Raw genomic sequence first — 115343 nt, 5'->3', positions numbered from 1 at the left:
CGGTGAACTATCCTCCCGGAGGCAAATCGCTGGCTCATCAGCACGCAGCCTCGGCATTTATCTACGCCTATGTGTTATCCGGGGCCATCCGCAGCCAAGTCGGCAATGACCCCGCCAAGGTCTATCACGCAGGCGAAGGGTTTTACGAAATGCCCGGCTCACATCACACCATCAGCGAGAACGCCAGCGACAAGGAGCCCGCCAGCTTACTGGCAGTCTTCGTCGTCGATTCCAAGAACGGGCCCTTGACGACACCAGACAAGGGGCCGTGATCACGAAAATTGCGCGACGAGCTCGCCTGTGGCCGTGATGCTCAATTGAGGAGCTGCAGGGGCTACTGGTTGGCAGCTGCGCCTGCGAGCCAACCGGTAGACGTCTCGCTGTTGCTTCGCTGGTGCGCCAAGCCTTTTGCAGTCTCCGTAACTAGTTGCATAATGGGGCGCTAGACTGGAGAGACAGAGAGGTGCCGGTACAAGCTGTCGCAATCGTCGTCTGTGAGGGGGTCCAGGCGCTAGACGTGGCTGGGCCGATGGATGTGTTCAGTGAGGCGAACGCATTTCTCGGCAGCGCGGACCGCTATGAAACGGTATTGGTTGCTGCTCACCGCAATCCGCTGCGCGCGTCGAACGGCATACGCATGGTCGCCGACCTGACCTTCGAGGAGGCGGCGGGCGGCTTCGACATCGTTCTGGTGGCCGGCACTCCGACGCCACCGAAAGTGGAGCCCGAACCCTGCCTGCTTCAGTGGGTCAAGGAGCTGCCGTGGCGCTCCAGCGTCTATGGATCGATCTGCACAGGGGCTTTTGTGCTCGGCTATGCCGGCCTCCTCGACGATCGGCGAGTCACGACCCATTGGCAGGATGCACAGGCGCTGGCGGCAAGGTTTCCGAAGGCAAAAGTTGAACCGGATCTGATCTATGTCCGTGATGGACGGTTGATCACCGCGGCTGGTGTGACTGCGGGGATAGATTTGGGCCTGGCGCTCGTCGGGCAGCGGCATGGCGCGGAAACGGCGCTCAAGGTCGCCAAGCGGCTGGTTGTCGTTGCCCAGCGTCAGGGCGGGCAATCGCAGTTCAGTCCCTATCTCACGGCACCTGCCGATCCGGAATCGCCAATCGCACGCATCCAGGACCATGTCATGGCCAATATTGGGGATCGCCACACGTTGGAGTCGCTTGCCGCTGTGGCCGGCATGAGCGCCCGGAATCTGGCCCGGCATTTCGGGCAGGTGACCGGGACCACACCGCACGAATTCATCGAGCGCGCCCGTATAGATGCCGCGCGCATGATGCTGGAAGCAAGCGACCGACCGCTGAAGGCCATTGCCTTTGATTGCGGCTTCGGATCTGCGGATCGGATGAGGATTGTCTTCAGCACCCGCCTCGGCGTGACCCCTGTCCAATATCGCGCCAGCTTCCGGCGAGCAGAACCGGAATAGTTCGCGAGCTATCCGAGGACGAAACTGCGGGCTCCTACTGCCCTGAAGCTCCGAGCGGCCCTTTGTCAGGAAACGACGTACGGCTGTCCTGATCCGTCGCATCCCGGTTGTTGTCCGGAGCAGAGCCCTGTTGCCTAATCCCGACAAGCACCAGCCCGTTATCCACCTGAGGAGATTGCTCCATGTCCGAAATCATCGCTGGCATTCGCGCGCCTGACAGCGCCATCGCGCGCGCGGCCACGCAGCTCGTGCGCGATACCGAAGACGACCTGCTCTACAACCATAGTCGCCGTGTATTCCTGTGGGGCGCGCTTACCGGCGAGCGCCGCGGGCTGAAATACGACCCGGAGCTGCTTTACCTCGGCGCCATGTTCCACGACATGGGCCTCACCGAGAAATATTCGAGCCCCGATCTGCGCTTCGAGGTCGACGGCGCCAACGCCGCCCGCAAATTCATGAAAAGCTACGGCGTGCCCGAGCGTGACATCGAGGACGTCTGGACTGCCATCGCGCTCCACACCACGCCCGGAATCCCTGAGCATATGCGCCCGACCATCGCGCTGGTGACCGCTGGCGTGGAGATGGACGTGCTCGGCATCGCCTATCACGACTTCACGCATGAACAGCGCGACCATGTCTGCGTTCATCATCCGCGAGAGCCGAATTTCAAGGAAAACATCATCGATCACTTCGCCAACGGAATTATCAAGAAGCCGCTGACGGCGTTCGGAAACGTGAAGGCCGACGTTCTGTCGCTGAAGGACATGAACTATGTCCGTCAGAACTTCTGCTCAATCATCCTTGGCTCAGCTTGGCCGAACTAATCCCCTCCTTGGGTACGGCATCTCCGTCGGCCAAGATCGAGGGACGGGAAACATTGATGCCACGAGCCGGATACTGATGCGTTCGCCACGTTTCAGGGATTCGAAGTGTAAAACTTAGTCGATGAGGAAGATCACCATGGGAAGCCGGGAAGAACTCATCCAGCGTAGCATTACGTTTCTCCGGGAAGTCAAGGACATGACACCCGGCGCGGAGATGGAGCGCTGGCTCAACACAACATATGGGGAAGATAGCGCGCTCTATCGCCATCTCGCCCGCCTGATCAAGATCGGGGTCGAGGAGGGATGGGCGGCAAACCAGGAGGTGGACGGCCCGAACTACCGGCGCAGCCGCATCCTGGAGCCGACAACTGAGACCTTCCAGTTCAGCATCACCGCTGTCTACATGAACAGCGCTGATCCGCGCCGCTTCAAGGACGAAGATGACCACGACGTGCTGCGCGGCCAGTATCACGGCCATCCCTATGGCGAGCTCAACCTCGTCGTGCCCCTGAACAAGGGGGCGGAGTTGAAGGGATTGCAGGGATGGCAGGGACCGGGCTGGACGGCACCCGATCCGGGCAGCAGGCACTATCCAGAGGTCAGGGGCGGCGCGGTTATCGCTCTGTTCTACCTGCCGGCTGGACGCATCTCATACGATTTCAAGGCTCCCGCCTGATCATCGCACAGCACATCGCCAGCCAGGCGGGGCTCCCCGCGATCCGGTGCGGGTCGGGATGTAGCCAACCTCTGCCATGGTCCCACGCATCAGACCATCATACTGAGCACAAAGAGCGGTTCCTCCTGTCGGTGACTGCGTATGATTCCCTCCCTGGGCACCATGGCTCTCGAAGCTACGCTTGGCGCGGCCATTCTGATCTCCCTCACAGCGAAGCCGTGAAGCTTGCCCGGCGAAGCCTTTTGGCGAAGACGCGCTGCCCTGGATGGGCTCCCTCGCATCGCTGGTTTGCTCCAGGACGCCCGTCCGATTATTCTCCAGGTTGTAGCGTCTGCACTTGAGTTGCCGAGCGGCGCTTCGATGACAACAATCCGTCGGCTCGCGCAACGTCTGTGCAACATCTTGGGCTTCGCCGGTGGGAATCGCGGACAGCATGGAAGCCACCGCACTTGACCTCGGCCTGCGCGGCGCAGTTGCCGGTCTCTTCCTGATGATGGTGGTCGTGACCCTGGGGCGTGTTCGCCCGCTGGATACGATCAAATGGCTCAGCGTCGCCATGGCCGCCTCGGGCGCGCTCTACGCGATCGTGACGGCACCGTTCGTGCCCAAGGCCACGGTCTGGTGGATCATGCCGGTTTTGGGCGCCAATCCGGTGCTCGTATGGTTATGGGCGCGTGCGAGTTTCGACGACGATTTCGTGGTTCGGCGCTGGCATGGCGCCCTGTGGCTGGCCGTTGTCGGCGTCTGGTTCTCGGTGATCTTCAAATGGACGACATGGCCGATATTCGCCAAGGCGGGCGTTCGATCGATGTCGATCCTGGCGATCATCCTGGCACTCTCCGCAGCCGTGCAGACGATCAGAACGTGGAAGACCGACCTCGTTGCCGGTCGGCGCCGGCTGCGGCTCGCGGTCCTGATCCTGGCGCTGCTCATTGTGGTCATGCTGTCCGTCCCGGACCTGACGTCGATCTCGGCCGACAGCGTCGGCATATCAGGCAGCTTGGCTACGTCAGCCGGTCTGCTGGCGATCGCGGCACTGGCCGGATGGGCCCTGTTCCATCCGCCGCCGGCCATTCCCGCTGTCGTCGCGATGGCCGCGGCACCTGCGTCCGAAACTGCGGAACGCGCGGCGCCGATCAGGGCGGCCGACGGCGGTCGCGATGCGACGGCGTCGCTGCTGTTGCGCCGGCTCGACATCTTGATGACGGTCGAACGGGTCTATCGGCAGGAAGGCCTCACCATCGGCGCCCTCGCGGCCAAGCTCGACTTGCCGGAATACCGGCTCCGCCAGGCCATCAACGAGGGTCTCGGCTATCGCAACTTCAACGCCTTTCTCAACCGCTATCGCATCGATGAGGCCAAGGCGGCGCTGTCCGATCCGAGTCAACGCGACGTCGCGGTGCTGACGATTGCCATGGACGCCGGTTTCCAGTCGATCGGTCCGTTCAATCGTGCGTTCAAGGCCGAGATCGGCCTGACGCCGACCGAATTCCGTCGTGACGCACTTGCCCGGTCGGCAGCCATCGCATTGGAAAACGACGAAAAACTTCAGAATCGGCCAATCCCGTTGAAAATCGGCTAGCCGAATTCTGTAACGGGCGAGAGCGAGCTCGCCGGAGCAGGCAAGCTGTGGAGATGGATGACAGGACGCGATCGCTCCGCTCGCTCACGATCGAACGGTCTCCCCCGGCCGGGCCTTCGTCGCGGCCGCGACGATGGCTGCTTCCGGCCACCGGGATATTGATCGCCCTGATCGTCGTGGGAAGCGGCGCGGTGCTTTGGCTCGGCAGCCCGATACAGCCGGCGCAGGCACCCGCCGTCGAGAGGCCGTCTCCCCAGGTTGTCCAGTCCGATAATGCGGTTCAGAAGAGTGTGGCGGTTCCGCCTGGTAGCACGGGCAGCCTGATTGCGTCCGGCTACGTCGTGGCGCGCCGCAAGGCCACGATCGCGGCCGAGGTCACCGGCAAGGTGGTCGAGCTCCTGGTCGACGAGGGCATGGTGGTGCAGGCCGGCCAGGTTCTCGCCAGGCTCGACGATGTCCTGGCCGACAAGGATTACGCACTGGCACAGGCGCGCGCCGAGGCTTCCGAAGCGGCCGTGGCCGCCATTGCGGCTGACCTCGCCGACGCCGAGCGAATCCTCAATCGAACCCAGACGCTGTCCGGGAAGAACTATGCCACCGAGGCCGATCTGACCAAGGCGCAGGCGAGAGCCGGCGTGCTGCGGGCTCAGCTCCACCAGGCGGAAGCGCAACTGGCGGCAGCGCGGCTCGAGGCGCAGCGCTACGGCGAGGTGCTCGGCAAGCACCGGATCCGCGCGCCGTTCGCCGGCGTCGTGGTCGACCGCAGCGCGCAACCGGGCGAGATGATCTCGCCGCTGTCGGCCGGCGGCGGCTTCACCCGCACCGGCATCTGCACCATTGTCGACATGGACTCGATCGAGATCGAGGTCGACGTCAACGAAGCCTCGATCGGCCGCTTGCATGCCGGCACTCGCGTCGAAGCCGTGCTCGATGCCTATCCGGACTGGCGCATCCCTGGCGCCGTCATCGCCATCGTGCCAACCGCCAATCGCGAGAAGGCGACCGTCAAGGTCCGTGTCGGCATGGACCTGAAAGATCCGCGCATTCTGCCTGACATGGCGATCAAGGTGACATTCCTGGACGACGGCGCGCCCGCCGCGGCGCGGTCGGATTCCCCTTAAGCACGCGGGAGCAACACCCATGTTATCGCCGACCGATCCGATCGACCCGATGATCGACATCGTCGATCTGTGCAAGCGTTTCACCAAGGGGAAGGAGACGATCACCATCTTCGATGGTCTCAACCTTGCCATTCCACGCGGCGATTTCGTCGCCGTGATGGGGCCGTCGGGATCTGGCAAGACCACCCTGCTCAACCTGCTTGGTGGCATCGACCGGTCCGACGCCGGTGAGATCGAGGTTGCCGGTGAGCGCCTTGATCGCCTGTCCGAGAGCGAGCTTTCGCGCTGGCGCGCATCCCATATCGGCTTCATCTTCCAGTTCTACAATCTGATGCCGATGCTGACCGCTGCGCAGAATGTCGAATTGCCGCTGCTGCTGACGCGGCTCGGCCGCAAGGAGCGGCGCCAGCGGGTCGAGACGGCGCTCGGCGTGGTCGGGCTCGCCGATCGGGTCAAGCATTATCCCAAGGAAATGTCGGGCGGACAGCAGCAGCGCGTCGCCATCGCGCGCGCCATCGTCTCAGATCCGGCGCTGCTGTTGTGCGACGAGCCGACCGGAGATCTCGATCGCACCACCGCCGACGAGGTGCTGTCGATCCTGCAAGTGCTCAACCGCGATCTCGGCAAGACCATCGTGATGGTGACCCACGATCCGGCGGCGGCGCAATACGCCAAGCGATCGCTGCATCTCGACAAGGGCCACTTCATCGAAAAGGAGCTTGTGGCGTGAACGATCTGGTCCTGATCCGCAAGAATCTGTTCCGCCGGAAATTGCGGGCCATCCTGATGATGGTCTCGATCCTGATCGCGTTTGCGATCTTCGGCGTGCTGGCGAGCTTCGAGCGCGCCTTCAACGCCGGGCAGGATCGCGCCACGCCCGACCGCCTGGTGGTGCTCAACAAGATCAACTTCACCCAACCCTTGCCGATCTCCTACTACAATCGCGTCGCCGCCATCGACGGCGTCGCCCAGATCACCCATTTCAGCTGGTTCGGAGGCTATTACCAGGAGCCGAGGAACTTCATCGCTGCCTTTGCGGTCGATCCGGAGAACTGGATGAAGCTTCGCGACAGCGACTACGTGTTTGCACCCGAGGTTCGCGCCGCGTTCATCCGCGAGCGAACCGGCGTTCTGGTCGGGGCGCGCATGATGGAGAAGTGGGGCTGGAAGGTCGGTGATCATATTCCGATCTCGAGCAGCATCTGGTCACAAAGGAGCGGCTCGCACGCCTGGGACTTCATCATCGTCGGCAGCTTCACCGCCCGCATTCCGCAGGCCGACACCAACGTGATGCTGATGGGCTACGACTATTTCAACGAGACCCGCTCGTTCGGCAAGGACCTGATCAACTGGCTGGCGCTGCGCACCACGTCCGTGGCCGCGAACGAGCGCGTGATCGACGCCATCGACGGGATGTTTGCCAATTCTCCCTACGAGACGACGACCGACAGCGAGAAGGCCTTCAACAAGGCGTTCGCCGCCCAGCTCGGCAACGTCGCGCTGATCGTGGAGCTGGTGGTCGGGGCGGCCTTCCTGACCATCCTGATGATCGTGGGCAACACCATGGTGATGACGGTGCGCGAGCGCACGCGCGAAATCGGCGTGCTGAAGACGCTGGGCTTTTCCGGCGGCCGAATCCTGCGCATGGTGCTCGGCGAATCGATCCTGCTGGCGCTGCTCGGCGGCCTGCCCGGCCTCGGCGTCGCGCTGCTCCTGATCACGCGGGTGCGGGACAGCTTGATGAGCTTTGTTCCGACGCTGTCGCTCTACCCCGATATCGCAGCGGCGGCGGTGGGGCTGATGGTCGTGTTCGGCATCATCACGGGCCTGGTGCCGGCGCTCAACGCGATGCGCCTCAATATCGTCACGGCGCTCGGACGGAGCTGACGCGATGCGCTCGATCATGCTGCAGATCCTGGCGGTCACCGTCATCAATCTCAAGAGCCTGCCGCAGCGCCTGTGGCTGTCGCTGGCGACGGTGATCGCGGTCGGCCTCGTCGTCACGGTCCTCCTGGCATTCCTCTCCATGGCCAACGGCTTCAGGCGCACCATCGCCGATTCCGGAGCGGAAGATATCGCCGTCGTGTTGCGCAGCGGCGCGGTTTCGGAGATCAACAGCGTCGTCCTGCGCGACCAGGTCCGGCTGATCGAGGACGGTCCCGGCATTGCCAAGGGATCCGACGGCAAGCCGCAGACGTCGGGCGAGCTCTATCTGACCGTCAATGGAATCAAGCGCAGCACCGGGACCAAGGCGAGCCTGCCGCTGCGCGGCCTCGGCCCGCAAGGCCCCGGCTTGCGTCGTGGCGTCGTCATGATCGCGGGCCGGATGTTCAATCCGGGCAGCAACGAGATCATCGTCGGCAGGGCGCTGGGCAAGGAATTCGAGGGCTTCGAGCTCGGCCGGACTGTGGCGTTCAACAACACGCGGTGGACGGTGGTCGGGATCTTCGCCGCCGACGGCAGCGTGTTCGAATCGGAGATATGGGCCGATCTGCCGGTGCTGCAGAGCCTGTTCAAGCGCACCGGCGCCGTCCAGACCGTGCGGGCGCGGCTCACCAGTCCGGCGGCGATCGAGACACTGCGCGCGTACAGCGACAACGATCCACGTCTCAAGCTCGACGTGATGTCCGAGGCCGCCTATTTCGCCCAGCAGGCGTCGAATACTTCGGACCTGATCCAGAAGCTCGGCTGGCCGCTGGCGATCGCGATGGCGTTCGGCTCGCTCGCCGGCGCGCTCAACACGATGTACTCCTCGGTCGCGGCACGGGCGACCGAGATCGCGACCTTGCGCGCCATCGGGTTCGGCGGCTTTTCGGCGTTCGTCGGCACGCTGGTGGAGTCGCTGATCCTGGCTGCGATCGGCGGCGTGATCGGCGCCGCAGCCACCTATCTGGTGTTTGACGGCTTCACCGCCTCGACCATGGGCGCAAGCTTCAGCCAGGTGGTCTTCAACTTCCAGCTCAGCCCGCGCCTGATCGGCCAGGGCCTGCTGCTCGCGCTCGCAGTCGGCTTGTTCGGCGGATTGTTTCCCGCCCTGCGCGCTGCCCGCATGCCGATTGTCGCCGGGCTCTACGGGTGATGGTCTAAGTGCGCCGCGCGCCATCCTCCCTTGAGCCACCAAGTCCTCATCAACCGGCCGTCGCCGCTTGCCGCGATCGCAGGTAGCCGCCGAGTGCGGCGAGGGCGGGGCCCAGCGGCAGATAGAGGATGTCGAGCCAAAGGTGGCCGGTGCCGCGGGCCGCGGCGTAGATCCCAAGACCAACGCAAAGAATGGACGCAAGTGCACCGTTCAGCACCTCGTCATGCCTGGCAATGCGCGCCGAAACGTAGCCGCCGAGAACCGAGCAGAGCCCGCCTAGTCTAGAACGCTCGAGGCAACCAGCAACACCGCGCTCCCCTTCAGGATCGCCTTGATGGCGTCGTTGTCGGGTTGAAAGCGCTTCCAATCCAGATGATTTGGTCCAATCATAGGCGAGCGTGCCAAGGTGCGGTCGACGGGCCTTTACAATCGCGCCAGCGCCAGGGGCGCGTCGCCACGGAAAGGACTATTTAACGGTATTTTGCGAGGTTTCCGGTTTCGCGGAGAGGCGCAATGGCCGATACTTCGATCGAGTGGACTGATGCCACGTGGAATCCAGTCGCTGGGTGTAACGTTCTCTCGCCCGGCTGCACAAATTGCTATGCCATGCGAATGGCCGCTCGCCTTGAAGCCATGGATGTTGAGAAGTATCGTGGGCTGACCCGCAGGAGCGGGAAGAGGACTATCTGGACTGGCAAGCTTTTTCTCGATCGCAAGACCCTTGAGCTTCCGAAGACGTGGCGTAAGGCTCGCCAGATCTTCGTTAACTCGATGTCCGATCTCTTCCACGACGATGTTCCGCCCGAGTTCGTCGCTGAAGTCTGGTCGACGATGGCGGCGACGCCGCAGCATACTTACCAAATCCTGACCAAACGTCCCGATCGCATGGCCGACGTCACCGCGGCGCTTTCGGTCCTCCCGAACGTCTGGCTCGGTACCAGCGTAGAGAATGCCGATTATCTAGGTCGCATCGATGACCTGCGTCGCGTGCGCTCGGTCGTGCGCTTTATCTCATTCGAGCCACTACTGAATTCGGTCGCCGGCGCCGATCTGTCAGAAATTCATTGGGCGATCGTCGGAGGCGAGAGCGGCCCGCGCTCTCGCCCGATGGATGCGCAGTGGGTGGATGAGGTCGAAGCCATGTGCCGGCGCTACGGCACAGCGTTTTTCTTCAAGCAGTGGGGCGGCAAGAACAAGAAGGCAACCGGTCGACTACTGCGCGGACGAACGTACGATGAGATGCCTCTTGGGGTCTAACAGATGATTGCCGATCCTCTTTGCAAGGCCAATCGCCTCCGGCGTCCTATTCGATATACATAGGAACAGCGAGAACATCTGCGGCGATCGATCGATCGGCAACGCCAATGGGTTCAGCACGGCGCCGAAAAGTTCGCTCAATCGAGCCTGGACATAGCGCTCTAGTCCCTTTGGATCGAGGTCCCGTCGTCGCTCCGGCAGCATCCCAAACATGTCGGGATCGCCGTCAGGATACAGTTCTGCCTCCCATGAATTTGAGCCGAACATCCTAGTCAGAGCGGCGCGCTTATGATCATCGATGTCAGTGAGCTTTCTTGTCGCTTGTCTAAAAAGACCAGCCAGAGGAAACAGAAACCAGACATCAATAGCTTGCGTTGATGCAAGTGCTTGTAGGGTGGACCATTCGACTTCCATCCCATAAGGATCAAGGAACACGACGGCCCGCTTATCTCTCCAACTGTTGTTCGAGATGAGGCGTTTCAGCGCGGCGTTCGCGTCTTCCTCGGCAATAACGATTCTCCGTTGAAGGTTCTTGGCGACTAGATCATTTAACGCCGAAATGTAGTTGGTGTTTTTCTCAATAAAGACGAGAAAGTCGAAAGTCGGCTGCACGTCCAACGCAATCTGCGCTGAACCACGGCGGCGTTCAATCGCTTCCTCAACGGGCATCTCGACCAAGTCTGCGCCTCTGCGCTCTGTCCGCACGGTTCTGCTTCCGGTGCCCGCGAACGCGTCCACGTACCATAGATGTTGAAAATGGGGCCGCAATGCGGTTGTGAAAGCTTTGAGATAGCCCTCAACGATGGACAGTTTTAGTTCTGTATGCTGACCGCCGAATTCATGGTCTATTGGCATGCAGCCCCCCACTATGATCCTCAATATGAAGTCGGCTTCAAGTTTCAAAATCGCACGCATGCCGAACCGCTGGTTAGATTTCTGTTGCGACCTAGCGCTCGCGTCGCAGCGCGGATCAGCGGGTACTCTCTTCAGGCCACTCGTTTGTTATCAAATCCATCAGCGTGCCATATACGCCAGTAATGGCGTGGCAGGTCAGCGTTCGAACTCCGGCCTGGGATGGAAGTGATTGCTGGAACGGAATGCCCCACAACCGGCTGGCGATAACCTTTGCCTGATCTTGATCTATATCGAAGAATATCCGCCAGAGTGCTCCGCCACTCGTTCCCTCAAAACTGCTAGGCAGGTTGGTGTCAGGATATACTTTGGGCGCAAACTCAATCAGGTCGAATTCGTTCTTACGTTCTGTCTTAACGATAGCCCCGTCTGAAAAGACCGCTTCGAACCCGGCTCGGCGTTCGCCCGGCCTATCGGCCGGCAAGTCCTTCGTGCGCTCATTAATCAATCCCACGACAGCATGAACGTGATGTGGTGCCGGGGGATGAACTTCACTGAGGTCGTCGCGGTGCGTTTTGAGATCATAGAAAGAATTAAGGCCGCCGAACCAACCCAAGGCTTCTTGCGGAAGTCTGAGGAAGCCAAGATCTCGTCCATCCGCCGCTTCGTTTTCGCCGCCGATCTTGATCTTCTTGGCACCGGCCATGTCGATGAGCCGCTTACGGTAGTGGATTGTTTCGCCCAGAAAATCGACGATCCCCACTTGGCCTCTGTCCGGCAAATTTTCAAGGACGTGTGCGGCGGTCAGGATACCGCGAACGCCGCCAACGCTTACGAGCGTTCCCGACCCGGCACAGTCGGCGCGCTCAACGCCGTTGCTCACGGAGAGCTTCACAAATCCGACCATGAAGCTCGCAATCGCGGCACCGAACTGTGCAGTCGCTAGTTTAATTTCGCGCATACCGCGTGCCTCGGTTGTGTCGCGACAATAGACTGAGCCTCGCGGCGCCGCGCGTGCTCCCGCTACGTTATCCCCGCCGAAAATTCCGCCAGCGTTCGTGATTGTTGGTATCGTTGTTGGTAGGGCGCCGCAGCGTCCACGATAATATGCATATTATCAATGCCTTAAATGAATCTTTTGGGCTCTGCCTTGGGCATCACTCTTTGAGAGCTCCGCACGAACTCCGTAAATCTGACGGCTGATCCGCTTCAAGGCCTGCGAAAGCGTGCCAAGCGCGTGACCCCAGCCGGCGCGCGGTCCCTTCCAAGCGCCATGCCTTACGCCTTACCCCGGCTTCTTCCGCTGCCCCAGATACCGCAGCGCCAGCTTGATGAAATTGTGCACCACCATCGACGTCTCGTCCTGTCTGAACACCAGGAACACGTCGGCAGCCGGCGGTGACGGCCTGATCGGACGAAACGCGATGTCTGCTGTCGTGAAACGCGCGATCGACTGCGGCACCAGCGCGACGCCGAAGCCGGCCGCGATCAGACTCGGGATCGACTGCGCGTCGACGACCTGCTGGGATACTTTTGGCAGGAAGCCGGCATCGACACAGCAGGTCTGCACATGGCGCGCGAAATCGGAGCTGTCGGGGTCGAGGACGACGTGATCCTCCGACGCCAGTTCGCCAAGCGCGACGCGCTTGCGTTTTGCCAAGGGGTGCGTGCGGGGGACGGCGAGAACGACCTCTTCCCGCCATGCCAGCTTGCTGGTGAGGTCGCGCTCGGTGGGAACGCCGCGGATGAGCGAGATGTTGGTGGTGCGGTTGAGCAGGGCCGCGATCTGTCGCGCCGGTGCCTGCTCGTACACGGTCATCTTCACCAACGGCGCGACCTGCCGGTAGGCCGCCAACAGCTCCGCGAGACGACCGCGCAGGATGGAGCCGGTCGCGCCGAGATCCAGCGTTCCGACCATACCGGCGCCGATCGAGCGCACCTCGTCTTCCGCTGACTTGACCTGCTGCAGGATGGCGCGGCCGCGCAGCAGCATCGCTTCGCCGGCCTGCGTCAGCTCCACCTTGCGGCTGGTCCGGTAGAGCAGCGGCGTGCCGAGCTCTGCCTCGAGGGCCTGGACATGCTGGCTCAGTGGCGGCTGCGACAGGTTCAGCCGCCGGGCGGCGAGGGTGAAGCTGCGCTCTTCGGCCACCGCGATGAAGTACCTGACCTGGCGAAGATCCATAGCGAAACCCTATCAATCGTGTCGTTCTATATATTGGACTTGATGTCGCACCTGGTCAACGAATGACCGATGCAGCCGTCGTCCGCCCTGCAAGCGGCGGGTGGCCCTGCACGCAGCGGCGTCGCGCCGCCAACGACAACAATGGCGAAAGGCTTCAGCCGCCGACCAAGCCAGACCGACACCAGCCCTTTGAGCGAGGAAAGCCATGCCCAGGATTTTCAAATCACTCTTCTTCCAGGTCGTCATTGCACTCGCGCTCGGCATCGCGCTCGGCATGGCCTATCCCGACACGGCCTTGCAGATGAAGCCGCTCGGTGACGGCTTCATCAAGCTGATCAAGATGCTGGTGCCCGTCATCGTGTTCTGCGTCGTGGTGCAGGGCATTTCGGCGGCCGGAGACCTTTCGAAGGTCGGCAGGGTCGGCATCCGCTCGCTGCTCTATTTCGAAATCGTCACCACGATTGCCTTGGTGTTCGGCATTTCGCTGGCCTATTACTTTCAGCCGGGCGCCGGAATGAACATCGATCCCTCGACGCTCGATGCCAAGGCGCTCAGCGGCTTCAGCCAGACCGCGGCCCAGGTCGCCGGCGGCGGCGTCTCCGAATTCCTGATGAAGCTGATCCCCGGAACGATCGTCGGCGCGTTCAGCTCCGGCGATGTCCTGCAAGTCCTGATCGTCTCGATCATGTTCGGCTGCGCAGTGTCATTGTGCGGCGAGCGTGCAAGGCCGGTCGTCGATTTCATCGAACGCGTCAACGAGATCATCTTCAAGATGATGAACTTCGTGGTCCGGCTCGCTCCGATCGGCGTGTTCGGTGCGATTGCCTTCACCGTCGGGAAGTATGGCATCGGTTCGCTCAAGCAGCTCGGCGGCCTCGTTGGGCTGTTCTACCTGGCGGTGGTGCTGTTCGTGGTGATCGTGCTCGGATCGATCATGCGTCTGTCCGGCTTCAGCCTGTTCAAGCTGCTGGCGTACTTGCGCGAGGAGCTGATGATCGTGCTTGGCACCGCCGCCGGCGACAGCGTGCTGCCGCAGACCATGCGCAAGCTCGAGCTGCTCGGAATCAAGCGATCGACCGTCGGCCTCGTCATCCCGACCGGCTACTCGTTCAACCTCGATGCCTTCTCGATCTATCTGACCCTGGCGGCGGTCTTCATTGCGCAGGCGACCAACACGCCGCTCGCCATGGGCGACCTTCTGGCGATCCTCGGCGTCGCGTTGCTCACCTCCAAGGGCGCTCATGGCGTCCCCGGCTCGGCGATCGTTGTCCTCGCCGCGACGCTGTCGGCCATTCCGGCCATCCCGGCGATTGGCCTGGTGCTGATCCTGTCGGTCGACTGGTTCATCGGTATCGCTCGCGCGCTCGGCAACTATGTCGGAAACTGCGTTGCGACAGTCGTTGTCGCCTCGTGGGAAGGCGACCTCGATCGCGCCAAGGCGCATCGCATCCTGAACGGCGAGATCGTTCCTTCAGGTGAGGTGTTGCAGGTCGAGCCAGATGGTACGGCCGCTCCCGTCGCGGGCCTGCAAACGCTTTGAGCGCAGGAGCGGTTGAGGTTGGCAATGGCAGCGATTTCGATTGAGCCCCTGACGAAGCAGGCCTTCGCGCCGTTCGGCGAGGTCATCGAAACGGACGGGGCGATCCCCCTCTCGATCAACCAGGGCTTTGCGAAGCGTTTCAACGACCTCGCCAAGATCGATGTCAGCGCGGAGGGTGGACAGACCAATATCAGCTGGTTTGTCGCCTCGTTGCGTCCTGCGCCGATTGCGATCCGCCTGATGGAGCGCCATCCGCTGGGAAGCCAGTTGTTCATGCCGCTCAATGGTGCGGACTGGCTGGTCGTCGTTTGCACGGACCCGCGCAACGCGGCGAGCTATCGGGCATTCGCGGCGAGGGGCCATCAGGGCGTGAATTATGCGCGCAACTGCTGGCACCATCCGCTGCTGGTGCTCAAGGACGCAAGCCCGTTCCTCGTCGTCGACCGCAAGGGCGACGGCAACAATCTCGAAGAATATTGGCCGGACGAGACCATGCAGCTCGATCTCATGCCTGACCACCACGAGGCCTGACGATGTCATCGCGAACCTATCACGTCCCGCAGGGCGGCCTGCCGCCGCAGACGGATCTCCTGAGCGGCCGCGCCGTCTTCACGAACGCCTACGCCGTCATTCCGAACAGCGTGCAACGCGACATCGTCGTCAGCCATCTGCCGCATTGGGACAACACGCGTGTCTGGGTGCTGGCGCGACCGCTCTCCGGCTTCGCCGAGACGTTCTCTCACTACTTGATGGATATCGGGCCGAATGGAGGCAGCGAAATTCCCGAGCCCGAGAAGGACGCCGAGGGTGCGCTGTTCGTCGCGGGCGGGCAAATCACGCTCAAGTTGGCGGGCAAGGACAGAGAGCTGAAGGCCGGCGGATTCGCCTATGTGCCGCCCGGTTACACCTGGAGCCTGCGCAATCGTGGAACGGGCTCCGCCCAGCTGCACTGGATTCGCAAGCTGTACCAGCGCGTGCCTGGTTTGGCCGACCCCGAACCGATCGTGACCAACGAAGACTCGATGACACGGGTGCCGATGCCGGATACCGACGGGCGGTGGGCCACCACGCGCTTCATCGATCCCTCGGACATGCGCTATGACATGCACATCAACATCGTGACGTTCGAGCCGGGGGCAACGATCCCGTTCACCGAGACGCACGTGATGGAGCACGGGCTGTACGTCCTCGAAGGCAAGGCGGTTTACCGTCTCAATCGCGACTGGGTGGAAGTGGAGGCTGGCGATTACATGTGGCTGCGCGCATTCTGCCCGCAGGCCTGCTACGCCGGCGGCCCCGGCCGGTTCCGCTATCTCCTGTATAAGGACGTCAACCGGCACATGAACCTGCGGCAGGGCGCGCCGCTGATCTGATGTCGCGTGGGCCGCTGGCTCACGTCTGCGCTCATGCCGCCTGTTTCTGGCATCCGGCTTGCTCAGTCCGCATCAAAGCCAGGCCTCAGCAGCGAGGCCGTTTCAGGTTGAGGCAAGTGATGCAGGAAGTGTCCCGTTCTGGTGCAGCAGGAGAACTCAAGCTCGATGCGTTGATCGCCGATTTGTGGTGGCGCGTCCGGCTGCTTAACACCGACATTCTCGAGGAAGAGGCCAAGGCCGGAGTGTTCGACGCGCAACAGCCGACCTATCCGCCGCTCGCGGCGAACCTTCGCGTGAGACGCGACAATCTGGTCGCGACGATCGGCATGCTCGAGCAGCGCGCGGCATCGGCACGCGAAGCGGCTTAATTCACGCGAGGCTGGCCTGAGGCACGCGAGGCGGCCTGAGAGCCTGCCTCACACCGGGCCGGCGTCAGCTCATGGCTTGATCCTAGCAAAGCTGACAACTCCGAGGCCTTTGTTGACCGAGCGGTCGAACACGGTGAAGTAGTTGTTCATCAAGGGCAGCCCGAGAATCGACGGGCCGTCGCCGGTGTAGAAGACCAGCGAGGCGTGGCCGGCTTTCGGGGCATTGGTCTGCCAATAGGTTTGCGGCGCGACCTCCAGGGTGACGTCGCTGCCGAGCGCGCCTTCCAGGACGAAAGTCAGCACCGGCCAGTCGGCCAGCTTGAGCTTGCTCATCGGCAGATATCCGGCGTGAATTTCATCATCGAGGCCGAGCGACCTGTAGCGGGCGAGGACCTCCTTGAAAACGGGTCTGTCGAGATAGATTCCATTGGTGCCGCTATCCACGATGGCGTTGGACGGATCGTGGCTTGCCTTGGTCGGTGGAGTCACCTGGACAGGCGCGGTCTTGCCGACCGTGACCGACTTCAGATTGACATTGTAAAATGTATCGTGAACCACGCGCGCGAGCTGGAAGGCGCCCTCGTAGAGATCCGTTTGCTCTTCGCCGCCTCCGAGGATGAGAAATCCGTTGTTGATCGGATCGCTCTCGGGTTTCGCCGTCGTCTTGTTGACCATCGAGCGCAGCGTGTAGAAGGCGAACTTGTTGGCGACTAGGCCCGCGGCCTCGAGTTGCGAGAAGTACGGTTCGATATAGGTGCGGTGGCCTTTCTGAATCTCGTTGTAGGTGTAGTGGGGCGGAATGGTCTTGCCCGGCATCGTGTAGGCGTCGTTGAGCCTGGTATAGGCGAGGCCGAGGATGCCGCCGTGTGACTTTCCGAACATCTCCTCGGTCGCATGATACGCGACGGCCGTATGGACCTTCGGCAGGACGAGAGGGTGAGCGGAGTTGACGGTGATGTCGGTCTGCACGATGCCACCAACCCAGCGGCTGCGATCCTGGTAGGAAACTTCCTGCCCGATCTTGGTCAGCTTGGCTGCGCTGTCCTTGGTGGGGTCGTAGAAATGGCCGTCCACCGCGAGCGTGCTGCTGCCGGTATCGAGAAGCACGTCGATCTCGACCTTCTTGGCGCCGACATAGATCTTGCCGCTGTAATCGCCGTCGTTGAGAACATTGGTGATCGGCATCCGCACTGTGGTTGCCGAGATTTTTCCGCCGAGGGCCGCTGCGGCGCTGAAGATGGGGTGCGTCAATTGCGGAGCGACCAGGGCCTTTGGCAGGTAGGCAGTCGTCGTGGCTTTGGCCATCACGGACCTCTCTGGCGACATGTTGCGGCGTTGCCGCGCCCAATCGAGTTGGGGCGAAATTCTCAGTGGTTGCTGGCGGTGCGCTCCGCAGTCGGGGGCCTGAGGAGCGTCAGGCGTTTCGTATGAATTGCGAGATCAAAATCGATCGTCCAAATGCCGTCGGGACTGAGCCCCGAGGCAGGATCCAGCATAGGGCGGGAATTTGGGGCGCGCAACGTCAACGCGATGAGAGGCCTGGCATATTGTTCAGATTGCAGCGAGGGGTACGGTCGGGAGATTGCCGTGCGGTCCTACCGAACCGCCTTCGTCAGGTTGGCCAGGCTCGCCGCCAGCTCATCGCTCCGGAACGGCTTTGTCAGCCGCGACAAATCCGGCGTGATGCCTTCGTTATTGGCGTAGCCTGATACGACGAGGATCTGGAGCTCGGGGTACTGGTTGCGCAGCGCCAGGCCGAGATCCGTTCCGCTCATGCCGGGCATCAGGTGATCGGTGATCAGCAGGTTCGGTCGCAGGCCGTCCTTGACGCGCTGGAGCGCGTCCTCCGCGGAGCTTGCTTCGACGACACGATAGCCGAGCTCGCGCAGCATCTCGGCGGTGCTCATGCGCACCAGCGGCTCATCATCCACCAGCAGTGCGGTGCCGGCTGGCAGTGGTCGCAGGTTTGTCTGCGGCTCAGCATCGGTCGCGCCAGCGGCAGCGTGGCTAACCGGCAGCCACAACTCAACTGTCGTGCCTGCCCCTACGGTGCTCCTGATCGTCAGCGCCCCGCCGAGCTGTGAGGCGAGGCCATGGACCATCGAGAGGCCGAGACCGGTGCCTTGTCCGATACCCTTGGTCGAGAAGAACGGCTCGACGGCGTGAGCCAGAGTCTCCTCGTCCATGCCGATGCCGGTATCCGCAACCGAGATGCAGACATAGGTGCCGGGCACGAGGTCTGCGCCGTGCGCGCGCTCGACCGTCCGGGCCTTGGCCGAGATGCTCAGCCTGCCGCCCTCGGGCATCGCGTCGCGCGCGTTCACGCTGAGGTTCAGGATCGCCATCTCGATCTGGTTGGGATCGGCCATGGCCTCCGGCAGTCCTTCGGGCGTGTCGACAGTCACCTGGATCTGCGGTCCGGTCGTGCTTGAGATCAGCTCGCCCATATCGGCAACGAGCCGGCCGATATCGACCGGAACGGCCTGAAGCGGCTGCCTGCGGGCGAAAGCAAGCAGGCGCTGCACCAGCGTCTTGGCACGCTCGGCCGCCTGTGCAGCGCCGGCGATGAGGCGATGCTCGCGCTCGCCGCCGATGCCCTTGCGCTGGAACATGTCGAGCAGGCCGACAATCGGCGTCAGCAGATTGTTGAAATCATGTGCGACGCCGCCGGTGAGCTGGCCCATCGCTTCCATCTTCTGGGCCTGACGTAGGGCTTCCTCGGCTTGCGCCAGCCGCGCCTGCTCCTCCAGGCGATCCGTCACGTCGATCCCGGTCAGGAACGCACCGATCCGCGTGCCGTCAGGCGCGCGCAGCGACTCGAATTTCATTTCGTAGACGCGGCGGTCGAAACTGATATCGCCGAACTCCTCAATGCTGGTGAAGGCTTCGCCCGCCAGCGCGCGGCTCCAGATGGCCGTCGCCGCCGCGAGATGCTCGGGCCGGTCGGCCAGGAATTCGTGCAGGGAATCGCCGATCTTCGGCCGCTTGCCATAGATGCGCTGATAGGCGTCGGCGCAGGATGCGTTGATGGCGAGCCAGCGATAATCGAGATCGAGTGCCTGGATCTGACCGTCGGTGGTTTCCACGATGGTGGCGAGCAGATGACGTTCGGCAGTGCGCTCAGCCACGCGCTGTTCGAGCGTCGCGTTCAACTCCCTGTAACGCGCTTCGCTCGCCCGCAACTGCGTCTCGCCGAGAACGCGCTCGGTCGTCTCCGAGACGATGCAGAGCACGCCGCCAACCGAACCGTCATCGTCAGGCACCGCCGAGTAGGAGACGTCCCAATAGCTCGTCTCGCCATAGCCATGGCGCTCGACATAGAAGGCACGATCCTTGGCCGCGAAGGTCTTTCTCGTTTGGCGCACGCCCGACAGCAGCGGCTCGAGATCGTCCCACAGCTCGCCCCAATTCTCGATCGCGGGCCGGCCGAGCGCACGGGGGTGATTGGCACCGATGCCAGGCGCATAGGCGTCGTTGTAGAGCGCGACGTAATCGGGGCCCCAGAACAGCACGATCTGGGCCTGTGCGGCCAGCAACATACTGACCGTCGTTTTAAGCGCCCGGGACCATTGGTTGGGAGGGCCGAGTGGCGAGCCCGACCAGTCGAGGGCGCGCATCATCGCACCCAGCTCGCCACCATCGGCGAGGAAGCCCAGATCAGTCGACTGCCGAGTAGCCTTCTCCGACAGCACCGGCCCCCCTTGCGACGCGAGACATGGGCGTCCTTGCCCATTCGAGCCCGATTTCGAGGGCTCGTACTCAAGGCCCCACAACGCGCGGGGCAGCCTTCCGGTTCCATGACAGGTGTTTCGCGCTGCCCGTGTGCTATTGCTGCTGCGCGCAACGACGCGAGGTCTCCATGCTCCCCATTCCTGCCGACATCTTCACCGAGCCCGAGGACGTTTCTCCGGACAGTCTTGCCAATCTCGGGCCGCTGCGCCGGCTCGCCGGCACCTGGCAGGCCGACAAGGGCATCGACATCAATCCGAAGGCGGAAGGGCCGGAGCGGCGCACCTTCATCGAGCACATCAGGATGGATCCGATCGACCCGCAGGCCAATGGGCCTCAATTATTCTATGGCCTGCGCTATCACATTCACATCAACACGCCCGAGGAAGACATCACCTTCCATGACCAGGTCGGCTATTGGCTGTGGGAGGCGGCGACCGGGCTGATCATGCAGACGCTGGCGATTCCGCGCGGGCAGGTGCTGCTCGCCTCGGGGAAGGCCAAGCCGGACGACAAGAAAATCTCCGTCACGGCGAAACGCGGCGACACGACTTACGGGATCTGCTCGACCGACTTCCTGGAACAGGCCTTCCGCACCGACTCTTATCGTTGCGACATCACCTTCAACGATGATGGCAGCTGGAGCTATCAGATCCAGACCGAGTTGTTCGTCCGCGGCGCCCCGTTCAATCATCACGACAGCAATACGCTTCGGCTGGTCGCGCCGCCCAAACTCAATCCGCTCGCGGTGATCGTGAACGATCGCGAGAGGGGCAACAAGCCGGCCTGAGAAGCTGGCGCGGAGATCTTGCATGAAGCCTTACGTCATCTGCCTGATGCATTCGAGCCTCGACGGCCGCACCCATCCCAGCCGCTGGCGTCCGAAGGGCGCCGGCACCGATTGGTTCGAGAAGATCCATGACCAGCTTGGCGGCGATGCCTGGGTGATCGGCCGCGTCACCGGCTCCGAGTTCGCCAAGGGCAAAGCCTATCCCGAGACGAGCGAAAGATTTCCGCGCGAAAACTGGTTCGCGCGGGGCGATGCCAAGACCTCCAATATCAAGACCTACGGCGTCGTGCTCGATGCGCACGGCAAGATCGGCTGGGGCCGCTCCGATATCGGCGGCGATCCCATCGTCGTGGTGCTGACCGAGAGCGTGCCGGATTCGCATCTGGCCGGACTGCGCGGTGAGGGCGTGTCCTACATTTTTGCGGGCAAGTCCGAGATCGACCTCGCCTTGACGGTCGAGATCCTCAATCGCGAGCTGGGCGTCAAGCGCCTGCTGGTCGAAGGCGGCGGTGTTGCCAATGGCGCATTCCTGCGCGCCGGCCTGATCGACGAATTCAATTTGATCCTCAGCCCCGCGATCGATGGTGCCAGGGGCGCGCCTTTCGTGTTCGATTCTGCCGAGGAGGATCACGACAAGCGCGCGCCGATCACTGCGATGACGCTGGAGAGCTCGCGGGATCTCGGCGGCGGTGTCCTGCTGCTGCGCTATCTGATCCAGAACGATCCCGCGCGCCAATAGCAGCATGCCAGACAGTTCGGAGCACATCGTCATCGTCGGCGCGGGCGCGGCCGGCCTGATGGCGGCCCGCGAGCTCGCGCGCGCGGGAAGACGGGTCACGATCCTGGAAGCGCGCGAGCGCTGCGGCGGACGTATCCATCCGCTGCCGGCCGCGGAATTCGGCTATGCAGCCGATGGCGGCGCGGAGTTCGTCCATGGCGAGGCGCCGGTGACGCGCAGCCTGGCGCGCGAGGCGGCGCTGACGGTGCGCGGAATCGGCGGCGCGCAATGGAGCTTCGACGGCACGACATTCTCGCGAGAGAACCCGCGCGAACCCTACGACCCACAGCTTCATGCGGCCGTGAAGGATCTGACCGACGATCTCACCGTCGCCGATTTCCTGCGCCTGCATTTTGCCGAACCGCAGCACGCGCCGTTGCGGCACGCGGTCGAACGCATGGTCGAGGGCTATGATGCGGCCGACCCCGCGCGCGCCTCGACGCTGGCGCTGCGCGACGAATGGATGAATGACGGACATGCGACGCAGGCGCGCCTCGACGGCGGCTATGGCGGCCTGATCGATTTTCTTGTCGCGGAGTGCCGCAAGTCCGGCGTTGTCGTTCGTCTCGGTGCGGTGGTCACCGCCATCGAGGAGAACGGGGACAAGGTCATCGTCCGTTGTGCCGGCGGTGAGCTGCAAGTCTGCGATCGGGTAATCCTCACTGTGCCGCTGCCGCTATTGCGCGAGATCGCGCTGCCCGCGGCCGCGCGCGAGACGGCGGGAGCTGCAGACGACATCGGCTTTGGCGGCGTCATCAAGATCCTGCTGCGGTTCAAGCGGCCATGGTGGCGCGAGCGGCGCGGAGAGCTTGCCGACATGCTTTTCCTGCTGTCGGACGAGACCATTCCCGTATGGTGGACGCGTCATCCGGATCAGCATCCCGTGCTGACGGGATGGTTCGGTGGTCCGCGAACGGCGGGGCTGGCGCATCTCGATCAGCAAGGGCTGATCGATGCCGGCATCGCTTCGCTCGCCGCCATATTCGGCCTCCCGCGCGAGGAGATTGCGCGGGACCTCGTGGCGGCGGCCGCTGCCAACTGGGCGAATGATCCCTTTGCCCGTGGCGCCTATTCCTGGGCGACGCCGCGGACGCGGGCGGCGCAAGAGATTCTCGCGTGCGCCGATGGTTCGATCTTGTTTTCCGGTGAGGCGCTCTATCGCGGTCGCGACATGGGAACGGTCGAGGCTGCGCTTGCGAGCGGCCTGGAAACGGCAGGGATCATTTTGCAGCGTTGAGAAAGAAGGCCCGCATCTCTGCGGGCCTGTCGTGTCACCAGCGACTGCCGCCATAGCTGAACGTCACGCCGGGACCGCGGCCGCCGTAATAGCCGTAGGGGCCGCCATGGTGGCGGGGATAGTAACCATAGCTGCGATGGTGCGGCCGATAATAGCCGTGATGATGCGGACGCCAATGATGTTGGCGATAGCCGTGATGGCCATGTCTGTGCTGCGCGCTGATGTCGGTCGATCGGCCAACTTGCGCATTCGACCTGGCCTTGCCGCTGCCGGCCGCGTTGGCTGCCGTCGCGGTGAGCGCAGCAGCGCCGATAGCCATCGCGACAAAGAGATACTTCATGTCATCACTCCAGTTGAGATATCGAGTGACAACAGATGGGCTCTATTCGCGTTCCGGTGAGAGCGGGCGTCGAAACGACGCACGCGATCGCCGCCGCGAAATCGCGCTGAGATTTATTGTCGCACCGCTGCGAGCGAGGCGATCACTTCGCTTGCGGTCACGATGCGGGCAAATTCGCCGTTCAGATTCGACAGCGTCATCGCGTGGATGTCCTCGGCCGAATGCGTCTCGCCATCGGGGCCGACGCGATCGAATGTCCAGGTGGCATCGCGCACGAGCTGCGCATCGAAGTCGAGATTTCCGGCCATGCGTGTCGTCGTCTCCACGCAATGATTGGTGGTGGCACCGCAGATCACGAGCGTTGAGATGTCGTCTGCGCGCAGGCGCGTCTCGAGGTCGGTGCCGATAAAGGCGCTGTTGACGCGCTTGACGATCACGGGCTCGCCGCCCTGCTCGCGCGCTTCCTCCTTGACGGTGTAGCCGGAACGCGAGGGCAGGAACGTCGAGTTCGGCTTGGTGCCTTCGTGGCGGATATGGAAGATCGGCGCGCCGCTGGCCCGGAACGCCGCGAGCAGATCAACGATGCGCGCCACCGCATCCGGATTGTTGCGCCGCTTGCCCGCGGCCTCCCATTCGTCGAATGCGCGCTGGACGTCGACAACGATGAGAGCGGGGAGGGGATGGGGCATGGCGACAGATTCCGCAGTTTTGCGGACTATGCGAGGCGTTCGCCAGCTCAGGCAATGCCGATTATCCCTCGTTTCGGGACGGCCTCACGGGTGCGGCTCGGGAAAGCCGTGGCGCTCCGACAGCGCGGCAATGATGGCATCCTTGTCGTTGATGAAGGCGCGCCCCTGATGGCTGCCGGTCTGATGCGGCGACGTGGTCCCGTCTGCGAGCACGAGCAGCGGCAGCCACTGATTGTCTTCACCGATCAGTGCGATCACGTCCTGCCGAGGCTTCGGCCACGCGATGCGCTCGACGTCGAGCTTTTCGGCCAGTGCCGGAAACGAGGTGAGCAGGCCCTCGATCAGCGCGCAGTGCCAGCAAAAGAAGCGGCGGCCGGGAAGGGCAGGGTCTTCGAACCCCTGGCGCAGCAAAAACAGGCGGTCACGCGTCATGGAGCGCTCCGAAAGGGAATCGAGGCCGTCGCGGGAGGACTCCATGCCACGACCGGCTCGCGGACCGCAAGGTGCGAGCGCTCACTTCGATTTGAAGTGCGCCCTCCGCCGCGCTTGATCCAGCGCAACTTTCCTCGTCGCTATCGGATGCAATGTCGCGCCGATCAATCGGACTGCAATCGAGGCAAGGCATGAAGGCGTATTTCATCGGCGGTGGCATCGGATCGCTCGCAGGCGCGGCGTTCCTGATTCGCGACGCGAATTTGTCGGGGCGCGACATCCTGATGTACGAGGCGCAGCCGTTGGTCGGAGGCAGCCTCGACGGTGCGCTGCTTCCGAATGGCGCCTATTCGCTGCGTGGCGGCCGCATGCTTACCACCGACCATTACGAATGCACCTGGGACCTGCTGTCGGACATTCCCTCGCTCGAACGACCGGGCCACAGCGTGCGCGACGAAACCGTCGCCTTCAACGAGGAGAACCCGGCGCATTCGCGCGCGCGGCTGGTCGACCGCAACCGCTTCAAGATCGACGTCTCGCATATGGGCTTCACCGCCGGCGACCGGCTCGAGTTGTTGCGCCTCACCGAAGCGTCGGAGGCGACGCTCGGGAGCAGCCGCATCACCGACTGGCTGTCGCCGGGATTCTTCGAATCCAATTTCTGGTACATGTGGCAGACCACCTTTGCCTTCCAGCCCTGGCACAGTGCGGTCGAGCTGAAGCGCTATCTCCACCGCTTCATGAACGAGTTCCCGCGCATCGAGACGCTCGCCGGCGTCAAGCGCACGGTCTACAATCAGTATGACGCGATCGTGCGGCCGCTCGAGGATTGGCTGAAGCGGCAGGGCGTGCAATTCGTGCGGGGGACGCGCGTCACCGACATGATGTTCGAGCCCAATGGCGAGAAGCTGCGGGTGCGCCAGCTCGTGCTGGACCGTGATGGCCGCGCCGCCAATGTCCGCCTTGAGGACGGCGACCTCGTGTTCTTCCAGAACGGCTCGATGACGGATGCCTCGAGCCTCGGCACCATGGCCGAGCCCGCGCCATGCCTGACGAAGAATGACAGCCAGGGCTGGGCGCTCTGGGAGACGATCGCCAAAGGACGTCCCGAATTCGGTAATCCCTCGGCGTTCAACACCTCGATCCCCGAATCCTATTGGCTGTCCTTCACCGGGACCTGCCGCGACCCGCGCTTCTTCGACCAGATGGGAGCCTTCTCCGGCAACAGGGCCGGTACCGGCGGGCTTGTGACCTTCAAGGATTCCAGCTGGCTGATGTCGGTCGTGCTCTACCATCAGCCCCATTTCCTCGGTCAGCCCAAGAACGTCCAGGTGTTCTGGGGCTATGCACTGCATCCCGATCGCATCGGCAATTTCGTCGCCAAGCCGATGTCGGATTGCGGTGGCGCCGACATCCTGAAAGAGCTCTGCGGTCATCTGAATTTCGACCGCGCAATATTCGAGGACGCGATCTGCATTCCCTGCCGCATGCCCTACATCACCAGCATGTTCATGCCGCGGCACGTGACCGACCGGCCGCTGCCGGTACCGAAAAATTCGGTGAACCTCGCTTTCGTCAGTCAGTTCGTCGAGATTCCCGACGATGTCGTCTTCACCGTCGAATATTCGGTGCGCGCGGCGCAGATGGCGGTTTATCAACTGATGAAGATCGACCGCCCGATTCCAGCCGTGACCCGCCATGACAAGTCGCTCGCCGTGATCTTCGCGACGCTGGAGAAGGCGTTCGCGTGATCGAACTATCCCGACGCGACCAGTGGCAGGCTGACGTGAAAGACCGCGCCGCCTGACGGTGCATTCTCGGCCCAGATGCGGCCGCCATGCGCCTCGACGATGGTGCGGGCGATCGACAGACCGATGCCCATGCCTTGCGCCTTGGTCGTGAAGAACGGCTTGAAGATCTCGGTTACCTTTTCGGCAAGGATGCCGTCGCCCGAATCGGCGATGGAGACGACGGCATGATTGCCCTCGGCGAGGCTTGTTCGACCGACGACGCGGCGCCGGTCTGCCGGAAGATGCGCCACCGCATCCATGCCGTTCACGACCAGGTTCAGGATGACCTGCTGGAGCTGGACCCGGTCGGCTTTGACGCGGATGCCGGCCGATGACGGCTCCGTCGTGAGCCCGACATCGTGGGTCAGCGCTTGCACGGAGAGAAAGCGAAACACCTCATCAACGGTCGCATTGAGGTCGATCTCGCGCCGTTCGGTAGGGTCTCGCTTCAGAAACGTACGCAGCCGGCCGATGACCTCGCTGGCCCGTTGATCGTCGCGGCGAATGTGCTCCAGCATGTCGCTGATTTCGCCGAGGTCGGGAGCGGAGTCCTGCAGCATCTGCCCGGCCGTCTCGGCATTGAGCAGGATCGCGGCAAGCGGCTGGCTCAGCTCGTGTGCGATCGAGGCGGACATCTCGCCGGCGGTGGCGCGGCGGTTCATGTGGGCGAGCTCCGACATGCGTTGACGTGCCTCGACTTCCGCTAGGAAACGTAGGCGGCGCTCGCGCAGCAGAATGGTGATCATCAGCGCCTGCGTCAGCAGCACGCCCGTGACGATCATGGTGTGCCAGTAATACTGTTCCCAGAAGCTCGGTACGCGGAAGCGCACCTCGCTGCCCGCAGGCAGATTGGATTCGTCGACATTCCAGCGTTTGAGCTCTCGCCAGTCGAAGATCGGCTTGACGTTGTTTCCGTTGAAGGGCGGGATGCTCGCCGGCGCTTCACCATCGAGAATTCGCATCGCGACAGCGCCGGCCTCTCGTCCGATGATGTCGGGTAGCAGCAGGAAGCCGCCCACGCCCGCCTTTCCGAGCAGCGTATCGGATGTGATGATGATCGGCCGGTTCGTGCTTTCGGCAATGCGCGTGAGCGCGGCGGCCGGGGAATAGTAGGTGCCTTCGCCGTCGGAATACATGGCCGAAGTCAGGATCGCGGAGCCTTCGGGCAGGTTGGCGACCTGCTTGCGCACTTCGCGCAGCACAGTGCCCGAGAGATCGGTAACCTCGAGACCGGGCATCGCAGCCGCGAAATCCTGCTTCCAGTGTCCATAGACCAGCGGATTCGACCAGGCGCTGCCGACAAGGACGACACGGGTCAGGTTGGGAACGACGGCGCGCGCTGCGGTCAGGAGATGGGTCGGCTTCACTCTTGAAAAAACGGCGGTGGTGTTGGGCAGGAACACCGCGCGCACCTCCGGCAGATCGGGCACGAGGCCGTACACGACGAGTGCGGCCGGCCAGATGTCCTGCTTCCGCTTCTGGAGAAACTTTGCCGACGCGACGCCGATCGACACGACGACGTCGATCGGTCGGCGCGCATATTTGGTCTTGAGGTGGTCGACGAGACTCTCTTCGTAATCCGGTCCCGGGAAGCGGGGGAGATCGAGGCTTTCGCCGTAGATCACCGTGTCGATATTGCCGTTCTGTTTCGCGACGGCGCGGATGCCGTCAAAGATTTCGGAGTAGAACGGCGAGCGGAAATCGGCCTCTTCCAGCACCAGGATGGAGCGCTGTCGGGGGCCGTCGGCGGCGCATTCACGTGACAGGCAGGCGGACAGAAGGACGATGAGAATGCGCGCAAGCCCGGTGATGATACGCATTGCTGGACGCTCGGCCCCGCCTCGGGTTGCAATCGGGCCTCCTCCTGAGGATGCACGAAAGAAGCATACCCGCCTAAAGCGGAGTTTCAACGACAGGATGCGTGTCGAGGCTCGATGAACAAGCGGCGTGACGAGGGGCCGCTGCTACTTGAACGGGTCCTGGATCGAATGCGACGACTGCCTGATGCGGCGCACGCTCACCGGCTTACCGTCAGAGACGAACAGCAGCTCATATGTCCGGCCCTCATTGTCGGTCGCCGAGCAAGTGACGTCGTTCACCTTCCTGGCGGCGAAATTGCCGGTCTGGCGGCAGACGCCCCTGGAGGTCTGCTCTGCCGGTACCGGAAGGCCGTCGACCCTTGGCCGGCTCTTGGAGTTGAGCAGCATGCGGTCGATCGGCAACTCGTAAGAATTGTCGTCGGCCCGCTTGCCGTTCTCGCCGGAAAACGACACGACGTGGTTCTCGTCACTGGGGTCGTCGACGGCAACGGCGAAATTGACCCGGCCCTTGTCGTCATGGGCGAAGGCCACGGTCTTGCAGGCAAAGGGACGACCGGCGACCTTCAGCGTCTTGCAGTGGCCGGACATCAGCGCCAGCATGTCGACAAGCGAATTTCGCTGGGCCGGCGGATTGTTCACCGAAATCGCCGTGGAAGACTCGGCAAAACAAGGGCTTGCGAGAAAGACGAGGATTGCAGCCAGAACCGGTCGGGGCAGGCGCATCGTCGGGCTCATGTGCCAGGGGGCCATGGACGGGCGAGAGTTCCGTCCACTAACCATCGAATCGCAAATTGGTTGCGATCCGGTTTGCCCGACCAAGTGTTCGACCAAGCCCGTCTGGAATACCACCGCGCCACCCATCGGCGATTCGCCCCGATCGCCCCAACCCGCTCTAGCAGGCACTTGTCGCCAGGCCGATGTTTTTTTCGTGGCGGCGAGGGAGAGGTGTCACGCGGCCCGCATCATGGTCCGCGCAAAGGCCGGGTAAGTTTCGGCCAGCTCGTCGAAAATCCGCCCCCGCAGCAGCGCCAGCGTGGCGGCATCCGGCCGCTTCGTTTCGCACACCACCTCCGGCTCCCGATAGGCAAAGCCCGTGTTCTCCATGATATCGGCCGGGGTGAAGGGCGGGTGCACGGAGCGAAGTGCGAAGCCGCCCGCCTCGCGGTCGAAGTCGAACAGCGCCATGTTGGTCAGCAGTGCGTAGGGGCCGCCGCGCCGCGGCACCTCCGGTGTGATCGCGCGGGCACTGACGAAATCGACCTTGGGCACGAAAACCCGCGGGGAATGCTCCTCGCGAAACAGGATCACGCGCGGAATGAGATGATAGAGATAGGCCGAGCCGAACGAGCCGGGCCAGCGCACGTGGCTTGTGGGATAGTCTCCGGTGCCGACCAGGTTGATGTTGCCCTGGCCGTCGATCTGGCCACCGCCCAGGAAGAAGGCATCGACGCGGCCCTGGGCCGCACAGTCGAACAGCTCGATCCCGCCATTGGTGAAGAAGTTGTGCGCTTGCGATCCCAGAATCGAGATGCGCACCGGCGGCTTGCCACAGAGCTCGTTGCGGGCGCGCAGCAGCATGGCGCCGGCCGCGGGGATCGGCGACGACGCGCCGACCGCAACGTGTCGGATGCCGTCGAGCAGATCGGCAATGGTGGCAATCAGGATCTCGCGCCGCTCGCGATCGGCCGACATCAGGCCACCTGCTTGCGATGGGTCAGGAACGCCGAGAGGTAAGCGCGAAAGCCGTCCTCGCTGCGCGCCATCGCCGCGTAGCGCGCGATCTCGGCCTCGTCTGCCGGATATTCGTCCCACAGCGCCAGCGGCCAGGCGCCGCGCTCGGCGACTGCGATGGCGTCGACATAGAGCGAGGGCAACACGCCGGCGGCGGAGTCTTCGCTCTCGAGCAGATTGCGATCGACGATGCGCTCCACGGTGACCAGCGTGCGCTTTGCGGCATAAGCGAGGTCGGCGAGCTCGCGATGCCGGCCGATGCGGACATTGCCGGCGCGGTCGGCCTCGGGCGCGTGAAACAGCGCGACATCGGGTGAGATCGCGGGCACCACGACGACCTTGCGCGCCTCGCCGACGGGGCTGTCGATCACCTGCCAGTCCGGCCGCACGTTGAGCAGATCGCTGCCGATGATGCCGGCGATCGGCATGAACGGCACGCCTTTCTGCGCGGCGAGCAGGCCGGCATAGATCGCGGGGCAGGTGGAGTCGCGCATCGTGAAGGCGCCGCTCTTGACGCCGGCGGTGAAGCGCGGCGCGCCGCCGGCCTCGCCCAGCGACACCGCGCTGGTCTCCAGCGAGGCGACGCAGCCTGCGCCGATCAGGAGATCGGCCTGCAGGCCCGAGATCGGCACGCAGATCAGCTTGAGGTCGCTTATGCCTGTTTCGAGTATCGCCGCGGTCGCGGCCATTGCCACGCCCGAGCCATCGACAGGAATGGCCAGCGATTGGCCGGGCCCAACGCGCGCGGCCAGCGCCTCCAGCCCAACGATCTCGGTCATGGCGTCCTCCAGCCGGTTTTCTCCATCCTGCCTCAAGCCATCGCCGTCTGCCAGCGCGTATCGCGCAAGGAGGGGCGGCGGTGCAGGCGGGTGTCGAGGAGGTTGCGGGCGCGCGGCAGCTCGCCGCCGCGCATCAGGGCGACGAGGAACGTGTCCTCGATCAACTCGCGCTGCGCGTGGCTGCCGCCGATGCGGACGACCTCGTTAAGGACCGGTGCAAGCTCGCGCACGCAGGCGGCGTAGTTCTCATCCGCAAAGGCCGCGAGTGCTCGGCAAATCGCGGGCACCACGGGACCGGCCGGCAACTTGCCATCGGTCAGCCGCTGCTCGATCACGGCAAGGCGCGCCGCAAGCGCCTCGCGGTTTTGCGTTGCGGCTGCAAACAGCGCCATGTGGACGTCGGCGAAGGGCAGGCCGGATTTCGGGAAGAGCTTTTGCGCGGCGGCGTCGGCCTCGGCCCAGAGCCCCTTCGGTACGGCATGGCCGTAGGCCGACAGGCGCCAGAGCAGCGAGGCGCTGTCGGTGATCACGTTGAGCGGCGGCGCTTGCGTGGCGGAGGGCTGCAGCACGTCGGCATAGATTTGCAGCGCCCGCGTCGCGTCGCCGTGCTCGAGCGCGCCGAGGGCCTGATGCCAGAGGATATGGCCGTGCAGAATGCCCTCGCGGCCATAGGTCGGTATCCACTCCTCGACGAGACGATCGGCGTCCTCGATCGAGCCGTCCTCGAACATCGCGTGCAGCACAGCGTGCGCGGCATGGGCGTTGGCCCGGCGGAGGTCAAAGCCGCGCTCGGTAACTTTCCGGCCGCGCGCGACGTCGCCATTCTCCGTCATCGCCCAGCCGGACATGGTGAGAAACCACCAGTCCTCGCCATAGTGATGCGCGACGCGCTCGCACAGCTCGTGCCGCGCGCGGTCATGATCGGCCATGCCGGAGAAGGCGAACAGGCCGAACGCACCGAGCGGCAGCGACAGCACCACGGCATCGCGCGGCCATGCGTCGACATGTTTGCGCATCGCGGCGATCGCGTCGGGCAACCGGCCCTCGATCGCTAGCGCCAGCGTCTCGACATGCGAGCGCTCGCGTTCCGTGCCGCTGATGGCGACGAGCTCGCGCGCGGCCGCCGCCTTTTGCCGGGCGAGATCGCCCTGCTGGTAGAACGCATGCACGCGGGCACGTGCGATGTGGGCGAGCGCCAAATCCGGATCGGCAACGATCGCGCGCTCCAGCGCTTCCGCCGTGCCGGTCCACCCCGCGAGCATGAGATCGACGCCTTCGCGATAGGCCGACGCCGCATCGTCGGAGGTGGTGGAGAGCGGCAGGCCGTAGCGGTCCTCAAGCGGCATCGTTGTCTCCGAAAGCTCAAGCCGTCCGCGCGCGACGTCCTTCGATCGGATAGGCCGGGTCGTTGTAGCCCGGCGTCGACGGGTGGCCCGGCACCACGAGCCGGTCGATCAAAGCCTCGTCCTCGGCGGTGACGCGATAGTCGAGCGCGCTGATGTAGCCGTCCCACTGCTCCTCGGTGCGCGGGCCTGCGACGATCGACGAGACGAACGCGGAGTTGAGCACCCAGGCCACCGCGAACTGGCCGGCGGTGATGCCGTTCTTCTCGGCGTGAACCTTGATCTCCTGCGCGAGCTGCAGGGACTCCGGGCGCCACTCGGTCTGCATCATCCTGGTGTCGTTGCGGCCGGCGCGCGTGTCCTTGTCCGGAGCGGCGTCGGGCTTGTACTTGCCGGTGAGCACGCCGCGCGCCAGCGGGCTATAGGGCACGATGCCGAGGCCGTAAAAAGAGCAGGCCGGAAAATGCTCGACCTCGGGCATGCGGTTCATCGCATTGTAATAGGGCTGGCTGACCACGGGACGGTCGATGCCAAGCCGGTCGCAGATGTTGCAGATCTCGGCGACGCGCCAGGCGCGGTAGTTGGAAACGCCGAAATAGCGGATCTTGCCTGATCGGATCAGATCGCCCATCGCGCGCACCGTCTCCTCCAGCGGCGTCGCATGGTCTTCCTTGTGCAGATAATAGATGTCGATGTGGTCGGTGCCGAGGCGCTTCAGGCTCTCCTCGGCTGCCTGCAACACCCAGCGCCGCGACAGCCCGACGCGATTGGGATCGTCGCCCATAGGATTGGCGAGTTTCGTCGCGAGTACCCAGGCGTGCCTGGTGTTGCCGATCGCGCGTCCCACGACCTCTTCGGAGCCGCCTTTCGAATAGGCGTCCGCGGTGTCGATGAAATTGATGCCGGCGTCATGCGCTTTCGCGATGATCCGCGTTGATGCCGCCTCATCCGTCGGCCCGCCGAACATCATGGTGCCCAGGCAGATCGGCGATACTTTCAGGCCAGAGCGGCCGAGTTGGCGGTATTGCATGGGCTGTTTCCTCGATGCTCCTGTTGTGAGGCACCATAGCCAGCTACGCCCGTCATTGCGAGCGCAGCGAAGCAATCCAGAGATGCGTCCGCAGAGGGATGCTGGATTGCTTCGCTGCGCTCGCAATGACGGGGTGACAGTCGTGGCAGCCTGGCTATGCCGCCGGCCCCTTCAAGATCTTGAACACGCCATTGGCCATCACGACGCAGCGTTCGTCCACGGTCACCTCGGTGCTCATGAAGATCAGGCTCCGGGTCGAGCGCACCACGCGGGGGCGGGAGATCAGGATGTCGCCGATCTGGCCGGCCTCGACGAAATGGGTATCGAGCTGAACCGTCGCCATGTAGTCCTTGCCGGAGACATAGCGGGCGGTCATGCCGCAGGTGCGGTCCGCGAACGTCATCATCACGCCTCCCTGCACCATGCCGCGGCGGTTGTGATGCTTGTCTTCGGTGGCGAGTGCGAACTCGTGTCGGCCGTCGACCTTACGCTCCCACAGGGGGCCGACGAGGTGCATGAAGCCCGTGGTCTCCAGGATGGTCCAGCCATCTGATTTGAGCTTTGCTGCGGCCTTGCTCGTCATCGCTCCGTCCATCCCTGCAACGCATGATCTCTTCTCGTTTCATCAGATGCGGTCCTGGTGTAGTCAAGCATCATGAGAACTTTCAGCGATGCCACCAGACGGAATATCGCAGCCGCCTGCGCGTCCTTTGCGCGGCTGCCTGATGTGGCCGAGCCTTCGGCGCTGAAGCGCGCCGCCGTAGTGCTGGCGTTGACCGCATCCAGTGACGGCGACGACACGGCATTTCTTCTGACGAGGCGCGCATCGAGTTTGCGCTCGCACCGCGGTCAATGGGCATTACCCGGCGGCCGCTGCGATGCCGGCGAGACGCCGGTCGAGGCGGCGCTGCGCGAGCTCGACGAAGAGCTTGCGCTCAGGCTTCCACCCGATGCCGTCCTCGGCCTGCTCGACGATTATCCGACGCGCTCCGGCTATCTGATCACACCGGTCGTGGTGTGGGCCACTGAGAGCGCTGCGCTCACGCCGAACCCGGACGAGGTCGCCTCCGTCCATCGCATCGCGCTCGACACGATCGAGCGTGACGACGCCTTCGACTTCACCGCGATTCCCGAAAGCAGCCGCCGTGTGATTCGCTTCCACCACCAGATGAGCCTGATCCACGCGCCGACAGCGGCGCTGATCTACCAGTTCCGCGAGGTCCTGGCAGGGCGGCAGACCCGCGTCACCGACCTGGAACAGCCGGTTTTCGCCTGGAAATGATGGTAAACGGCGCGTTAACGTGACGGTTACCGGATGCCTGCTAAGAGGGCAGCATGCATCATTCGATTCGAACACATCTGGCGCTGGTTCCACTCGCGCTCGTTCTGCTCGTCCCCGCCGCGCGTGGCGGTGAGTCCGACGCGCTGCCGCCGGCCGTCAGCAATGCCAACGCCCAGCTCCTGTCGCAGTTTTTCGCGCAAGGCGGTGCCTCGCCGGCCGTGCTCGAATATCGCCGCAAGCTCGCTGAGTATCAGGCTATCAGGGGTGCCTTCGACCAGGAGGCCGGCGCCTATTGGAGCCAGGTCTCGGAGAAGCGAAAGGGCCGCAACGCCAAGCGGCGCAGCGGGCAGCAGATCACGCTCGACGATTACGTGCTGGAGCAGCCGCCGGTTTATACCGGGCCGAAGCGACCGGTGAACCCGGAGCCGGAGGAAACACCGGAGCGTCCGCCCCGCAAGCCATTGCCGGTGGCCTCCGATCTGCTGCGCGCCGCGCAGGATCTCTATCAATTCACACCGCAGCGGCCGACGAACGAGGTCGAGTTCAAGCGCGCCTATGCGCGCTACGCACTCGCCTCGGGGCTGACGCGGGAGCAGGCGGTGCGGGTCTATTCCTTCGAGACCGGCGGCACCGGCAATTACGACGTGCAGGCCGGCATCGAACATGGCGGCAAGCGCGCGATCTCGACCGCGATGGGCTACAATCAGCTGCTCACCACCAACAGCGTCGAGCTCCTGGCCGAGCAGGGCCACGAGTTGATCCGCGCACTGTCCGACAAGGTGGCGCGCACCTCAGGTCCGGCGCGTCAGGCGCTCGAGCACAAGCTCACCGTTCTCAGGAAGATGGTGGCGCATGCGAAGTCGGTGCCGGACTCCTGGTCGGAGCACGAGAAGATCGGCGACAGCGCGCAGGGCTGGGCCATGCATGCGATGGTGCTGGACGTCGACATCGGGCCGATGCTGCAAACCCACAAGCTGTTGACCTCGGTGCTGTTCGCCCGCGCCAAGGGCTACACCCGTCCGCTCACCGCCGCCGAGCTCGAGATGATGAACCTCACCGGCGACGGTACCGGCCTCGACATGGTGACGATGCCGCAGGCGATGCGCGAGCAGGTGCCGACCTCGAACTTCTTCCAGCGCAGCGGCTACGAACGCAATCCGGTCGCGATCCGCCACAACACGGTGGCGAAGCTGCTGGCGGTGACGGATGACCGGATGGACTCGAACAGCAGCAAACCCGGCGCAAGGGAGCTGGCGGCGGCGTTCTAGGACGACGGGCCTGCCGCATTCCCTTCTGTCATGCCCCGGCTTGACCGGGGCATCCAGTACGCCGCGGCCTCTCGATTCGATCACAACGGTCTCTGGAATACTGGATCACCCGCTTTCGCGGGTGATGACACCGAGAGTGTGACGACGCCGTTGCCCGCCACTTTAGCCCCCTACTGGTCCGGCCCGAACTTGAACCTGCCGTCGCCTTCCAGATATTGCCCGCTGCGCATGTAGAGCTGGCCGTTCTGGCCGATGAAGAACAGCGTGCCCTTCGGCACCTTCTTGGCGCCCTTCAACAGCTCGCCGGCATTGCTGGTGCCCATCTTGTAGGAAAAGGTCTTGCCTTCCTTGTCATAGGCATAGCCGGTGTCCGGCTTCAGCTCCCACGGCGTTGCCGCGTTTTGCGCGAGAGCGGGGGCGGCGAACGCGCCCAGCACGGCTGCGATTGCAAATGTCTTGATTGAAAATGCCATCATCCATCCTCCCCATTGTCGGGGTGCCCGTTTGAACAAATCACGAACGATGCGTCCGGGTCAATCCGCGATGACGCCGCAGCGCATCACGTCTTGACCAGCAGTTTGTGATTTTCCCTTCGTCCCCTCGCGACTATGTTCCGCTTTCGGTCTAGAACGCAACACGACAAAGATATTGGTGGGGATGATTCGAATGCGTCACGTCGTAAAAATTTGCTGGATTGCCATGACGTCGCTGACGGCACTTGCGCCGGCGGCCCGGGCCGATGACTACCAGCTCAGCCACAACCAGCGGATTTCGTGCAGCCGTGGCCTTGCCCCGGGCAAGCTCAACACCGCGACCTGCAAGTCCTACACCTATCTCTTCAATACCAGGACCTCGGAATATTTCCGCTGCCAGGTCTCGCTGGCGCTGACCCGCGACAACAAGGAGGTCATCAACGTCCAGACCGACGGCGGCTGCACCAAGCGGCCGCGCATCTTCGAGGCCGACGGTCACTATGATTTCGACGCGACCGAGACCGAGCCGCCGAACACCAACTCGTTCTTCGGCCCCGGCGGCTATTCGATCTGGGCGGCCGACATGACCGCGCAGAAGATCCGCGGCTGCATCACCATCTCCTCGGGCCTCGGTTCCGACATCTCCAAGTGCCTGGACATGACGTTCCAGTAAGCACTTGCCAGTGACGGCCTGCCAGTAACGGCAAGGCGCGCTACAAGAATAACAATCAGGGAGAACGCGCGATGGACCGGCTCAAGGGCAAGGTTGCGATGGTGGTGGGCGCCGGCTCGATCGGGCCCGGCTGGGGCAATGGCAAGGCGACCGCGGTGACCTTTGCGCGCGAGGGCGCGCAGGTGTTTTGCGTCGATCGTAACGGCGCTGCCGCCGAGGAGACTGCGAAGATCATCGCCGGCGAAGGCGGCAAGGCGACCGCGTTCACGGCGGACGTCTCGCGGCCGGCCGAGATCGAGGCGATGGTCGCCGCGTGCCTGAAGGCCTATGGCCGCATCGACGTGCTCGACAACAATGTCGGCATTGCCGAGATGGGCAGCGTGGTCGAGGTCACCGAGGAGAGCTGGGACCGCGTCTTCTCCGTCAATCTCAAGAGCGCCTATTTCGCCATGAAGCACGTCATTCCGGTCATGGTGAAGCAGGGCGGCGGCTCGATCATCAACATCTCCTCGATCGCCTCGATCCGCCACATGGGCATCTCCTACGTCACCTACGGCACTTCGAAGGCGGCGATGAACCAGATGACGCGCACCACCGCGATCGAGTTCGCGAAGCATCATGTGCGGGTGAACGCGATCCTGCCCGGCCTGATGAAGACGCCGATGGTGGAGCATTCCGCCGGCCTCGCCAACAGCTACGCCAAGGGCGATGTCGAAGCGATGTGGCGCGCCCGCGATGCGCAGGTGCCGATGGGCCACATGGGCGACGCGTTCGACGTCGCCAATGCCGCGCTGTTTCTGGCGTCGGACGAGTCGAAATATGTGACGGGCATCGAGCTCGTGGTCGACGGCGGAATCACCTGCAAGGCGGGGGCTTAATTAGCACCGCTCCAGATCCGTCATCCCGAGGTGCGAGTTACTCCGCGCAACGCGCGGGGTGCCGAGCCTCGAAGGATGAACGGCCACGATGCAGCCGGGCCGTCGCCCTTCGAGGGCCGCTGAAGAAGCGGCCACCTCAGGGTGACGGATCACATCATCCCCCAGCGCTCAACTCCGCGCGATCGAGCTCCTCCTCGAGCCGGTGAAACGCATCATCCCCGATTACTTCCGTTGTGCGGAGGTGGAAGATCGATTTGCGCGCGGCCTCGATGGCGCGGCGGCGCAGGGGATCGGCGGGCAGTTCGCCGTTGGGGATGCCGCCACGAGGATCGTCATCGGCCTGCATCAGGATGGCGCGGTATTCGAGCCTGAGGATTTCAGCCTCTTCCGAGGGATCGTCCTCGATCGCATCGAGCGCGGCGCGATAGGCGATGGCGCGGGCGCGCGCGACCTCGATGCCAACAGGATCGTCGTCCTTGAGGCCGAAGGCAAGAATCAGCGGCCGCAGCGTCAGGCCCTGGACCACCAACGAGCCCAGCACCACTGCGAAGGCGATGAAGACGATGAAGTCGCGATAGGGGAAATTTTCCGGCAGCGCGAAGGCGGTAGCGAGCGTGACGAGGCCTCGCATGCCGCACCAGGCGATGATGAGGCCGCCTTTGGGCGAAGCGACCTGTTTCGGATCCTTCGGGTGATAGATCCCATTTGCGATCAACAGGCGCAACGTGGTGCGGTAGAACGTGATCCAGAGCAGCCGGACCAGGATGACGGTAGCCAGGATCCACGCCGCGGCCACGCAATATTCCCAGCGCACGTCTGTATCCAGCTTCGCCCAGATCGGCCGCATCTGCATGCCGATCAGCATGAAGGCGAGCACGTTGAGGACGAACACCGTCGTCTCCCACACCGCGTAGGACGGCACCCGCAGCCGCGCCGGTATGCGCGCCGGCGCCGATTGCGCAATGGTGATGGCATAGACCACGATGGTGAGGATGCCGGAGAGGCCGAGATGCTCCGCTCCGATCCAGATCAGGAAGGTGGTGGCGAACTGCACGATGATCGCGCTCGGCACCTCTCGCACCCGCTCCATGATCGGCGGGATGATGCGCCCCGCAACTAGGCCGGCCAGCACGCTGCCGACCAGTCCGAGCGCGATCGTCGGCGCGACCTTGCTCCATTTCAGGTGCTCCATGACGACGGCGCCGACCGCGATGCGATAGATCAGCAGCGCGCTCGCGTCGTTGAGCAGGCTCTCGCCCTCGAGCACCTTGACCATGCGATAGGGCAGCTTCACCTGGCTCAGGATCGCGACGGCAGCCGCGGCATCCGGCGGCGCCACGATGGCGCCGAGCGCCACGGCGGCGGCCCAGGGCATGTCGGGGAAGAGCCGATGCGCGACATAGGCCACGCCCACCGTGGTCAGGCCGACTGCGGCCACGACAAGGGTCGAGACCGGAACCCAGTTCTTGCGCAGGTCGCGCAGCGACGTATCGAATGCCGCATCCAGCAGCACCGGTGCGACAAAAAGGGCCAATGCCAGGCCTGGATCGAGCGTCCAGGATGGGCTGTTCGGCACGAAGGCAATCAGTGCGCCGCCGATGGCGAGAAAGGTCGGATAGGGGACCTTGATCCGCCGCGCCAGCGCCGATAAGGCAACGGCGCCGAGCAGAAGCGCGATGATCCATTCGAATGTCGACACGACGATCCCCGAAACCGATGCGAGCGGCGCCACAAGCTAGCACCAATCCGGCCGTATGATGGATAGTGCGGCCTCGAGGCAAGCCTTTCGACAACGACGAGCATGCGTTTTCAAAAACTCATTCAGATGTCAGCAGCCCTTGCGCTTTCGGCGGTCCTGCCCGGTGCGGCCCATGCCGCGACCGGCGGCGAGCCGGCCGCCGTCGCGCAGATCGACGTCGCGGCGTGCCTCACTGCGGCCGCTGGCGATGACATGGACAAGGCTGGCCCGGCCTGCGCCGCCGTCATCGACAACGAGAAGACGGCCAAGCCCGATTTGGTCAAGGCGCTGGTCGCGCGCGGCGCGCTTCATGCGCGGCATGACCAGATCGACCGCGCCATTGCCGACGACAGCCGCGCTCTGCTGCTCGATCCGACGCTGGCCGACGTCCTCAACGCGCGTGGCGAGCTCTGGCTGAAGAAGGGTGACAAGCCCAAGGCGGTGCAGGACTTCGGCGCAGCGCTGCGGATCGATCCGAACCACGAAAAGGCCAAGGCTAATCACAAGGCCATCGCGCGCGAGCTCGAGCGGATCGGTGCCCAGATGGCGGTGGCCGGCAAGCCCAGCTTCAATTGTGCCGGCGCGCGCCGTCCCGTCGAGAAGGCGATCTGCGCCAATCGCGAACTCGCGGATCTCGATCGCGAGGTCTATGCCGCCAATGCGCGCGTGATCCGCGAGGCGCGCAACGAGGGCGAGGCGAAGAAGCTTCAGCGCGAGCAGGACGACTTCATCGCCCGCCGCAACGCCGGGTTTGGCCGGTCAGGCTTTGATCTGAAGAAGGCGATGCAGGACCGGCTGCAAAAGCTGAACGGGGTGGACGGGTATTGAGGCTTCTTTGCCTCTCCCCGCAAGCGGGGCGAGGGAGACTGGGCGGCGATCCGTCCCTAACGGACTGCAACTTGAACCGAATCTTGGCCCGCCGCGACAACGGGAAAACCTGATGTCACGGAGTTATCGCCATGTGCGGCCCGCGTTCTTCCGCGCAAACATTCCCGATTGCAAATAGCCGGCTGCGCGCCTTCCTTCTCGGCGCGGCGATCAGCCTCGCTATCGCCGCCCCGGCATCCGCCGCCGATTGCGTGATGGACAGCAGGGCCGCTCCCGCCGAAATCCTCTCCGCGTGCAGCGCCATCATCGACCAGACCTCGAATCCGAATTCCGACCGCGTCGCGGCGCTGCTGGTGCGGGCCGACGCAAATGTGCAGACCTCAGGCGGCCTCACGCAGGCGCTGCGGGACATCGACCGCGCCATCGCGCTCGACGGCAAGAATGCTCGGGCCTGGCGGCTGCGTGGCAATCTGTTGCGCGAAGCGGGCGGCGATCTCAATCGCGCCACGTCCGATCTCAGCAAGGCAATCGAGCTCGATCCGAAAGATGCCGAAGCCTATGAGCAGCGCGGCATCGCCTACACCAATCAGCACCGTTACGATCGCGCGATCGCCGATTACGACCAGGCCATCAAGTTGAAGCCGGATTATGCACAGGCCTGGTCCGACCGCGGCGCGACCCACTATCTCAATGGCGACAACGACAAGGCGGTTGCCGATCTCAGCGAGGCGCTGCGGCTCGATCCGAACCGGGCGCGCAGCTACACCAATCGCAGCGCGGCCTACCAGAAGCTCGGCCAGCTCGACAAGTCCGTCGCCGACGACAACGAGGCGATCAGGCTCGATCCGAAAGTGCCTGAATATTACGACAATCGCGGGCTCACCTATGCCGCGATGAAAGACTACGACAAGGCGATTGCCGATTACGACCAGGCGCTGCGGCTGGCGCCGCGGGCGAACTTCTTCACCAACCGCGGCGATTCCTACCAGTACAAGGGTGAGTTCGGTGCGGCGCTCAGCGACTACGAGGCCGCGCTGAAACTCGATCCTGACTTCGCGAAGACCTACAACAACCGCGCCGTGCTCTACTCGAAGATGGGCGAGCGCAAGAAGGCGCTGGCCGATTACGAGACCGCGCTGCGGCTCGATCCCGGCAACACCAACGCCGCAGACGGTCGCCGCGCCATGATGGCGGAGATCGCCAGGTTCGGCGCCGAGGCCCCGAGCCCGCTGGCCGCGAATTCCGGCAACGGCCCGTCGTTCGATTGCACCTATGCCAAACGCGAGGTGGAGAAGGTGATCTGCGCCGATCCGCAATTGGGCGCGCTCGACCGCCAGCTCGCCGAGGCCTATGAGCGCGTGCTGAAATCGATGAACCGGCGCGCGGCCGCCGACCTGCGCAAATCCCAGCACGAGTTCCTCGCCACCCGCGACGCCAGCTTCCGCCGCCCCGGCTACGATCTGAAGAAGGTCATGCAGGACCGGCTGCAGCGGTTGAATGCGATGGAAGGCTAGGTTCGCGTCTCCACCCTAAGAACGAGGAGAGGGAGGCTATACACCTCCCTTTTCAGCTTGAACCGCGGCCCGTTCCCGGGAAAATACCCCTCAAACAAGGTCGGCACTTGATCCCGGTCATGGCGGGACTGACGTCCAGGCGTCAGGTCAAGATGAGGCCAATAAACGGAACGGGAGCGCCGGGAATGAATGTCCAGGGAAAGAGCAGATATCACGAGGTCCATGCGCGCTCGCTGGCCGATCCCGAGGGCTTTTGGGCCGAGGCGGCCAAGGAGATCGACTGGATCGAGCCGCCGAAGACAATCTTCGATCCCTCGCAAGGCGTCTACGGCCGCTGGTTCAACGGCGGTGTCGTCAATACCTGCTACAACGCGCTCGACCGCCATGTCGAACGTGGCCGCGCCGACCAGGTCGCGCTGATCCATGATTCGCCGCTGACTGATACCGTCACCAAATTCACTTACGCCGAATTGCTGGCCGAGGTGCAGACGCTCGCCGCCATCATGCAGGATTTTGGCGTCGCCAAGGGCGACCGCGTCATCCTCTATATGCCGATGGTGCCGGAGGCCGTGGTCGCGATGCTCGCCTGCGCGCGCATCGGCGCCGTGCATTCGGTGGTGTTCGGCGGCTTTGCCGCGAAGGAACTCGCGACCCGGATCGACGATGCGCAGCCAAAGCTCATTCTCTCCGCGAGCTGCGGCATCGAGCCCGGCCGCATCGTGCAATACAAGCCGCTGCTGGATGAGGCGATCAAGCTGGCGTCCGCGAAGCCAAAGGCCTGCATCGTGCTGCAGCGTCCGCAGCTGACATGCGACCTCACGCCGAAGCGCGATTATGATTGGGCGAGCCTGCGCCGCAAGGCGATGAACGACGGCAAGAAGGCGCCTTGCGTGCCGGTCGCTGCCACTGATCCGCTCTACATTCTCTACACGTCTGGCACGACAGGCATCCCCAAAGGTGTCGTGCGCGACAATGGCGGGCATCTGGTCGCGGTGAAATGGTCGATGTTCAACCTCTATGGCGTCAAGCCGGGCGAGGTCTGGTGGTGCGGCTCAGACATCGGCTGGGTCGTCGGCCACAGCTACATCGTCTACGGCCCGCTGCTGCATGGCGCGACCTCGATCATGTATGAGGGCAAGCCGGTCGGCACGCCCGATGCCGGTGCGTTCTGGCGCGTCATCAGCGAGCACAAGGCGGTCGCGCTGTTCACCGCGCCAACCGCGTTCCGCGCCATCCGCAAAGAGGATCCGGACGGAAAGTTCATCCGGCAATATGACCTCTCCAAATTCCGCACGCTGTTCCTCGCCGGCGAGCGGGCCGATCCGCCGACGGTGGAATGGGCGGAGCAGCAGCTCAAGGTGCCTGTCATCGACCATTGGTGGCAGACCGAAACCGGCTGGTGCATCGCCGGCAATCCGGTCGGACTCGGGCAATTGCCGGTGAAGCACGGCTCGCCGACGGTGCCGATGCCGGGCTACCAGGTCGATGTGGTGGATGAGGCCGCGAAGCCGGTGCCTGCGAACACCATGGGCTCGATCGTGATCAAACTGCCGATGCCGCCGGGCTGCCTGCCGACGCTGTGGAATCAGGATGAGCGGTTCAAGGAAGCCTACCTGAACGAATTCCCCGGCTACTACAAAACGTCGGATGCCGGTTACAAGGACGAGGACGGCTATGTCTTCGTCATGGGGCGCACCGACGACATCATCAATGTTGCCGGACACCGCCTCTCAACCGGCGGCATGGAGGAGATCCTGGCCTCGCATCCCGATGTCGCCGAATGTGCCGTGCTCGGCGTCAAGGATGCGATCAAGGGCGAGGTGCCCTGCGGCTTCCTGGTGCTGAAGGCCGGCGTGAAACGCTCTCCGAGCGAGATCGAAAAGGAAATCATCGCGCTGGTGCGCGACAAGCTCGGTCCGGTCGCCGCCTTCAAACTTGCCATCACGGTCGGCCGCCTGCCCAAGACGCGCTCGGGCAAGATCCTGCGCGGCACCATCAAGAAGATCGCCGACGGCGAGGCCTGGACCATGCCGGCGACGATCGAGGACCCCAAGGTGCTGGACGAGATCGGGGCGGCGCTGAAGGGGAGGGTGTGACGCGAAGCGTCATCCCGGGGCGGTCCGCAGGACCGAACTATGGTGCGCAATTGCGCACCTGAGGATCTCGAGATTCCGGGTTCGGTCCTGCGGACCACCCCGGAATGACGATGTTTGCTGACTTACAATCTCCTCATTCCGCGCTAAACAGGGCCAGCCAACAGGGGGCCTCCCATGTCACTCGCCACCGCGCCGCGGCTGCTCATCGCCGTGGGCCTCGCCATCGCTCTCTCAGCCTGCGCTGGGCGTTACCAGACGCCGACGGCAATGGGGAGTGACGACGATGACGCGGTGTGCCAGAGCCGCGGCCTCGCGGTCGGCTCGCCGGAATATGTGGCTTGCCGCAAGGACCGCGACGTCCAGCGCAATGCCGCACTTGCCCGTTCCGACCGCCGTCAGCGCGATCTCGGCGAATACATGCTGAACCATCCGGACCGGCCCTGACTCTGGCCGCGGAATTATCCCGAGCGAGTGTCGCGTTCCTCGTGACACATCTGCAACGCCGCGGCCAAATCGTGTCGCGTCCGTCCTGATTTGATCGGCATCAAATCCTTCATCACTCCCTTTCTGCTCTGACGCTGACGTCGCGCAACGACGCACGACATGGCTGAAGGGGAATGACAATGCAGAGAACAATAAGAAACCTGGCGCGGCTTGCGACGTTTGGCGCTATGGTCGCGGGGACCATTGCCGGAGCGCAGGCCGCCGACTTGCCGGTCTATACGAAAGCGCCGCCGGCGGCTGAAAACTTCAATCCGTGGATGGTGCGCTTGCGCGTGCTCGGCGTATTGCCGGATGCGGGTGGCTCGACCGTCAATGTCGCGGGCGTGCCCACGCTGTCGTCGCCGAATTCCGGCCTCTCGATCAGCAACCAGGCGGTGCCCGAGCTCGACATCAGCTATTTCTTTACCAAGAACATCGCGGCCGAGCTGATCCTCGGCGTCACCAGGCATTCGATCAGCGGCACCGGCTCGCTTGCCAACCTGCCTGTAGGCAAGACCACGTTGCTGCCACCGACGCTGACGCTGCAGTATCACTTTGATAATTTTGGCGCGTTCAAGCCCTATATCGGCGCCGGCGTGAACTATACGGTGTTCTTCAACACCTCCGCCTCCAACACGGCCGCCGCGATCGTCGGGCCGCCCGCGATCGTTGCGACCACCACGGGCCTGCACGTCAGCAACGCCTGGGGCGGCGCGGTCCAGTTCGGCTTCGACTATATGCTCGATCGCCACTGGGGCTTGAACGTCGACGTCAAGAAGCTCTGGCTGCGCCCGGACTATTCGGCCACCGTGAGCGGCCTGCCGGTCACCGGCACCGCGCATATCGATCCGTGGCTGGTCGGCGGCGGTGTCACCTATAAATTCTGACGACGCGGCAGTCGCGAGACAAACAAAACGCGGCGGGTTGGCCCGCCGCGTTTTGCGTTTCAATGACGAACGATGGAGAGCGGAGCCTTACTCTTCCTCTTCCTCGTGCTTCTTGCCGCCGAGGGTCTTGAGCTTGGCGAACACGGCGTCGACGTTGAGGTCGTCGCTCGACTTCTCCGACGGCTCGTACTCGTCCTTCTTGGTGGTCTCGGAGGCCGGCAGCAGGGTGGCGCCGCCGTAGTTTGCGTCGATCGGCTTTTCCTTGGCCGCGCGCGCCACTTCGAAATCGAGCTCGATCTGCGAGCAAAGGCCGAGGGTCACCGGGTCGATCGGGGTCAGCTGCGAGGTGTTCCAGTGCGTGCGGTCGCGCACGCTGGCGATCGTGCTCTTGGTGGTGCCGACCAGGCGCATGACCTGGGCGTCCTTGAGCTCGGGATGGCTGCGAAGCAGCCAGAGGATGGCGCTGGGACGCTCGTGGCGGCGCGACACCGGGGTGTAGCGCGGGCCCTTGCGCTTGGGCTGGGGCGGCAGCACGACCTTGCTCTCCTGCAGACGGAGCCGATAGTCCTGGTTCTTCTCGCCCTTCTCGATCTCCTCGCGGGTCAGCTGTCCGTTGGAAATCGGGTCCATGCCCTTGATGCCCTGGGCGGCGTCCCCGTCGGCAATCGCGCGCACCTCGAGGGGATGCATCTTGGTGAAATCGGCGACCTGGTCGAAGGTCAGCGCGGTGTTGTCGAGCAGCCAGACGGCGGTCGCCTTGGGCATCAGAGGTGCGTTGCTCATGGCAAATCTCCTTTGTGCTTCGCCCACCCCTCAGGAGGCGAAACCGGTGGTCATCAGCGATGACAGGGAATTCGCGCTATATAAGCCCGGAGGGGGTAGCCACGCAATGGTTCTGCTATAGATAGTGCCTTGACAGCGCTCGAAAGGGGGCCCAATTCCCTCTCAAGCCGCCATAAGCCCTTAAGCTTTAGCCCTAATCCATCCATCGACCGTTTTCCGCCCATATTGCCGGGTGATTCGGTCCCGAGATCGCTCAATGTCAGCCAAACCAGACCTCAAGATCGTGCTTTGTTCTCCCCGTGGCTTCTGCGCCGGGGTGGTCCGGGCGATCGACACCGTGGAACGGGCGCTCGATAAGTATGGCGCCCCCGTCTATGTTCGCCACGAGATTGTGCACAATAAATATGTCGTCGACGGGTTGAAGAAGAAGGGCGCGATCTTCGTCGAGGAACTGGCGGAGATCCCGGAAAACACCACCGCGCCGGTGGTGTTCTCGGCCCATGGCGTGCCGAAGTCGGTTCCCGCCGATGCCACGTCACGCAATCTGTTCTCGCTGGATGCGACCTGCCCGCTGGTGACCAAGGTCCACCGCGAGGCCGCGATCCACTTCAAGCGCGGCCGCGAGATATTCCTGATCGGCCACTCGCATCATCCTGAAGTCGTCGGCACACTCGGCCAGCTGCCGGTCGGCGCCGTCACCCTGATCGAGACCGCCGAGGACGCCAAGACCATCAATCCGAAGGACCCCAACAACCTGGCCTTCGTGACCCAGACGACGCTGTCGATCGACGACACCGCGGAGATCGTGGCGCTGCTGAAAGAGCGCTTCCCGAACATCAACGGCCCGCACAAGGAAGACATCTGCTACGCCACCACCAACCGCCAGCTCGCGGTGAAGAAGGTGGCGCCGGTGGTTGATGCCTTGATCGTCGTCGGCGCGCCGAACTCGTCGAACTCGCAGCGCCTGCGCGAGGTCGCCGAGCGCGAGGGCTGCAAGATCGCCGTGCTGGCGCAGCGCGCCGCCGACATCGACTGGACCAGGTTCGGCAACATCGGAAGCCTCGGCATCACCGCGGGCGCGTCGGCGCCGGAAGTGATCGTCGAGGAGATCATGGACGCGTTCGCCGAGCGCTACACGCTGCATGTGGAGACGGTCTCGGCTGCGGAAGAGAACGAGTTCTTCCCGCTGCCGCGTCAGGTGCGCCCCGAAGCTGCCGCCGAGTAGTCTTGCATGGCGGTCTACACCGACGTTGCCGCCGACGAGCTTGCGGATTTCCTGAAGCAATACGATCTCGGCGAATTGCTCTCCTACAAGGGCATCGCCGAGGGCGTCGAGAACACCAACTTCCTGCTGCACACCAGCCAAGGAAATCAGCAAGCCTCGTTCATCCTCACGCTCTACGAGAAGCGCGTGGCCAAGAACGATCTGCCGTTCTTCCTCGCGCTGATGACGCATCTGGCCGAGCATGGCGTGACGTGCCCGCTGCCGGTGAAGGCGAAAGACGGCGAGGCGCTGCACGAGTTGCAGGGACGGCCGGCCGCGATCATCACCTTTCTCGAGGGCATCTGGCCGCGCAAGCCGAACGCTGTGCATTGCGCCGGCGTCGGCGAGGGGCTGGCGAGGATGCATCTGGCCGGCGCCAATTTTGCGATCAAACGGGCCAACGCGCTGTCCGTCGCGGGCTGGCGGCCGTTGTTCGATGCTGCGGCGGATCGCGCCGACGAAGTGCAGCCCGGCCTGCGCGCGTTTCTCGAAGCCGAGCTCGACTATCTCTCGGGTGGAGTCTGGCCAACCAATCTGCCCGAGGGCGTGATCCACGCCGATCTCTTCAACGACAACGTCTTCTTCCTCGGTGACAAGCTCTCGGGCATCATCGACTTCACCTTCGCCTGCAACGACATGCTGGCCTATGACGTCGCGATCTGCCTGAACGCCTGGTGCTTCGAGCCGGATCATTCCTTCAACGTTACCAAGGCGCGCGCCTTCCTCAACGCCTATGGCCGGGTGCGAAAGCTCTCGGAGGCGGAAGAGGCCGCGCTGCCGCTGCTCGCGCGCGGCGCCGCGATCCGCTTCCTGCTGACGCGGCTGGTCGACTGGCTCAACGTCCCCCCGGGCGCGCTGGTCAAGCCGAAGGATCCTCTCGAATATGTCCGCAAGCTGCGGTTCCATCAGAGCGTTTCCAGCGTGCGGGATTATGGGCTGATGCCGTCAGGACTGGTCGCGTGAGCGAGCTTCCCAATGTCACGATCTTCACCGACGGCGCGTGCTCGGGCAATCCCGGGCCCGGCGGCTGGGGCGCGATCCTGAAGTTCGGCGAAAAGGAAAAAGAGCTGAACGGTGGCGAGCGCCACACCACCAATAACCAGATGGAATTGATGGCGGCGATCTCGGCGCTGGAAGCGCTGAAGAAGCCGTGCACGGTCGATCTCTACACCGACAGCCAATATGTCCGGCAGGGCATCACCGGCTGGATCCACGGCTGGAAGCGCAACGGCTGGCGCACCGCCGACAAGAAGCCGGTGAAGAATGTCGAGCTATGGCAGCGCCTCGATGCGGCGCTGAAAGCGCACGAGGTGCGCTGGCATTGGGTCAAGGGCCACGCCGGCCATCCGGAGAACGAGCGCGCGGATCAGCTCGCGCGGGACGGGATCGTAAAGGCGCGGTTGCAGCAGCGGTTGGCGGAGTAGGTCTTTCCACTCGTCATGGCCGGGTTGACCCGGCCATCCGCGCCTTGATGCGCACGACCAAGAACGCGGATGCCCGGGACAAGCCCGGGCATGACGTCATTCTTAAGAAGAGCCGCGGCTAAGGCTCAGAGCTGCCCCAGCAGCGTATCGCCGCCCGAGACCTCGACCTTGCCGGGCATCGCCTCGAGGTTCAGCTTCTTGACCACGCCGTCCTCGACCAGCATCGAGTAGCGCTTGGAGCGGATGCCGAGGCCGTTGCCGGAGGCGTCGAGCTCCATGCCGATCGCCTTGGCGAAATCGGCATTGCCGTCGGCGAGGAAGATCGCCTCGTCGCGCTGGTCGGTGTCGCGCTTCCAGGCGTTCATGACGAAAGCGTCGTTGACCGAGACGATCGCGATGGTGTCGACGCCCTTGTCCTTCATGGCGTAGGCATTGAGGAAGATGCTCGGCAGATGCATCTTGTGGCAGGTGCCGGTGTAGGCGCCGGGCACCGCGAACAGTGCCACCTTCTTGCCCTTGAAGATATCGTCGGTGGTCTTCACCTGCGGGCCTTCCGCCGTCATCACGCGGAATTTCGTCTCGGGCAGCTTGTCGCCAACTTGGATCGCCATCGTCAGTCTCCCTGAAAATCGGTCCCGCTTTTTAGACCGTGCGGCCGAACTGCACAATATTGCCGGCGGAAGAAGCGGACGGGCAGGCCTCCCTTCACCGTTATGTCATCAGCCGGCAAACCCGCCGCCATCGAGGAAGGCCTGTTCGTCAGCCGTGGTCTCGCGTCCGAAGACAGTGTTGCGGTGAGGGAAGCGGCCGAACCGGCGGATGATCTCGGCGTGCTCGGCAGCCGATTCCTGGGCGTCCTTATTGTCGGTCCCGCGGAACAGCGCGACGCATTGCTCCTGGTCGCCGAGGTGCTCGGAATGCATCAGCGGCATATAGAGGAATTCGAGCAGGGCAGGATCGACCCGGCCACCGGCGCCTCGATCGATGGCGCGGCGGGCAATATCGAGCGCCAGCGCGTCGCTGGAAAAAGCAGCGGGCGTGCCGCGGAACATGTTGCGGGGAAACTGGTCGAGCACAATGACCAGCGCAAGCGCGCCGTCGTCGCTGCCCTCCCAGGAGGTCAGCCGGCCGGCGGCGGCCTGCTCCCACAGGCCGAGATAGCGGCACCTGATCTCGGCATCGAAAGCCTCGTTGCGCTTGTACCAGGCGTCGCGGCCGGCCTCTCGCCAGAAGGCGAGAATGCCTGATGGCGTGATGTCGCGGACGTCAGTCATGGAGCAGAGACGGACTTACGCCGCCTGAGCCTTCTTCTCGTCGCGCAGCTCGCGGCGCAGGATCTTGCCGACATTGGTCTTGGGCAGGTCGGTGCGGAATTCGATGTGCTTGGGCACCTTGTAGCCGGTGAGCTGCTCGTGACAGAACTTGATCACGTCCTCGGCCGTGAGGTTCGGATCCTTCTTCACCACAAAGGCCTTCACCGCCTCGCCCGATTTGGCATCGGGGATGCCGATCACGGCGCATTCGAGCACGCCCGGATGGCTCGCGATCACTTCCTCGATCTCGTTCGGATAGACGTTGAAGCCGGAGACCAAGATCATGTCCTTCTTGCGGTCGACGATCTTGGTAAAACCCTTCTCGTCCATCACGCCAATGTCGCCGGTGCGGAAATAGCCGTCCGCCGTCATCACCTTGGCGGTTTCCTCCGGCCTGTTCCAGTAGCCCGACATCACTTGCGGGCCCTTGGCGCAGATCTCACCGGCCTGACCGAGCGGCAACTCATTGCCGTCGTCGTCGCGGATCGAGATCCAGGTCGAGGGCACGGGGATGCCGATCGAGCCTGAGAATTCGGTTGTGGTTGCAGGGTTGCAGGTCAGCGTCGGCGAGGTCTCCGACAGGCCGTAGCCTTCGGCGATGAAGCAGCCGGTCACGGCCTTCCACTGCTCGGCCACGGGGCGCTGCACCGCCATGCCGCCGCCGTTGGAAATCTTCAGCTTGGAGAAGTCGAGCTTCTTGAAATCGGGATGATGCATCAAGCCGTTGTAGAGCGTGTTGACGGCCGGGAAGCTGTTGACCTGATATTTCGCCAGCTCCTTGATGAAGCCTGCGATGTCGCGCGGGTTCGGGATCAGCAGATTGCAGCCGCCGGCGCGCACCGCGAGCAGGTAGCAGGCCGTCAGCGCGAAGATGTGATAGAGCGGCAGCGCGCAGACGATCATGAGCTGCTCGACATGCGGCGGCGAATTGAGCGCCGGCTGCAGCCAGGCGTCGTTCTGCAGCACGTTGGCGACGATGTTGCGGTGAAGCAGCGTGGCGCCCTTGGAGACGCCGGTGGTGCCGCCGGTATATTGCAGGAAAGCGACGTCGCCGGGCGAGAGCTTTGGCTTGTTGAAGGTCTGGCCGCGGCCGGCCGCGAGCGCGTCGTTGAACGTCACCGAGCCCGGCAGTGCGAAGGCCGGCACCATCTTCTTGACGCGGCGGACGACCAGATTGACGATCACGCCCTTGAAGCCGAGCAGATCGCCCATGCTGGCGACGATGACGTGCTTGACCTGTGTCTTCGCGATCACCTGCTCGACGGTGTGGGCAAAGTTCTCCAGCACGATGACGGCTTCGGCACCGGAATCCTTGAGCTGATGCTCGAGCTCGCGCGGCGTGTAGAGCGGGTTGACGTTGACGACGGCAAAGCCGGCGCGCAGCACGGCCGCGGTGGCAACCGGATATTGCAGCACGTTCGGCATCATGATCGCGACGCGGGCGCCGCGCTGCAGGCCGCGGCCCTGCAAATAGGCGGCGAGCGCCAGCGACATCTGGTCGAGGTCGCGATAGGTGATCGCCTTGTCCATGCAGATGAACGCCTTGCGGTCGGCGAACTTCGCAAAGCTCTCCTCCAGCAGGTCGACCAGCGATGCGTATTGCGTCGGCTCGATATCAGCGGGCACGCCGGGCGGATATTGCTTGAGCCAGATGCGCTCCATGGAAACTCCCCTCTCTTAACACCAGAGCCCGTTGTGTCCCGGGCTGCCTCATTGCCGCCAGTATCGAGCCTGCCGGTACGGCTGGCAAGCGGTCGAGGCTTAGGGCAAAGGCCGGAAAGTGGCTACTGGAATCGTCGCAAGTCGCTGCCGCAGGTGCGAAGTGCGCCCCGCAGCCTGACGGACCTGGAGCGTTAACCTAGCTGTTGTTGGGCGCGGGCTTCTTTGTCGCGGCCTTGGGCTTTGCAGATCTGGCAGCCTGATCGCCGCTCGCCGCCGGCTTGTTCGCAGCAGGCTTGTTCGCAGAAGGCTTGTTCTCAGAAGGCTTGTTCTCAGAAGGCTTGGCCGCGGCATGCTTGCTCGCGGCCGGCTTTGCAGCGCTCTTTGCATCGCTTTTCGCCGTGGCGTCGGGCTTGGCGGCCGCCGTCTTGGTGTCACTGCCGGCGTCGGGCTTCTTGGCAACGCGCGACTTCTTGCCACGCGCTTTCGGCGTGGCCTGCTGGTCCGTGTCGGCTGCGACGGCCGCGACGAGGGCCGCGCCTGTGCGAGTCGGGCCGGTATAGACCACCACGGGCTCCACAGGCTCCGCGGCCGAGGCCATCAAATCGGAGGCCTTCATCAGTGGTGGCTGGAGGCCGGCGGTGAAGAACGTGACCTTGGCTTCGCCACCGGTTAGAGAGGTCGATCCACTGCCATTGGTCGCGATCAGCGCATCGTCGTCGTCGCTGGCCGGATGCTTGCGGTGACCACCGCACATCTCCTCGCGCAGGTTCGGCGGCGAGGCATCGACCGGCACGAGGTTCTCGACGGTGCCGAGCGAGGGGCGCAGCCACGACAGATTGTCCTGGCTGAAGCCGCGCTCGAGCAGCTGCGCCGCCTTCACCGCGCGCGCAGTGCCGGAGCTGGCACCGAGCACCACCGCGATCAGACGGCGGCCGTTGCGCGTGGCTGACGCCACGAGGTTGTAGCCGGAGGCGCAGATGAAGCCGGTCTTGAAACCGTCGGCGCCGGGGTAGCGGCCGATCAGCTTGTTGAAGTTCGGCGTGATCCGCTTGCCGAAACGGATCGCGGGGATGTGCACGAAGTATTCGTATTCGGGCAGGTCGCGCAGGAACGAGCGGGCGAGAATGCCGAGGTCGCGCGCCGAGGTGACGTGTCCGTCCGCCGGCAGGCCGTTGGGATTGACGTAGTTCGTCTGCGTCATGCCGAGCTTCTTCGCGGTGTCGTTCATCATCACCGAGAAGCCGTCGATCGAGCCGCCGAGGCCTTCGGCCAGCACCACGGCCATGTCGTTCGCCGACTTGACCATCATCATCTTCAGCGCGTTGTCGACGGTGAGCTGCGTTCCCGGACGCAGGCCCATCTTCGAGGGCGACTGCGAGGCGGCCGTCGGCGACACCGTCAGCAGCGTGTCGAGTGTGATCTTGCCGTCCTTCACTGCCTTCAGCGTCACATAGGCGGTCATGATCTTGGTGACGGAGGCTGGATACCAGGGGATGGTGGCGTTATCGGCCTGCAGCACCTTGCCGGTATCGGCTTCGATCAGCAGCAGCGCTTCGGCATTCGCGAGGCGTGGCGCGAGGAGCGCAGCGACGGCGAGCGTCGCGGCGAACAGGTTGAACAGGGATTTGCGAAGCAGCGGGCGAAAGGCGTGCACTATCCGATTCCGGTCCTTGGAGAGCCGCTGGTTCCACGCGGTTCTCGTGATCTGATGTTCGGTTTTGAAATCCGGCGCCGCCGCTCGCGGCAGCGCAAACCTATACCGGCTCGTGCGTCGAGCATAGGGGCTTCGGGGCGGTATTCCGCAACGAAATAGGCTGAATTTCGACGGCGCTACGGGGACTTGCTGTGGGGACTTTTATGGGGCTTTGACGGCAGCCGAAGCGGCCTCCGCGGCACTCGCGCTGTTCCGTGTGGCCTGTGCTTGTTCCTGCACCATGAACTGGGCCCGGGCGAGCTCGGCGAAATGGCCGCCTTTGGCGACGAGTTCATCGAAAGTTCCGCTTTCGATCACCCGCCCGTTCTCGAACACCAGGATCCGTGTCGCATTACGGATGGTGGAGAGGCGGTGGGCGATCACGAACGTGGTGCGGCCCTTCATCACTTCGTCGAGAGCAGCGTTGACCTTGGCCTCGGTCACGGCATCGAGCGCGCTGGTCGCCTCGTCCAGGATCAGGATCGGCGGGTCCTTCAGCAGTGCACGCGCGATCGACAGCCGCTGCCGCTCGCCGCCTGACAGCATGCGGCCGCGCTCACCGGCATTGGTCGCAAAGCCGCCGCTGCGCTCGATGAATTCGAGCGCCTGCGCGCGCTCCGCCGCCTTGCGCATCTCCGCTTCGGTCGCGTCGGGCTTGCCGACGCGCAAGTTCTCCTCGATCGAGCGGTTGAACAGCAGCGCTTCCTGGAACACGACGCCGATGTTCCGCCTCAGCGATGTCAGCGTGACGCCGCGCACGTCCATGCCGTCGATCCTGATGAAGCCGGATTGCGGATCGAAGGCACGGTGCAGCAGCGCGATCGCGGTCGACTTGCCGGCACCGGTCGGGCCGACCAGCGCGATGGTCTGGCCCGGCAGCGCAGTGAAGGAGAGATCCTCGACCGCCGGCCGCTTGCCGTCATAGGAGAAGGTGACGTCGTTGAACTCGACGAGGCCGGAGAGCCTTCCGGCATCGATCGCATCTGGCCGGTCGTGAACGGCCGGCACGGCATCGAGCACATTGAAGAACTCGCGCAGGCGCGGCGCTTCCATGAACACGTTGTTGATGAAGCTCACCACCTGTTCGAGCTTCTGGATCAGCAGGGTGGCGAAGCTGACGAACATCACGATCTCGCCGACCGAGGTCAGGCCCTGGTCATGCAGCGCGATGCCGAGCGTGAAGATCGCGAGCACGGTGATGGTGGTCGAGGCGCGCGTGATCACGGTGACGAGCGCCCACCACGACAGCACCGGCATTTGCGCCGCGAGCAGCTCGTCGGCGACCGAGCGCAGTCCCTTGACCTCGGATTCGACGCGCACGAAGCTCTGCACCAGCGCGACGTTGCCGAGCGCGTCGGAGGCACGTGCGGAGAGCTCGCTGTAATGCTCCTCGACCGCCATCTGCATGCCGAACGTCCTGCGCACGACGAAGGTCGTCAGCGCGGTGAAGACGATGCAGAGTACGAATAAGAGGATCGCAAGCCGCCAGTTCAGATAGAGCGACAGCGGCAGCAGCACCACGACGGAGAGGATCGCGGCAAAATGCTCGCGGAAGAAGCCGAGCCAGAGCCGCCACAGCGCATCCGTGCCGTTGAGCATCACCTTCATCAGCCGGCCCGAATGGGTCCCGGAGTGGAAGGTCAATGGCAGCTGCAGGATGTGTTCAAAATAGCTGGTCAGCACCGCCTGGCGCTGGCGATGGGAGAGCCGGTCGGCTTGCAAGGCCACGAGCGCGCTGCAGGCGATGGTGAACAGGCCGAACGCGGCCCACGCCAGCAGGAACGGCCAGGCCGAGCTCGAGCCTGCGACCGTCTTGCCGGAGAGCACGTCGACGATCCGCCCGAACAGCACCGGCTCGGCGAATTGCGAGCCGGCCAGCAGCAGATTGGCGAATGCCAGCAGCCAGCCCAGCCGCGCCTCCTTGCCGAGCAGCTCGAGAACACGGGTGTAGAGACGGAAAATGGACATGAGGCAGGCGCTGACCCAGGCAGGCGGTATGACCTTGAGATGACATTCTAAACAGGGATCGCCCGCGAGATACAGCGGAAGCTTTTGCCATCCGCTCGATCTCTCGCCGACGGCACTGAGCCGCGGCGTGCCTGATGTGCCTGCGTCACCCAACCTGAACGGGAGATGAGCGGCGGTTGCGTCACGATCACGCAAGGCTGTTCAGCTTGTGTTGGGGTTGGGGAACCCAACATGGGATGCGGGTGTTTGAAAGACACGAGCCTGTATCGAGGCGCCAGTGCAGGTCCCAAGGAGGGTCCAGGACATGTTTGACCGATTTTCAAAGTTTGCCGGCCGCAAGGCCGTTCTCGCCACTGCCGCGGTGCTGGCGCTGACCAGCGTCGCCCCTACCGCTTCGTTCGCCGGCGGCCGTCATTGGCATGGCGGTGGCGGCGCGGCCTTCGCCGGTGCGGCGATTGCCGGCGCCATCGGTACCGGGCTTGCGATCGCCGCGACCCGCGACGCCTACGCCTATGATTCGGGTCCGGGCTACTACTACGACAGCGGCCCGGCCTACTACAGCGGACCCGGCTATGGTCCCTATTATTACGACTCGGGCTACCAGGAGCGCTATGGCGGCTACACCAAGGTCTGCGCCCACGGCTATTCCGGCTACGCTTGCGAATAACCAATCGCTCCATGCCATCGATCAACAGGCCGTCGCGCTTGTCGCGCCGGCCTGTTTTTCGCTTTTATTGTCGCGCGTTAACGCGCTCTCCATTGGTTTAGAGTAGTTTTTACGACATGAGTGATTCGCTTGAGCGGCTGTATTTGGCTGTGCTCGCGGCCAGGGATCTTGATCCGGCAACATCGCGCACCGCGCGCCTGTTTCAGCGCGGCCCCTCCAAGATGGCGAAGAAGCTGGCTGAAGAGGCCATCGAGGTCGTGATCGATGCGGTCAACGGCGACGCCAAGGCCGTGGTCCGCGAAAGCGCCGATCTGCTCTACAATCTCACCGTGCTCTGGGCGTCCGCAGGCGTCCGCCCCGAAGACGTCTGGCGCGAGATGTCGCGGCGGGAGGACATGCTCGGCATTGCCGAAAAGCTGCCGAAGTCGGCGATGAAGCTGCCCAAAGTCGCCTCACCTCGCATCTCCGCGAGGCGGCCAATTGCCGCGCTCGAAGGGCGCGGAGCGCGAAAAAGGCACTAAAGCGCGATGAAGCTCATCGCGCTTTAGGTTGTTGTTTGAGCGTGATCTTTTCGGAAAACCGCCTACACTTTGCGCTAAGGCGGCCCTTCGGGTCCGGATCACGCTAACCGTCACAAAACTCGCGATGGACAAATCCGTCCCATGGTGCTTCATCGCGGCGCCATGCTGAAACGTATCTACGACTGGTGCATCGACGCCGCCCACAAGCCCTATGCGCTCTGGATCATGGGTGCCGTGGCTTTCGCAGAAAGCTCCTTCTTTCCCGTCCCCCCGGACGTGATGCTGATCCCGATGTCACTGGCGCGCCCGCAGCGCGCCTGGGTCTATGCCGCGATCTGCACCGCGACCTCGGTGCTGGGCGGACTGCTCGGCTATGCCATCGGCGCGCTGCTGTTTGACTCGGTCGGACATTGGCTGATCCAGGTCTATGGCCTCGGCGACAAGGTCGACGCTTTCCGCGCCTCCTATGCCGAGTGGGGCGCGGTGATCATCCTGCTCAAGGGCCTGACGCCGATCCCCTACAAGCTCGTCACCATCACCTCGGGCTTTGCCGGCTACAATCTCGCTCTTTTCGTCCTGTGCTCGATCGTCGCGCGCGGTGGACGCTTTTTCATCGTGGCGATCCTGCTCAACCGCTATGGCGACTGGATCCGCGAGCGGATCGAGCGGCATCTCGGCCTGTGGGTCGCGCTCGGCGCCGCCGTGCTGGTGCTCGGCTTTGTTGTGGCGATCAAGCTGATCTAACCCCGCGCTTTGCCACCGCGCCGGCTTCGGCTACGGTTGACCTCATGATGGTTCGATCCGGCAATCCGGCCGTATGGCTCGGGACGCTGATGTCAGCAGTGCTGCTCATGGTCAGCGCCGGCGGGATCGGCTGGGCGCAATCGGCGCCGCAATCGCTCGGCTTGCAGGAGCAGGGGCCTCAGGCCGCTCCGCCGCCCGCACCCTCAGCGCCGCAGGCGCCAGCGGAAAATCCCGGGCTGATCAACGAAATGGGCAAGCTGTTCGACAAGCTGCCCTCGATCCTGCCGCCGATCAAAAGCCCTAGCGAGACCATGAACGACCTGTCGCGGTTGGCGACGCCGTCCAGCATGGTCTCCGGGCGCGCGGCTTGCCCGGCCTCGTCGAACGGTGCGCCCGACTGCAAGCTCGCGGCCAACCAGCTCTGCCAGAGCAAGGGCTACAAGGAAGGCAAGAGCCTCAACACCGATTCCGCCGAGAAGTGCTCGGCCAAGGTGCTCATTCCGGGCAGGCAACGCAAACCTGACGATTGCCGCACCGATACCGTCGTCACCAGCGCGCTGTGCCAGAACTAGGGACGTCGCGCGAGCAGCAAGGAGCGCCCATGAGCCGCACGGAGCAGGACTTCCTCGGACAGCGTGAGATCGCCGACGACATCTATTACGGCGTCCAGACCATCCGGGGGAAGGAGAACTTCCACATCACCGGCATTCCGATGAACCAGGAGCCTTACTTCGTGAAGGCGCTGGGCTACGTCAAGAAGGCCGCGGCGATGGCCAACCGCGACCTCGGCGCAATCGACGCCAAGGTCGCCGATGCCATCATCCTCGGCTGCGACCGCGTCATCGCCGGCGACATGATGGATCAGTTCGTCACCGATTTCATCCAGGGCGGCGCCGGCACCTCGACCAACATGAACGCCAACGAGGTGATCGCCAACCTCGCGCTGGAATCGCTCGGCTTCCACAAGGGCGACTACCAGCACGTCAGCCCGAACGACCACGTCAATTATGGCCAGTCCACCAACGACACCTATCCGACCGCGTTTCGCCTCGCGCTGATCCTTCGCCTCGAGAGCTACATGACGGCGCTACGCCAGCTCCAGGAGGCCTTCTTCGCAAAAGGCCGCGAATTCGACCGCGTGCTGAAGATGGGCCGCACGCATCTGCAGGACGCGGTGCCGATGTCGCTCGGCGCCGAGTTCAAGGGATGGGGCACCACCATCGGCGAGGAGGTCGACCGCATTTCGGAAGCGCGCGCGCTGCTGCGCGAGATCAATCTTGGCGCCACCGCGATCGGCACCTCCGTCACTGCGGCGGTCGGTTATCCCAAGCTCGCGGTCCGGCATTTGAGCGCACTGACCGGCGTCGATTTCATCCTCGCCGGCGACCTCGTCGAGGCGACCTCGGACACCGGCGCCTATGTGCAGCTCTCCGGCGTGCTCAAGCGCACCGCGAGCAAGCTGACGAAAATCTGCAACGACATTCGCCTGCTCGCCTCGGGCCCGCGCGCCGGCTTCAACGAGATCAACCTGCCGCAATTGCAGCCGGGCTCCTCGATCATGCCGGGCAAGGTCAATCCCGTCATCCCCGAGGTCGTCAACCAGACCAGCTTCCTCGTCATCGGCCTCGACATGACCGTCACGCTGGCAGCAAGCGCCGGTCAGCTCCAGCTCAACGTGATGGAGCCGGTGATATCGTTCGCGCTGTTCTTCTCGATCCGCACCATGGAGCGCGCCGTCAACAGCCTGCGCGAGAACTGCATTGTCGGCATCACCGCCAACGAGGAGCACACCCGCAACATGGTGCTGAACTCGCTCGGCATCGTCACCGTGCTGAAGCCGTTGCTCGGCTACAAGCAATGCGCCGAGATCGCGCGCGAGGGCTACAAGAGCGGCAAGTCGCTGCACCAGATCGTGGTGGTCGAGCGCAAGCTGCTGACGCAGGAGAAATGGGACGAGATGTTCTCGTTCGAGCGGCTGATCAATCCGGATTTGCTTGGGTAGGCGGTCGCTGTCATTCCGGGGCGACGCGTAGCGTCGAGCCCGGAATCCATCGCGCGTCAGCGCCCGCGGCCAAATGGATTCCGGGCTCGCGCTTCGCGCGCCCCGGAATGACGGAGCAGGAATTCCGCGCGTTGGAATTGCCGTAGTGGCACCCGCCACGGCGTCACAACGCAATACTTGACAGTGGAAAGATTGCCTTGTTGGTATGGTCCCAACCTCTCATGCGCCTGCCAGCAAAGGATCGCTCCGCAATGTCCATGCCTGCTCTGTTCAAGGGACGCCTGTCGATCCCCGTGATCGGTTCGCCGCTCTTCATCATCTCGGTGCCCGACCTCGTGATCGCACAGTGCAAGGCGGGCGTGGTGGGCTCGTTCCCGGCGCTGAATGCGCGGCCGCCGGAGCTGCTCGACGAATGGCTGGCGCGGATCACCGAGGAGCTCGCGGCCTATGACCGCGCCCATCCCGACAAGCCGTCGGCGCCGTTCGCGGTCAACCAGATCGTGCACAAGTCGAACAACCGGCTCGATCACGACATGCAACTCTGCGCCAAGTACAAGGTGCCGATGATCATTTCCTCGCTCGGCGCGCGCGAGGAGCTGAACCAGGCCGTGCACGGCTGGGGCGGCATCGTCTTCCACGACGTGATCAACCAGAAATTCGCTCACAAGGCGATCGAGAAGGGCGCCGACGGCCTGATCCTGGTTGCGGCCGGCGCCGGCGGCCATGCCGGCACCATCTCGCCGCTGGCCTTCGTCGCCGAGACCCGCAAATGGTTCGACGGCCCGATCGCGCTGTCGGGCGCCATCGGCAACGGCAAGGCGATTCGCGCCGCGCGCATCCTCGGTGCCGACTTTGCCTATATCGGCTCGGCCTTCATCGCGACCAAGGAAGCCAACGCGGTCGAGAAGTACAAGGAGATGATCGCGGGCTCGACGGCCGACGACATCGTCTATTCCAACCTCTTCACCGGCGTGCACGGCAACTACCTGAAGCCGTCGATCCTCGCCGCCGGCATGGATCCTGAAAACCTGCCGACGTCGGATCCGTCCAAGATGAATTTCGGCACCGACGCCTCCGGCGAGCGCGCCAAGCCGAAGGCCTGGAAAGAGATCTGGGGCTCCGGCCAGGGCATCGGCAGCGTGGACGGCATCGTGCCTGCCGCCGAGATGATCGCGCGCTTCAAGAAGGAATACGAGGAAGCGATCGATCCGCCGCTGTGATGGCGCTGGCGATGAGTGCCATCTATCGCGTCGACGGCAACAGCGTCGTCACCAGTCCGAATGCTGCCGGCCCCTGGGACCGGCGGATGCAGCACGGCTCGGCGCCGTCATCGCTGGTGACGTGGGCGGCGGAGCGGATTCCGACGCCCGTGCCGATGAACGTCGCGCGGGTCACCATTGACTTGATGCGGCCGGTGCCGGTCGCGCCGCTCACCATCGAAACCGAAGTGCTGCGCGAGGGCCGCAAGATCCAGCTCTGCGAGATCAAGCTGTTCGCCGACGATGTGCAGGTCGTCGGCGCCACCGTGCTCAAGATCAAGCAGCAGTCGCAGCCACTGCCCGACGATGTGAAGGATCTGCCTGTTACCCTGCCGTCGCCCGAGGACTCGCTGGTCGAGGACGGGCACGGTGCGACAAGTCCGTTCGCTGGCATGGTCTCGATGCGCGCCGCGCGGGGCCGCTTCGGGCAGGCCGGCGCCGGCGCGATCTGGTTTCGCCTCGATCACCCGCTGGTCGAAGGCGAGGCGGTCTCGCAGACGATGCGCGCGGTGGTCGCCGCCGATTTCTCCAACGGTACCGCCTCGACGCTCGACTTCCGCAGCTGGACCTACATCAATGCAGACCTCACGGTGAGCCTGGCGCGCCAACCGGTCGGCGACTGGATCTTGCTGGACGGTGAATCCTGGATCGGCCCTGACGGCGCGGGCCTTGCGATGTCGCGGCTCGCGGATCGGCAGGGTTATTTCGGTCGCGCTGTGCAGAGCCTAGTGATCGAGAAGCGGTGAGGGTGACGGCCGTGCCGCGATCGCTCCTGGAGCCGATTGAACGGCAGGCTTCCGCCGCCGCGGAAGGGATGCTCGGCATCCTGCCAGTTCACAGTCCGTAGAAGATCTTGATCTCCCACAGCACCACGATGATAGCCGTGATCAACGTGACCGCGGCGACTGCACTTTCCAGGGAAGCGACTCTCATGTCCCACTCCGCTTCCCAGCCCCATCAGCGGTCTAGTTGATTCCCTGATTCGCGGGCAATCGCGCAAGCCGCGCGGGCACACACTCCGTGGCGCGTTGTGGTGTCGCGGCCACAACGACACCGTAAAATCCCGGGCAAATGCGCTCAAAACTCCCGGTGTTTCGCGCGATGCGTGTAGTCCGAACCCGTCGCTGCAATCAGGGAGATTATCCCACCATCCGGTCCCGCCCGCTCCAGAAGCCGGCGCGCAGCACCTTCTTGTCGACCTTGCCGACGCCGGTCATCGGCAGCTGCTTGACGAACTGGATCTGCTTGGGCGCATGCGCCGAGCCTTTTCGGGTCCGTACCATGTTGATCAGTTCGTCCGGATCGGGTCTGGTGCCCTCGCGCGGCACGACGATGGCGGTGACGGCCTCGCCCCATTTCTCGTCGGGGATTCCGACGACCGCGACCATCGCGACATCGGCATGTTGCGACAGCACGTCCTCGACCTCGCGCGGAAAGATGTTGAAGCCGCCGGTGACGATCATGTCCTTCTTGCGGTCGAGGATGAACATGTAGCCACGCTCGTCCTGGCGCGCGATGTCCCCGGTGTGGACCCAGCCGTTCTTCAATGTCTCGGCGGTGATGTCAGGCCGCTTCCAGTACTCCGCCATCACATGCGGCGCACGCACGCAGATCTCGCCGGCCTCGCCTGTCTTCACCTCCTGGTCGTTGTCGTCGAGAATCTTGACCTCGCACGCCGCGATCGGGAAGCCGCAGGACAGGAACAGCTCGGGCGTTTTGGGATCGTGATCCTTCTTGCGCAACACTGACACCGGATAGCATTCGGTCTGGCCGTAGAGCTGAGAGAACACCGGGCCGATGCGCTCGATGCCTTCGACAAGCCGGCTGGGCGACATTGCCGAGGCGCCATAGAGCACGAGCTCGAGCGATGAAAGATCGGTCTTATCAAGCGCGGGATGATCGAGCAGCACATAGATCATGGTCGGCACGAACAGCGTGAAATTGATGCGCTCGAGCGCGATCGTCGCCAGCACCGCCTCGGGATCAAAGCCCTTCAGCATGTGCACCGTGCCGCCACGCATCAGCGTCGGCAGCACTTTTGTGCCGGCGACATGGCTGATCGGCGCCACCGTGAGATAGCGCGCTGCGTCGGGGATCTCGAAATCGGCGAGGATCGCACCGGCAGCTCCGGCGTTTTCGCGGTGGTAGCGCAGCGCGCCCTTGGACTTGCCTGTCGTGCCGCCGGTGTAATTCAGTGTGGAGAGATCATCGAGGCCAGCGAGGCACTGCGCGCCGGCATGTCCGGCGCTCTCGATCGCCGCCAGCAGATCGACGCCGTAGTCGGCCCGCCCCATCGTGAAGACGGCCTTGAGCAAAGCCGCCTTCGCTGCGAGCTCGCCGCCGCGATCGCGGAACGCAGCCACATCGACGACCAGCACCTCGGCCTCGGAATCCTCGAGCTGAAAAAGCTGATCCGTCTCCGATCCCAGCGGATGCAGCCAGGTGATGCAGCATCGCGACAATTGCGCGGCGACGCCGGCGCACCAGGTGTCGGCGCGGTTGGCGGTGAGGAACGCGACGCGCGCACCCGGCTGCAGGCCAAGCCGCATGAATACGCCCTGGATGCGTCCGATCAGATCGAGTGTGCCCTGATAGCTCAGCGATCCCCCGGGCCATGCGAAAGCCGTGCGGCCGGGATAGCGCGCCAGCGCCCGTAGCGTCTGCGCACAAGTCGGGGACGATGCGTGGAGCGGATCGGACATATGTTTCCTCGCTGCTTTGTCATCGGCTTCTCGCGTGCCAATGTTGCTGACGAGGCTAGCACAGAGAATGCGGGATGGAACGAGGAGGCGAGAGAGTGACGTCCGATCGACTGCAAGTTTTTCGCGATCGTCTCGGCCTGCCGCTGATCGCCGCGCCGATGTTCCTGGTGTCGGGCGTCGAGCTGATGGTCGCGGCTTGTCGTAACGGCGTCATCGGCAGCTTCCCCACCGTGAATTGCCGCAATCCGGAACAGCTCGATGCATGGTTCGCCGAGATCGCAACACGTCTACGCCAGCACGAAGATCAAACTGGCCGCAGGGCCGCGCCGCTCTGTCCGAACCTGATCGTGCATCGCTCCAACGCGCGGCTGGAGCAGGATCTCGCCGTGCTGCTCAAGCACAAGCCCGAGATCGTCATCACGTCGGTCGGCTCGCCCGCGCCCGTGTTGAAGCCGCTACATGATGCAGGCAGCCTGGTGCTGGCGGACGTCGCCTCGATCCGCCACGCCGAGCGCGCGGCAGAAGCAGGCGCAGATGGGCTGGTGCTGCTGACCGCGGGCGCCGGCGGACAAACCGGCTGGCTCAATCCGTTTGCCTTCGTCCGCGCAGTGCGCGCGTTCTACGACGGCATCATCGTGCTGGCCGGCGGCATCAGCGATGGCCGCGCGCTGCGTGCGGCCGAAGTGCTCGGCTGCGATCTCGGCTACATGGGCACGAAATTCATCGCGACGCGCGAGAGCATGGCGGACGAGCGCCACAAGCAGATGCTGGTCGAGAGCAGCGCCGACGACATCCTGCTCACCACCGCCTTCACCGGATTGCAGACCAGCATGCTGAAGCCGTCGATCGTCGCCGCCGGGCTCGACCCCAATGACCTGCCGGCGCGCGGCGCCATCGACATCGGCAAGGACATCGACGTCAGCGCGCGCGAGAACCGGCCGAAGCGCTGGCGCGATATCTGGAGCGGCGGGCACTCGACGTCGGGAGTCACTGACGTGATGGCGGTCAATGACCTCGTCGCGCGAACGGTCGCCGAATACCGCGAGGTGACGTCGCGGTAGCCTCCTGCGCCGCCCAGCACGGTTAATCCCGCATGGCTCCGCACGCCCGCATTTAACGGCAGATTAACCATCGCCCGCCAAGAATCCCTCACGGCCGCCAATCAGGACGAGAGGGACAGGCAATGGATTTCGATTTTCTCAACAGCAAGACCGCAGCTACGCTGGACGAGATCCGCGTCCGCGTCGCCCATGCTCTGGCCCGTCACCCGCTCTGCCGCAATGTCCGCTTCGACATCGTCCGCGTTCCCCGTACCCGCCGGGGCGGCAACTGGACGGTGACGCTGCAATCGGTCGAGCCGCGTGCGGTCTGGGAGGCCTCCGAGATCGTCGCCGACATTCAGGACGCCTACGATCTGGGCATAGCGGCCTGATTTCGCTCGGTTTTCTGCCTCCGTCGTCATAGGCAAGGCGATTGTCGCCTGAAAGGCACACTCAAGCCTTAATTCGTGCCCTTTTGCCGGGCATCTCTAACAACATCGTGAAGCGGTCCTTCCGGAGACAAGTTTGTCCAGAGCCATCACCATCACCGTGCTGACCTGTATCCTCGTCCTCGGTGCCGCCACCACCGCCATCCTCGGCCGCGACAGCGTGCCCAGTGTCAGTGCCGAGATGATCACCCAGGCCCCGCCCAAGCCTCTCGCTGCCAACCGTGCCGCCAAGGCCGATCGGCTGGTTCCGACCCTGGCGCTGGCCTCGGCCGCGATTGATCCGGTCCAGGTTCCCGCCGACAGGCTGTCGCAGGCACCGGTGCTCACAGAGCCCCTGCGCCAGGCTTTTGCCTCGGCCACGCCGTCCGATTTCCCGATGCCGAAAGCGAGCGTGAACGAGGCGCCCGCTGCTCCCGAGACATCAGCCGCGATCGAGGCTCCGTCGAAGCCGAAGCCGGTTGCGAAGCCGCAGCCGCAAAAGACCTACTCTCTGCTCTCCGACGTGCAGATCGCCGGCATCCGGGATCGTCTGAAACTGTCGTCGTCGCAGGAATATTACTGGCCCTCCGTCGAGAGCGCGCTGCGCAGCGTCGTCAAGAAGATTTCGGCCAACAAGCTCTCCAATCCCAATGGGCCGAACGTGCAGATCGATCCGAATTGCGACGAGGTTCAGCAGCTGAAATCGGCCGCGATGCCGCTGCTGTTCCAACTGCGTGACGACCAGAAGGAAGAAGTGCGCAAGCTCGCCCGCATCATCGGGCTGGAGAAGGTCGCGCAGCAGATCTAACGTCGTTCCCTCCTGGGGAACCACGTCTTTCAGGAACATCCGGCAATCCCACCGCGTTGCTCGCTCCAAACAGGGAGTGGGCCAATGCGCACGTCGACAGCTTATTTCGTCGGTGCCGGATCGATCGTTGCTGCCATTGCAATTGGCCTTGGCGGCGGCATCGTTGCCGGCAACATCATGAATCCAATCGCGCCCAAGCAAGGGCCCGATACCAGCAGGGTGGCGCAACGCACCGAGGCCAATGCGCCGGCCATGACGAACGCGCCCTCGGAGCGCGTGCAATACCTCACGGGCTCGCAGGTATTCGGTACGATGGTTGCTGCGCCAGCTCAGGCCGAAGCCAAGCCGGACGCGAAGCCCAATGCGCCGACCACTGAGGCCAAAGCTGAACCGCCGGCGCCGCCGCCTGCGCAGACCGCAGCCGTCGAGCAGCCCAAGCCCGCGCCTTCGTCTCGGCCGGAGACGAAGTCCAACGAGCAGCAGGCCTCGACAGAACCGGCATCATCTCCCGAGAACGCCTATGCCAAGGCGAGGGATTCCGACGTCAGGCGTGCCGCATCCGAGCGGCGCCGTGCAGAGCGCCACGAGCGCTGGGCGGAGCGTCGCCGCTATGAACAGCGCGATGCGCGTGGTGGGCGCGACCAGACCAATTGGGATGATGTCGCGCGCAGCGTCCGCCAGGATTCCGACACGCGTGATTTTGCCGGTCGGCCGCGCGGCGGCTTCCCGCAGATCCGGCTGTTCGGTGACGATGACGACTAGCATTTGATGCCGCGCACACGAATGTGAGCGGCATGCGATGCTTTCCCTCAGTATTGAGACGGCGGCCGAAGGCCGCCTGCGCAAGGCGAGCAGGAAGAAATGTCAGCCGCCGTGCGACTCCACCACCTTGCGGCAGCCGTCCGAAAGCTTTGTCTTGTTCTCACGCAGGCAGGCATTCATCTCCGGCGGCTTGCCGATGTGCTCGGCGCAGAACTTGCTGGCATCGCCGCGGCACGCGATCTGTTCCTGCGGCGTGGGGCCGGATTGCGCCACGGCTGGCAGGACAGCGGCGGTGAGCAGCAGCGCGGCAAGAATTGAAGTCTTCATAAAGCACCTCTTTGCAATTGCGGTGGTTCGCTGGGATCGAGCGCGGCGGACCATCTCGCGGAGATCCATGGCCGGTCCATGCCATGTTCATGGCATCGGCTCGCAGGCTTGCCTGCTGCACCCCCATCTTCATGGCATGTCTTGGTGATCAGTCTTTTGCCATTGAGGCTGCACGTCGGCCGCAAGATCAGGTGATTGCACCGGGGCGCCGAACGGGAAGCAGGAGAGCAAGAATGTCGAAAAGAGTGGGAGCGCTGAGCGCCGGGCTGACGGTGATGATGCTGGCGGGTGCGGCGATGGTCTCGCTGGGTACGAGCCCGGCGCAGGCGGTGGTCTATTGCAAGACGGTCGGCGTGCCCAAGGGCTGCGTGGTACGGCCGGACGCGGCGGTGGTGGTTGCACCGGCCGCACCGGTCGCGGCTGCAGCCGTGGTGACGCCCGGCGTGGGCGCCCCCGGTGTCGGTGTCCGTGCCGGCACGCCGATGAATCGTGGCGGCCCGGTCAATCGCGTCGGCGTGCGTTGATGACTTTGCTGGATTGAGTTGATTGCATTCTTTCGGGCCAAGGGAGCCCGCTGCAAGCGAGCCCGCGAGCGAACCCCCCGTCCTTCGCAAGCCAAGATCCCGGCCCGATCCCTCTCCCCGCACGTCCCATGCGCCCGGGGAGGGGGCTTTTCAGCCGCCGGCCGCATCGCTGTCGGGAAAGATCTGCGGCAATTGCAGCCGTACGCGTGTGCCCGATCCATCCGAGCTCAGGTCGAGCACCGCGCCGCAACGTCTCGCGCGGCTTCTCATGTTGTGCACGCCGCGCGCGGTCTGGCCCCCACCCGCAGCTTCGCCGTCGTCACCACGCGCAAAGCCGCGGCCATCGTCCGCGACGCTGATCACGCCGTATGGTCCCTGGCCGTCGTTTCGTGTCTCGACGGTCACGGTGATGCGGCGCGCGGCCGCGTGCTTGACCGCGTTGGTCACGGCCTCGTCCAGGATGCGCACGATCTGGATGACATGCCAGGGCCGCAGTTCCGGGTGCAGCGGCAGGCCCTGCGGCGTTGCCACGCGCCAGTCGAGTGCGATGTCATGCGGCCGCAGCTGCATCGCCGCGCGCTCGCGCCACGAACCGAGCGCGAGCATGAGATCGCCGCCGATGTCGTCCATGGAATCGATGACGAGACGCAAATCCCTCAGCGCGGCGCGCGCGGCGTCCGTGATGGTCGCGCCCTCGTGCCCGCGCTCGGAGAGTGCGACGATGCTGATGAGCTGGCCGCCGAGGCCGTCATGCAGGTCGCGCATCAGCCGCGTGCGCTCGTTGGCCAGCGCTGCGGCCCGTGCGCGCGCCTCCTCGCGGACAAAGCTTGCTTTCAGCCGTTCCTCCGCCTCGCGCACGCGCGCGACGAGCTGGCCGGCAAAGCTGTCGACCTGATTCAGCGCCCGAGCGAAGCGCCAGGTCAGGCCGGCGCCGATCGCAATCAGCAGCGCCGAGTAGGACAGCCGCGATACGAAGGTGCGTTCGTTGGGCATGATCTCGAACACCGACAGCATGTCGTGGGCCCAGCAGGTCAGCACGATGGTCGCCGCACAGCCGAGCGCGAGGCTGACGACGTCCTGACGTTGGAGCGCGGCGTAGGCTGCGATGCCGGCCATCAGGACCAGACAGAATCCGACCGTGGGGATACCTAGAAGCATGAAGAGAATGCGCGGCAGTGGCGGACCGGCGATGAGACCGCCTGCGATCACGATGAGTCCGGGCACGAACAGCAACACGCCATAGCGCGGCCAGCGCCAGCCGAGGAACAGCACCGCCGACGCCACGATCAGTGCGCTCTCGATCGGCGCGGAGGAGAGCAGCACGCCGACAAGCCTGGACGAGTCGGCCGGCGGCACCGGCGGCGTGATGAAAGCCTGCACGACGCCGAGCACCATCGCCACCGCGAGCACGCCATAGACAGGCTCGTGTCGCCGCATCAGCCACATGATGGCGAGGATGACGGCGAGGATCGACTGCCAGGCGGAGAACACCACGGGCAGCGTGACGAACAGCAGCGTGCGGGTCTCGAAGGCCGGGCGCAAGGCGGCGTCCGGGCCGACATAGACGGTGTCGAGGAAGCCGCGTAGCGGTCCCCACACGAACAGCCGCACGGAAATGTCGTTGCTGCCCTCGTGCAGCAGCGAAGCCGGGATCACCGCGATCTCGGGCGTGTTGCGGTCGGGCCGGTTGGCCGTGGGATCGCGCCGGGAGTCCAGGATCGCGACGCCGTTGATCGCGACCTCGACGCCGTTGCTGAAGCGCGGCAGGAACACCGACCAGGTCGCGTCAGCGCCGTCGTCCCTGAACACGAATCTGCCCGAATAGAGCGGCGGATCGGTGAGCGAATAGCGCGACGCGGTGAATTCAGGCAGCGTCACGGGCCGCGTCGTGCCGGCTTCGCGCAGTGAGAACTCGCTCACGGCAAAATTATCGGGGTCGCGCGGCTCGAAGAGCCGCAGCCCCAGGATGATGGCGATCACGATCAGCGCCTGGAGCAACAGATATGCCGCCATGCGCGCGAGCTGAAGCGCGTGCCTGGGCACTGCTGTCTTCGCGGCAATCTCGCTCACAGCTTGATCAGGCCCTGCTGCACCGCCTCGAACACCGCTTCGCTGCGCGTGTGCACCTCGAGCTTGCGATAGATGTTCTTGATGTGACCGGGCACGGTCTGCCTGGACAGACCGAGGTGGCTGGCGATCTCGGCGTAGCTAAATCCCTTGGCGATGCCCCAGAGGATGTCGATCTCGCGCGGTGTCAGCTTTGCGGTGTTGAGCACCGGCCCCGGCGGTGGCTCGGCCGAATTCTGCGTTCGCCGCACGATGAAGCGCGCGATCGAGGCTGAGATCGGCGAATGCCCGGCGACCAGATCGCGCACGGTGGTCGCGATGTCGGTCGGGAAGGCGTCCTTGAGCAGATAGCCGGTGGCGCCAACGGTGATGGCGGAGATGACGCTTTCCTCGTCGCCCAGCGCCGAGATCACCATGATCTCGGTATTGGGAAAACGCTGCCTGGTCTCGCGGATCAGCTCGACGCCGTGGCCGTCGGGCAGCCGCAGATCGGTCAGCAGCACGCGGGGCGCGCCGCTCGCAAGCGCGCTGCGGGCTTCGCCCAGCGTGCCGGCCGTGTGCACCTCGTAGCCGGCCTTCGCCAGCGCGTCCTGAAGGCGCCAGCAGGTCGGTGCGTCGTCTTCGACGAGGAGGATGGTGATGACCTCACCGGTCTCGTCCTGGTCCGTCATGGTCATGGTCCCGGCCGCGTGTCCCCCGCGGCGTGTGCAGCCAGTCTAGCCGCGGCCATACCGGCGCGACACCCATAATCATGGGGGCGAGGCCATGCGTTGAGAGCCCAACGGCTTCGTTTGCGCAGCTCGGCGTGGCGTTACTTGTTCGCCAGCGGCGAAGTGGTCTTCGCCGCGGGCAGCGCAGGTGCGGGCAGGCGCTGCACCGAGATTTTCGCCGTGCCGGTGTTGTTGCGATAGAATAGATCCGGTGGGCCCTGGATCACCAAGAGCCACGACGGCACCATCGACTGCGGCAAGAGCTGCGGGAAGATCTGCACCGCATCGTTGACGTAGAAGAACAGTTCGCCGGAGTCAGGGGCGATGAACTCGGCGACGATGCGGTCGGTCAGTCCTTCGGTCCGCCAGACCTGCTCCGCAGCCGCGAGCATATCCTGCGGGATCGGCTCGAAATTGCCGAGCGTCTTCAGCTCGCCCTTGAACCGGTCGATATCGTCGAGGCTGACGGGATATTGATTCTGTCCTTCAACATCGTCTTCCGCAGGAAGCGTCGGCTTGGCCCGACGCGGCAACGCGTCAGCCGGGATCACGTTGATCGCCTGCAGGGGAAGCTCAGTCACCCCTTTCGTCCCAATGCGAACCACGGGCTGGAACCAGTTTGCCGCGTACAGACGCAGCTCCGGCAAAGCGATGGTATGACGCAGCCCATGCGTCCGGAAGCCGTTCGCTCCGCTCAAGGTGGTGCGGTCGAACCAGGGCTCCTTGACGTCGATGAAGACGCGATATTTGCGGCCTTTCTCGACCGCGAGCCCGCTCCACCAGCAAAACGTCCTGGTGTCGAACAGCGCGACTGCATCGGTCGGGTCGTCGCGCACCGGCGTGCCGATCTGGGGTGATCCGGCAGCATCCTTGCTTGTGGTGCAGACCTTTCCGAGTGCGACGCGCCCGGTGAACAAGCTGTTCGACAGGATCAGTGCCGCCGAGCCGAAGATCGTGAGCAGGAAGATGGCCGGCACGAGGCCCTTGGTGATGAGGCGGCCTGCCGGTCCGGCATTCGTCCGCATCCAATGGCCGAACCTCAACAGCGGGCCCGGCTCGTCGATGTGGCTCAGGCTCGCCTTGCGACGGGGCGTATTCCAGGCGAGGCGCGCGCGTTCCTGGATGGTGTCACGCAGCTCCGAATTCTTGTTCCAGATCCACCAGGTCAGCGCGCCCACGATCGACGTGATGAACGGATAGTAGACCGCGACGTCGAGCCAGGGCGCCGCATAGGACGGCATCACGTCCCTGACGAGATTGGCGAACGGGGCCACCACGGCGCCCAGCACCCAGTCGATGTTTGCGATGATGGAGATCCCCTCATGGCCCACGGGCTGTTTGGACCATTGCACCAACGGATAAGAGATCCACGGCCAGGCGGCGATCACGCCGACCATGAACAGCAGCGCGAAATAGGCGACGCGCCGCCACCATACGGTGTCACGCGCGAGCGAGGCCATCTCGGCGTCGGGCATGCTCATCGCGGTGAACGCCTCGGCTTCCTTCTGCCGTCGCGATCCCCTGGCCTTCGTCAGATAGGCGCCCTTCATCGCCTCGCGCGTCCCCTGGTCGGTGAGGTCGAGCTTGGTGCCGTCAGGCATCAGCACCCGGGCGTCGGCGGGAAGCATGATCGGCGCGTAGTCGTCGCAGCCGTGCAGCATGCGCTCGACCACGGCGAAATGCACCACAGGCGTGCCGCCGTTGGCCTTGCCCGCCATGACCGGACGCGGGCCGTAGCGATACAGCACCGCCGCACCGCTGCGCGAATCGTGCATCGGCCCGATCGCCGATTGATAGTCCCTGAAGTGCTCGACGGTGCCCTTCTGGAAGCGGAGCTTGTTGCCGAGCTGGTCGGCCATCCAGACCAGCGGAACGAACGACAATGTGCAGTCCGGATAGCCGCCGCCGATGTCGGAATGGACGCCGGCGAACCATACCTCTTTGACCGTCTGATCGGCCGCGAGATGAGACTGGTCAATCCGCAGCGGATGGAAGGTAGTGCGCTCGTCGTCGAGCCCAAGCGCGTGACAGATGTACTTTGCCTTGCGAGAGGGGCGGTGGTTGCGGAACGAGATTGGCCAGATAGCCCAGTCGATCGCAACGCGCAGTTCCTCGATCGGGACGCCGAAGGCCTCGACCGTGTCGAACAGTCCGAGGAAGTCGATATTGACGTCCTTGCGGCCGTTCATCGCCGCGCGGACCGCGGTGTAGGAGCGGTGTCCGAACAGCAAATGATAGAAGTAGAGCACGATGTCCCGAATTAGGCGCGTGATCCAGATCGTCGGCAGGCTTCGCTTCCACGGCACCGTCTCGCGGCGGTATTCGCGCCACGCGGACATGGTGTTTCGCTCCATTTCGGCATGCGAGACGGGCTCGTCGTCGATCACTGCGGGCACCAGACCCTGGCTGGCGATCAGGGCCGCCAGCGTGCGGGCGGTGAAAGCACCGCGGCTGAAGCCGAAGATGTAGATCTCGTCGCCCGGGCGCCAATTCCAGCACAGAAAGCGATAGAGCTTGCGAACGTTGGCCGGCACGCCGATGCCGGTGGCGCCATCAAGCGCGGCGAGCGGCGCCCAGCCGGCGGTGCCGACACCCTTGATGTAATAGGCGATCTGGTCGGGCTGGGTGTGGTCGAGCGCCTCGTAGAGCCGCCAGACGCTGGATTCCTGGGTCGTGAAGGCGTTGCCGGTGCCATCGGCGAACAGCACCAGCTTGCGCGGCACCCGCGCGCCGGGTGTAGTCGCAGTCTGATCTGCATGCGGATGATCCGCTGCTACAGGACTGCCGTGCGGCGTTCCGTCATGGTGAGTCATGGGCCCCTCCGAAATTCTGTCGGGGATGCTTCAAGCCCTGAAGGGCGGCATCCTCTGAATTCAATCGATAGATGCACTATGAAATATTGGATGTATTTTGTCTGAGAACGCGCCGAGGTAGCAACAAGGATCGCGCTGTCTCGCTCGGGCCGTCTATGAACTAGGCCACAGTCGGCAAAAGAAATGCCCGGGCGAGCCCCGGGACCTCTCTTATTTTAATCGCTCTTTCGCCGCAGGTTCGGCCTGACGCCGTCGGCGGCGCGGGGCAAGTGTGCGCGCGCTTATAGCGTCTCCACCTTCGGTGGCGGATAGCGCCGTGCCAGCATCGACAGCGGCAGGCGCCGTTCGTCCATCGGCAGCTCCAGCCAAGCCAGCACCTGCGGCCGTTTCCAGTCGCCGATGCCGAAATCCATGTCGATCCATTTCTGCGGCTCCGGCCCCTCGAGCCCACGAACCCAGACGAGATAGCGGGGCAGGTCGTCGACGTCCGTTCCGGTCGTGGGTCTCCTGGCCATCACATGCTCACTGCATCGACACCTATCCGCCCCAGGATATAGGTACTGGCCCGGCAAAGTCGAACGCGTCGCTGGTGGTCGAGGCCCGAAGGATATGAACGAGACTGTGACCGGCAACTGGGGTGACGGCTCCGAGGTGACGAAGCGGCTGACCGGCTCCTGGTCGTTCAACAGGCTGATCGAGGGGCAGGGGAGCATGCAGGGTCTTGCGACCTTCACGCCGTCCGGCCCGGACGGCCTGGCCTATCGCGAACAGGGACGGTTGAAGCTCCTGACCGGCACAGAACTCGAAGCTGAGCGCGAGTACGTCTTCCACGGGCACGGCCGCGGATTCGACGTCTTCTTCAAGGAGGCCCCGCCGCGGCTCTTCCACACGGTCGAACTGGTTGCGTCCGACGACGGCGCCTTGAACGGAAGCGCCGACCATCTGTGTGGTTTCGACCGTTATCAGTCGACCTACACCTTCCGCCCCGAAGGCAGCTTTGTCATTCGCCACATCGTGTCAGGTCCGCGCAAGGACTACACGATGGTCACGACTTATAGGCGGAAGGCGTGAGGCCTGCTGTCGCTTCGCGACACCCCGAAATTTTTTCGCCGACGCCGATGAGTCTCCGGGGTGCCGAGGGTCTCTATGAGCGATGACGGTGGCCAAACCGGCCTCCGCACCGAACTCGAGATGAAAAGGGCTCGTCATGCTCCTCGAAAACAAGACAGCAGTCATTTACGGCGCCGGCGGGGCCATCGGCGGCGCCGTGGCGCGGACATTCGCCCGCGAAGGGGCCAAAGTCTTCCTCTCCGGCCGCACGCTCGGCAAGGTCGAGCGCGTGGCCAAGGAGATTGTCGCAGCAGGCGGAACAGCAACGGCCTTTCAGGTCGATGCTCTGGACGAAGAGGCCGTGGAAAGCCACGTGGCCACGGTCTTCAAGTCCAGCGGGCGGCTAGATGTGTCTTTCAACGCCATCACGCCGATCCCGCAGCCAGGGACCCAGGGGATCCCGATTGCCCAGCTGTCGGTCGACAGCTTCACCGCGCCGATCACCGCCTACATGCGATCGCACTTCCTGACGGCGCGAGCGGCGGCACGGCGAATGGCCGGGCAAGGCTCCGGTGTGCTGTTGATGCACACCCCTGAACCCGCACGGCTCGGTGCGGCTCTGGTCGGAGGGATGGGTCCCGCCTGGGCGGCGATGGAAGCCTTGAACCGCAACCTGTCCGCCGAATTCGGTGCGAGAGGTGTTCGCGCGATCTGCCTGCGCTCGACCGGCATGCCGGAGACGGAGACAATCGAGGTCGTCTTCGGGCTGCATGCCAGCGCGATGGGCATCCCGCGCGAGCAGTTCCTGGGCTTCATCGAGAGCCTCACGCATCGCAAGCGCTCGAGCAAGCTCTCCGAGGTGGCGGACATGGCGGCCTTCCTGGTCTCCGATCGGGGCAGCGGTATGACCGGAACCGTGGCGAACCTGACCGGCGGGTTGATCGTCGACTGAGCGCGTTCTGCTGCCGGCGATCAGCGACGCCGGGTTTGTAGAGACACTTAAGAGAGAGAAGCCATGAGCTACGAAAAGATCTTCGAATACGATCTCGACATCATGAGTGTGACTGAATACGGCCTGAACATGCAGGCCGTATTAGCGGGACAACAGAGTGTGCCGCTGCACGGCGCTCAATTCGACGTCGCGCTCGCGGGACCGATCAAAGGCCGCATGACGGGCGCGATGCGCGGCATCGACTATTTGCGTGTCCGTGCCGATGGCCGCAGGGAGCTCGATCTCCGCGCGACCATCGAGACCGAGGATGGCAGCCGGATCGCGTTTTCCGCCGACGGCGTCGGGACCCCGCGCGACGGTGAGCCGATCGTCGACCTGGCTGTGAAGATCGACCTCACCACGGCCGCCGCGGCCTATGCCTGGGTCAACGCACGGCCGGCCTGGGGCGCGGGCTACGCGAACCTGGCGACAGGCAAGATCCACATCGACGCGTATCTGCATTGAGATTGGGGCGCGCTTGGGAGATTTGAGCCATGTCGTCGGAAAACGGATTGCTGCAGGGCAAGCGAGTGGTCGTCCTTGGCGCCAGCCGGGGCGTCGGCCGCGAGATCGTACGGCGTGCTGCGGACGAAGGTGCGCATGTCCTGGCGGTCGCCAGGCAGGCGCGCGGTCTTTCCTATCTCGCAAAGGAAATGCGCGTCGACACGCTGGCGCTGGACGCCGCTTCGGAAGCCGCGCCGCAGGAGGTCTTCGCCAGGACGAGGCCCGATCTGCTGGTGATATGCGGCGGGGCGATCCCGCCGGTCCGTCCGATCCCCGAGCTCACCTGGGCCGAATTCGGCGTGAATTGGGAAGTCGACACCAAGATGGCCTTCCTGTTCTGCCGCGAGGCGCTCAACTTGCCGCTTGCGCCGGGCTCGGTCGTGGTCATCATCTCCAGCGGGGCCGGCCTCGGCGGGTCGCCGATCTCGGGCGGCTACGCTGGCGCCAAGCGCATGCAGATGTTCATTGCCCAATACTGTCAGGCCGAATCTGATCGCCGCGAGCTCGGCATCCGTTTCGTCGCGCTCGTCCCCTCCCGTGTCATGCCGGAGACGGAGCTCGGGCAGGCCGCCGTGACCGGCTACGCCCGCTACCTCGGCATTCCCCAGCAGAAGTTCCTCGAGAACATGGGCGCGCGCCAGTCGCCCGCAGATGTCGCCGAGGCGGTGCTCGAAGCCGCGGTCAAGCCGCCGGCTCAGGCAGGGGCGATCTTCACCGTTTCGGCCAATGGCGTCGCCGCGGCAAGCTGAGAGAAGAGCGGGACTGCAGCAATTCAATGGTGTCGCCAAATGGTATCGTCATGAGAGACAGGACGTCGGTCGGTTCTCCAAACGTTGCGCCGCCGAGCCGAGCGGACTTCGCCCGCGTGGCCGAAGCGCATCGCCGCGCGCTCAAGCTGCATTGCTATCGGATGCTGGGATCGCTTCACGAGGCCGAGGACGCGGTCCAGGAGACCATGCTGCGGGCCTGGCGGGGCTTCGACGACTTCGAGGCGCGCGCCTCGATCAAGAACTGGCTCTACCGGATCGCGACGAACGTTGCGCTCAATATGGCGCGCCGTTCGAAGCACGGCCGGACAATGCCCGACCAGCTGGGAGGCCCGTCGACCCAGAGGCCGCAGGGGCGGTCGGATGCGGAAACGCTGTGGATCGAGCCCTATCCCGACGCCGAGCTCGAGAGCCTGCCGGATCCCGCCGGAGGGCCTGACGTCCGCTACGAGCTGCGCGAGTCTGTCCGTTTCGCGTTCATCACCGCCATCCAGCAACTGCCGCCGCGCCAGCGCGCCGTGCTGCTGCTGGCCGACGTCTTGGGCTGGTCAGCGATCGAGGTCGCCGCCGTGCTCGATGCTTCGGTGGCCTCGGTGAACAGCGCCCTGCAACGGGCGCGGGCCAAGCTGGTCACGCTCGACCGTGACGTTCGGCAGGCCCCGACCGCCGATGAGCATCAGCGAAGCCTGCTGGAGCGCTACGTGCTGGCCTGGGAAAGCGCCGACCTGGAGCGGTTCGTCTCGCTGCTGAAGGAAGACGCCGTCTATTCGATGCCTCCCTGGCGAGAGTGGTATCGCGGCCGCTCTTCGATCGCGGATTTCTTCCGGGCCGTCTGGCCCGCCTACCGCGGCTTCAGGCTGGTGCCTGTCGGCGCAAACCTGCAGCCGGCATTCGCCCTCTACTCCCTCGGCGCGGAAAGGCGCTGGAATGCCCATTCCATCCAGCTCCTGGCGCTGGACAAGGATCGGATCGCGGCGATGACGATGTTCATGCAGCCGCTCGCCCCGAAGCTTTTCACTGTGTTCCGGCTGCCGGCGGTGCTGGAGCCCTGACCCGGCTCATTGAGCCGCTTCGCATTGGCCTCCTCCTCCTCGGACGACTTCTGGATGGGATTCCTCGACTGGGCGTTTGATTCTGCTCAAGCGACGATGCCGGTTTCGGGAGAGAGTGAAGTCCGTGTAGCTATGGAACCAAGCCATGTCGTTTGAGCGGGTCCTGCGATGGGGCCTGGTTGCGATTGCAATCGCAGGATTGACCGCGGGTATTCTCGCGCGGGTGGCGGGCCGGCCTGATCTTGCGGATCTTGCGTGGAAACTCGGCACCGCGCCCGTGATCGGCGGACTGGCGGTCTCGATCGTCAGAGATCTTCTGGGCGGTCGCTTCGGAGTGGACGCGATTGCGCTGCTGTCGATGAGCGCGGCGTTGGCGCTCGGCCAGCCGCTTGCTGGCGCCGTGGTTGCGCTGATGTATTCCGGCGGCAACGTGCTGGAGGATATCGCGATCGCGCGGGCGGAGCGTGACCTGCGCTCCCTGGTCGATCGCGCACCGCGGCGGGCACACCGCAAAGGCAACAGCGGGATCGAGGAGGTCCCGATCGAGGCAGTGTCGGTGGGCGAAGAGCTGCTGGTCAGAGCGGGCGAGATCGTGCCGGTCGACGGTATCGTTGGCTCGGCCTCGGCCACCATCGACGAGTCCGCGGTTAGCGGCGAACCCATTCCGGTCGAGAAGACACGCGGCAGCGCAGTTCTTTCCGGTTCGTTGAACGCGGGCGAGACCTTCGACTTGACCGTGACCGCGCCGGCCGGCGAGAGCACCTATGCCGGCATCGTGCGGATGGTGACGGCAGCCCAAACGGCGAAGGCGCCCTTTGTGCGGATGGCCGATCGTTTTGCGCTGGTCCTTCTCCCGGTGACGCTCGCGGTCGCCTTCCTTGCATGGTGGATTTCCGGTGATTTGACGCGCAGCCTTGCTGTGCTGGTGGCGGCGACGCCTTGCCCCCTGATCCTGGCTGCACCAGTCGCCTTCATCGCGGGGGTGGCGCGCGCGGCCCGGCGCGGCATCCTCGCCAAGGGTGGAGGGGCCTTGGAAGCGCTGGCTCGCGCGCACACGGTGCTGTTTGACAAGACCGGCACCCTGACCGTCGGAGGGGCACGGTTGCTTTCTGTCGAGGTCGCTCCCGGGGAAGATCCGGACGAGGTCCTCAGGCTTGCGGCATCGCTCGAGCAGGCCTCGCATCACGTGCTTGCCAAGACCGTCGTCGCTGCAGCCCTCGATCGCCACCTCAAGCTGAAAGCGCCCGAACAAGTCAAGGAAACCATGGGCACCGGCTTGAGCGGCCTGGTCGACGGGCGAAGGGTCACTGCGGGCTCGCGAGAGCTGCTTCGCGCGCATGCCGAATTGTTGCCTTGGGAGCTGCGGGCGATCCGGCGCGCCTCATGGCGCTCGGCCCTGATCGTCTTCGTCGCTGTGAATCGCCGTCCGATCGGAGCGTTGCTGCTGGCCGACGAGTTGCGGGCCGATACGCCGCGAGCGATCCGGCTGCTGCGCGATGCCGGCATCGCGCGAATGGTGATGGTCACGGGCGATCGCGCCGCGGCAGCGCAGGCCATCGGTGCCGCGCTCGACCTCGACGCCGTGCTGGCCGACCGCGTTCCTTCAGACAAGGTCGAGGCAGTCCGCGCGGAGCAGAGGCTGCATCCGACCATCATGGTCGGCGATGGCATCAATGACGCCCCGGCACTGGCCGTGGCCGATATCGGGGTCGCGCTCGGCGCGCGCGGCGCGACCGCGTCGTCCGAGGCCGCCGATGTAGTGATCTTGGCCGACCGGCTCGATCGCGTCGGCGAGGCGATCATGATTGCGCAGCGAGCACGACGCATCGCCCTGCAAAGCATTGTTGTCGGCATGGGGTTGTCATTGGTGGCAATGGTCGCTGCAACCGTTGGCTGGCTCAATCCCGTGCCCGCGGCCATCGTCCAGGAGATCATCGACGTTGCGGTCATTCTGAACGCATTGCGGGCGCTCACTCCGGCCCTTGCCAGGGGCGGTGCACGCATCAGCGCGGAGCAGGGGCTGGCATTGCATCACGATCATCTGGCCCTCTTCAAGGACCTCGACCGGGTGCGCAGAATCGTCGATGCATTGGATGATGCGACGCCCGAATCCGCTGCGGCGCTGATAGTGGAGGCCCAGCGCCTTGTTCAGAGCAGCGTCGTGATGCATGAGCGCGAGGACGAGGACAGCGTCTATCCGAAGCTTGCGGAGGTGCTCCGCGAACGCCACGGCCTTTCTGCCATGAGCCGCGCCCATCGGGAGATTCTGCACCTGACAAGGCTGCTCGATCGGATCGTGGAGGATCTGCCGTCGGAGAAGGTCGATCGCTATCTTGTCCGGGATGCCCAACGGGTGATCGAGGCGATCGAAACGCTGGTGCGCATGCACACTGCTCAGGAGGAGGACATTTACGAAGCCGTGGCGGCTCAGACGGCAGCTTGAGTTCGCCATTCACGCGACGGCCCCGAAGCAAAGCAGGGCTACGGCCGTCTCAATTCCTTTGTTCGGAATAACGAAATTCGTCGTGAAACGCTATTGTTCTTACTTATATTTTCAGGATGGTGCGCCATTCAGAACTAAATTGCGAACTCTTATATAGTTGAAATCACCATGTAATTGCATTCAATCAGACATTGCTCTTTTGCTCTCTAAGCCCTCACCCGGACGCAACCGAGAAGATGTCTTTGCATGCGCTCCCTTGGGGAGTTCATCGACGGCCTTCGGGGGGCGGATGCTGCACCTTATTGAAGCCGATCCAAAATAGCGTTTCCCGACGGAAGCGACCCTGCTCGGCGGGAAGACCTCAGATCCATCTAGCGTGCCCTTGGAGTGATTTAGGTTGCCCGTCGACAGAGCGAACGTAAACCCGCTACCCCGCTACCCCACTACAATGCCTGCAAAGCTCATCAGGGAGCTGCGAGCAGCGGCGTCGATTTGAAATCTTGACTCTGGGCAGTTTTTTGTCAGGCTACAATTTTAGGGCGAATTCTAAAAAGTTCCTTTGAAGCGTGCGTTTGGGGGCAAGGCCGTGTTGACGATAAGCCTGCTCGGGTCCAGCCGAGTCGCGAGTGACCACGAACATATCTGGGCTGAACTCGGACCAGCCGGGCGGCGGATGGCCGGTTTTCTCTTCACTTTTCCCGATCGCCCACATCGCCGCGAAAGAATGATCGACCTGTTTTGGCCGGACCTCGACGCAGAGAGAGGGCGCCGGGCCATGAACTCGGCGGTCTGGCGCCTGCGGAAACTGCTCGCGTCGTCTCGCGAGTGCGAAAAGGATAACAATCTCAGGACCGTGGGCCTTGAGACGATCCTGGAGAAGTGCGCGTGGCTCGACGTCGATACCTGGGCTCTCCTTCACGCCGCCCAGACGACGCTCGGCGGCTCCGTGGCTGACCTCGACACGCGCAGGATCAAGGAGATACTGACCGTCCTGTACCGGTATGAGGGTCCCTTCCTGGATGGAGAGGAGGCCGATTGGGTTCTGGAGGAACGTGAGCGGCTTCATTCCATGTTCGTCCAGGCCGCCCTCACCCTCGTCCGGCATCTTGGACAGCAGGAGCGTCATCACGAGGCCATTCAGCTCGCGCGTCACGCACTCCGCTTCGATCCCTACAGGGAAGAGTTGGTTCGATACCTCCTGATCGTGCTCGCGCTCGACGAGCGGCGCAATGACGCCATTCGATATTATGATCATTGGATCGGCCTGATCAGGAAAGAGCTTGGGATTTCGCCGCTTCCGGCCACACGGGCGACCATCGAAGAGATCAAGAACCTGCACGATGCCGAAACCTTGCAGCATTTGCGCGCGCGGTTGTTCGGCACCGATGGACGACAGCGCTTCCTGAGCTGAGCTCACTCTCACTGCCCAGAGCATCATACGTACTTGCTGCGACCGGGTCGCCGGCGCTGCCCGCGCGGCTGCAAGTCATGCCGTGATCTCACCGTGATCGGCAGACCATCTCTGCGCGAGCCATCCGCGGGCGAGCCGAGATCGGACACCTGGCGATCCCGAGATCATCGCCGGATCGTTCCGAGTTCGGACCATGCCATCGTCACGGCATGAGCTTGCAAAGACCACCGTTTGATCCGGTTTTCATCCTGCGATTCTGGCGGGAGGCGCTCGACGGCAGCGGCTCGGCTCGCTGGCGGGTGCAGGTCCGCAACATCAACACGGGTCGCCGCGACGTCGTCGACGACGTCCAGAGCGCCTTCACGATCGTCACTGCCAATTTGAACGCTGCCGAGGAGAAATACGAGCGCTCCGAGGAGCCGAGAACCGGGACATCTGGCGATGATTTTGACGACAAGTCACTCTGCTAAGACGGGGGCGTGGATGCGCTACGTTGCGAGGTGGGCGGCGTGTATCGCGATGGCGCTGTTTTCTGCCGGCTGCGACCTGAGCTCCAACCAGGGCGTCGGCACCAAGCTCTATCCCGCCGATGTTGCGGCGCAGACCGACCTGCAGAACGCCTACGTTGCCGCGATCTGCCAGCAAGCCGGAATCGTGCCGACGGCTTTCGATGGTGTGACGAGTTGCGGCCCCGATCCCTATGATGCGAAAACATGGTGGCTGTTCGTCCAGGCCGGCATGAACGATATCGACCAGCGCTGCGATGCCTATCTGGCCTGGCTCGACGATGCGCAGCGCACGCGCGAGCCGGTGCTCAACGAACTGGCTCTCGCCAGCGCGACCGCGCAGACGATCATGCTGGCGAGCGGGGTGGGCGCCAACCCGATCACCATCGTCGGTGCCGCTTTCGGGCTCGCGGCCGGTACTTTCACCAACGTCCAGTCGCGCCTGATCCTCACCATGCCGCACTCGACGATTCAGGCGGTCGTGCTCAGCCGGCAGAAGGAATACCGGGACCGGCTGATGGGTACGGCGTCGACCAAGGCGGTCGCCATCATCAGCAGGCCGAATGCCCTTTATGCGCTGCGCTCCTATCTGCGCCTGTGCATGCCGATGACGATCGAGACCGAGATCAACAACACCATCGCCACGTTCGAGCGCAACGGTGCCGACGGGCTGCAAAAGGACTCGTTGATTTCACCCCGGAGCGCGGGCGTGCCATTCACGCCGACGAGCGTGGTGAAGAAGCCGGACCGCCCTTTCAACCCGCCGCGCGCTGAGTTCGATCAATTCTTTGCCGAGAAAGGTGCGCTGAGCAACGAGGACGAGCAATTCGCTCTGAATGGGCTTTGTCTCGACAAGAACACCAAGAGCGGCCTGCCCCAGACAAAACTGATCCAGATGCTCATCGACATCTACGAGGCGACGCGGAGCACGCCGAAGCCGACGGTCAATCGTATCATCGACAAGACCGAGCGGCTTGCGATCATCAGCCAGCCGGACTGCGGCGACGCGATGAATTTCTTCGAGAAGTTCACCTTCGCCAATACGACGGTGCAGGACGTCAACGGCAACAATCCCAGTGCCGGCAACCTGAGCGCTTTCATAGACCTGCTGAACGTCTCGGGGCCCAGCGCGCCCCTTCTAAACACGACCAAGCTTGGTGCGCCGGCGTTGCGCACCAAGATCGCGCTGGTTCGCACAGAGTTGGGACAAGTTGATCTGGTGGCTTCAGCAACCACCCAGGCGACCCCGGCCTTGGTGGCCAGGCTCGTAAAGCTGCAAAGAGACAAAGCAGCCGCAACCGCGGCTCCGGCTGCGACTCCAAATGCGGCTTCAAGTCCAAATCCAGATCCGAATGCGGCTCCCGCTGCGCCTCCGAAACATTGATGAAGGTCAGCCATGACAGTTTATCTGGTTAAAGGTTTCCCCGACCTGCTCGATAAGCCCGGCGGCAAGGCCATCGATGGCTTGACCGGAAACATGACCGTCGTCGGCACCGGAAACGTCTCGGGCGACTTTATCGAAGTCAAGGTCGACGATGCGGATGAAACCGGCTGGGTTGCGAAAGAAAGCCTGGCCGTGAAGGGGCGAGACATTATGAGCGAAGCGGCCTTCGTTCGCGAATGCCTCGTCGCGGAGCGCGCCGTCAACGCGCTGGACCAGACCGCGCCCTGGTTCGTCTCGGCCGACTATGTGATTGCACGGGCGATCTTCGAAACCCAGGATACCGGCCACAAGATGGTGAATGTTGGCCCCAAGATTCCCGGATCGGATGGCGTCGGTCCATGCCAGATCAGCACGGCCGAATGGCAGCGCTTCCTCGATAATGGCGGCACGCTTGCGGCCGGCTTCGGGACGGGGAGCGTGGATGATGCTCTGTCCCAGGCCTGGGGCGCGGCCTTCACGATGTTCACGGACGCCAAGGCGATCACCCAGGCGAAGCGGAACGCCGGCCAGGGCAGCGACACCGAGCCGCCGCTGCCGAGCTATCTGGAAATCTTCCTCGCCTATCTGACCGCCAGCCCGAAAGCGGCGATCATGCTCGCTGCGGCGGCCGCGACGCCGGCGGATATGGGCCAGGATCCGGCGGCTGCGGCGCCGGCAGCCGGGTCCGACGGTACCCTCAAGCTCAATGATTTTCTCAAGAGCAAGGCGGGCCTCGCCGACGACCAGATTGCGGCCCTGTTCAAGGCGCGCCCCGGTCTGACGGGAACGAACGACGCCAACGCCAAGACCGTTACGGATTTCGTCAACGGCGTCAGCACGAGATTCGCCCAGGGGCTGAGCGACGCCTTCGATCTCATCAACAAGAACGCGCCGGAGACGATTGTCGCGGTCCTCGGCTCCGGCAAGGCGCCGTGGTTGGATGTTGCCAGGCAAGAACAGGCCAAGAATATCAAGGAGGGCGTCGGAAATAGCGACGCCAGGATCCTCGAATATTTCAAGTCGATCAGTTTCCCGACCGACACGTCGCAGACACCCTGGTGCGCGGCCTTCGTCTCATTTTGCATGAAGACCTGCAACAATCCGGTCGCCGCCGCCAGCGTACCGAAAAATAATCCGGCAACGGCCTCATCGTGGAAGAGCTGGGGCGATCCGCTGCCGATCAACGCCAGCAATACGCCACCGGGCGCGGTCGTGGTGCTGGCGCCGACGGAGAAGCACGACACCACCGGTCACGTCGGCTTCTACGTCAGGGGCGACACCAACACGATCACGCTGCTGGGCGGCAACCAGTCGGATCAGGTGAAGGAGAGCACCTTTGCGCGCTCGCGCGTCGCGGCGATCCGCTGGCTCGACGTGGCAGGGGCCACTGCCACCGGACCTGTTGCCGTCGGCAACATCAACCTCCCCAAGGATTTCGGTCCCGATCAGAGGAAGAACGCCGATATCATCATGAATGCCTTTGCCGCCGCCGGCTTCGATCGGATCCATCAGATCACGGCGGTTGCCAATGCATGGAAAGAATCGACCCTCAAGGCCGACGCGAGAACCAACAATTCGATCGAAGACAGCGTCGGGCTGTTCCAGCTCAACATGCGAAAGGGTCTCGGGGTTGGTCATCAGCTGCCCGACCTCCTCGATGCGAAAAAGAACACCGATATCATCATCGGCGTTTGCAAAAAGGTGCCCAGCTTCGTCAAGGCGACAAACCTCGAGCAAGCCGTGACCGCCTTCGTGCGCTTCGTCGAAATTCCGGCGAATCAAACCGCAGAGATCGCCGACCGGCTGCACAAGGCCAATTCACTGATGGCCTGATGCAGGGTCCCCGTCGACCTGGAGAGAAAAATGGACGTCACCCCATCCACGAGCGTCATCCAAGCGCTGCTTAACGGCAGCGTGTCGAATCTCGCGAATCTCGTCACAGCCATCGGCGCGCTCGGTGGCGCGTCCATGGGATTGGTCGACACGACAAAGATGTTTCGCGGCGGACCGTCCAATTTCGGGTTCGGCTTCATCGAAGACGGGCTCGCCCCATTCCTGGATGCGATCGCCTCGAACGCGGCGCCCTTCGGCAAGCACGCGATCCTGCGAACCCTGAAAGGCGACTGGTTGAACGGCGCGGCCAAGCCTGACCAGAAGGCCAAGGCCAAATCGCTCATTCAGCTCAGCTTGTCGCCGGCCAATGCAGCGGCGCTCGCCAATGTCGCGGCGGTCGATGCCGGCGCGTTGCTGTCGGCGGCACAGAAGAAGGCCGACGGGGGGGCCGCCGCGGCCGAAAACACCGGTGCTCTCGCGCAGTTCGAATCCGTGCTCACGGCCGTGATCGATGAAGCCTATGAGCGCGGCGATCAGAAATATCGCAACGCCGCAAAGACTCTCGCCATGGGGACGTCGGTCGTGCTGAGCGAAATCGCCGGCATGTCAATCTGGGGACACTCGCAGGAGAACCTGATCTTCTTCCTGGTCACCGGCCTGATCGCAACACCGCTGGCCCCGATCGCCAAGGACGTCGCGAGCGCGCTTCAGACGGCGGCAACTACTGCAGGCGTCCTCAAGAAGTGACGGCAAAGGCAGGGCTTGTATCAGCGCGCGGCGGCGGTGCTAGCTAACAAACGGCCATCTCGCGCGACCGCACCATCCGCAGCATCGGCTCAAATGACAATATCAGGGCAACGCTCGGCCCGAACGGCGAACCGAAAACCCCGGTTCGTAAATCTGTTCAGGAATGGTGCCCCTGGCCGGCAGTCACCTATTTCCTTAACTATCCGAATTTATGGCGATTTTAGTCACGGATTGCTGCCGATACCAGCAGAAATACCAGCAAGCTGAGACGCGCGGTACTCGCTGGCAAAAAATAAGCCAGCAGGCTCCCCGGCAGCAGGCGCGCCCCATGCCGTTCTGGTCTCCACAAGCGCCACGACCGGAATCGAACCCGGCTCCGACTCGAATCCCGATAGGATCGCCCAAACTTGATATCGCGAGGTCAAGGGAGCGCCTTGTCATGCGTAGTCTTTACACTTTGCCCCACGATGCCGAGCGAGATACGTACCTCGTGTTGAACGACTTCGGGGCGAGTCGGTTGCGCCTGGCCAGACCAACACTGAAAGCGCCGGCAGCGACCACTACGCCCGCGGCTTCCGCTCGATCGCCTCGACCCTGCTTAACGATGAGGGCACGTCGGCAACCGGAAAGCAGAAAGCCGCCGTGCGCCTCCGTTTGGCGTTTGCGTGATAGTGGTAATGAAATCATGACCGCAGGATCATGCCATGGCTGATGTGCCGAAGCTCGTCGAGGAATTGTGGAGCTTAACGCTGCTCGAAGCTATAGAACTCGCCGAGATTCTGAAGAAGAAGTGGCGACCGCCGGAGGTATCTCTAGCCGATATAAAGCGCTATCTTCCGCATTGGCCCGATGCAGTCATTGAACTGTGGCTGTTCTACCTCGCAAACCGCAGCGCTGGCGATACGGGTTGGCCGCCGCCGGAGCCGCTCGGCAATCACGCATGGGCAGCCATCCTTGGATACAGGCCCCTTTCATGGTGGCGAGAGGTTAGCTGGAAGCGCGAAACGACTGACTGTGGCTTTGCAAATCTCTGCCAGGGTACGAAGGTCATTGTGGCGCAGATATTGATGGAGAAAGCAAGCGGCACCATTGATGAGGAGACCGGGAGGCGATTCAAGAGGGGGGCCGATTACCTGATGAAGAATGGCGTCTTCGAAAAGCCGCTAGTTGCGATAAGGCTTCCCGATGGCTTGAGCATCCTCGACGGTAATCACCGGATAAGCGCATTCTGTGGCCTGCAAGAAACCCCCGCCGAATTACTGGAGCCGCGCGGTTTAAAGAAGCCGGCGCCCGAACAAGACCTATAGATTGGGACGCACAGCGGCGGCGAAGTGCCGCTGGATTATCTGCCTAGCCTTTAGGCCGCGCCGTCTACCGCTTTGATGCCGAGCTTGCCGAGTTCATCGCGGAGGAAATCGAGGTCGCAGCCGGGGCCGGGAAAAACCTCCGTGATCGTGCCATCTGTCATGGCCTTTCGATAATCAAAGCCGAGTTCGAGTCCGGGGGCAAATTCCATTTTCGTGCCATCGGCCAAGACAAAATGTCCCATGCCAATCGCCGAAAGCGAAATACGCAACTCGCGCTCATCAGCATAGCTCTTGTCCTTGACGTAGGTGTAGCGGATCGGATTGGGCATCCGATCGATATTTTCCCGCACCTCTTCCCACGACAAATAATCGACGATTCCGTAGTTTACGGAGAATATCTGCTTGCAGGCGTTTCCCCGGTACAGCAGTCCATTCCTGACGCTCATGATCTCATTGATGACGGCACGCAGCTTCGCGAAATCGAAAGCGATGCCGACTTTACCATGTGCGCTGCCGTTCCCGTACTCGTGCCAGATGTAGTCGGAGTTCTCCAGCGAGAAGCAGCACGCATAGGTCCGGTTTCGGCAGCGGTCATAATAGTCCGCCCCAGAGAAATCGGGTGCCCTTTCGAACTTGGCGGCCTCATTGGCGGCGCGATCTTGTTGCAACTGCTCACCGTCATGCCCGTCGGCATTCCGGAAGTCCTTGTAGCTATCGACCCGGTTGAAATAGAGGTATCCGCCGCTCACCGACCGGAGCAGGTTCTCAATCGTCATGATTTTGTAAAGCTGTTGCCCGTCCGGCGGTGCGGTCAGCGTTCCGGCGTGCGGTTCGATGGCCCCCAGCGCGGGGTCGAACGGAGCATTATCGGTGTTTTCGGTCATGGCAGCAGTGTGAGGACTTAGCGGCTGCGCAGATCGGCGGCCTAGCTTGCTCTCGTTTCGACCCTCGGCAGCGAAGCATGATATTCATCTATGCTGTTGAGATCAATCATGGTCTTGCCCCCCATCTTGTAGGCCCTGATCCTCTCGTGGGCGATCAGCTCATAAGCTTTAGTTCTTCCAAATTTGCCATAGCGGCAACCATCCTTGAACTCGACGAGCCGGCGCCGCTTGTTGTTATCACTCTCAACCATGAGTCCCTGCAAGCGCTTCGATGATCCCCCGATAAGATCAAAACCGCGCTGAGTGAGATGCGCATATCCATGGCGCGACGCTGTCGGTGCGGGCTCGCCAGAAGACCTACCGTTGTGGTGGCTGACGAGATTCCTGCTGACCCGTTTCGGCGCCATCTACGCGTAACCCAATTGCCATGCATCGATCTAAATTGTCTACGATGCCAAACAAAGGGTCCCCTGATGCCGCCCCCAAGTCCAGAGTGCTGTAGCGTGCAAATCGGATGGACGAGGAAGCGCGGCTCGCGGACGCTTGTATTGTCACCTAGTGCTTTTGACGTGAGAGGTTGCGCTGCATGCTGTGGAACAGGCCTGTGCTGCCAACTGCTCGAAGTTTGATATCGGGGACCTGCTCGCCGGAAATGGAAGGCTACAAGCGGTTGCGATCGAGACGCTTGCCTAACTCTCTCAAACTGGCATCGCGGTGAACTACGCGGAACCAGCCATCGGCTGTGTTTCCAAGAGGCTCCACCATGGCAGCGCCCAAGGTGCGCATGGGGCGTCCATCGACGTAGAGTTCGACACGGAGCATGCCCTGATCCGATGCCATTTGGGCTAACAATGTGATCTGGCCGGTCCGAGCGGTGATCCCTTCTCCGGAAGGATCGATTTCCTCGATTGTGAGGATCCCGTGATCGGCAGGACCGCGTACTACGAGGTGTATTCCCGATTGCATCTCTGAATGTCGTTTAGACGGCCGTCCCATTTCGCCGAACGTAAGGTGTGTCGTGACGGACCGAAGGTGAGGTTGCTGTTCCAACGCTTCACGCGCGCGATCGAATGTGTCGGTGGCCGCGTAGAGGTACCGCGCACTATGAACCGTTTGCTGATGATTGAGGAACAGGACCGCATCTTCATCAATATCGATCGGATTGCCGGACCTGAGGCCGTCTCTGTATCGGAACACTCGCTCCTTTTGATCTGCCTCGAGACTCGCTTGTTCAGCGAACTCATAGCGCTTCACAATTGTCGGGCAGTGCAAGGCAATCATAATCTCTGGTGAGATCGGCAGGACGACTAGTATGCCGTGCGAAGTAAGTCCGAGTTCCCCATAGGGAAAAGCATTCATCACTGCGGTGGGATGATCAGAGATTATGAACCGATGGTCCCCGTTTGCTCGGTATAAGGCGGGATACAGGCGCAGAAGCGCGACGACCTGCTCGCTGCGATCAAGGAATGTCCGTACTGCGCCGAGGCGCAGTGCTGCATCGGGGGGCGTCGCCATGGTCGGATTCTGATCCGGATCGTAGCCGAGCTGCCGTGTGATCTCCCGAAGACGATCAGCGAGGTGCGCCCGCGTGGTTCGACTGAAATGCGTGCGAAGCATCTGGGTGGCGAACAAGTCGGCCAAAGCAAGCCGATCATCCTCGGATAGCCAGGCTAGCGATTTGCGCGAGAGGATCTCCGCAATAAGCAAAGCCGACCGGGTGTCGACTTCCTGGAACAGATCTTCGAAGTTCCACTTGCTGGCGCCGAGACTGATGGTGTTGAAGTCGTTCTCTGAGCCAGCGTTGAGGATCGAAGTTCGGAATGATCGATCCGTTTGTTTGTCGAGCACATAGAGAAAACGGCGCTCCGCGTCCGCAGAGAAATTTCGAAGCTGCGCCTGTGGTACGAAGTGGTGCTTTTTAGAAGGCCGGTTCATTGTCTCTATGCGGTGTATTGACACAGAACATCCGAGTTCCTATCGACGCGAACGTTTCGTAGGTAGCAGCTCACTACACCGCTGCCGGGTAGCATCATCAACCGTGAACTCCTCCGGCGATTTACCACCTAATTCCCGCCTCCTGCCTCGCATCCATAAATTAGCTCGCTCGTCGTCGTAATACCGGGATTGGGCGAGCGCGGCGAGCTCCGCCACGGCTTTTGCCTTCCGCTCGCTTGCTCGATGCTGAACCTCAATCTCTCTTGCTCGGTAATGGAGCGCGCGGACCGCATCCTCGTGACCAGCTTCGCTATCCAAAGCGACCTCGATGGGAGGGCGTCCCCCAGTGTTAGAGTTTGTCGTCACGAGCCAGAGTTCCGCTTCTCTCCCGATCTGTCGAAGCGCGCGATGCTGCAGATCGGCGACGCGGGCAGCTTTATCTGCCTCGATTTTCGCTTGATTGGCGCGTTGACGTTCGGCTTCTTCTGCATGCTTGCGCTCAAGTGCGCGCGCCAGGGCGCCGTGGTAGGGAAGCCCAAAAAGGTCTAAGCGTTCTCGCGGCGAGAACCGGATTTGCGTCGCGATATTATCCAGGTCGTTCGTGAGCGATCGCCACTTCGTTTCATCGAAGTCGATCGCATCACGAGGTGAATGGCCGCGTTCCGGGAGCATTGAACTCCACCATTGTTCAAATACGAAAGCAGCGGTCTCATCCGCTGGAAGAGTGGCAATCAGCTCCTCAACTAATTGACGGAGCTCGCGCGTACGCTTGACCGGTCGCGCGCGGAGCTCGCGCGCCTTATCGATCCGTGCCTGTAGCGTATGTGAGGGCCGCCAAATCTCAGTCGGATCCGAATGAACGAAGCCAAGGCGCTCGAGTTGCGTTAGATATGCTTCGACGGCCTGGAAGGGGGAGTTGAACGGAATCCCGGCCGCTCGCACCCCACATACGATTTCGTCCGAAATGTCAGCAAACGATGAGTCGAGCCATCGTCTGCTTCGGAGTGCCGCGAGCCCATTTCGAGTTCGGAAAGGCGTTTTCGTTGGAGCGAGCAATGCTTCCAGAATAGCCGCTTGCCATTCCGCAACGGCCACTGTGAAGCAACCAGCCCCATATACCGGCAGATTGATGAGGTCGGCGAGGCCGTTTTTCCGGGCCGAAGATTCGCATGCCCCGCTTCCCGGGGATTCTGACGGTGAACGATGGCGATAGGAGCCGCGGTAATTTTCGATTTGCGTCCGCCTCTCCTCTGCTCGCTGTAGCGCTCTCACTTCGAGGCGTGCGCGCGCTTCACGTTCCCGCGGATTGTGCAGCCATGTTCGCGGCGCGTCGTAAAGTATCCGGTCTCCGATCTCGCTGAGCTTGTGGTCGCGGTACTGGGAGAGGTCGATCTCGATTGCGCCGACATCCATCGCTTGGATCCGGGCGATTTTTATTGAGTCGCACGGATGAGTGACCTTGAATTCTACGATGAGCCTGCGATCGCGTAAGAGCAGCACGACGTCGGGAACGATCTGCCCATCTTTGGTTTCTAGGATCGCTCGATCGAAAGTACGCTTCGCCGCCCGGACAACAACTTCGCGATCCTTCTGCTCCTCCACGACCTGCGCTGGCAAAGTAATTTCCAGGCGCTCATCCAAAATGAGTTTCGCAAACTTATGCAGGGCCGTCTCGCCGGCGGACGCGCATGACCGGCCATCTTGCTGAGCATTGTGCGCAAAATGGTGGGCCTGCACATCTCCCTTTTTCGCAACCATCCGCCTTCCGCAGCCGGGACAGACGCAGTTGCAGGCGAGCCCGGAGGGCACCTCGCCAATATGCAGGAGTCGACCATCGGCAGATTCGGCGACGAAAGCGCCGCCTTGCTCCGTACAGGCAAACAGTTCTCTCAGGCGTATAGACATCGTCCGGCTGCTCCCTGGCCGGTATCGCCAGGTGGAGTGTCAGCGCCACTCCATCCATCGTGCTACCCGTGATAGGTTTTCCAAGAATAGATCGAGGTATGCTTCACTGCCCAATGCGAACCCTGCTTTAAGCAGTTGTTGCCTGGTAGGAGTTGATTTCAGCTCGTGTTCTATTGAGCGTCGCCCCTCGCTTCGCCAGCCGATGCGACCGACAGACATCCTAGCCTTCCTGTCGCCGTTCTCCAGTTGATCCTTCAGTGCCCTTTCACTGTTCTCTTCAAGGTGGACCAACGCCCCCAGCGCCTCAAAACGATCGAACAGCAGAGCATTGTCTGTGGGGACGCCCAAAAACGCCGTGCCCCACTCGAAGGATACGTCGAATAGATGGTCGCTGAGTGGTGTTTTTCGGCGGTTGTTGCCTGTCGTGAAACCTTCAACGTTATTCCAGAGATTGTCGTCTGACCCCCTCCAGTCCCACAGGAAGAGCGAATTCACGAGACGTTTTGGGTCCCGCTCGTCCCTAGGCATCGAGAGAGAAAACAGGTCATGCAAGGTCTTCCAACGCTCTGCTCTCGCAAGTCCGAGCCCATATGCAGTCATGAGCAGAACGGCCGGATACGTCCTTAGATCAAGCCATATATTCAGGCCGCTGCCCACCTTGTTCGCCCTGGCAACGACGCCGCGGATCGTATCGGCAATGAGTGCAAGCTCGGCGTCATCCCCCCATCGTCCGAGAACACCAAAGGCTTTCGCGAGCGGCTCGGTAGTGGCCTCATAGAGTTTAAGGCGTCGGCGGAATTCCTCAACGGACCACACACCCTGCGGAGAGAGCTCCTTCGCGTCGAGGCGGTCGAAAAGCTTGTTAACTTCCTGTGTGATGACTTCATCGAGTCGAATGCGAAATTCCGGCCTCGCAACGTACCGCTTGATAGAGCCGACGAGGATATCAATCGTCAGCGGACTCTGCTTCCGAGTCTCGGCGAGTGTTTTCACCAGCTCGGCCAACTTCAGAAAAAAGCTATCGGCGTCGGCAACCGGAATGGTCACAGCCTTACGCTGACTGATGATGGGCTCTGCGCCGCTCCCAACTTTCCCCCGTATGCTCCAGAAAGTAGGGTAACGCCTGTTAGGAGCGCGCAACAATGCTGCCCGTAGCGCGTCATCCCACTCGCCTGACCAACCGCAAACTATAAGACCGTGCTCATCCAAAATGCGGTCGAGCAGCGCATCGTATTGCGGCGGATACACGCCTAACTCTTCGTCGGTATTCAGGATGCGTGCATCCTTGTAGTCACCATGAAGCTTCAGCACGTAGCACGGGCTATGTGTGAGCGGCTCGGCTCCTGACAAGCTGTCGACGGAGGTGACGACAGTTGGCTCAACGCCAACTTCTCGCAGTGCATTTTCTAATAGCCGATCGAAATTGGTCGTTAGTATCACTCGGACATACCCGTCGCGAACCAGGCCCGCGATTGCATGGTGCGCGGCTGTCGGAAGTTTCTTACCCTCTGCACGATCGTCTTCGTCAGGCTCGATGTACGAATGTAAGATGGATCGCCGTTCGGCAGGCGAGGCCGCCAGTCCTGCTAGAATCGCTGAATAATCGGGTTCCGCACCATACGTTTTGCGATACCACGTCGCCCAATCGGACTGATTCTTGACGCCTTGCGCGAGCGCGACTCGTCGAACTAGGTCCAAAGTGATTTCCCATCCAGTTGGAATCCCGGCTGCACGAGAGAGACCAGAGCCGAGAAGCAAAGCATAGACACCCTTGCTCTCGAACATCGAGAATGCGAGCTGAGTAATCGGATCGCTTGATAAAATGCTCATGGCAGGCGCGAATCACTAGGAGGGAAGGGTCCGAGCATAGCAAGATTGCGCAGCAATCAATCGCCGCTCGCGCCTGCTCGGGCGCGCCGCTTCTCGTCGTCGGGTACGAATCGGTCGGCGTACACGACGGACGTGCCGCGCTCGCCGTTGCGGACATTGCCGCCGAGCGCGAGCGCCTGGCGGAAGGTGGGCCCGCTCTGGCCCGAAAAGCCGTGCCGCGGCGCTCCAAAGGATCAGCACGTTGATCCCGGAATAATTCCGCCCGGTCGCGGCGTTTGGCAAGTGGCGCCTTCGCAGCCGCCGTCCTCCAAGGTTGGACCCAGGCACGCGCCCGGCCTCAAGTTCTGCGATGATATTGTCGGTAAGTTCATCGTATAGCTCGCCCGGTCCTGGCCAGCCCGAGCTTGTCAGGTCTTTCTGGACATCACCGATCTCCGCGACCGGCGCCGGGGCCCCTCTTTCAGCCCTCAACCCGTCACGGCGAAGCCGGTCCGCACTCTCACTCTGAAGGGGGCGTTGCGGGGGCTCCCCGCAAAAGGGGGCGGCTGAGACGAAGGCCGGCCGCAGGGGATGGCGTTCCCCTCAGAAGCGCAAAGCCGGGTTTCAGCTTCTCAGGATTGGCATCTTTCCGCCTTTCAGGACATCACTCGTCCGGCGGATACTCACGCGGATCGAGCTCGGAAAAGTCGGTCAGCGTGTCGCATCGGATGCAATAGTACATCTGCGAGGCTTCCTGAAAATGCATGCCGCATAGACATCCGCAGAACGGGCAGCATTCGTCGATTTCCAGATCGGCCCATTCCCACACGCCGAGGTATTCGGGAATGGCGTCGCGATCATAACCGACGATCTGGAAAGCATCGGCGTTCTTGGCGACAAATCCAGCGCGGCCGGCGCGCTTGAGAATGGCCAGGATGTCACCCGGCTCGATGTCGAACCATTCTCCACGCACATGGGTCGATCCAAAATGCTTGTGCAGCTCTCGTTCAAGCTGGAAGGCGTCGGTCGCTTCGATCCACCCGAGCAGTCGCAGCTCCAAAGGATTCCCCGTGTGGAGGTTGCGCTGGCGCGCCTCGATGTTCTTCGCCACGCCGATCTTGATCGGGGAGCATCCGTTTTCATCTTCGCCAATGAAATAGACCGGCACGTCGCGCTCCCCGCAGCGTCAACGGAGCCGGTCGAGCAGGGCCTCGACCATTTCCTGATTTGAGTACGCGATGATGTCGAGCGGCCGGCCCTCCTGCCTCATCAGCGTGATCAAAAGGCAGGCCGTGAAGGGCCAGAAGGACGAGCCGGGCGGCAGATTGTAGCCTCCGATCATCGCCGTCAGCCGCTCGGCGATCGGTGGATACTGCCGATTGCCCCAATGCGCGTGGGTCGGCGTCATCGCATGGATGATCACGGCGGCGAGCGCTATTCCCATCGCGCGCTTCTGCTGGACTTGAGCGTAGTTGTCCTATGCTCCTTCGCATAGGCGGCGAGGCCGCTGGTCATGAACTCGCGGGCCCAGTTATCGCAGCCGATTTCCTCCTCGGGCAGTGTCGACGGTGCGCTCTTGTCGGCGCAATACATGACGTGCCGGAATTCGTGCAGCAGCGCGAAGGCCAGGGCAAACGCGACGAGGTCGAACATCGTCTTGTGCTGGACATCTCCCAAGCTGTCGCGGTCAGCGGTCGGCTCGGGGATGTCCGCAGGCCAGGAAATCTGTGCGGTCTGTTCGGCCGCGATGAGCGATTGAGCGGTGCTGACGCGCTGCTTGTAATCGAATTCGTATTGCCCCCGTTCGGCATCGATCTTGAGGGCCTGATCAAGCGGCATTCCGGTCCATGTCGCCACCAGCAGGGCCGGCGAATACACCTCGATGGCACGCCATGCGCTGAAGCCGAGCAGCCAGAAAAAGTCGATCGTCTTGGTGTCGAACTGGATGCGCTTGTCATCGGCCTTCATCGTCACGCCCTTGGTGCTCGGCGCGACTTCCACACCATGACCATACTGGCTCCATAGGCCGCTGATCTCGTCGGCGCGCTCGGGTACAGCCCCGCGCAGGAGATGGAGGACGATGGTCCGGTCGGATGGTTCCGTTTCCATGTTCAACGATGCTCCTTTGATGGGCGAGGACGGCGACGCATGCATGGCGGGCAGATCATGGCCGCTCGCTTTCGCCTTGCGCGCCGGCCATGCGCAGATGAGTGATCGATGAAATGACCGAGTTCGCCCACATGGTGTTGCACTCGACGTCGCCGCCGCGCTCGAACCAATGGGTCGCGCCGGGTATGAGATCGAAGGGAATGGGGTGCGTCGCCTGTGGGTTGTGAAAGACCTCCAGTTCCTGACACCAGGCTTCGCCCCAAGGCCAGAGCGCTTGGTATTCGGCGCTGTCGACCGACAGATCGAAATCAATGGGCTCCAGCGCGCCCGGCGTTCGGTCGAAGAGAATGCCGCGGCGGGTCATCGTGAGGCCCGGCGGCCGCCATCCAGCGAGAAAGCCCATGCGGTTGAATTTGGCGAGCGTCGCCGCGTTGCTGAAGATGACGGCAGAGAGGTGAGCGAAGTCGGGATCGCGGAATAGCCCGGCCGGAATGCCGTGCCTGCCCGTAAGATTGTTGATCGGCGTGCCGATCGCACGTCGCCCGGCGCCTTCGCCTTCGACATCTGCCCGCAGGCCGTAGAGATAGGTCGGCAAAGCCTCGCGGCTCCAAACCATCGAGCCGGATTCATAGAAGTCAGCGATCGCCAGAGCGAAGGGTATCCCCTTTACATGATCCAGCTCATGATAGTTGCGCTGAAGCTTGCCGCGCAGCGTCTTGGCGAAGCGCTCAGCTGGCGCGCCGGTTAAGCGTTCATTTCGATCGACCGGAGCATGCACCCAGTCCCCGATCCCGCCGGAGCGGGGCGTCTCGGAATTCGCGGTCACGGCTTCGATCCAGCAGGCGGCGCCATCGTTCTCGATCAGGAAGTCCGGTGAGACATGCTTCTGCCGGACGATCAGGCCTTGCTCGCGGAAGCAGGCAAGAAGATAGAGTTCGAAGAGGCGGGACGCGAAATTGCTGGTCTGCAGATCGGGGACGAAATTGGCATCCGGATTGGGAAGCGCGAGGTAGCATTCGCCGACCGCCATCAGCGCCGGGAAATGGCTGATCGTGCTCGTCAGCAGGTCGAACTCCGGCGATGTGCCTCGCGATCCGGTCTTCAGCAGAAGCGGCCGTCGCCGTGCGCCCGGCGGCAATGGCTCGGGCGGCTCGCCAGCGCGCATGCTGATGGTGAGCTGATCCAGCGCGGCTTCGGGAGTGGGATAGGGGCCGCCTTCATCGACGCGGACCCAGCGATGATCGACACGCCTGCGCAAGGCCAGGGCGGTGAAGGTCCCGCGCTCCGGATCGAGGAGGATGCAGCCGCTCGCGCTGCCGTGTCCGGCTTGATAGCTCCCGAAGATCTGCGCGGGATCAAAATTGGGCCCACGTTCGAGCGACAGCGCATAGAGCTCAAACTGCCGCTGGCTGATCGGCGTGATCAGTCGCTGCTCATCGCCGACGGCCATGATCAACCTCACGGAACGGAAGGCGCCAGACGCGGGCACTCGGGCGCATCGTCATGATGCCTCCGCTGCGGCTTGCGCCAGAATGTCGTTGGCCTCCCACTCGTCGCCGCGCGGCGTGATGACGAACTCGCGATCCCAGACGCCCCAGCTTGTCGCCAGCGGAACCTGCGCCAAGGGGTTGTGGACATAGGTCAGCGGGCGGCTTCGACGCGAGAGGTTGCCGAGGCCAACGCGCGACCAGATCACACCTGAGATGTCAGCGAAACGCTCGTCGAGAAACGCCGTGCGCGGGATCGGATTGCGTTCGCGGTCGATGAAGGGGGCCGGGTGAAATCCTTCGTCAACGACGTTGCCGGTCTCGCGATCGATGGTGATGTAGGCATCTCCGATCGGAAATAACGTGGTCATGATCAGCGGCAACGGCTGGTCGGCGACATAGACGCCGAAGCGGCTCGCACTGATCGCGATGATCCTCGTGTCTTCCGGGCCGATCACACCCTGTTCGAGATAGCGCGCGATCCTCTGCGCCTTGGTCCAGAACGCCCCGGACGTGCGCAACTGCGCCTGACGGATCGGTGCGGCGAAGAGGCCGCCGCCCTCGTTGAGGGGGACCGGACGCACGATCTGGTCAGGACCCGGTGCGCCTTCATCTGGGGTAATGGCCTCGATCCAGATTCGGCGGCCATCTTCCAGGACGCAGAGGTCCGGCTGACCGCCTTCGCGCTGGCGCTCGACGACGGGAAGCAGGGTGCGGCCCGCCTCGAGCAGCGTGCAGCCCAGATACATCTCCCAAAATCGGCCATCGACATCGCGTGCGAAACCCTGCCGAAAGTCGGGGTCGGCATAAGGCTCGTAACGCCCCCACATCTCTTGCAGCATGGCGTGAAGCTGCTGCTCGATCGGAAGCTCGGCGGCTTTCAGGTTTTCAAACCCGCGATCGAGATTGGCGCCGTCGACATCGAATAGATCAGTCATCATCTGCTCGTCTCATGCCCGGCGCAGCATCCGCTCGATGCGAACACGGTGGAAGCCGTGCGAATGGACCTGCTGACGAAGCTGCTTGATGTCGTTGACGCCGAACGCCACCGCCGCTTTTAGCGGGCTGGCGAAGGTAGCGTAGAAGGTCCAGCGCGCGCCGTTCGGCAGCGTCGGATTTTGCCGGCGATCGGTGATAACGACGTCGCGCGGATCACTGCTGTTGCGGAAGGCGTGAAAGGTGAACCAGTCAGGCCGGCGATAGCGTGCCGCCTTGCTGAAGGGCACCGACTGAACTTTCACATCGGTCTGGTCGAGCACCCAATCTCGCTGCTCCAGGATCTGCCGCACCATATGGCCGACCATCTGCTTCACGCGGTCGGCCAAGACCTCCTCGCGGAATTCCGCCAGGAGCTGCTCCTCGATGCCTTCGACCGCGGGCTTGCCGAGTTCGGACGCGGTCTCCAGGCGGGCGACGTTTTCGGGCCGCGTGAGAAAGGCCCAGATGCGCTGGCCAAGTTCGGAGGCGTAGAGCGACGCAAATTTTTCGGGGCTATAGGTAAACATGACAGGCCTTCCTTTACCGGGCAAATATGGCCGGTTATAAGCTCCTGTCAATGGTGCGCGCTGCGCGTCCGCAGATATCGCGGGGAGGCTGGATTGGATTTCGAGGATCTCGTGACGGCGCTCGAGCCGCCGCCGAACCGCGCCGGAAAATCGGACGGCGCCCACGAACATCATCTGTATGAGGGCGCGGTGATGGTCGCCTACGCGATGCACTTGCTCCGCACGCAGGGCGCACGGGACGTCCGTGTCCATCCCGACGGCGAGCACGGAAAGCAGTTCGATTTCGCGGGCTGGCTGGGGCGGCGAGCGTTCACCAAGGTCTCCGGCGTCGGTAGCACCGCCTATGGCGGAGTCTATCGAAATCCGGCGGGCCAGACGATCACCGTCAACCCGAAGTCCGGGCTCGGTGATGTCGTCGCGAATATCGGCGACCACGTCATCTCGGCCGAATGCAAGGGCGGCATTATCAACGCGCGGCATCCAGGCCAGTTGTCGCGGCTCTACCGGGGTCTTTGCGAGACCGTAGGCCTGCTGATGGCCACGCCATCGCAGGGGCGTCAGGTGGCCGTGGTTCCGCTGACGGACGGCACCTTGCGCCTGGCCGAGCGGCTCGCGCCGCGGTGCGCCTTGGCCGGCATCGAGATCGCGCTCGTCGGCAGCCGCGGCGAGGTTTTGGAAGTGAAAGCTAGAGAGGCGGCCAAGCAGGCGGCGGAAAGGAACGACACGTGAAACGGGTGCTGACTGTCGGGCTGACTTACACCGGCGACAAGATCGATGGCGTGGAGATCGAAAATCTCGGGCTCTGCCAGCCCGATGTCGATCGAGAGCGGGCGGCCTATCCGCTCTACGAATACGACACGATCATCATCAATCCGGAGAGCTACACGCATTTTCTGTTCGGTAAGGCCGGAGAGTTTTCGAACGAACTTTACGAGCTGGGCAAGCTGAAGGGGCAGAATGACCGCTACGACCTCGACTCCGCCTTCGATGGCGAGGACCGACGCAAGGAGATGGAGGCCGCGATTGCGGGTGGCGCGACGGTCGTTTGGTGCCTGTCCGAGCCGAAGCGGGTGAACTTCTTCGGCTATCGCGAAACCCATCTTGGATATGTGGCGCCGAAAGTGGCGAGTTTCGTAAAGCGTTCGGAGCTTCTCATTAAGAAGGGGCGCAGGATGGGGCCGGTCGATCTCGACAGCCCCTTCGCGCGCTATTTCGAGGTTCTGTCGCGGACCGGCGGCTGGACGCTGTGCCTATCCGATCCCGGCGAAGGCTATGGGTCGATCGCCGCGACGCCGGAGGGCTACAGCCTCGGCGGTCAGCTGATGCTCGGCACCCCGACGGGCTGGCTGCTGACGCCGCCGACGTCGCAGGAAGCCCAGAACCAGCTCGTTCGCGACAGCCTCGCGTTGGAGAAGGCCGATCCGGCGCATGAGAAGTATCACGGCATCTTCCTGAGCCATACTGGCGTCGACAAACCCTTCGTGCGCCAGCTTCGCAAGGATCTGCTCGCTCATGGCGTAGAGCATGTGTGGCTGGACGAGGCCGAAATCGACATCGGGGACTCGCTGATCGCCAAGATCGAAGAGGGGATGAAGCTCAGCCGCTACATCGCCGTCGTCCTGTCGAAAAAGTCGATCGGCGCTCCTTGGGTGAAGAAGGAGCTCGACGTGGCGATGAACCGCGAGATCGCGAGCGGCGAGGTGGTCGTGCTGCCGCTGCTCTACGAGGAATGTGAGCTGCCAGAGTTCTTGAAAGGCAAGCTCTACGCCGATTTCTCCAAGCCCGAGGAGTACGAGGCGGTCCTCGGCAAGCTTTTGCGGCGGCTCCGGATCTCCTGATGAGCGAGACGGGTCCGAGAATGGCGATGCTGATGGCGATGACGGACCTGTGGCGCATACGACCGCCCGGGCCCGACAATATTCTTGCGCACCCGGCCTTCATGCGGCTGCGTGAGATCTGCCGCGACGACTACCCAAACGCCGGCAAGAAGGGGCCGAACTTCGCGCTCTCGACGGCATTGCGGGCGTTGGGCCTTCCATGTCACCTGCAGAAGGACACGGCCCATCTTGCCATGCCTGTGGAGGAAGCGGCGAAGGGATTGGACGCGGCGCTGCGCGCTACCCGGGCCAGGCGCATTCACCTTGCGCCGCTCGATCTTGCCGCCGACCTGCCGCCGCACGCATTCGGTCCGGCCAGGGTGTGCCGGTTGAGCGCCGACGAGCTGCGCGGCGTGATCGATGCGCGCCGGCTGAGGCGGCTTTATCCGCGTCAGGACTTCGATGCCGAGCGCTTCGCCGAATTCCACTGGCTGATCGTTGAGGAGGTCGTGGTGCTCGAGCAGGAGCCGGAGGAACGCGCGGTCCCGGTCCTGTTCATGGACCTGAGCCTAGATCTGGGGCGGGTCGAACCGCATCAAGGGCGGTTCCCGACTGCCTTGGAAGAAGCGCTGTTCTTCCTCCTGCTGGCCCCCTGGGAGAGCTGGTCGACCATGCAGGAAGTCGATTGGCGGGGCTTCCGTGTGCCATGGGTCTACACGATCGACAGCGACATCTTCGTTCGTCCCAGTTCGCCGCCGTCCCCCGACACGTTGAGCTGGGAGGACCGGGTCTACGACGATGGCTATGGCGGGACATACGAGGAAGAGCGCCCGGTCGAGCTGCACCTAGAAGAGGATGCAAAGACCGAGCTGACGGTGTGGGACCAGAGCCGATGGACGACCGTCGAGCAGGCGAAGCAATCGGTTTTGTTTGAGACGCCGATCCCTCACTTCCTCGTCCGCGCGTTCCTGGCCGAGGGCGTGGATGAATTCCTTGCGCACATCACGACGATCGAGGCGGCGCTCGGCTTGCGCGCGGACTATCAGAAGAATTTTCGCATCGCGCCTGACCGCCACAAAGGGATGCGCGCCACGAATAGAATTCGGGGACGGGTGGCCGGCCTGCTGGGCGATCGACGCTTCGCCGATCAGTATGAGCAGCTCTTCAACGTGCGAAGCGCATTCCTGCACGGCCGAGCCATGACCGCCATCTCGACGAAAGAGCGGGTGATGGCGCGGTCGTTGGCCCGCCAGATCGTCGAGGCGTTGATCCTTGCGACGCTCGCGGGGCCGATCAGCTCGCGGGAGGATTTCCTGGATGGTCTACTCGACAGGGGTTCGCCCTTGATCTAGCCGAAATAGACGGCTCCCCAGCAAGTCCGCTGGCTTGAAAACTGTCAGAAAACCGCGTATATTTCTGACAGGAGAACGGCCATGCAACGGTTAACCGAACAGATTCTCGCGCATGCCGAAGGGTTGCCGGAAGGTACGCCCGTGGCGGCTAAGAGCTTGCTTCACCTCGGTAATCGCGCCGCGGTGGATCAGGCTTTGTCGCGTCTGACTGAGCGGGGCCAACTGATCCGGGCCGGTCGCGGCGTCTATCTCCGTCCCATCACGAGCCGGTTCGGAACGAGGGCCCCCTCCGTCCAGCAAGCGGTCGAGGCGCTCGCCAACCAGCGCGGCGAAGTCATCGTCCCGAGCGGGGCGGCGGCGGCCAACACTCTCGGCCTGACGACCCAGGTGCCGGTTCGGTCGGTCTATCTAACCTCCGGCCGCAGCCGAACGATGAATCTCGGCAAACAGGTTGTCGAACTTCGTCATGCTCCGCGCTGGCAACTCGCCCTGGCTCATAAGCCGGCTGGCGAGGCGGTGCGGGCGTTGGCCTGGCTTGGGCCGGAGAAAGCGGAAGCCGCCTTGAAAACGTTGAAGCGGAAGCTCTCGCCGTCCACTTTCAGCGAACTGGTCGCGGCAGCGCCGCAGCTTCCGACCTGGCTCGCGCGCAGCGTAGGAAAGGCGGCGCATGGCTGACGCCTTTCTCCACCTTCCGGTCGCTGACCGCCGCGAGGCGCTAAGCGTCGCGGCCGATCAGTCGGGACGACCGGCGCACCTTCTCGAGAAGGATGTGTGGGTGGTTTGGGCGCTCGCCACGCTCTACGGGTCGGCGCTCGGCGAGCATCTGGTGTTCAAGGGCGGCACGTCACTGTCGAAGGCCTATGGGGTCATCCGGCGGTTTTCCGAGGACGTCGACCTGACCTACGACATCCGGGCGATCGCGCCCGACCTGGTGGACGGCAACGGCGAGGCGTTGCCGAAAACACGTAGCGAGGAGAAGCGCTGGTCGAGCGAGGTGCGCAAGCGCTTGCCGGATTGGGTGGCGGGCACCGCGCAGCCGGTCGTCGCGGACGCGTTGGCTGCCGCGACGTTGGCGGCTGCCGTCCGCGTGGAAGGCGAGAAGCTGTTTGTCGACTACGAGGCGACCACCGCTGGCTCGGGCTACGTCGCACCGAGTGTGATGCTGGAGTTCGGGGCGCGATCAACGGGCGAGCCGGCGAGCCTCCGCGACATCAAATGCGATGCATCCGGCCTGGTTGAAGGCGTAACGTTCCCAACAGCGCGGCCGCGCGTGATGCACGCCGAGCGGACCTTCTGGGAGAAGGCGACGGCTGTCCACGTCTTCTGCCTCCAGCAGCGGCTGCGCGGTGATCGCTTCGCACGCCACTGGCATGACATAGCGCGTCTGGATGACGCCGGCCTGGCGGATGCGGCTTTCGCCGATAGGGAGCTGGCGAACGCGGTCGCGCGCCACAAGGGCATGTTCTTCGTTGAGAGGGCGGCCGATCGAAGTCCGATCGATTATGCGGCTGCCGTGAATGGCGGTTTGCAGCTCGTGCCTGGCGGTGATGCCGCGAAGGCGCTGGAAGAAGATTATGGTCGCATGGTCGAGGACGGTCTGCTGTTGGAAGATGCTGAAACCTTCGAGGTCCTCATGGCGCGGAGTGCAGATGTCGCGCGCCGGGCAAACGAGGCGGCGAAATAGAGATTTGGGGGGAATGCGGTGGCGGATGCAGACAAGACGGAGCCATCGAAGCTCACATTCAAGTTTATTCGCGGCGTCGAGGGTGAGAAGGCTGATTATGATTGGCCTGATGGGGCGGATATTGTCAGAAAGGCGTTGGCTGAGTCACTGAATGCCAAAAATGTGGCGTTCCTCCTGGGAGCTGGCTGTTCTTCGTCGTGGGCTAATGACAAGGAGGTCGGCATCCCAACGATGGCGCCCCTCGCGAAGGAATTCACGGCGGCACCGAAGGAAGGGGATCAATCGTTCCCGACAGCCGACGAACGTGATGCTCTGTTGAAGCAGTTTGGAATCGACCTCGGTGCCGCGGAGTATGCGCGCAACCTAGAGCGGCTGATGGAGCTTCTTTTCAGCCTGCGCTTCGTCTTAGTGCGCAGTTCGCTGAGTGATGCCGCCACAAGACTCAAGACTGTCGAATCGATCATCAAGAAGGTTCAAACATTTCTTTGGGCCAAATGCACGAACGGCGCCTTCGCGAATGGCGACCATACCGTCGTTGGCCTTTATGAATCCTTCTATCGCAAGCTTGTGCTGCGCGACCGATCTCTTCCGCGTCCTTGGGTGTTCACCACGAACTACGATCTCTTCAACGAGACCGCAATGGATAGGCTCGGCCTGCCATACACGAACGGCTTCTCCGGCGTTGTCGAACGGCGGTTCAATCCAGCGACGTTTCGGTACGCCCTCGCTGAACAGCTCGATGTCACCAGCCGCAAGTGGTCTGCGGTCGATGGCTTTGTCTATCTGTGTAAGATTCATGGGTCCATTAGTTGGACAGAGGACGATCACGGACTTTTCCCGATCCGAGAAACGGCCGTCTCCAAAGAACCGGGCAAGGTGATGATCTATCCGACGCCTGCCAAGCAGAATTCGAGCCTTGGGTCTCCCTATGCCGATCTGTTTCGGGAATTCCAGTCACGCATTGTTCGCGAACAGAGCGTGCTATTTACGATGGGGTATGCCTTCGGCGACGAGCACATCAACAATATCATCTATCAGGCCCTGACGATTCCCACGTTCCGGCTCGTGATCTTTGTAGATCCAGATTTGGACGGGGAGATTGCGAAGCTTCGCGCGCTAAATGATCCACGAATTTGGATCATTGGGGGTGCCGGACGCAGCGCCGGACGCAAAGCCCATTACTTCGACACCATTATCGAAGAGTTCATGCCGCAACGCCCGAGCGAGCGCATTGATGACGCCGTTCGGAAGGTGATCGAGGCGATGGCCCCGAAGAAGGAGGCCGCGGCTCCCCAGAAGGGGGAGGATGACGATGAGTCGTGACGATCGGAAGCGCGCAATCGGCAAGGTGGTCTCGGTCGCGGCCGACCGTTTCGTGATCGAGATGCATGCGGGCACCGACAACTTCACCGTCGTCGGATTCGACGACGTTCACTATGTCGCCAGGCTCGGATCGTTCCTGATGGTCGCGGTGCAAACCGAGTACGTGGTTGTCGAGGTCGTCGGCCTGCGTGAGCGCGACGTTGGTCATGTTAGTCGCAGTGAAGGGGAGCTGGATAAGGCTTCTTCGGCGAAGTACCTCGATGTCGTTCCCGTCGGGATGCTGCCTCAAGATCGGCGCGAAAGGTTTCGCTTCGGCGTCTCCGTGTTCCCGTCACTCTACGGCGACGCACTGTATGCGCTGGACGCTGAACTGGATCGAGTCTTCGAAACCGATCATCCTTCGGAGCCTACACCCCCGATCGACAATGTTCCACCCACGCCACCTGATGCCACCCGCTATCGCGCATTGACGATCGGCCGGTCCGTCATATTCGAGGGTTACGACGTTAAGGTCAGGATCGATGATTTCTTCGGCGGACACACTGCCGTCCTGGGAAACACAGGGAGCGGGAAGTCCTGCACGGTCGCATCGGTCCTCCAATCCTTGTTCGAAAAGGCGGAAGAACACCATGCTCGCGGTGCCACGTTCGTCGTATTCGACGTCAATGGAGAATATGCGAAGGCGCTGTCGCCGCTCGCAAAGCGCAAGCAGATCGGCGTGGACCATGTCATTCTGGACGGCACCGCACGCACGGAGCGTTTTCGTCTGCCCCATTGGTTTCTGGAGCAGTCAGAGTGGGAGCTGCTTCTGCAGGCCAGCGAGCGCACCCAACTACCGATACTGCGCATGGCGCTCGGGCTGGCAACATTGTTCTCAGCGGGCAGCGCGGCGGAGCTGAAGGGGATCAAGAACCACATTCTGGCAACCTGCCTGAGCCAAATTCTTCGTGACGACACAGGCAGTCCGTCAAAACACGATCGCATGGTCGGTCTGCTGCAAAGATTCAACACGCCGGAGATCAACAATCAAAAGATCGCGCCATTCATCAAAATCGGCTTCGGCCAGATGGCCAACCCTGCCGGTTTAACAACCTATTTGTTGGGAAACGCCAATGGCGGCGGATTTATCATCGAAGGTTTGAAATTCCCGGCATATGCCAACCTTCCCTTTGAGTTTTCCGCGTTGGGAGAGGCGCTCGATCTGGCGATCCTATACGAGGAGGCTCACGGTAACCGTCAGATCCGAGATTACTGCTCGCAGATGCTGACGCGTTTTAAGTCGCTCGAGGAGCGACCTGAATATGCGTTCCTGCGCTACGACCTTCAAGGAAGCCAAGCTGGGCCGTCGCTCGAAAACTTCCTTGAGCAGCTCCTCGGTTTGGCACGCGACGGAGCGGGTTGGGTCAAACGCAACCAGATCGTCATCATCGACATGAATGCGGTGGAGGATGAGGTTGTCGAGCTCGTAGCGTCAGTGCTCGCTAGAATGGCCTTTCGGCTGCTCCGACAAGCAGATCCACGCAATCGGTTTCCGATCCATCTGCTTCTTGAGGAAGCGCATCGATACATCGCGGAGAAGCCATCCCGCTATGCCATAGACGCCAGCAGAGTTTACGAGCGGATTGCCAAGGAAGGGCGAAAGTACGGGCTGTTCATTCTCGCCGCTTCGCAGAGGCCCAGTGAACTCTCGAAGACCATTCTTTCGCAGTGCTCGAATTTCGTCATCCATCGAATCCAGAATCCCGACGACCTTGCTCATATACGGCAGATGACCCCGTTCATCTCCGAGGCGGTCCTGAAGCGGCTCCCGTCGCTTCCGAAGCAGCATGCGCTGGTCTTCGGCACCTCCGTGAACCTTCCCACGACCTTTCGCGTGCGCGACGCAAATCCTTTGCCTGCAAGCGATGACGCGAGAATTAGAGATTTGTGGTTCCATGAGGAGGGGCGAGCGGCTCAGGTTCGCATTACGCCGGCAACTTTCGAACATGGCGATGATAGCGTCGCGGCTGAGGGGAAATGAGTCGACGATCGATAGTTGTCGAAGGGCCGCTTGCATTCCGTACAGCGCGGATCGCTGCCGCACAGCGAGCGGATTCTGGGCTGCAGATTTTCACACTTCCACTGCTTGCTGCACGTCTCGCCGGAGGCTTTAACCGACCGGCGCGATCCCAGGACCTCGACCCAGCCATTCGCGCTGCACTCGCCGCCGGCGGCTTGACGGAGCTCGAAGGTATCCGTCAGCTTCCGGGCACGACACGGTCAATCGCCCGCACGCTCGCAAAGGTTTGGCAAGCCGACCTCGATCTTGAGGGGCTCGCTAGCCACAATGCTCGGCTTGCCGAGCTTGCGGAGGTCGAGCGCCGCGTTCGCGCCAACCTCCCAGCAGGGGTTCTGACACCGCGCGACTTGCGCGATGCCGCAATTGCGCACGCGGCCCATGCGGCTGCAGCGCTCGGGTCAATCGATATCGATCAGCTCAGTGAGATTGCATCGGTCTGGCGTCCGCTTCTTGCGACGCTCGCGAAGACGGTCCCACTCGCTTGGCGCAATCCTGGAACCTCCGATGCGAACTGGTTTCCGGGCCAGTTAATTACCAGCGACCGCGAGATGGCTGCGGACATATCCTTAGTTTCCTGCGCGAACCCGCGCGCCGAAGCAGTCGAAGCGCTACGTTGGATGCGTGAACTCATTGCCTCTGGCCGCGCGCGACCCGATGAGATCGCGATCTGTGCCACGGCCACCGAGGACTGGGACGAGCACTTCCTGGTTCTCGTCGCGGACGCGGATCTCCCACTCCATTTCTCGCACGGCGTGCCGGTCCTCGCATCGCGCGAGGGACAAGCGTGCGCCGCACTTGCCGACGTCCTGCTCAACGGGCTTGGCCAGGATCGCCTCCGGCGACTGTTCGGCCATGCCGCGGGTCGAAGCCGTGCCTTGGCCGACTTGCCTGCGGACTGGTCGCTCGGCCTCCAGCCTGGTGCGGCGCTGTTCGAGATTGATCAGTGGCAGCGCGCGCTTGACGAGGCGACCGGCCGCCGCGCCGACGCAGGCGATCCAAGACCGGTCGTGATGCCCATTCTGCGGCTGCTTGCGAGTGGCCCCGAGGCGGCTGCGCAGGCCGGCGCGATGCTATTGGGCACAGCGGCCCGTGCGCTCTGGACCGAGGCGCTTCGACGCGCGCCGGCCGAAGGGCTCGAATTCTCACTAGAGGACTTGCGGCTGCCCGATGGACGCGATCCAGGCGCGAGCGCTGTCTGGTGCCCGGCGAGCCACCTTGCAGGTGCGCCGCGTCCCTGGGTGCGCCTGCTCGGCATGACATCGCGCTCTTGGCCGCGCCGCACGGCCGAGGACCCACTGATACCGGCCCACATCCTGCCGCGCTCTGTGCTTGACCCTGATCCCGTCGCCGAGCAAGATCGACGCGCCTTTGCCGTCATCACCAGTCAGGCGGCGCGCGGCTGCGTTCTCTCGCGAAGCCGGCGTAACGCTCAAGGTGGGCAGTTGTCCGCCAGCCCGCTGATCCCGCAGAGCGCATCTTTGCAGATCCTGAAGCGGGCGCGCATTCCGCAGCATGCATTCAGCGAGGCCGATCGTCTTCTTGCACGGCCGGACGAAGCGGCGACATCGCCGGCGCTCACCGCAGCCAATCTCTGCTGGCGCAACTGGCGGCGCCCGATCGTCACCGCCCACGATGGCCAGGTTCGCGCAGACCATCCCCAAATCGTCCGCGCAATCGGTGATGTCCAGTCCGCCACCTCCTTGCGGCTGATGTTGCGCGATCCGCTCGCCTTCGTCTGGCGCTACGCGCTGGGCTGGCGCGCGGTCCCAGAAGACGATCAGCCCCTCACGCTGGACGCACGCTCTTATGGTGAGCTGGTCCATGAGTTGCTGAAGCGCACGGTTGATGCGCTCGAACCTGTGCCGGGCTATGCGCGTGCGTCCCGGGAGGAAATCGAAGCTGCGCTCGCGACCTCGACGGAGACGGTCCGCACGCATTGGCCACTCAAGCGATCGGCGCCGCCCGCGTTGCTCTGGAAACACACGCTCGCTGCCGCAGCTCAGCTCGCCCTCAAGGCACTGACGCTTGACGAGACGTTCCAACCCGGTACGCGAAGCTGGACGGAGCTTGCTTTCAGTCAAGCTGGCGATGGTGCGATGGCACACGATCTACCCTGGCGCCCCGATTCCCTTGTTACGATTCCCGGTACCCAGGTGCGCATCCGAGGCAATATCGATCGGCTCGATCTCACCGGCGACCGTCGCGGCGTGCGCGTGTCGGACTATAAGACCGGCGTAGAACCGCGCCGAGCGGAGGAGATCGTGCTTGGCCGCGGTGCGGAGCTTCAGCGCGTCATCTATTCGGTCGCGGCCAGTCAGTTGCTCCCCGACAATCCGCGCGTGATCGCGCGCCTCGTCTTTCTCGGCAACAAAGAGCCGAGGCCCTATCGCCTACCGGACGTCGACCAGGCGATCGCCGAACTCGGCGGGCATGTCACGGCGGCCATCACCCTCCTGCGCGGTGGCCATGCCCTGCCTGGCCCCGACGCTCAGGAAGAGCACAATGACTTCCGCATAGCCCTGCCGTCGTCGCCAGCAGCCTATCTTCAGCTCAAGAACGGCGCGTTCATGCGCGCTTTCGGAGGGTTTGCACGAGTGTGGGGCTGCCGATGACACTCGCCGACGATCCCGCACGGCTTCGCATCCTGACTGATCTCGACGCCACGTTGCTCGTCGAGGCCGCCGCCGGCACCGGCAAAACGGCGCTAATGGCCGGACGCCTGACCATGCTGCTCGCGCGTGGCACCGAGCCCGGCGCGATCGCCGCGATCACTTTCACAGAGCTTGCCGCGAGCGGGCTGGCGACGCGCGTGCAACGCTATGTCGAGGAGCTGCTTGCGGGACGTGTGCCTCAACCTTTGCGGCTTGCTCTGCCCAACGGACTAAACGTGGACCAACGACGCGCACTTTCCGGTGCAGCGGCGAAGCTCGACGAACTGACAACCGCCACCATTCACGCATTTTGCCAGACGATCATCTCCAGCTATGCGGTTGAGGCCGACATTGATCCGGGCGCGCGCATTCTTGACGCCGTTCAGGCGGCGGCGGCCTTCGATTCCGTCTTCGAGCAGTGGCTGAAACGGCGATTGAATGCGCCCGAGCGGCCAGGCGATGCCATCGCGACACTCTCGCGCGATGATCCGCGTCGCATCGTCGATACTCTTCAGGAACTCGCACGCTTCCGTCTCAGATATCGCGGCGCACGCGCTCTGCCCGCCGAGCTCGGCGGTCGGCCCGACATCGACCTGGTCGACGCCGTCGCGGACTTCCGACGCTGGATTTCGTCGCAGCCGGTCGAGCCCAAGACCCTAGAATTGGTCGGAGAGCTTGAGACGCTCGCCAACTTCTACGCCGGTAGTTTCGACCCTCCACCGGATTTTGCCACGCTCTGGCGTCTCGCCCATCCGCCACAGCTCGCGTGCATGCGCCGACACAGTTTCGATCTTCTCACGCCGAGACGGAAATCAGCTTGGGAGCGTGTCGCGGGCAAAGAGCGAGGCGCGCTCCTCAATGAAGAGGCGACCGCATGCTTTGAGCGGGTCAATCGCTGCTACCGGACCGTTCTTGGTCGGTTCGCGACCGCGCTTGTCGCCCAGCTTGCGGCCGAGCTCGACGAAGTACTCGATGACTACGCCGCCTTCAAACGGGCCGCTGCAGTCTTGGACTTCGACGACTTGCTCGAGAAGGCGCGTGCGCTGGTGCGCCAGCATGACGACGTGCGCCGCGCGCTTGGAGAACGCTATCGCCACATCTTCGTCGACGAATTTCAGGACACCGACCCTGTTCAGACAGAGATCCTCTTCGGGATCGCGGGGAAGGATCGCGCCGGACGCTGGCAGGACAGCGTGCTGCGTGCCGGGGCTTTATTCATGGTCGGTGACCCGAAGCAGGCAATCTATCGCTTCCGAGGCGCCGATATCGGCTCATACTCGCAGGCGCGCGCCGCTGTTGAGCGGCAATTGCCGGAAAATATCGTTCAGGTCACCGCCAATTTTCGTTCGCGTCCCGACATCCTTAGGCACATCAACCGCTGCTTCGCGCGCCCGTTGTCGGGAGAAGGCCAGCCCGGTTACGTGCCGCTCACGTCGACGCTCGGCGACCCCGATCATGATCTGCCCTGCGCGGCGCGAATCACAGTGGATGTGCCGCCTGATTCTCGGCCCGCTCAAATCCGCGACGCGGAGGCCGAAGCCGTTGCCGATCTCTGCACCCGCCTTATCGGCAATCTCCCTATCCGCGACGAGGACGGCGCAATCGTACCGCTCACTGCCGGCGGCATCGCCCTGCTTGCGCCAACTGGCGCCGAGCTTTGGCGTTATGAGCGCGCGCTCGAGCAGCGCGGGCTGCCGATCGCCTCGCAGGCCGGCAAGAGTTTGTTCCGCCGGCAAGAAGTGCAGGACCTGCTCGCGCTAGCTCGCGTACTCGCCGACGCTGGCGACACATTGGCCTTCGGCGCGCTGCTGCGTGGCCCACTGGTCGGGCTTACTGAGGAGGAGCTACTCGACATCACCGTGGGTCTTCCGCCGCATCTCGATCGCGCCGAAGCGCCCCAGCGCTTCTCGGTGCTGACCGATGTCGATCATGTCGCCCATCCTCTGGCACGTCGCACGCTCGCGATCCTACAAGACCTCAGAAAACGCGTGCGGGCGACCACGCCTGCGCTGCTCTTGGCCGAAGCGATCGAACGCCTCGCGGTCCGTGCAACCCTCGCCGCGCGCGAGGGTGATCGTAGTGCGCGCGCGGCCGCCAATCTCGAAGCGTTCCTGGAACGTGCGCGGCCTTACGGTGTGCGAGGCCTCAGGAAGTTCGTTCGGGATCTCGCCCGGGAATGGCGCGACGGCGTGCCCCACAATGAGGGACGAGTTGATGCGGAAGGCGATGCGATCGAAATCATCACGATCCACAGCGCTAAGGGTCTCGAATGGCCGGTGGTAATTCCGATCAACACCGGCACCTTGCTGCGCTCGCGCGAGGCATTCGTCTACCGCGCCGACGACGAAACACTGCATTGGCTGATTGGCGACGTGGTTCCGCCGGAACTGCTTCGCGCACTCGAGTCTGAAGACGATAGCTTGGCCCGCGAGCGGGAGCGCCTCTGGTATGTCGCCTGCACGCGCGCCCGCGAACTTCTGATCGTTCCGGAATTGCCTCAGGCTGAGCAGCGGTCCTGGGCACGGATCGTTGATCTTGCGCATCGGGACTTGCCGCAGCTTGTCCTGTCGCACTTGACGCCGGTCGCCCGCGTGACCGACGTCGCGCCTCCGAATACGCAGACGCCGGAGCTGTTCGGGGCAGAGCGTGCCGCGATCGCCGCCGCGGCGATGCCGCTCCAGTGGCTGCGGCCAAGCGATCACGATCCTGATCGAGCGCCAAGAGGTGAGGCGATCGCGATGGAGCCTGGCGAAGCCCCAGAAACCGAATTGCCGGTCGGCGCCGGCCGCGTGCGGGGCCTTATTCTCCACAAGCTGATGGAGGAGATGCTTACCGGCGAACTGGCCGAGGAGATGCCGGTCGTCGCTGCACGTGCGCGAGTGCTGATGACGCAGCTTATAATTGATGCTGACAACGGAGCGAAGCTTCCGGACCCAGAGGAAATAGCGGTGACCGTCGCGCGCACCCTTGCACTGCCCGAAATCGCCGCACTCAGGCCAAGCCTCGCTCCGGAGTGGCCAATTTATGCGATGCTCTCGGCTTCACCCGCGGCGACTGCGCTGGCTGGGCGGATAGATGCCATCGCTGTTCAAGATGGTCAGCCTGCCGTTGTCCTGGATTGGAAGAGCGATGTCGCGCCCAGCGAGCAGGATAGGCGCGATCATGCCGCTCAGCTGAGCGACTATCTTCGTGCCACAGGAGCACCTCGGGGCGCCGTGGTTTACATGACGGATGGCGTCATTCGGTGGGTCACGACTAGAACGCCACGGTAAAATTCGTGAGGCGGTCTTTTGGACGCTCCCGATCGGGGCTGCCCACCCGGCTAAGCACTGCAAACGGGTTGCGTTATGACGGCGTGGCTTTCACGACGGCAGATTTTTGGGGGTCATACCGATCTTCGTCGTAGTCTGTAGGAAAATCGGCGAGCTCGGTCTGCTTTGTATTTATCAGGCGTTTTGGCTGCGCCTGATGATAGATGGCGAAAGGTTCTCTTTCCACCTTGAACAAAGAACTCAGCAATTTCAGCGCAATTGGCGCGCAGCGCGTTGACAATTTGGACGCAGCCCAAAATACGTGTCAGATACTAATCGTCGAGTTGACTCTCGAACTTCATTAGGAGGAACTCGGCTATGCCAGGCCCTTCCAAATGGAGGCCGATCTCGTCGAGAGGATTATCCGGTGAACCCGACTGAGAGCCCCAATTCATCGTGCTCACCACGACGTGATCTCTGTCCCACAAAAGAAACTTTGCATGGACTTGCGGATCCTCCACGGCGATCAGATCGACTACACCATGTAGCCGTTCGCGGTGGGCCTTGACGTGCCGCCGTTTGATCGGCCCGGTCTGGCGCGAGTAGTAAACACGGACGTCGTCGAGTCGGCGTCCTGCGATTTCGGCGGGGTTAAAGATCGCCGGCACCATGGGAGCTCCGACCTTGTTGGTACAGCAGACAAATCGCTCTTCGGCTTCGTGAGCAACCCTCCGAATCAATCGCTCATGATCGTCAGCCTGGAGAATGCTCATCCGAACTGGAATACTCCCTCCAGCATCGGCGCTAGATGTTAAGGCGCTCCGCGAGCGCCTTAAATCCGATGCTATGAATTGGAGCGTCTCAATCGAACGGCTGGCGCTTGAAAGAGGTGACACGATAGAACGCAAAAGATCCAGGCCCGCCGCGGCCGCGCGGTTCTCTGTCAGCTCGACAGACACCTCCAAGGCAGAAAAGGGCGACGACAGCCAATTGGAGGAGCCGAGCACGACGACAGCGCCGCCGTGGCCGTCATCCGCGGCAAGGCATTTCACATGGCTTCGAACAGAATCGCGCTGCGTGAACACAAAGCCACGCGCGCGACGGACCGACGAGAGCCGCATATTGAGCTCCTGCATCGCGATCGCGTTCTTTCTGTCGGTGTCTAGCGCAGTACCGTAGAACAAGTGGCAGCGCACGCCACGCTGCGCAGCCTGTTCAAGAGCTTTTCGAATGCGTTCATGTTGCTCCGTGTATTTTTCGCCGTGAGGCGTCACAAAAGTCGAAAGTACGAAAACGTCTTCCTCGGCCTGACCCACGATGCGTTCGAAGCATTCGAGATGCTGTTCGCCGCCGACGATCAATTGATCGGTGCCAATCATCGTATCGACGGTCACTGACCGGCTTGGCTGCGGATCGCTAGCTTCCGGCAGAATACCAGTCCTGATTGTTGCTTGAAGAGCGCCGATCAAGTCCTGGCTGGCCCCCTCAGGGAGCAATCCGTTCTTGACGTCGTTCAGTTCGATCGCGAGATATTTTCTTTCGAGAACGGAGTTGATCGTTTGAACGCCGCGCAGCCATTCGCCGGGACGGAGCATGCCGGCGACGAGCTGCGTTACGCGGACCGCCATTGTGTCATCGGTCTCATCTGGGCCCGGAGGAAAGTTGACCTTGTGATCTGTATGGGTCATCCGATAGAGTGGAGCGGTCTCGACGTCGCGGTTGCGAAAGACCGAGTGTCCGACCTTCTCCAGCACTAGACTGATGTGAATCTCCCGATCTTCAGTTCGCTCCGGCAAGGCGCCACCCAACCGGATGAAGTCTTGACCGACGCCGCTTGTCGCCAATTGAGGGACAGGAGCCAGGCGAAGCTCGACCAGGCCGAACTGCATCAACCGCGCGATGGTCGAGCCCGCGACCTGGCTTGGAATCCCGAGCGACGTTGCCACCTCTTCGATCGTTTCTGGGGTGCGATCGAGCGCGAGCAGGATCATTTCTTCGATTGGACTCCATCCCCATGTGCGTTGAACGATGGCGCGCGCGCGATAGTGCCAAGCGGGAAGGTAGATTTTCACGCCGGAAGCCTCCCGTTCTCGTCGATCGCGACGATGGATGCGCCTTTCACCTTAATGCTAGGAGCATCCTTCCTGACGAGCTCGTAATCGGTCCCGGCGAGGGTCGCGAGCTCCTTCAGCATCTTTCGTAGGAATTCAAGATCGTCCTTTTTTGCATCCGGATCGATTCCTTCGACCACTTCGCGAATGAAGCGCTGGCTTGTGGCAAGAATCAGCTTTTGCTTGGCGCGGCTGAGCAGCACATTCATGCGCTGTGGGCTTTTGACGAATCCGAGCGCGCGCGATCCCACCATGACATTGTTGCGCGTAAGGCTGGCGGCCACGACATCGGCTTCGCCACCTTGGAAGCTATCGCTGGTAAAGACGAACTCACCATTACTGCGCGGGCTCGCGAAGCCGAACAAGGTCTTGTCTTTCCTGACTTGGCCGCGCAGTAAGCGCTTGAACCATCTCACCTGCGCCGCGTAGGGCGAGATGATCACGAGGGTCGGTCGGCGGCCGTCCGCGCCAACTATCGGCCGCAACCCTTTCAAGGCCGCTATCAAGGCCTGCGCCTCAAGCTCGTTGCGGAATGATCGCTCCACTTTGTGTTCGAAATGTCGCCGTTTTGACATGCTGAGGGGCGGAAAATCGAGAAGAACGATTGGAGAGGTGAGGTACGCGACCGTGGACGTGACCGTTAGCGTGCGACGCTTGACGCGGTCGGAGGGAGCGAGCTTTCTGTCATAAAAAGTATTCGAGACGAGATCGCCGATGGCGGGGTGCATGCGGCTCTGTTCCAGCAGCGTGTTGACGATCGTGCTCGGACGCCCCGTGTCCTTTTCGCGCTCAATTTCGCGCTCAGCTATTGATCGAAACGGTTCTTCAAGACGCGCCGCTGTTGCGAGAGCCTCCCTCATCAGATGTTCGCTCGACTTAACTGTATCAAGCGCCTCAGTAACTTCCGGCGGTAGATCGGAGATGGTTTCAAGCCGCTCCTTCGCGTCCCGCAGCAGATCAACTGCGCGCTCGGGATCGTAGAATTGTTGCCGCTGGGCGGCATCGAATGGAGAGAGTTGGTTGTGATCGCCAACCATGATTCTTCT

General features: G+C 63.1%; 106 protein-coding genes and 1 pseudogene (2 of these 107 only partly in view). 63 read left to right on the top strand and 44 right to left on the bottom strand.

Going from position 1 to position 115343, the window contains the following annotated elements; genetic code table 11:
- The 9 genes from L6639_RS19550 to L6639_RS19510 form a co-directional block, all read left to right on the top strand.
- Positions 1-272: the 3' portion of a cupin domain-containing protein gene (locus L6639_RS19550; protein ID WP_237863358.1), read on the top strand. Its footprint begins 142 nt before the window's first position; 272 of the gene's 414 nt are visible here — the last part of the coding sequence; its start codon lies off the left edge, out of view; the stop codon is at positions 270-272.
- A gap of 191 nt (positions 273-463) precedes the next feature.
- On the top strand, positions 464-1438 hold the full coding sequence (locus tag L6639_RS19545) for a GlxA family transcriptional regulator (RefSeq protein WP_237863246.1): 975 nt from the start codon (positions 464-466) through the stop codon (positions 1436-1438).
- Positions 1439-1620: 182 nt separating this feature from the next.
- Complete coding sequence (locus L6639_RS19540; protein WP_237863245.1) at positions 1621-2262, top strand: HD domain-containing protein; 642 nt, start codon at positions 1621-1623, stop codon at positions 2260-2262.
- Between the two features lie 136 nt (positions 2263-2398).
- The gene (locus L6639_RS19535; protein ID WP_338076550.1) at positions 2399-2938 is read left to right on the top strand and encodes a 4-hydroxylaminobenzoate lyase; all 540 of its coding nucleotides are present in this window, start codon (positions 2399-2401) and stop codon (positions 2936-2938) included.
- 433 nt (positions 2939-3371) lie between these two features.
- Entirely contained in the window at positions 3372-4520 is a 1149-nt protein-coding gene (locus L6639_RS19530; protein ID WP_237863243.1) for an AraC family transcriptional regulator, read from the top strand.
- A gap of 290 nt (positions 4521-4810) precedes the next feature.
- On the top strand, positions 4811-5641 hold the full coding sequence (locus L6639_RS19525) for an efflux RND transporter periplasmic adaptor subunit (RefSeq protein ID WP_237863242.1): 831 nt from the start codon (positions 4811-4813) through the stop codon (positions 5639-5641).
- A 19-nt stretch (positions 5642-5660) separates the two neighbouring features.
- The gene (locus L6639_RS19520; RefSeq protein WP_377802979.1) at positions 5661-6371 is read left to right on the top strand and encodes an ABC transporter ATP-binding protein; all 711 of its coding nucleotides are present in this window, start codon (positions 5661-5663) and stop codon (positions 6369-6371) included.
- A complete protein-coding gene (locus tag L6639_RS19515) occupies positions 6368-7528 on the top strand; it encodes an ABC transporter permease (RefSeq protein WP_237863241.1) in 1161 nt (386 codons plus the stop codon). Before L6639_RS19520 ends, L6639_RS19515 begins: the two co-directional genes overlap by 4 nt.
- A 4-nt stretch (positions 7529-7532) precedes the next feature.
- Complete coding sequence (locus tag L6639_RS19510; protein ID WP_237863240.1) at positions 7533-8720, top strand: ABC transporter permease; 1188 nt, start codon at positions 7533-7535, stop codon at positions 8718-8720.
- 49 nt (positions 8721-8769) lie between these two features.
- Here the strand turns inward: L6639_RS19510 and L6639_RS19505 are convergent, their stop codons facing one another.
- Complete coding sequence (locus tag L6639_RS19505) at positions 8770-9087, bottom strand: hypothetical protein (RefSeq protein ID WP_237863239.1); 318 nt, start codon at positions 9085-9087, stop codon at positions 8770-8772.
- A gap of 146 nt (positions 9088-9233) precedes the next feature.
- On the opposite strand from L6639_RS19505, the gene L6639_RS19500 reads away from it, so the two are divergent.
- Positions 9234-9977 carry a DUF5131 family protein gene (locus tag L6639_RS19500; protein ID WP_237863238.1) on the top strand — a complete coding sequence of 248 codons (744 nt, stop codon included), beginning with the start codon at positions 9234-9236 and terminating at the stop codon, positions 9975-9977.
- Here L6639_RS19500 and tcmP read toward each other — a convergent pair.
- The 3 genes from tcmP to L6639_RS19485 all read right to left on the bottom strand — a co-directional run bounded on the left by tcmP (position 9933) and on the right by L6639_RS19485 (position 13011).
- Positions 9933-10892, bottom strand: coding sequence for a three-Cys-motif partner protein TcmP (gene tcmP / locus L6639_RS19495; RefSeq protein ID WP_338076545.1), 960 nt, complete (start codon positions 10890-10892; stop codon positions 9933-9935). The two genes, L6639_RS19500 and tcmP, sit on opposite strands and share 45 nt — an antisense overlap.
- A 55-nt stretch (positions 10893-10947) precedes the next feature.
- Positions 10948-11790: a hypothetical protein gene (locus L6639_RS19490; protein WP_237863237.1), complete on the bottom strand. Its 843-nt coding sequence runs from the start codon at positions 11788-11790 to the stop codon at positions 10948-10950.
- Between the two features lie 324 nt (positions 11791-12114).
- Complete coding sequence (locus tag L6639_RS19485; protein WP_237863236.1) at positions 12115-13011, bottom strand: LysR substrate-binding domain-containing protein; 897 nt, start codon at positions 13009-13011, stop codon at positions 12115-12117.
- 205 nt (positions 13012-13216) lie between these two features.
- Here L6639_RS19485 and L6639_RS19480 point away from each other — a divergent pair, with 205 nt between their 5' ends.
- The 4 genes from L6639_RS19480 to L6639_RS19465 all read left to right on the top strand — a co-directional run bounded on the left by L6639_RS19480 (position 13217) and on the right by L6639_RS19465 (position 16292).
- Positions 13217-14551, top strand: a complete 1335-nt coding sequence (locus L6639_RS19480; protein ID WP_237863235.1) for a C4-dicarboxylate transporter DctA — start codon at positions 13217-13219, stop codon at positions 14549-14551.
- A 24-nt stretch (positions 14552-14575) separates the two neighbouring features.
- Positions 14576-15082 carry an ureidoglycolate lyase gene (locus tag L6639_RS19475; protein WP_237863234.1) on the top strand — a complete coding sequence of 169 codons (507 nt, stop codon included), beginning with the start codon at positions 14576-14578 and terminating at the stop codon, positions 15080-15082.
- 2 nt (positions 15083-15084) lie between these two features.
- Positions 15085-15924 carry a bifunctional allantoicase/(S)-ureidoglycine aminohydrolase gene (locus L6639_RS19470; RefSeq protein ID WP_237863233.1) on the top strand — a complete coding sequence of 280 codons (840 nt, stop codon included), beginning with the start codon at positions 15085-15087 and terminating at the stop codon, positions 15922-15924.
- Between the two features lie 119 nt (positions 15925-16043).
- The gene (locus L6639_RS19465; RefSeq protein WP_237863232.1) at positions 16044-16292 is read left to right on the top strand and encodes a hypothetical protein; all 249 of its coding nucleotides are present in this window, start codon (positions 16044-16046) and stop codon (positions 16290-16292) included.
- Between the two features lie 69 nt (positions 16293-16361).
- Here the strand turns inward: L6639_RS19465 and L6639_RS19460 are convergent, their stop codons facing one another.
- The gene (locus L6639_RS19460) at positions 16362-17597 is read right to left on the bottom strand and encodes a pepsin-like aspartic protease (RefSeq protein ID WP_237863231.1); all 1236 of its coding nucleotides are present in this window, start codon (positions 17595-17597) and stop codon (positions 16362-16364) included.
- Positions 17598-17887: 290 nt separating this feature from the next.
- Positions 17888-19912, bottom strand: a complete 2025-nt coding sequence (locus L6639_RS19455; RefSeq protein ID WP_417281630.1) for a hybrid sensor histidine kinase/response regulator — start codon at positions 19910-19912, stop codon at positions 17888-17890.
- Between the two features lie 239 nt (positions 19913-20151).
- On the opposite strand from L6639_RS19455, the gene L6639_RS19450 reads away from it, so the two are divergent.
- Genes L6639_RS19450 through L6639_RS19440 form a run of 3 tightly spaced genes read left to right on the top strand, consistent with a single transcriptional unit; the run spans position 20152 to position 22826 of the window.
- Positions 20152-20811: an FABP family protein gene (locus tag L6639_RS19450; RefSeq protein WP_237863229.1), complete on the top strand. Its 660-nt coding sequence runs from the start codon at positions 20152-20154 to the stop codon at positions 20809-20811.
- 22 nt (positions 20812-20833) lie between these two features.
- Positions 20834-21550, top strand: a complete 717-nt coding sequence (locus L6639_RS19445; protein ID WP_237863228.1) for a RibD family protein — start codon at positions 20834-20836, stop codon at positions 21548-21550.
- 4 nt (positions 21551-21554) lie between these two features.
- On the top strand, positions 21555-22826 hold the full coding sequence (locus L6639_RS19440) for a flavin monoamine oxidase family protein (protein ID WP_237863227.1): 1272 nt from the start codon (positions 21555-21557) through the stop codon (positions 22824-22826).
- A gap of 34 nt (positions 22827-22860) precedes the next feature.
- Here L6639_RS19440 and L6639_RS19435 read toward each other — a convergent pair whose 3' ends face one another.
- From L6639_RS19435 to L6639_RS19425, 3 genes are all read right to left on the bottom strand, one after another.
- Positions 22861-23166, bottom strand: a complete 306-nt coding sequence (locus L6639_RS19435; protein WP_237863226.1) for a hypothetical protein — start codon at positions 23164-23166, stop codon at positions 22861-22863.
- 113 nt (positions 23167-23279) lie between these two features.
- Positions 23280-23855, bottom strand: a complete 576-nt coding sequence (locus tag L6639_RS19430) for a cysteine hydrolase family protein (RefSeq protein WP_237863225.1) — start codon at positions 23853-23855, stop codon at positions 23280-23282.
- Between the two features lie 84 nt (positions 23856-23939).
- A complete protein-coding gene (locus L6639_RS19425) occupies positions 23940-24287 on the bottom strand; it encodes a DUF3088 domain-containing protein (protein WP_237863224.1) in 348 nt (115 codons plus the stop codon).
- A 152-nt stretch (positions 24288-24439) separates the two neighbouring features.
- Here L6639_RS19425 and L6639_RS19420 point away from each other — a divergent pair, with 152 nt between their 5' ends.
- Entirely contained in the window at positions 24440-26038 is a 1599-nt protein-coding gene (locus L6639_RS19420; protein ID WP_271607957.1) for an oleate hydratase, read from the top strand.
- A 5-nt stretch (positions 26039-26043) separates the two neighbouring features.
- Here L6639_RS19420 and L6639_RS19415 read toward each other — a convergent pair whose 3' ends face one another.
- From L6639_RS19415 to L6639_RS19385, 7 genes are all read right to left on the bottom strand, one after another.
- Positions 26044-27897 (bottom strand): sensor histidine kinase, encoded by a 1854-nt coding sequence (locus L6639_RS19415; RefSeq protein ID WP_237863222.1) that lies wholly within the window; start codon positions 27895-27897, stop codon positions 26044-26046.
- A 144-nt stretch (positions 27898-28041) separates the two neighbouring features.
- A complete protein-coding gene (locus tag L6639_RS19410; protein ID WP_237863221.1) occupies positions 28042-28620 on the bottom strand; it encodes a hypothetical protein in 579 nt (192 codons plus the stop codon).
- A 225-nt stretch (positions 28621-28845) separates the two neighbouring features.
- The gene (locus L6639_RS19405) at positions 28846-29589 is read right to left on the bottom strand and encodes a CoA transferase (protein WP_237863220.1); all 744 of its coding nucleotides are present in this window, start codon (positions 29587-29589) and stop codon (positions 28846-28848) included.
- Positions 29589-30407 carry a CoA transferase subunit A gene (locus L6639_RS19400; RefSeq protein WP_237863219.1) on the bottom strand — a complete coding sequence of 273 codons (819 nt, stop codon included), beginning with the start codon at positions 30405-30407 and terminating at the stop codon, positions 29589-29591. The genes L6639_RS19405 and L6639_RS19400 overlap by 1 nt, the downstream gene beginning before the upstream one ends.
- A 32-nt stretch (positions 30408-30439) precedes the next feature.
- Entirely contained in the window at positions 30440-31753 is a 1314-nt protein-coding gene (locus L6639_RS19395) for a tetratricopeptide repeat protein (protein ID WP_237863218.1), read from the bottom strand.
- A gap of 16 nt (positions 31754-31769) precedes the next feature.
- The gene (locus L6639_RS19390) at positions 31770-32780 is read right to left on the bottom strand and encodes an aldo/keto reductase (protein ID WP_237863217.1); all 1011 of its coding nucleotides are present in this window, start codon (positions 32778-32780) and stop codon (positions 31770-31772) included.
- Positions 32781-32934: 154 nt separating this feature from the next.
- The gene (locus L6639_RS19385; RefSeq protein ID WP_237863216.1) at positions 32935-33363 is read right to left on the bottom strand and encodes a PaaI family thioesterase; all 429 of its coding nucleotides are present in this window, start codon (positions 33361-33363) and stop codon (positions 32935-32937) included.
- Positions 33364-33435: 72 nt separating this feature from the next.
- Here L6639_RS19385 and L6639_RS19380 point away from each other — a divergent pair, with 72 nt between their 5' ends.
- Complete coding sequence (locus tag L6639_RS19380; RefSeq protein WP_237863215.1) at positions 33436-34062, top strand: NUDIX hydrolase; 627 nt, start codon at positions 33436-33438, stop codon at positions 34060-34062.
- 53 nt (positions 34063-34115) lie between these two features.
- Positions 34116-35330 carry a hypothetical protein gene (locus L6639_RS19375; protein ID WP_237863214.1) on the top strand — a complete coding sequence of 405 codons (1215 nt, stop codon included), beginning with the start codon at positions 34116-34118 and terminating at the stop codon, positions 35328-35330.
- 170 nt (positions 35331-35500) lie between these two features.
- Here L6639_RS19375 and L6639_RS19370 read toward each other — a convergent pair whose 3' ends face one another.
- Positions 35501-35803: a hypothetical protein gene (locus L6639_RS19370; RefSeq protein WP_237863355.1), complete on the bottom strand. Its 303-nt coding sequence runs from the start codon at positions 35801-35803 to the stop codon at positions 35501-35503.
- 193 nt (positions 35804-35996) lie between these two features.
- On the opposite strand from L6639_RS19370, the gene L6639_RS19365 reads away from it, so the two are divergent.
- Together L6639_RS19365 and L6639_RS19360 are read left to right on the top strand one after the other, a co-directional pair.
- Positions 35997-36476 (top strand): hypothetical protein, encoded by a 480-nt coding sequence (locus L6639_RS19365; protein ID WP_237863213.1) that lies wholly within the window; start codon positions 35997-35999, stop codon positions 36474-36476.
- Between the two features lie 71 nt (positions 36477-36547).
- Positions 36548-37354 (top strand): SDR family NAD(P)-dependent oxidoreductase, encoded by an 807-nt coding sequence (locus L6639_RS19360; protein ID WP_237863212.1) that lies wholly within the window; start codon positions 36548-36550, stop codon positions 37352-37354.
- Between the two features lie 154 nt (positions 37355-37508).
- On the opposite strand, the gene L6639_RS19355 is transcribed toward L6639_RS19360, so the two are convergent.
- On the bottom strand, positions 37509-39086 hold the full coding sequence (locus L6639_RS19355; RefSeq protein WP_237863211.1) for a cation:proton antiporter: 1578 nt from the start codon (positions 39084-39086) through the stop codon (positions 37509-37511).
- 69 nt (positions 39087-39155) lie between these two features.
- Here L6639_RS19355 and L6639_RS19350 point away from each other — a divergent pair, with 69 nt between their 5' ends.
- The 5 genes from L6639_RS19350 to L6639_RS19330 all read left to right on the top strand — a co-directional run bounded on the left by L6639_RS19350 (position 39156) and on the right by L6639_RS19330 (position 44900).
- A complete protein-coding gene (locus tag L6639_RS19350) occupies positions 39156-39920 on the top strand; it encodes a tetratricopeptide repeat protein (protein ID WP_237863210.1) in 765 nt (254 codons plus the stop codon).
- Between the two features lie 131 nt (positions 39921-40051).
- Entirely contained in the window at positions 40052-41434 is a 1383-nt protein-coding gene (locus tag L6639_RS19345; protein WP_237863209.1) for a tetratricopeptide repeat protein, read from the top strand.
- Between the two features lie 185 nt (positions 41435-41619).
- The gene (locus L6639_RS19340) at positions 41620-43530 is read left to right on the top strand and encodes a propionyl-CoA synthetase (RefSeq protein WP_237863208.1); all 1911 of its coding nucleotides are present in this window, start codon (positions 41620-41622) and stop codon (positions 43528-43530) included.
- 174 nt (positions 43531-43704) lie between these two features.
- The gene (locus tag L6639_RS19335) at positions 43705-43974 is read left to right on the top strand and encodes a hypothetical protein (RefSeq protein ID WP_237863207.1); all 270 of its coding nucleotides are present in this window, start codon (positions 43705-43707) and stop codon (positions 43972-43974) included.
- Between the two features lie 179 nt (positions 43975-44153).
- Positions 44154-44900, top strand: coding sequence for an OmpW/AlkL family protein (locus L6639_RS19330; RefSeq protein ID WP_237863206.1), 747 nt, complete (start codon positions 44154-44156; stop codon positions 44898-44900).
- Positions 44901-44987: 87 nt separating this feature from the next.
- Here L6639_RS19330 and L6639_RS19325 read toward each other — a convergent pair whose 3' ends face one another.
- Positions 44988-45683, bottom strand: coding sequence for a DUF1013 domain-containing protein (locus L6639_RS19325; protein WP_128949643.1), 696 nt, complete (start codon positions 45681-45683; stop codon positions 44988-44990).
- A 256-nt stretch (positions 45684-45939) separates the two neighbouring features.
- On the opposite strand from L6639_RS19325, the gene ispH reads away from it, so the two are divergent.
- The 3 genes from ispH to rnhA are packed head-to-tail and all read left to right on the top strand — an operon-like array spanning position 45940 to position 48371.
- Positions 45940-46908: a 4-hydroxy-3-methylbut-2-enyl diphosphate reductase gene (gene ispH / locus L6639_RS19320; protein WP_237863205.1), complete on the top strand. Its 969-nt coding sequence runs from the start codon at positions 45940-45942 to the stop codon at positions 46906-46908.
- A gap of 6 nt (positions 46909-46914) precedes the next feature.
- Positions 46915-47910: a homoserine kinase gene (locus L6639_RS19315; protein ID WP_237863204.1), complete on the top strand. Its 996-nt coding sequence runs from the start codon at positions 46915-46917 to the stop codon at positions 47908-47910.
- On the top strand, positions 47907-48371 hold the full coding sequence (gene rnhA, locus L6639_RS19310) for a ribonuclease HI (RefSeq protein WP_237863203.1): 465 nt from the start codon (positions 47907-47909) through the stop codon (positions 48369-48371). The genes L6639_RS19315 and rnhA overlap by 4 nt, the downstream gene beginning before the upstream one ends.
- A gap of 125 nt (positions 48372-48496) precedes the next feature.
- On the opposite strand, the gene L6639_RS19305 is transcribed toward rnhA, so the two are convergent.
- The 5 genes from L6639_RS19305 to L6639_RS19285 form a co-directional block, all read right to left on the bottom strand.
- Positions 48497-48982, bottom strand: a complete 486-nt coding sequence (locus L6639_RS19305; RefSeq protein WP_128949648.1) for a peroxiredoxin — start codon at positions 48980-48982, stop codon at positions 48497-48499.
- Positions 48983-49090: 108 nt separating this feature from the next.
- The gene (locus tag L6639_RS19300; protein WP_237863202.1) at positions 49091-49645 is read right to left on the bottom strand and encodes a DUF924 family protein; all 555 of its coding nucleotides are present in this window, start codon (positions 49643-49645) and stop codon (positions 49091-49093) included.
- A gap of 15 nt (positions 49646-49660) precedes the next feature.
- Positions 49661-51346, bottom strand: a complete 1686-nt coding sequence (locus L6639_RS19295) for a long-chain fatty acid--CoA ligase (protein WP_237863201.1) — start codon at positions 51344-51346, stop codon at positions 49661-49663.
- Positions 51347-51542: 196 nt separating this feature from the next.
- The gene (locus L6639_RS19290) at positions 51543-53000 is read right to left on the bottom strand and encodes a D-alanyl-D-alanine carboxypeptidase family protein (RefSeq protein ID WP_237863200.1); all 1458 of its coding nucleotides are present in this window, start codon (positions 52998-53000) and stop codon (positions 51543-51545) included.
- Between the two features lie 201 nt (positions 53001-53201).
- On the bottom strand, positions 53202-55007 hold the full coding sequence (locus tag L6639_RS19285) for a glucan ABC transporter ATP-binding protein/ permease (protein WP_237863199.1): 1806 nt from the start codon (positions 55005-55007) through the stop codon (positions 53202-53204).
- Positions 55008-55311: 304 nt separating this feature from the next.
- Here L6639_RS19285 and L6639_RS19280 point away from each other — a divergent pair, with 304 nt between their 5' ends.
- The 7 genes from L6639_RS19280 (at position 55312) to L6639_RS19250 (ending at position 60946) form a co-directional block, all read left to right on the top strand.
- On the top strand, positions 55312-55674 hold the full coding sequence (locus tag L6639_RS19280; protein WP_237863198.1) for a hypothetical protein: 363 nt from the start codon (positions 55312-55314) through the stop codon (positions 55672-55674).
- 116 nt (positions 55675-55790) lie between these two features.
- Positions 55791-56195 (top strand): phosphoribosyl-ATP diphosphatase, encoded by a 405-nt coding sequence (gene hisE, locus L6639_RS19275; protein ID WP_237863197.1) that lies wholly within the window; start codon positions 55791-55793, stop codon positions 56193-56195.
- 141 nt (positions 56196-56336) lie between these two features.
- Positions 56337-56939, top strand: a complete 603-nt coding sequence (locus L6639_RS19270) for a YqaA family protein (RefSeq protein WP_237863196.1) — start codon at positions 56337-56339, stop codon at positions 56937-56939.
- 44 nt (positions 56940-56983) lie between these two features.
- Positions 56984-57511 carry a hypothetical protein gene (locus L6639_RS19265; RefSeq protein ID WP_237863195.1) on the top strand — a complete coding sequence of 176 codons (528 nt, stop codon included), beginning with the start codon at positions 56984-56986 and terminating at the stop codon, positions 57509-57511.
- Positions 57512-57540: 29 nt separating this feature from the next.
- On the top strand, positions 57541-58941 hold the full coding sequence (locus L6639_RS19260) for an aspartate ammonia-lyase (RefSeq protein WP_237863194.1): 1401 nt from the start codon (positions 57541-57543) through the stop codon (positions 58939-58941).
- Between the two features lie 251 nt (positions 58942-59192).
- Complete coding sequence (locus L6639_RS19255) at positions 59193-60161, top strand: NAD(P)H-dependent flavin oxidoreductase (protein WP_237863193.1); 969 nt, start codon at positions 59193-59195, stop codon at positions 60159-60161.
- An 11-nt stretch (positions 60162-60172) separates the two neighbouring features.
- Entirely contained in the window at positions 60173-60946 is a 774-nt protein-coding gene (locus tag L6639_RS19250) for a thioesterase family protein (protein WP_237863192.1), read from the top strand.
- A 393-nt stretch (positions 60947-61339) separates the two neighbouring features.
- Here the strand turns inward: L6639_RS19250 and L6639_RS19245 are convergent, their stop codons facing one another.
- Positions 61340-62902, bottom strand: coding sequence for an AMP-binding protein (locus L6639_RS19245; RefSeq protein ID WP_237863191.1), 1563 nt, complete (start codon positions 62900-62902; stop codon positions 61340-61342).
- 95 nt (positions 62903-62997) lie between these two features.
- Between L6639_RS19245 and L6639_RS19240 the strand changes: the two genes are divergently transcribed.
- The 4 genes from L6639_RS19240 to L6639_RS19225 all read left to right on the top strand — a co-directional run bounded on the left by L6639_RS19240 (position 62998) and on the right by L6639_RS19225 (position 65940).
- A complete protein-coding gene (locus tag L6639_RS19240) occupies positions 62998-63963 on the top strand; it encodes an NAD(P)H-dependent flavin oxidoreductase (protein WP_237863190.1) in 966 nt (321 codons plus the stop codon).
- 122 nt (positions 63964-64085) lie between these two features.
- Entirely contained in the window at positions 64086-64334 is a 249-nt protein-coding gene (locus L6639_RS19235) for a hypothetical protein (protein WP_237863189.1), read from the top strand.
- 133 nt (positions 64335-64467) lie between these two features.
- Positions 64468-65178, top strand: a complete 711-nt coding sequence (locus L6639_RS19230; protein ID WP_237863188.1) for a hypothetical protein — start codon at positions 64468-64470, stop codon at positions 65176-65178.
- Positions 65179-65262: 84 nt separating this feature from the next.
- Positions 65263-65940: a hypothetical protein gene (locus L6639_RS19225; protein ID WP_237863187.1), complete on the top strand. Its 678-nt coding sequence runs from the start codon at positions 65263-65265 to the stop codon at positions 65938-65940.
- Positions 65941-66042: 102 nt separating this feature from the next.
- Here the strand turns inward: L6639_RS19225 and L6639_RS19220 are convergent, their stop codons facing one another.
- Positions 66043-66267, bottom strand: a complete 225-nt coding sequence (locus L6639_RS19220) for a hypothetical protein (protein WP_237863186.1) — start codon at positions 66265-66267, stop codon at positions 66043-66045.
- A gap of 233 nt (positions 66268-66500) precedes the next feature.
- On the opposite strand from L6639_RS19220, the gene L6639_RS19215 reads away from it, so the two are divergent.
- Positions 66501-66791 carry a hypothetical protein gene (locus L6639_RS19215; protein ID WP_237863185.1) on the top strand — a complete coding sequence of 97 codons (291 nt, stop codon included), beginning with the start codon at positions 66501-66503 and terminating at the stop codon, positions 66789-66791.
- A gap of 150 nt (positions 66792-66941) precedes the next feature.
- On the opposite strand, the gene L6639_RS19210 is transcribed toward L6639_RS19215, so the two are convergent.
- From L6639_RS19210 to L6639_RS19195, 4 genes are all read right to left on the bottom strand, one after another.
- Positions 66942-68861, bottom strand: a complete 1920-nt coding sequence (locus tag L6639_RS19210) for a sensor histidine kinase (RefSeq protein ID WP_237863184.1) — start codon at positions 68859-68861, stop codon at positions 66942-66944.
- A complete protein-coding gene (locus tag L6639_RS19205; RefSeq protein ID WP_237863354.1) occupies positions 68858-69529 on the bottom strand; it encodes a response regulator transcription factor in 672 nt (223 codons plus the stop codon). Before L6639_RS19205 ends, L6639_RS19210 begins: the two co-directional genes overlap by 4 nt.
- A 140-nt stretch (positions 69530-69669) precedes the next feature.
- Positions 69670-72381 (bottom strand): DUF2235 domain-containing protein, encoded by a 2712-nt coding sequence (locus tag L6639_RS19200; protein ID WP_237863183.1) that lies wholly within the window; start codon positions 72379-72381, stop codon positions 69670-69672.
- Between the two features lie 281 nt (positions 72382-72662).
- The gene (locus tag L6639_RS19195; protein WP_237863182.1) at positions 72663-72896 is read right to left on the bottom strand and encodes a hypothetical protein; all 234 of its coding nucleotides are present in this window, start codon (positions 72894-72896) and stop codon (positions 72663-72665) included.
- 94 nt (positions 72897-72990) lie between these two features.
- Between L6639_RS19195 and L6639_RS19190 the strand changes: the two genes are divergently transcribed.
- The 12 genes from L6639_RS19190 (at position 72991) to L6639_RS19135 (ending at position 86415) form a co-directional block, all read left to right on the top strand.
- Positions 72991-73452: a DUF6314 family protein gene (locus L6639_RS19190; protein ID WP_237863181.1), complete on the top strand. Its 462-nt coding sequence runs from the start codon at positions 72991-72993 to the stop codon at positions 73450-73452.
- Positions 73453-73588: 136 nt separating this feature from the next.
- Positions 73589-74383, top strand: a complete 795-nt coding sequence (locus L6639_RS19185; protein WP_237863180.1) for an SDR family NAD(P)-dependent oxidoreductase — start codon at positions 73589-73591, stop codon at positions 74381-74383.
- 63 nt (positions 74384-74446) lie between these two features.
- Positions 74447-74887, top strand: a complete 441-nt coding sequence (locus tag L6639_RS19180; RefSeq protein ID WP_237863179.1) for a DUF3237 family protein — start codon at positions 74447-74449, stop codon at positions 74885-74887.
- Positions 74888-74916: 29 nt separating this feature from the next.
- Complete coding sequence (locus tag L6639_RS19175) at positions 74917-75675, top strand: SDR family NAD(P)-dependent oxidoreductase (RefSeq protein ID WP_237863178.1); 759 nt, start codon at positions 74917-74919, stop codon at positions 75673-75675.
- 26 nt (positions 75676-75701) lie between these two features.
- Positions 75702-76745, top strand: coding sequence for a sigma-70 family RNA polymerase sigma factor (locus tag L6639_RS19170; protein ID WP_333909390.1), 1044 nt, complete (start codon positions 75702-75704; stop codon positions 76743-76745).
- A 145-nt stretch (positions 76746-76890) separates the two neighbouring features.
- Positions 76891-79188: a heavy metal translocating P-type ATPase gene (locus L6639_RS19165; protein WP_237863176.1), complete on the top strand. Its 2298-nt coding sequence runs from the start codon at positions 76891-76893 to the stop codon at positions 79186-79188.
- Between the two features lie 673 nt (positions 79189-79861).
- Positions 79862-80599 (top strand): AfsR/SARP family transcriptional regulator, encoded by a 738-nt coding sequence (locus L6639_RS19160; protein ID WP_237863175.1) that lies wholly within the window; start codon positions 79862-79864, stop codon positions 80597-80599.
- 215 nt (positions 80600-80814) lie between these two features.
- Complete coding sequence (locus L6639_RS19155) at positions 80815-81069, top strand: hypothetical protein (protein WP_237863174.1); 255 nt, start codon at positions 80815-80817, stop codon at positions 81067-81069.
- Positions 81070-81082: 13 nt separating this feature from the next.
- On the top strand, positions 81083-82489 hold the full coding sequence (locus tag L6639_RS19150) for a hypothetical protein (protein WP_237863173.1): 1407 nt from the start codon (positions 81083-81085) through the stop codon (positions 82487-82489).
- 12 nt (positions 82490-82501) lie between these two features.
- Positions 82502-84361 (top strand): TIGR02594 family protein, encoded by a 1860-nt coding sequence (locus tag L6639_RS19145; protein WP_237863172.1) that lies wholly within the window; start codon positions 82502-82504, stop codon positions 84359-84361.
- Between the two features lie 30 nt (positions 84362-84391).
- Complete coding sequence (locus tag L6639_RS19140) at positions 84392-85108, top strand: hypothetical protein (RefSeq protein ID WP_237863171.1); 717 nt, start codon at positions 84392-84394, stop codon at positions 85106-85108.
- A 704-nt stretch (positions 85109-85812) separates the two neighbouring features.
- Complete coding sequence (locus tag L6639_RS19135) at positions 85813-86415, top strand: hypothetical protein (protein ID WP_006022661.1); 603 nt, start codon at positions 85813-85815, stop codon at positions 86413-86415.
- A 50-nt stretch (positions 86416-86465) separates the two neighbouring features.
- Here L6639_RS19135 and L6639_RS19130 read toward each other — a convergent pair whose 3' ends face one another.
- The 12 genes and pseudogenes from L6639_RS19130 to L6639_RS19075 all read right to left on the bottom strand — a co-directional run bounded on the left by L6639_RS19130 (position 86466) and on the right by L6639_RS19075 (position 98049).
- Complete coding sequence (locus L6639_RS19130) at positions 86466-87299, bottom strand: DUF2971 domain-containing protein (RefSeq protein ID WP_006022660.1); 834 nt, start codon at positions 87297-87299, stop codon at positions 86466-86468.
- A 41-nt stretch (positions 87300-87340) separates the two neighbouring features.
- Positions 87341-87706: a hypothetical protein gene (locus L6639_RS19125; RefSeq protein WP_237863170.1), complete on the bottom strand. Its 366-nt coding sequence runs from the start codon at positions 87704-87706 to the stop codon at positions 87341-87343.
- Positions 87707-87959: 253 nt separating this feature from the next.
- Positions 87960-89234 (bottom strand): DUF4238 domain-containing protein, encoded by a 1275-nt coding sequence (locus tag L6639_RS19120; RefSeq protein WP_006022658.1) that lies wholly within the window; start codon positions 89232-89234, stop codon positions 87960-87962.
- Between the two features lie 39 nt (positions 89235-89273).
- Positions 89274-91139, bottom strand: a complete 1866-nt coding sequence (locus tag L6639_RS19115) for a competence protein CoiA family protein (RefSeq protein WP_006022657.1) — start codon at positions 91137-91139, stop codon at positions 89274-89276.
- A gap of 39 nt (positions 91140-91178) precedes the next feature.
- Complete coding sequence (locus L6639_RS19110; protein WP_006022656.1) at positions 91179-92969, bottom strand: SIR2 family protein; 1791 nt, start codon at positions 92967-92969, stop codon at positions 91179-91181.
- Between the two features lie 56 nt (positions 92970-93025).
- A pseudogene (locus tag L6639_RS19105) lies at positions 93026-93296 on the bottom strand (ArdC-like ssDNA-binding domain-containing protein).
- A 316-nt stretch (positions 93297-93612) separates the two neighbouring features.
- Positions 93613-94116, bottom strand: coding sequence for a GIY-YIG nuclease family protein (locus L6639_RS19100; protein WP_006022655.1), 504 nt, complete (start codon positions 94114-94116; stop codon positions 93613-93615).
- A gap of 18 nt (positions 94117-94134) precedes the next feature.
- Positions 94135-94392, bottom strand: coding sequence for a hypothetical protein (locus tag L6639_RS19095; protein ID WP_006022654.1), 258 nt, complete (start codon positions 94390-94392; stop codon positions 94135-94137).
- Positions 94383-95063 carry a phage exclusion protein Lit family protein gene (locus L6639_RS19090; RefSeq protein ID WP_158267765.1) on the bottom strand — a complete coding sequence of 227 codons (681 nt, stop codon included), beginning with the start codon at positions 95061-95063 and terminating at the stop codon, positions 94383-94385. Before L6639_RS19090 ends, L6639_RS19095 begins: the two co-directional genes overlap by 10 nt.
- A 49-nt stretch (positions 95064-95112) precedes the next feature.
- A complete protein-coding gene (locus tag L6639_RS19085) occupies positions 95113-96507 on the bottom strand; it encodes a hypothetical protein (protein WP_006022652.1) in 1395 nt (464 codons plus the stop codon).
- Between the two features lie 51 nt (positions 96508-96558).
- The gene (locus L6639_RS19080; protein ID WP_024337236.1) at positions 96559-97482 is read right to left on the bottom strand and encodes a hypothetical protein; all 924 of its coding nucleotides are present in this window, start codon (positions 97480-97482) and stop codon (positions 96559-96561) included.
- Between the two features lie 12 nt (positions 97483-97494).
- Positions 97495-98049 carry a hypothetical protein gene (locus L6639_RS19075; RefSeq protein ID WP_006022650.1) on the bottom strand — a complete coding sequence of 185 codons (555 nt, stop codon included), beginning with the start codon at positions 98047-98049 and terminating at the stop codon, positions 97495-97497.
- 93 nt (positions 98050-98142) lie between these two features.
- Here L6639_RS19075 and L6639_RS19070 point away from each other — a divergent pair, with 93 nt between their 5' ends.
- The 9 genes from L6639_RS19070 to L6639_RS19030 all read left to right on the top strand — a co-directional run bounded on the left by L6639_RS19070 (position 98143) and on the right by L6639_RS19030 (position 112207).
- Entirely contained in the window at positions 98143-98778 is a 636-nt protein-coding gene (locus tag L6639_RS19070; RefSeq protein WP_006022649.1) for a hypothetical protein, read from the top strand.
- Positions 98775-99887 (top strand): toll/interleukin-1 receptor domain-containing protein, encoded by a 1113-nt coding sequence (locus tag L6639_RS19065; RefSeq protein ID WP_006022648.1) that lies wholly within the window; start codon positions 98775-98777, stop codon positions 99885-99887. Before L6639_RS19070 ends, L6639_RS19065 begins: the two co-directional genes overlap by 4 nt.
- Entirely contained in the window at positions 99887-101218 is a 1332-nt protein-coding gene (locus tag L6639_RS19060; protein WP_006022647.1) for a hypothetical protein, read from the top strand. Before L6639_RS19065 ends, L6639_RS19060 begins: the two co-directional genes overlap by 1 nt.
- A gap of 81 nt (positions 101219-101299) precedes the next feature.
- Complete coding sequence (locus L6639_RS19055; RefSeq protein WP_006022646.1) at positions 101300-101893, top strand: DUF6088 family protein; 594 nt, start codon at positions 101300-101302, stop codon at positions 101891-101893.
- On the top strand, positions 101886-102902 hold the full coding sequence (locus tag L6639_RS19050; RefSeq protein ID WP_006022645.1) for a nucleotidyl transferase AbiEii/AbiGii toxin family protein: 1017 nt from the start codon (positions 101886-101888) through the stop codon (positions 102900-102902). Before L6639_RS19055 ends, L6639_RS19050 begins: the two co-directional genes overlap by 8 nt.
- A gap of 18 nt (positions 102903-102920) precedes the next feature.
- The gene (locus L6639_RS19045) at positions 102921-104225 is read left to right on the top strand and encodes an SIR2 family protein (RefSeq protein WP_006022644.1); all 1305 of its coding nucleotides are present in this window, start codon (positions 102921-102923) and stop codon (positions 104223-104225) included.
- On the top strand, positions 104215-106245 hold the full coding sequence (locus L6639_RS19040; protein WP_006022643.1) for an ATP-binding protein: 2031 nt from the start codon (positions 104215-104217) through the stop codon (positions 106243-106245). Before L6639_RS19045 ends, L6639_RS19040 begins: the two co-directional genes overlap by 11 nt.
- Before the next feature lie 656 nt (positions 106246-106901).
- Positions 106902-108896, top strand: coding sequence for a PD-(D/E)XK nuclease family protein (locus L6639_RS19035; RefSeq protein WP_237863169.1), 1995 nt, complete (start codon positions 106902-106904; stop codon positions 108894-108896).
- Entirely contained in the window at positions 108893-112207 is a 3315-nt protein-coding gene (locus L6639_RS19030; protein WP_006022641.1) for a UvrD-helicase domain-containing protein, read from the top strand. Before L6639_RS19035 ends, L6639_RS19030 begins: the two co-directional genes overlap by 4 nt.
- Positions 112208-112518: 311 nt before the next feature.
- Here L6639_RS19030 and L6639_RS19025 read toward each other — a convergent pair whose 3' ends face one another.
- Together L6639_RS19025 and L6639_RS19020 are read right to left on the bottom strand one after the other, a co-directional pair.
- Positions 112519-114258: a phospholipase D-like domain-containing protein gene (locus L6639_RS19025; RefSeq protein WP_006022640.1), complete on the bottom strand. Its 1740-nt coding sequence runs from the start codon at positions 114256-114258 to the stop codon at positions 112519-112521.
- A protein-coding gene (locus L6639_RS19020; protein ID WP_006022639.1) for a DEAD/DEAH box helicase crosses the window boundary here: on the bottom strand, positions 114255-115343 show its 3' portion. Its footprint extends 2355 nt past the window's final position; 1089 of the gene's 3444 nt are visible here — the last part of the coding sequence; the start codon falls outside the window, past its right edge; it ends in the stop codon at positions 114255-114257. The genes L6639_RS19025 and L6639_RS19020 overlap by 4 nt, the downstream gene beginning before the upstream one ends.

It is taken from the genome of Bradyrhizobium zhengyangense (genome assembly GCF_022012555.1).
GTDB lineage: Bacteria > Pseudomonadota > Alphaproteobacteria > Rhizobiales > Xanthobacteraceae > Bradyrhizobium > Bradyrhizobium zhengyangense.
The sequence above is the reverse complement of the archived record's forward strand: the minus strand, read 5'-3'. Positions and strand labels throughout refer to the sequence as shown.

Coding starts and splice junctions, on each gene's coding strand:
- ispH (WP_237863205.1), top strand. CDS start 45,940: ATGTCAGCCAAACCAGACCTCAAGATCGTGCTTTGTTCTCCCCGTGGC.
- L6639_RS19345 (WP_237863209.1), top strand. CDS start 40,052: ATGTGCGGCCCGCGTTCTTCCGCGCAAACATTCCCGATTGCAAATAGC.
- L6639_RS19380 (WP_237863215.1), top strand. CDS start 33,436: ATGAGAACTTTCAGCGATGCCACCAGACGGAATATCGCAGCCGCCTGC.
- L6639_RS19150 (WP_237863173.1), top strand. CDS start 81,083: ATGCGCTACGTTGCGAGGTGGGCGGCGTGTATCGCGATGGCGCTGTTT.
- L6639_RS19215 (WP_237863185.1), top strand. CDS start 66,501: ATGTCGAAAAGAGTGGGAGCGCTGAGCGCCGGGCTGACGGTGATGATG.
- L6639_RS19305 (WP_128949648.1), bottom strand. CDS start 48,982: ATGGCGATCCAAGTTGGCGACAAGCTGCCCGAGACGAAATTCCGCGTG.
- L6639_RS19145 (WP_237863172.1), top strand. CDS start 82,502: ATGACAGTTTATCTGGTTAAAGGTTTCCCCGACCTGCTCGATAAGCCC.
- L6639_RS19500 (WP_237863238.1), top strand. CDS start 9,234: ATGGCCGATACTTCGATCGAGTGGACTGATGCCACGTGGAATCCAGTC.
- L6639_RS19225 (WP_237863187.1), top strand. CDS start 65,263: ATGCGCACGTCGACAGCTTATTTCGTCGGTGCCGGATCGATCGTTGCT.
- L6639_RS19365 (WP_237863213.1), top strand. CDS start 35,997: ATGCGTCACGTCGTAAAAATTTGCTGGATTGCCATGACGTCGCTGACG.
- L6639_RS19405 (WP_237863220.1), bottom strand. CDS start 29,589: ATGTCGGCCGATCGCGAGCGGCGCGAGATCCTGATTGCCACCATTGCC.
- L6639_RS19435 (WP_237863226.1), bottom strand. CDS start 23,166: ATGAAGTATCTCTTTGTCGCGATGGCTATCGGCGCTGCTGCGCTCACC.
- L6639_RS19055 (WP_006022646.1), top strand. CDS start 101,300: ATGCAACGGTTAACCGAACAGATTCTCGCGCATGCCGAAGGGTTGCCG.
- L6639_RS19430 (WP_237863225.1), bottom strand. CDS start 23,855: ATGCCCCATCCCCTCCCCGCTCTCATCGTTGTCGACGTCCAGCGCGCA.
- L6639_RS19540 (WP_237863245.1), top strand. CDS start 1,621: ATGTCCGAAATCATCGCTGGCATTCGCGCGCCTGACAGCGCCATCGCG.
- L6639_RS19315 (WP_237863204.1), top strand. CDS start 46,915: ATGGCGGTCTACACCGACGTTGCCGCCGACGAGCTTGCGGATTTCCTG.
- L6639_RS19190 (WP_237863181.1), top strand. CDS start 72,991: ATGAACGAGACTGTGACCGGCAACTGGGGTGACGGCTCCGAGGTGACG.
- L6639_RS19325 (WP_128949643.1), bottom strand. CDS start 45,683: ATGAGCAACGCACCTCTGATGCCCAAGGCGACCGCCGTCTGGCTGCTC.
- L6639_RS19075 (WP_006022650.1), bottom strand. CDS start 98,049: ATGTTTACCTATAGCCCCGAAAAATTTGCGTCGCTCTACGCCTCCGAA.
- L6639_RS19335 (WP_237863207.1), top strand. CDS start 43,705: ATGTCACTCGCCACCGCGCCGCGGCTGCTCATCGCCGTGGGCCTCGCC.
- L6639_RS19180 (WP_237863179.1), top strand. CDS start 74,447: ATGAGCTACGAAAAGATCTTCGAATACGATCTCGACATCATGAGTGTG.
- L6639_RS19295 (WP_237863201.1), bottom strand. CDS start 51,346: ATGGAGCGCATCTGGCTCAAGCAATATCCGCCCGGCGTGCCCGCTGAT.
- L6639_RS19080 (WP_024337236.1), bottom strand. CDS start 97,482: ATGACTGATCTATTCGATGTCGACGGCGCCAATCTCGATCGCGGGTTT.
- L6639_RS19035 (WP_237863169.1), top strand. CDS start 106,902: ATGCGTGAACTCATTGCCTCTGGCCGCGCGCGACCCGATGAGATCGCG.
- L6639_RS19510 (WP_237863240.1), top strand. CDS start 7,533: ATGCGCTCGATCATGCTGCAGATCCTGGCGGTCACCGTCATCAATCTC.
- L6639_RS19330 (WP_237863206.1), top strand. CDS start 44,154: ATGCAGAGAACAATAAGAAACCTGGCGCGGCTTGCGACGTTTGGCGCT.
- L6639_RS19445 (WP_237863228.1), top strand. CDS start 20,834: ATGAAGCCTTACGTCATCTGCCTGATGCATTCGAGCCTCGACGGCCGC.
- L6639_RS19130 (WP_006022660.1), bottom strand. CDS start 87,299: ATGACCGAAAACACCGATAATGCTCCGTTCGACCCCGCGCTGGGGGCC.
- L6639_RS19360 (WP_237863212.1), top strand. CDS start 36,548: ATGGACCGGCTCAAGGGCAAGGTTGCGATGGTGGTGGGCGCCGGCTCG.
- L6639_RS19475 (WP_237863234.1), top strand. CDS start 14,576: ATGGCAGCGATTTCGATTGAGCCCCTGACGAAGCAGGCCTTCGCGCCG.
- L6639_RS19480 (WP_237863235.1), top strand. CDS start 13,217: ATGCCCAGGATTTTCAAATCACTCTTCTTCCAGGTCGTCATTGCACTC.
- L6639_RS19535 (WP_338076550.1), top strand. CDS start 2,399: ATGGGAAGCCGGGAAGAACTCATCCAGCGTAGCATTACGTTTCTCCGG.
- L6639_RS19465 (WP_237863232.1), top strand. CDS start 16,044: ATGCAGGAAGTGTCCCGTTCTGGTGCAGCAGGAGAACTCAAGCTCGAT.
- L6639_RS19110 (WP_006022656.1), bottom strand. CDS start 92,969: ATGAGCATTTTATCAAGCGATCCGATTACTCAGCTCGCATTCTCGATG.
- L6639_RS19220 (WP_237863186.1), bottom strand. CDS start 66,267: ATGAAGACTTCAATTCTTGCCGCGCTGCTGCTCACCGCCGCTGTCCTG.
- L6639_RS19245 (WP_237863191.1), bottom strand. CDS start 62,902: ATGTCCGATCCGCTCCACGCATCGTCCCCGACTTGTGCGCAGACGCTA.
- L6639_RS19120 (WP_006022658.1), bottom strand. CDS start 89,234: ATGAACCGGCCTTCTAAAAAGCACCACTTCGTACCACAGGCGCAGCTT.
- L6639_RS19170 (WP_333909390.1), top strand. CDS start 75,702: ATGGTGTCGCCAAATGGTATCGTCATGAGAGACAGGACGTCGGTCGGT.
- L6639_RS19255 (WP_237863193.1), top strand. CDS start 59,193: ATGTCCATGCCTGCTCTGTTCAAGGGACGCCTGTCGATCCCCGTGATC.
- L6639_RS19205 (WP_237863354.1), bottom strand. CDS start 69,529: ATGACGGACCAGGACGAGACCGGTGAGGTCATCACCATCCTCCTCGTC.
- L6639_RS19520 (WP_377802979.1), top strand. CDS start 5,661: ATGTTATCGCCGACCGATCCGATCGACCCGATGATCGACATCGTCGAT.
- L6639_RS19425 (WP_237863224.1), bottom strand. CDS start 24,287: ATGACGCGTGACCGCCTGTTTTTGCTGCGCCAGGGGTTCGAAGACCCT.
- L6639_RS19440 (WP_237863227.1), top strand. CDS start 21,555: ATGCCAGACAGTTCGGAGCACATCGTCATCGTCGGCGCGGGCGCGGCC.
- L6639_RS19195 (WP_237863182.1), bottom strand. CDS start 72,896: ATGGCCAGGAGACCCACGACCGGAACGGACGTCGACGACCTGCCCCGC.
- L6639_RS19410 (WP_237863221.1), bottom strand. CDS start 28,620: ATGCGCCTGCCCCGACCGGTTCTGGCTGCAATCCTCGTCTTTCTCGCA.
- L6639_RS19085 (WP_006022652.1), bottom strand. CDS start 96,507: ATGGCCGTCGGCGATGAGCAGCGACTGATCACGCCGATCAGCCAGCGG.
- L6639_RS19185 (WP_237863180.1), top strand. CDS start 73,589: ATGCTCCTCGAAAACAAGACAGCAGTCATTTACGGCGCCGGCGGGGCC.
- L6639_RS19395 (WP_237863218.1), bottom strand. CDS start 31,753: ATGCCGCTTGAGGACCGCTACGGCCTGCCGCTCTCCACCACCTCCGAC.
- L6639_RS19060 (WP_006022647.1), top strand. CDS start 99,887: ATGAGCGAGACGGGTCCGAGAATGGCGATGCTGATGGCGATGACGGAC.
- L6639_RS19030 (WP_006022641.1), top strand. CDS start 108,893: ATGACACTCGCCGACGATCCCGCACGGCTTCGCATCCTGACTGATCTC.
- L6639_RS19375 (WP_237863214.1), top strand. CDS start 34,116: ATGCATCATTCGATTCGAACACATCTGGCGCTGGTTCCACTCGCGCTC.
- L6639_RS19420 (WP_271607957.1), top strand. CDS start 24,440: ATGTCGCGCCGATCAATCGGACTGCAATCGAGGCAAGGCATGAAGGCG.
- L6639_RS19385 (WP_237863216.1), bottom strand. CDS start 33,363: ATGACGAGCAAGGCCGCAGCAAAGCTCAAATCAGATGGCTGGACCATC.
- L6639_RS19165 (WP_237863176.1), top strand. CDS start 76,891: ATGTCGTTTGAGCGGGTCCTGCGATGGGGCCTGGTTGCGATTGCAATC.
- L6639_RS19490 (WP_237863237.1), bottom strand. CDS start 11,790: ATGCGCGAAATTAAACTAGCGACTGCACAGTTCGGTGCCGCGATTGCG.
- L6639_RS19160 (WP_237863175.1), top strand. CDS start 79,862: ATGGCCGGTTTTCTCTTCACTTTTCCCGATCGCCCACATCGCCGCGAA.
- L6639_RS19285 (WP_237863199.1), bottom strand. CDS start 55,007: ATGTCCATTTTCCGTCTCTACACCCGTGTTCTCGAGCTGCTCGGCAAG.
- L6639_RS19370 (WP_237863355.1), bottom strand. CDS start 35,803: ATGGCATTTTCAATCAAGACATTTGCAATCGCAGCCGTGCTGGGCGCG.
- L6639_RS19280 (WP_237863198.1), top strand. CDS start 55,312: ATGTTTGACCGATTTTCAAAGTTTGCCGGCCGCAAGGCCGTTCTCGCC.
- L6639_RS19450 (WP_237863229.1), top strand. CDS start 20,152: ATGCTCCCCATTCCTGCCGACATCTTCACCGAGCCCGAGGACGTTTCT.
- L6639_RS19135 (WP_006022661.1), top strand. CDS start 85,813: ATGGCTGATGTGCCGAAGCTCGTCGAGGAATTGTGGAGCTTAACGCTG.
- L6639_RS19340 (WP_237863208.1), top strand. CDS start 41,620: ATGAATGTCCAGGGAAAGAGCAGATATCACGAGGTCCATGCGCGCTCG.
- L6639_RS19300 (WP_237863202.1), bottom strand. CDS start 49,645: ATGACTGACGTCCGCGACATCACGCCATCAGGCATTCTCGCCTTCTGG.
- L6639_RS19265 (WP_237863195.1), top strand. CDS start 56,984: ATGATGGTTCGATCCGGCAATCCGGCCGTATGGCTCGGGACGCTGATG.
- L6639_RS19415 (WP_237863222.1), bottom strand. CDS start 27,897: ATGCGTATCATCACCGGGCTTGCGCGCATTCTCATCGTCCTTCTGTCC.
- L6639_RS19455 (WP_417281630.1), bottom strand. CDS start 19,912: ATGATGCGCGCCCTCGACTGGTCGGGCTCGCCACTCGGCCCTCCCAAC.
- L6639_RS19270 (WP_237863196.1), top strand. CDS start 56,337: ATGGTGCTTCATCGCGGCGCCATGCTGAAACGTATCTACGACTGGTGC.
- L6639_RS19350 (WP_237863210.1), top strand. CDS start 39,156: ATGCGTTTTCAAAAACTCATTCAGATGTCAGCAGCCCTTGCGCTTTCG.
- hisE (WP_237863197.1), top strand. CDS start 55,791: ATGAGTGATTCGCTTGAGCGGCTGTATTTGGCTGTGCTCGCGGCCAGG.
- L6639_RS19390 (WP_237863217.1), bottom strand. CDS start 32,780: ATGCAATACCGCCAACTCGGCCGCTCTGGCCTGAAAGTATCGCCGATC.
- L6639_RS19260 (WP_237863194.1), top strand. CDS start 57,541: ATGAGCCGCACGGAGCAGGACTTCCTCGGACAGCGTGAGATCGCCGAC.
- L6639_RS19530 (WP_237863243.1), top strand. CDS start 3,372: ATGGAAGCCACCGCACTTGACCTCGGCCTGCGCGGCGCAGTTGCCGGT.
- L6639_RS19050 (WP_006022645.1), top strand. CDS start 101,886: ATGGCTGACGCCTTTCTCCACCTTCCGGTCGCTGACCGCCGCGAGGCG.
- L6639_RS19460 (WP_237863231.1), bottom strand. CDS start 17,597: ATGGCCAAAGCCACGACGACTGCCTACCTGCCAAAGGCCCTGGTCGCT.
- L6639_RS19095 (WP_006022654.1), bottom strand. CDS start 94,392: ATGGGAATAGCGCTCGCCGCCGTGATCATCCATGCGATGACGCCGACC.
- L6639_RS19175 (WP_237863178.1), top strand. CDS start 74,917: ATGTCGTCGGAAAACGGATTGCTGCAGGGCAAGCGAGTGGTCGTCCTT.
- L6639_RS19115 (WP_006022657.1), bottom strand. CDS start 91,139: ATGTCTATACGCCTGAGAGAACTGTTTGCCTGTACGGAGCAAGGCGGC.
- L6639_RS19125 (WP_237863170.1), bottom strand. CDS start 87,706: ATGGCGCCGAAACGGGTCAGCAGGAATCTCGTCAGCCACCACAACGGT.
- L6639_RS19235 (WP_237863189.1), top strand. CDS start 64,086: ATGGATTTCGATTTTCTCAACAGCAAGACCGCAGCTACGCTGGACGAG.
- L6639_RS19485 (WP_237863236.1), bottom strand. CDS start 13,011: ATGGATCTTCGCCAGGTCAGGTACTTCATCGCGGTGGCCGAAGAGCGC.
- L6639_RS19400 (WP_237863219.1), bottom strand. CDS start 30,407: ATGACCGAGATCGTTGGGCTGGAGGCGCTGGCCGCGCGCGTTGGGCCC.
- tcmP (WP_338076545.1), bottom strand. CDS start 10,892: ATGCGTGCGATTTTGAAACTTGAAGCCGACTTCATATTGAGGATCATA.
- L6639_RS19250 (WP_237863192.1), top strand. CDS start 60,173: ATGAGTGCCATCTATCGCGTCGACGGCAACAGCGTCGTCACCAGTCCG.
- L6639_RS19140 (WP_237863171.1), top strand. CDS start 84,392: ATGGACGTCACCCCATCCACGAGCGTCATCCAAGCGCTGCTTAACGGC.
- L6639_RS19200 (WP_237863183.1), bottom strand. CDS start 72,381: ATGACTCACCATGACGGAACGCCGCACGGCAGTCCTGTAGCAGCGGAT.
- L6639_RS19470 (WP_237863233.1), top strand. CDS start 15,085: ATGTCATCGCGAACCTATCACGTCCCGCAGGGCGGCCTGCCGCCGCAG.
- L6639_RS19040 (WP_006022643.1), top strand. CDS start 104,215: ATGAGTCGTGACGATCGGAAGCGCGCAATCGGCAAGGTGGTCTCGGTC.